This window comes from Microbacterium sp. T32 (genome assembly GCF_001619615.1).
GTDB lineage: Bacteria > Actinomycetota > Actinomycetes > Actinomycetales > Microbacteriaceae > Microbacterium.
Genome location: NZ_LQQP01000002.1, coordinates 1 through 113,637, shown reverse-complemented (window position 1 = coordinate 113,637; position 113,637 = coordinate 1). Strand labels below are relative to the sequence as shown.

General features: G+C 70.9%; 109 protein-coding genes, 2 tRNA genes and 1 other RNA gene (1 of these 112 only partly in view). 45 read left to right on the top strand and 67 right to left on the bottom strand.

What is annotated here, in order from left to right:
• The 4 genes in view from AVW09_RS01345 to AVW09_RS01330 are tightly spaced (at most 34 nt apart) and all read left to right on the top strand, a layout consistent with a single transcriptional unit that may run on beyond the window.
• A protein-coding gene (locus AVW09_RS01345) for a GntR family transcriptional regulator (RefSeq protein WP_063256305.1) crosses the window boundary here: on the top strand, positions 1-276 show its 3' end. It extends 387 nt beyond the left edge of the window; only the last 276 of its 663 coding nucleotides appear in the window; its start codon lies off the left edge, out of view; it ends in the stop codon at positions 274-276.
• Positions 273-1,799: an MmgE/PrpD family protein gene (locus AVW09_RS01340; RefSeq protein WP_063256304.1), complete on the top strand. Its 1,527-nt coding sequence runs from the start codon at positions 273-275 to the stop codon at positions 1,797-1,799. The genes AVW09_RS01345 and AVW09_RS01340 overlap by 4 nt, the downstream gene beginning before the upstream one ends.
• The gene (prpB, locus tag AVW09_RS01335) at positions 1,799-2,698 is read left to right on the top strand and encodes a methylisocitrate lyase (RefSeq protein WP_063256303.1); all 900 of its coding nucleotides are present in this window, start codon (positions 1,799-1,801) and stop codon (positions 2,696-2,698) included. The genes AVW09_RS01340 and prpB overlap by 1 nt, the downstream gene beginning before the upstream one ends.
• Positions 2,699-2,732: 34 nt before the next feature.
• Positions 2,733-3,905 (top strand): bifunctional 2-methylcitrate synthase/citrate synthase, encoded by a 1,173-nt coding sequence (locus tag AVW09_RS01330; protein ID WP_063256302.1) that lies wholly within the window; start codon positions 2,733-2,735, stop codon positions 3,903-3,905.
• A 26-nt stretch (positions 3,906-3,931) separates the two neighbouring features.
• Here the strand turns inward: AVW09_RS01330 and AVW09_RS01325 are convergent, their stop codons facing one another.
• Positions 3,932-4,399, bottom strand: a complete 468-nt coding sequence (locus AVW09_RS01325) for a RidA family protein (RefSeq protein WP_063256301.1) — start codon at positions 4,397-4,399, stop codon at positions 3,932-3,934.
• On the bottom strand, positions 4,396-4,614 hold the full coding sequence (locus tag AVW09_RS01320; RefSeq protein ID WP_026095616.1) for a hypothetical protein: 219 nt from the start codon (positions 4,612-4,614) through the stop codon (positions 4,396-4,398). Before AVW09_RS01320 ends, AVW09_RS01325 begins: the two co-directional genes overlap by 4 nt.
• A gap of 109 nt (positions 4,615-4,723) precedes the next feature.
• Here AVW09_RS01320 and AVW09_RS01315 point away from each other — a divergent pair, with 109 nt between their 5' ends.
• From AVW09_RS01315 to AVW09_RS01295, 5 genes are all read left to right on the top strand, one after another.
• A complete protein-coding gene (locus AVW09_RS01315) occupies positions 4,724-7,438 on the top strand; it encodes a transglycosylase domain-containing protein (RefSeq protein WP_063256300.1) in 2,715 nt (904 codons plus the stop codon).
• Positions 7,435-8,358: a metallophosphoesterase gene (locus AVW09_RS01310; RefSeq protein ID WP_063256299.1), complete on the top strand. Its 924-nt coding sequence runs from the start codon at positions 7,435-7,437 to the stop codon at positions 8,356-8,358. Before AVW09_RS01315 ends, AVW09_RS01310 begins: the two co-directional genes overlap by 4 nt.
• A 114-nt stretch (positions 8,359-8,472) precedes the next feature.
• The gene (locus AVW09_RS01305; RefSeq protein WP_156495920.1) at positions 8,473-9,990 is read left to right on the top strand and encodes a hypothetical protein; all 1,518 of its coding nucleotides are present in this window, start codon (positions 8,473-8,475) and stop codon (positions 9,988-9,990) included.
• A 100-nt stretch (positions 9,991-10,090) separates the two neighbouring features.
• A tRNA-Pro gene (locus tag AVW09_RS01300) sits at positions 10,091-10,167 on the top strand.
• A 122-nt stretch (positions 10,168-10,289) separates the two neighbouring features.
• Complete coding sequence (locus AVW09_RS01295) at positions 10,290-10,520, top strand: hypothetical protein (protein WP_156495919.1); 231 nt, start codon at positions 10,290-10,292, stop codon at positions 10,518-10,520.
• Between the two features lie 38 nt (positions 10,521-10,558).
• On the opposite strand, the gene AVW09_RS01290 is transcribed toward AVW09_RS01295, so the two are convergent.
• The gene (locus AVW09_RS01290) at positions 10,559-11,365 is read right to left on the bottom strand and encodes an SDR family NAD(P)-dependent oxidoreductase (RefSeq protein WP_063256296.1); all 807 of its coding nucleotides are present in this window, start codon (positions 11,363-11,365) and stop codon (positions 10,559-10,561) included.
• A gap of 84 nt (positions 11,366-11,449) precedes the next feature.
• On the opposite strand from AVW09_RS01290, the gene AVW09_RS01285 reads away from it, so the two are divergent.
• The gene (locus AVW09_RS01285) at positions 11,450-12,034 is read left to right on the top strand and encodes a TetR/AcrR family transcriptional regulator (protein ID WP_063256295.1); all 585 of its coding nucleotides are present in this window, start codon (positions 11,450-11,452) and stop codon (positions 12,032-12,034) included.
• 169 nt (positions 12,035-12,203) lie between these two features.
• Positions 12,204-12,977 (top strand): HAD-IIB family hydrolase, encoded by a 774-nt coding sequence (locus AVW09_RS01280; protein WP_063256294.1) that lies wholly within the window; start codon positions 12,204-12,206, stop codon positions 12,975-12,977.
• A gap of 7 nt (positions 12,978-12,984) precedes the next feature.
• On the opposite strand, the gene AVW09_RS01275 is transcribed toward AVW09_RS01280, so the two are convergent.
• The 7 genes from AVW09_RS01275 to AVW09_RS01245 form a co-directional block, all read right to left on the bottom strand.
• The gene (locus AVW09_RS01275) at positions 12,985-13,806 is read right to left on the bottom strand and encodes a siderophore-interacting protein (protein ID WP_063256293.1); all 822 of its coding nucleotides are present in this window, start codon (positions 13,804-13,806) and stop codon (positions 12,985-12,987) included.
• Positions 13,803-14,540: a FadR/GntR family transcriptional regulator gene (locus AVW09_RS01270; RefSeq protein ID WP_063256292.1), complete on the bottom strand. Its 738-nt coding sequence runs from the start codon at positions 14,538-14,540 to the stop codon at positions 13,803-13,805. Before AVW09_RS01270 ends, AVW09_RS01275 begins: the two co-directional genes overlap by 4 nt.
• A gap of 66 nt (positions 14,541-14,606) precedes the next feature.
• Entirely contained in the window at positions 14,607-15,635 is a 1,029-nt protein-coding gene (gene galE / locus AVW09_RS01265) for a UDP-glucose 4-epimerase GalE (RefSeq protein WP_063256291.1), read from the bottom strand.
• Between the two features lie 40 nt (positions 15,636-15,675).
• Complete coding sequence (locus AVW09_RS01260) at positions 15,676-16,281, bottom strand: thymidine kinase (RefSeq protein ID WP_063256290.1); 606 nt, start codon at positions 16,279-16,281, stop codon at positions 15,676-15,678.
• Positions 16,282-16,288: 7 nt separating this feature from the next.
• A complete protein-coding gene (locus AVW09_RS01255; protein ID WP_063256289.1) occupies positions 16,289-17,761 on the bottom strand; it encodes a malate:quinone oxidoreductase in 1,473 nt (490 codons plus the stop codon).
• 103 nt (positions 17,762-17,864) lie between these two features.
• A complete protein-coding gene (locus tag AVW09_RS01250; protein WP_063256288.1) occupies positions 17,865-18,935 on the bottom strand; it encodes an aspartate-semialdehyde dehydrogenase in 1,071 nt (356 codons plus the stop codon).
• 184 nt (positions 18,936-19,119) lie between these two features.
• Positions 19,120-20,406, bottom strand: a complete 1,287-nt coding sequence (locus AVW09_RS01245) for an aspartate kinase (protein ID WP_063256287.1) — start codon at positions 20,404-20,406, stop codon at positions 19,120-19,122.
• A gap of 174 nt (positions 20,407-20,580) precedes the next feature.
• On the opposite strand from AVW09_RS01245, the gene AVW09_RS01240 reads away from it, so the two are divergent.
• Entirely contained in the window at positions 20,581-21,978 is a 1,398-nt protein-coding gene (locus AVW09_RS01240; protein ID WP_063256286.1) for a threonine/serine ThrE exporter family protein, read from the top strand.
• 6 nt (positions 21,979-21,984) lie between these two features.
• Here the strand turns inward: AVW09_RS01240 and AVW09_RS01235 are convergent, their stop codons facing one another.
• The 23 genes from AVW09_RS01235 to AVW09_RS01125 form a co-directional block, all read right to left on the bottom strand.
• Positions 21,985-22,560, bottom strand: coding sequence for a DUF2019 domain-containing protein (locus AVW09_RS01235; RefSeq protein ID WP_063256285.1), 576 nt, complete (start codon positions 22,558-22,560; stop codon positions 21,985-21,987).
• 71 nt (positions 22,561-22,631) lie between these two features.
• Positions 22,632-23,465, bottom strand: coding sequence for a hypothetical protein (locus AVW09_RS17485; protein ID WP_156495918.1), 834 nt, complete (start codon positions 23,463-23,465; stop codon positions 22,632-22,634).
• A 60-nt stretch (positions 23,466-23,525) separates the two neighbouring features.
• The gene (locus AVW09_RS01225) at positions 23,526-24,353 is read right to left on the bottom strand and encodes an LmeA family phospholipid-binding protein (RefSeq protein WP_063256283.1); all 828 of its coding nucleotides are present in this window, start codon (positions 24,351-24,353) and stop codon (positions 23,526-23,528) included.
• 9 nt (positions 24,354-24,362) lie between these two features.
• Positions 24,363-26,060, bottom strand: a complete 1,698-nt coding sequence (locus AVW09_RS01220) for a phosphate ABC transporter substrate-binding protein PstS (RefSeq protein ID WP_063256282.1) — start codon at positions 26,058-26,060, stop codon at positions 24,363-24,365.
• Positions 26,057-26,830 (bottom strand): phosphate ABC transporter ATP-binding protein, encoded by a 774-nt coding sequence (locus AVW09_RS01215; protein WP_231901735.1) that lies wholly within the window; start codon positions 26,828-26,830, stop codon positions 26,057-26,059. Before AVW09_RS01215 ends, AVW09_RS01220 begins: the two co-directional genes overlap by 4 nt.
• Before the next feature lie 497 nt (positions 26,831-27,327).
• Complete coding sequence (locus AVW09_RS01210; RefSeq protein ID WP_063256281.1) at positions 27,328-28,293, bottom strand: sortase; 966 nt, start codon at positions 28,291-28,293, stop codon at positions 27,328-27,330.
• Positions 28,290-29,081 carry a hypothetical protein gene (locus AVW09_RS17480; protein WP_156495917.1) on the bottom strand — a complete coding sequence of 264 codons (792 nt, stop codon included), beginning with the start codon at positions 29,079-29,081 and terminating at the stop codon, positions 28,290-28,292. The genes AVW09_RS01210 and AVW09_RS17480 overlap by 4 nt, the downstream gene beginning before the upstream one ends.
• Positions 29,078-30,181, bottom strand: a complete 1,104-nt coding sequence (locus AVW09_RS01200) for a hypothetical protein (RefSeq protein WP_063256279.1) — start codon at positions 30,179-30,181, stop codon at positions 29,078-29,080. The genes AVW09_RS17480 and AVW09_RS01200 overlap by 4 nt, the downstream gene beginning before the upstream one ends.
• A gap of 171 nt (positions 30,182-30,352) precedes the next feature.
• Positions 30,353-31,945, bottom strand: coding sequence for an Ig domain-containing protein (locus tag AVW09_RS01195; protein WP_063256278.1), 1,593 nt, complete (start codon positions 31,943-31,945; stop codon positions 30,353-30,355).
• A gap of 32 nt (positions 31,946-31,977) precedes the next feature.
• A complete protein-coding gene (locus tag AVW09_RS01190; RefSeq protein ID WP_063256277.1) occupies positions 31,978-33,144 on the bottom strand; it encodes a hypothetical protein in 1,167 nt (388 codons plus the stop codon).
• A gap of 62 nt (positions 33,145-33,206) precedes the next feature.
• Positions 33,207-35,849 (bottom strand): hypothetical protein, encoded by a 2,643-nt coding sequence (locus AVW09_RS01185; protein WP_063256276.1) that lies wholly within the window; start codon positions 35,847-35,849, stop codon positions 33,207-33,209.
• A 155-nt stretch (positions 35,850-36,004) separates the two neighbouring features.
• Positions 36,005-37,618: a phosphate ABC transporter substrate-binding protein PstS gene (gene pstS, locus AVW09_RS01180; RefSeq protein WP_063256275.1), complete on the bottom strand. Its 1,614-nt coding sequence runs from the start codon at positions 37,616-37,618 to the stop codon at positions 36,005-36,007.
• Positions 37,615-38,955 (bottom strand): phosphate ABC transporter permease PstA, encoded by a 1,341-nt coding sequence (gene pstA / locus AVW09_RS01175; RefSeq protein WP_082822744.1) that lies wholly within the window; start codon positions 38,953-38,955, stop codon positions 37,615-37,617. The genes pstS and pstA overlap by 4 nt, the downstream gene beginning before the upstream one ends.
• Positions 38,955-39,974 (bottom strand): phosphate ABC transporter permease subunit PstC, encoded by a 1,020-nt coding sequence (gene pstC / locus AVW09_RS01170; RefSeq protein WP_063256274.1) that lies wholly within the window; start codon positions 39,972-39,974, stop codon positions 38,955-38,957. Before pstC ends, pstA begins: the two co-directional genes overlap by 1 nt.
• Before the next feature lie 250 nt (positions 39,975-40,224).
• Entirely contained in the window at positions 40,225-41,883 is a 1,659-nt protein-coding gene (locus AVW09_RS01165; RefSeq protein ID WP_063256273.1) for a serine/threonine protein kinase, read from the bottom strand.
• 7 nt (positions 41,884-41,890) lie between these two features.
• Positions 41,891-42,427, bottom strand: a complete 537-nt coding sequence (locus AVW09_RS01160; RefSeq protein ID WP_156495916.1) for a hypothetical protein — start codon at positions 42,425-42,427, stop codon at positions 41,891-41,893.
• Between the two features lie 185 nt (positions 42,428-42,612).
• A complete protein-coding gene (gene recR / locus AVW09_RS01155; RefSeq protein ID WP_022877805.1) occupies positions 42,613-43,206 on the bottom strand; it encodes a recombination mediator RecR in 594 nt (197 codons plus the stop codon).
• A complete protein-coding gene (locus AVW09_RS01150) occupies positions 43,206-45,911 on the bottom strand; it encodes a DNA polymerase III subunit gamma and tau (protein ID WP_063256271.1) in 2,706 nt (901 codons plus the stop codon). Before AVW09_RS01150 ends, recR begins: the two co-directional genes overlap by 1 nt.
• Positions 45,912-46,203: 292 nt before the next feature.
• On the bottom strand, positions 46,204-48,729 hold the full coding sequence (locus AVW09_RS01145; protein ID WP_063256270.1) for a glycoside hydrolase family 65 protein: 2,526 nt from the start codon (positions 48,727-48,729) through the stop codon (positions 46,204-46,206).
• A gap of 53 nt (positions 48,730-48,782) precedes the next feature.
• A complete protein-coding gene (locus AVW09_RS01140) occupies positions 48,783-49,517 on the bottom strand; it encodes an HAD family hydrolase (RefSeq protein ID WP_063256269.1) in 735 nt (244 codons plus the stop codon).
• Between the two features lie 88 nt (positions 49,518-49,605).
• Positions 49,606-50,838 (bottom strand): acetate/propionate family kinase, encoded by a 1,233-nt coding sequence (locus AVW09_RS01135; protein WP_063256268.1) that lies wholly within the window; start codon positions 50,836-50,838, stop codon positions 49,606-49,608.
• Positions 50,835-52,970 (bottom strand): phosphate acetyltransferase, encoded by a 2,136-nt coding sequence (gene pta / locus AVW09_RS01130; protein WP_063256267.1) that lies wholly within the window; start codon positions 52,968-52,970, stop codon positions 50,835-50,837. Before pta ends, AVW09_RS01135 begins: the two co-directional genes overlap by 4 nt.
• 48 nt (positions 52,971-53,018) lie before the next feature.
• Positions 53,019-53,804: a DeoR/GlpR family DNA-binding transcription regulator gene (locus tag AVW09_RS01125; RefSeq protein WP_063256266.1), complete on the bottom strand. Its 786-nt coding sequence runs from the start codon at positions 53,802-53,804 to the stop codon at positions 53,019-53,021.
• 43 nt (positions 53,805-53,847) lie between these two features.
• On the opposite strand from AVW09_RS01125, the gene AVW09_RS01120 reads away from it, so the two are divergent.
• The gene (locus tag AVW09_RS01120) at positions 53,848-54,516 is read left to right on the top strand and encodes an NUDIX domain-containing protein (RefSeq protein WP_063256265.1); all 669 of its coding nucleotides are present in this window, start codon (positions 53,848-53,850) and stop codon (positions 54,514-54,516) included.
• A gap of 63 nt (positions 54,517-54,579) precedes the next feature.
• On the opposite strand, the gene ffs is transcribed toward AVW09_RS01120, so the two are convergent.
• Positions 54,580-54,676, bottom strand: an RNA gene (ffs, locus tag AVW09_RS01115) — signal recognition particle sRNA small type.
• 53 nt (positions 54,677-54,729) lie between these two features.
• A complete protein-coding gene (locus tag AVW09_RS01110; protein ID WP_063256264.1) occupies positions 54,730-55,176 on the bottom strand; it encodes a MarR family winged helix-turn-helix transcriptional regulator in 447 nt (148 codons plus the stop codon).
• Positions 55,177-55,251: 75 nt separating this feature from the next.
• Between AVW09_RS01110 and AVW09_RS01105 the strand changes: the two genes are divergently transcribed.
• The 4 genes from AVW09_RS01105 to AVW09_RS01090 all read left to right on the top strand — a co-directional run bounded on the left by AVW09_RS01105 (position 55,252) and on the right by AVW09_RS01090 (position 59,248).
• A complete protein-coding gene (locus AVW09_RS01105; protein ID WP_063256263.1) occupies positions 55,252-56,190 on the top strand; it encodes an SDR family NAD(P)-dependent oxidoreductase in 939 nt (312 codons plus the stop codon).
• A 4-nt stretch (positions 56,191-56,194) separates the two neighbouring features.
• The gene (locus tag AVW09_RS01100; RefSeq protein WP_063256262.1) at positions 56,195-57,073 is read left to right on the top strand and encodes an amidohydrolase family protein; all 879 of its coding nucleotides are present in this window, start codon (positions 56,195-56,197) and stop codon (positions 57,071-57,073) included.
• A gap of 33 nt (positions 57,074-57,106) precedes the next feature.
• Positions 57,107-57,559: a MaoC family dehydratase gene (locus tag AVW09_RS01095; protein ID WP_063256261.1), complete on the top strand. Its 453-nt coding sequence runs from the start codon at positions 57,107-57,109 to the stop codon at positions 57,557-57,559.
• Positions 57,560-57,715: 156 nt separating this feature from the next.
• On the top strand, positions 57,716-59,248 hold the full coding sequence (locus AVW09_RS01090; RefSeq protein ID WP_063256260.1) for an acyl-CoA synthetase: 1,533 nt from the start codon (positions 57,716-57,718) through the stop codon (positions 59,246-59,248).
• Here AVW09_RS01090 and AVW09_RS01085 read toward each other — a convergent pair.
• Positions 59,245-59,877, bottom strand: coding sequence for a PadR family transcriptional regulator (locus AVW09_RS01085; RefSeq protein ID WP_063256259.1), 633 nt, complete (start codon positions 59,875-59,877; stop codon positions 59,245-59,247). The two genes, AVW09_RS01090 and AVW09_RS01085, sit on opposite strands and share 4 nt — an antisense overlap.
• A gap of 101 nt (positions 59,878-59,978) precedes the next feature.
• On the opposite strand from AVW09_RS01085, the gene AVW09_RS01080 reads away from it, so the two are divergent.
• Positions 59,979-61,058: an aromatic ring-hydroxylating dioxygenase subunit alpha gene (locus AVW09_RS01080; protein ID WP_063256392.1), complete on the top strand. Its 1,080-nt coding sequence runs from the start codon at positions 59,979-59,981 to the stop codon at positions 61,056-61,058.
• Positions 61,058-62,041: a PDR/VanB family oxidoreductase gene (locus AVW09_RS01075; protein ID WP_063256258.1), complete on the top strand. Its 984-nt coding sequence runs from the start codon at positions 61,058-61,060 to the stop codon at positions 62,039-62,041. The genes AVW09_RS01080 and AVW09_RS01075 overlap by 1 nt, the downstream gene beginning before the upstream one ends.
• Before the next feature lie 6 nt (positions 62,042-62,047).
• On the opposite strand, the gene AVW09_RS17840 is transcribed toward AVW09_RS01075, so the two are convergent.
• Positions 62,048-62,209, bottom strand: coding sequence for a hypothetical protein (locus AVW09_RS17840; RefSeq protein WP_197462530.1), 162 nt, complete (start codon positions 62,207-62,209; stop codon positions 62,048-62,050).
• Between the two features lie 286 nt (positions 62,210-62,495).
• Complete coding sequence (locus AVW09_RS01070) at positions 62,496-63,404, bottom strand: ROK family protein (RefSeq protein ID WP_063256257.1); 909 nt, start codon at positions 63,402-63,404, stop codon at positions 62,496-62,498.
• Between the two features lie 155 nt (positions 63,405-63,559).
• Here AVW09_RS01070 and AVW09_RS01065 point away from each other — a divergent pair, with 155 nt between their 5' ends.
• From AVW09_RS01065 to AVW09_RS01055, 3 genes are read left to right on the top strand one after another with little or no spacing between them, the layout of a single operon-like run.
• Positions 63,560-64,606 (top strand): AAA family ATPase, encoded by a 1,047-nt coding sequence (locus AVW09_RS01065; protein WP_082822742.1) that lies wholly within the window; start codon positions 63,560-63,562, stop codon positions 64,604-64,606.
• A gap of 7 nt (positions 64,607-64,613) precedes the next feature.
• Positions 64,614-65,846 (top strand): DUF58 domain-containing protein, encoded by a 1,233-nt coding sequence (locus AVW09_RS01060; RefSeq protein WP_063256256.1) that lies wholly within the window; start codon positions 64,614-64,616, stop codon positions 65,844-65,846.
• Complete coding sequence (locus tag AVW09_RS01055; protein WP_231901729.1) at positions 65,833-68,139, top strand: transglutaminase TgpA family protein; 2,307 nt, start codon at positions 65,833-65,835, stop codon at positions 68,137-68,139. Before AVW09_RS01060 ends, AVW09_RS01055 begins: the two co-directional genes overlap by 14 nt.
• A gap of 151 nt (positions 68,140-68,290) precedes the next feature.
• Here AVW09_RS01055 and AVW09_RS01050 read toward each other — a convergent pair whose 3' ends face one another.
• The 4 genes from AVW09_RS01050 to AVW09_RS01035 form a co-directional block, all read right to left on the bottom strand.
• Positions 68,291-70,453, bottom strand: coding sequence for a KAP family P-loop NTPase fold protein (locus tag AVW09_RS01050; protein WP_063256254.1), 2,163 nt, complete (start codon positions 70,451-70,453; stop codon positions 68,291-68,293).
• Positions 70,454-70,711: 258 nt separating this feature from the next.
• A tRNA-Ser gene (locus tag AVW09_RS01045) sits at positions 70,712-70,803 on the bottom strand.
• Positions 70,804-70,958: 155 nt separating this feature from the next.
• Positions 70,959-71,534 carry a GNAT family N-acetyltransferase gene (locus tag AVW09_RS01040; protein WP_063256253.1) on the bottom strand — a complete coding sequence of 192 codons (576 nt, stop codon included), beginning with the start codon at positions 71,532-71,534 and terminating at the stop codon, positions 70,959-70,961.
• Between the two features lie 37 nt (positions 71,535-71,571).
• Positions 71,572-72,507, bottom strand: a complete 936-nt coding sequence (locus AVW09_RS01035; RefSeq protein WP_156495915.1) for a helix-turn-helix transcriptional regulator — start codon at positions 72,505-72,507, stop codon at positions 71,572-71,574.
• Positions 72,508-72,691: 184 nt separating this feature from the next.
• On the opposite strand from AVW09_RS01035, the gene AVW09_RS01030 reads away from it, so the two are divergent.
• Positions 72,692-73,021 carry a hypothetical protein gene (locus AVW09_RS01030; protein WP_156495914.1) on the top strand — a complete coding sequence of 110 codons (330 nt, stop codon included), beginning with the start codon at positions 72,692-72,694 and terminating at the stop codon, positions 73,019-73,021.
• Positions 73,022-73,061: 40 nt separating this feature from the next.
• Here AVW09_RS01030 and AVW09_RS01025 read toward each other — a convergent pair whose 3' ends face one another.
• Positions 73,062-73,511 carry a MarR family winged helix-turn-helix transcriptional regulator gene (locus tag AVW09_RS01025; protein ID WP_063256250.1) on the bottom strand — a complete coding sequence of 150 codons (450 nt, stop codon included), beginning with the start codon at positions 73,509-73,511 and terminating at the stop codon, positions 73,062-73,064.
• A 217-nt stretch (positions 73,512-73,728) separates the two neighbouring features.
• Here AVW09_RS01025 and AVW09_RS01020 point away from each other — a divergent pair, with 217 nt between their 5' ends.
• From AVW09_RS01020 to AVW09_RS01005, 4 genes are all read left to right on the top strand, one after another.
• Positions 73,729-74,925 carry a glycosyltransferase gene (locus tag AVW09_RS01020; RefSeq protein WP_063256249.1) on the top strand — a complete coding sequence of 399 codons (1,197 nt, stop codon included), beginning with the start codon at positions 73,729-73,731 and terminating at the stop codon, positions 74,923-74,925.
• 85 nt (positions 74,926-75,010) lie between these two features.
• A complete protein-coding gene (locus AVW09_RS01015) occupies positions 75,011-76,105 on the top strand; it encodes a type III polyketide synthase (protein ID WP_063256248.1) in 1,095 nt (364 codons plus the stop codon).
• Positions 76,106-76,191: 86 nt separating this feature from the next.
• Positions 76,192-76,854 carry a methyltransferase domain-containing protein gene (locus tag AVW09_RS01010; RefSeq protein ID WP_063256390.1) on the top strand — a complete coding sequence of 221 codons (663 nt, stop codon included), beginning with the start codon at positions 76,192-76,194 and terminating at the stop codon, positions 76,852-76,854.
• On the top strand, positions 76,847-77,968 hold the full coding sequence (locus tag AVW09_RS01005; protein WP_063256247.1) for an FAD-dependent oxidoreductase: 1,122 nt from the start codon (positions 76,847-76,849) through the stop codon (positions 77,966-77,968). The genes AVW09_RS01010 and AVW09_RS01005 overlap by 8 nt, the downstream gene beginning before the upstream one ends.
• 29 nt (positions 77,969-77,997) lie before the next feature.
• Here the strand turns inward: AVW09_RS01005 and AVW09_RS01000 are convergent, their stop codons facing one another.
• Positions 77,998-78,825, bottom strand: a complete 828-nt coding sequence (locus tag AVW09_RS01000; protein WP_082822740.1) for a UbiA family prenyltransferase — start codon at positions 78,823-78,825, stop codon at positions 77,998-78,000.
• 202 nt (positions 78,826-79,027) lie between these two features.
• Here AVW09_RS01000 and AVW09_RS00995 point away from each other — a divergent pair, with 202 nt between their 5' ends.
• Entirely contained in the window at positions 79,028-79,480 is a 453-nt protein-coding gene (locus AVW09_RS00995) for an Hsp20/alpha crystallin family protein (protein ID WP_063256246.1), read from the top strand.
• 127 nt (positions 79,481-79,607) lie between these two features.
• On the opposite strand, the gene AVW09_RS00990 is transcribed toward AVW09_RS00995, so the two are convergent.
• From AVW09_RS00990 to AVW09_RS00980, 3 genes are read right to left on the bottom strand one after another with little or no spacing between them, the layout of a single operon-like run.
• The gene (locus AVW09_RS00990; RefSeq protein ID WP_063256245.1) at positions 79,608-80,183 is read right to left on the bottom strand and encodes a TetR/AcrR family transcriptional regulator; all 576 of its coding nucleotides are present in this window, start codon (positions 80,181-80,183) and stop codon (positions 79,608-79,610) included.
• Positions 80,164-80,973: an alpha/beta fold hydrolase gene (locus AVW09_RS00985; protein WP_063256244.1), complete on the bottom strand. Its 810-nt coding sequence runs from the start codon at positions 80,971-80,973 to the stop codon at positions 80,164-80,166. Before AVW09_RS00985 ends, AVW09_RS00990 begins: the two co-directional genes overlap by 20 nt.
• Before the next feature lie 52 nt (positions 80,974-81,025).
• Positions 81,026-81,373, bottom strand: a complete 348-nt coding sequence (locus AVW09_RS00980) for a hypothetical protein (RefSeq protein WP_063256243.1) — start codon at positions 81,371-81,373, stop codon at positions 81,026-81,028.
• A 258-nt stretch (positions 81,374-81,631) separates the two neighbouring features.
• On the opposite strand from AVW09_RS00980, the gene AVW09_RS00975 reads away from it, so the two are divergent.
• On the top strand, positions 81,632-82,837 hold the full coding sequence (locus AVW09_RS00975; protein ID WP_063256242.1) for an NAD(P)/FAD-dependent oxidoreductase: 1,206 nt from the start codon (positions 81,632-81,634) through the stop codon (positions 82,835-82,837).
• Between the two features lie 103 nt (positions 82,838-82,940).
• Positions 82,941-83,393 carry an SRPBCC family protein gene (locus AVW09_RS00970; protein WP_063256241.1) on the top strand — a complete coding sequence of 151 codons (453 nt, stop codon included), beginning with the start codon at positions 82,941-82,943 and terminating at the stop codon, positions 83,391-83,393.
• 68 nt (positions 83,394-83,461) lie between these two features.
• On the opposite strand, the gene AVW09_RS00965 is transcribed toward AVW09_RS00970, so the two are convergent.
• Positions 83,462-84,454, bottom strand: coding sequence for an aldo/keto reductase (locus AVW09_RS00965; RefSeq protein ID WP_063256240.1), 993 nt, complete (start codon positions 84,452-84,454; stop codon positions 83,462-83,464).
• Positions 84,455-84,588: 134 nt separating this feature from the next.
• Between AVW09_RS00965 and AVW09_RS00960 the strand changes: the two genes are divergently transcribed.
• The gene (locus tag AVW09_RS00960; protein WP_063256239.1) at positions 84,589-85,005 is read left to right on the top strand and encodes a hypothetical protein; all 417 of its coding nucleotides are present in this window, start codon (positions 84,589-84,591) and stop codon (positions 85,003-85,005) included.
• A 6-nt stretch (positions 85,006-85,011) separates the two neighbouring features.
• Here AVW09_RS00960 and AVW09_RS00955 read toward each other — a convergent pair whose 3' ends face one another.
• The 5 genes from AVW09_RS00955 to AVW09_RS00935 form a co-directional block, all read right to left on the bottom strand.
• On the bottom strand, positions 85,012-86,439 hold the full coding sequence (locus AVW09_RS00955; protein WP_063256238.1) for a PepSY-associated TM helix domain-containing protein: 1,428 nt from the start codon (positions 86,437-86,439) through the stop codon (positions 85,012-85,014).
• Positions 86,436-87,659, bottom strand: a complete 1,224-nt coding sequence (locus AVW09_RS00950; protein ID WP_063256237.1) for a Dyp-type peroxidase — start codon at positions 87,657-87,659, stop codon at positions 86,436-86,438. The genes AVW09_RS00955 and AVW09_RS00950 overlap by 4 nt, the downstream gene beginning before the upstream one ends.
• Positions 87,659-88,192 (bottom strand): copper chaperone PCu(A)C, encoded by a 534-nt coding sequence (locus AVW09_RS00945; protein ID WP_063256236.1) that lies wholly within the window; start codon positions 88,190-88,192, stop codon positions 87,659-87,661. Before AVW09_RS00945 ends, AVW09_RS00950 begins: the two co-directional genes overlap by 1 nt.
• A 10-nt stretch (positions 88,193-88,202) precedes the next feature.
• Positions 88,203-88,760, bottom strand: coding sequence for a copper resistance CopC family protein (locus tag AVW09_RS00940; RefSeq protein WP_063256235.1), 558 nt, complete (start codon positions 88,758-88,760; stop codon positions 88,203-88,205).
• Positions 88,761-89,016: 256 nt separating this feature from the next.
• On the bottom strand, positions 89,017-89,613 hold the full coding sequence (locus AVW09_RS00935) for a hypothetical protein (RefSeq protein ID WP_063256234.1): 597 nt from the start codon (positions 89,611-89,613) through the stop codon (positions 89,017-89,019).
• Between the two features lie 54 nt (positions 89,614-89,667).
• Between AVW09_RS00935 and AVW09_RS00930 the strand changes: the two genes are divergently transcribed.
• The gene (locus tag AVW09_RS00930) at positions 89,668-90,687 is read left to right on the top strand and encodes an epimerase (protein ID WP_063256233.1); all 1,020 of its coding nucleotides are present in this window, start codon (positions 89,668-89,670) and stop codon (positions 90,685-90,687) included.
• A gap of 14 nt (positions 90,688-90,701) precedes the next feature.
• Here the strand turns inward: AVW09_RS00930 and AVW09_RS17835 are convergent, their stop codons facing one another.
• Positions 90,702-90,860 (bottom strand): hypothetical protein, encoded by a 159-nt coding sequence (locus AVW09_RS17835; RefSeq protein ID WP_022880165.1) that lies wholly within the window; start codon positions 90,858-90,860, stop codon positions 90,702-90,704.
• Between the two features lie 142 nt (positions 90,861-91,002).
• On the opposite strand from AVW09_RS17835, the gene AVW09_RS00925 reads away from it, so the two are divergent.
• Positions 91,003-91,263, top strand: a complete 261-nt coding sequence (locus AVW09_RS00925; protein ID WP_063256232.1) for a hypothetical protein — start codon at positions 91,003-91,005, stop codon at positions 91,261-91,263.
• A 13-nt stretch (positions 91,264-91,276) separates the two neighbouring features.
• Here AVW09_RS00925 and AVW09_RS00920 read toward each other — a convergent pair whose 3' ends face one another.
• Entirely contained in the window at positions 91,277-92,209 is a 933-nt protein-coding gene (locus tag AVW09_RS00920) for a helix-turn-helix transcriptional regulator (protein ID WP_063256231.1), read from the bottom strand.
• A gap of 120 nt (positions 92,210-92,329) precedes the next feature.
• Here AVW09_RS00920 and AVW09_RS00915 point away from each other — a divergent pair, with 120 nt between their 5' ends.
• Positions 92,330-92,791, top strand: a complete 462-nt coding sequence (locus AVW09_RS00915; protein WP_063256230.1) for a GNAT family N-acetyltransferase — start codon at positions 92,330-92,332, stop codon at positions 92,789-92,791.
• Between the two features lie 157 nt (positions 92,792-92,948).
• Here AVW09_RS00915 and AVW09_RS00910 read toward each other — a convergent pair whose 3' ends face one another.
• Together AVW09_RS00910 and AVW09_RS00905 are read right to left on the bottom strand one after the other, a co-directional pair.
• A complete protein-coding gene (locus AVW09_RS00910) occupies positions 92,949-93,842 on the bottom strand; it encodes an SDR family oxidoreductase (protein ID WP_063256229.1) in 894 nt (297 codons plus the stop codon).
• Positions 93,843-93,896: 54 nt separating this feature from the next.
• Positions 93,897-95,705 carry a glycoside hydrolase family 15 protein gene (locus AVW09_RS00905; RefSeq protein WP_063256228.1) on the bottom strand — a complete coding sequence of 603 codons (1,809 nt, stop codon included), beginning with the start codon at positions 95,703-95,705 and terminating at the stop codon, positions 93,897-93,899.
• Between the two features lie 165 nt (positions 95,706-95,870).
• Between AVW09_RS00905 and AVW09_RS00900 the strand changes: the two genes are divergently transcribed.
• Positions 95,871-96,428 carry a Dps family protein gene (locus AVW09_RS00900; RefSeq protein ID WP_063256227.1) on the top strand — a complete coding sequence of 186 codons (558 nt, stop codon included), beginning with the start codon at positions 95,871-95,873 and terminating at the stop codon, positions 96,426-96,428.
• Positions 96,429-96,494: 66 nt separating this feature from the next.
• Here AVW09_RS00900 and AVW09_RS00895 read toward each other — a convergent pair whose 3' ends face one another.
• From AVW09_RS00895 to AVW09_RS00885, 3 genes are all read right to left on the bottom strand, one after another.
• Positions 96,495-96,821: a hypothetical protein gene (locus tag AVW09_RS00895; protein ID WP_063256226.1), complete on the bottom strand. Its 327-nt coding sequence runs from the start codon at positions 96,819-96,821 to the stop codon at positions 96,495-96,497.
• Between the two features lie 117 nt (positions 96,822-96,938).
• Complete coding sequence (locus AVW09_RS00890) at positions 96,939-99,470, bottom strand: DEAD/DEAH box helicase (RefSeq protein ID WP_063256225.1); 2,532 nt, start codon at positions 99,468-99,470, stop codon at positions 96,939-96,941.
• Positions 99,471-99,496: 26 nt separating this feature from the next.
• The gene (locus tag AVW09_RS00885) at positions 99,497-100,255 is read right to left on the bottom strand and encodes a hypothetical protein (protein WP_063256224.1); all 759 of its coding nucleotides are present in this window, start codon (positions 100,253-100,255) and stop codon (positions 99,497-99,499) included.
• 117 nt (positions 100,256-100,372) lie between these two features.
• Here AVW09_RS00885 and AVW09_RS00880 point away from each other — a divergent pair, with 117 nt between their 5' ends.
• The 3 genes from AVW09_RS00880 (at position 100,373) to AVW09_RS00870 (ending at position 102,651) form a co-directional block, all read left to right on the top strand.
• Positions 100,373-101,407 carry an LLM class flavin-dependent oxidoreductase gene (locus AVW09_RS00880; RefSeq protein ID WP_063256223.1) on the top strand — a complete coding sequence of 345 codons (1,035 nt, stop codon included), beginning with the start codon at positions 100,373-100,375 and terminating at the stop codon, positions 101,405-101,407.
• A 219-nt stretch (positions 101,408-101,626) separates the two neighbouring features.
• The gene (locus AVW09_RS00875; RefSeq protein WP_063256222.1) at positions 101,627-101,908 is read left to right on the top strand and encodes a GlsB/YeaQ/YmgE family stress response membrane protein; all 282 of its coding nucleotides are present in this window, start codon (positions 101,627-101,629) and stop codon (positions 101,906-101,908) included.
• A gap of 83 nt (positions 101,909-101,991) precedes the next feature.
• On the top strand, positions 101,992-102,651 hold the full coding sequence (locus AVW09_RS00870) for a nucleoside/nucleotide kinase family protein (RefSeq protein ID WP_063256221.1): 660 nt from the start codon (positions 101,992-101,994) through the stop codon (positions 102,649-102,651).
• Here AVW09_RS00870 and AVW09_RS00865 read toward each other — a convergent pair.
• Positions 102,648-103,337, bottom strand: coding sequence for a hypothetical protein (locus tag AVW09_RS00865; protein ID WP_063256220.1), 690 nt, complete (start codon positions 103,335-103,337; stop codon positions 102,648-102,650). The genes AVW09_RS00870 and AVW09_RS00865 overlap by 4 nt on opposite strands.
• Before the next feature lie 89 nt (positions 103,338-103,426).
• On the opposite strand from AVW09_RS00865, the gene AVW09_RS00860 reads away from it, so the two are divergent.
• The 5 genes from AVW09_RS00860 (at position 103,427) to AVW09_RS00840 (ending at position 107,148) form a co-directional block, all read left to right on the top strand.
• Positions 103,427-103,789, top strand: a complete 363-nt coding sequence (locus AVW09_RS00860) for a GntR family transcriptional regulator (protein WP_063256219.1) — start codon at positions 103,427-103,429, stop codon at positions 103,787-103,789.
• On the top strand, positions 103,786-104,682 hold the full coding sequence (locus AVW09_RS00855; RefSeq protein ID WP_063256218.1) for an ABC transporter ATP-binding protein: 897 nt from the start codon (positions 103,786-103,788) through the stop codon (positions 104,680-104,682). The genes AVW09_RS00860 and AVW09_RS00855 overlap by 4 nt, the downstream gene beginning before the upstream one ends.
• Positions 104,679-105,407: a hypothetical protein gene (locus tag AVW09_RS00850; RefSeq protein WP_063256217.1), complete on the top strand. Its 729-nt coding sequence runs from the start codon at positions 104,679-104,681 to the stop codon at positions 105,405-105,407. The genes AVW09_RS00855 and AVW09_RS00850 overlap by 4 nt, the downstream gene beginning before the upstream one ends.
• Positions 105,404-105,757 carry a nuclear transport factor 2 family protein gene (locus tag AVW09_RS00845; RefSeq protein ID WP_082822739.1) on the top strand — a complete coding sequence of 118 codons (354 nt, stop codon included), beginning with the start codon at positions 105,404-105,406 and terminating at the stop codon, positions 105,755-105,757. The genes AVW09_RS00850 and AVW09_RS00845 overlap by 4 nt, the downstream gene beginning before the upstream one ends.
• 86 nt (positions 105,758-105,843) lie before the next feature.
• Positions 105,844-107,148, top strand: a complete 1,305-nt coding sequence (locus tag AVW09_RS00840) for an HNH endonuclease signature motif containing protein (protein WP_063256215.1) — start codon at positions 105,844-105,846, stop codon at positions 107,146-107,148.
• A 55-nt stretch (positions 107,149-107,203) separates the two neighbouring features.
• Here the strand turns inward: AVW09_RS00840 and AVW09_RS00835 are convergent, their stop codons facing one another.
• From AVW09_RS00835 to AVW09_RS00815, 5 genes are all read right to left on the bottom strand, one after another.
• Positions 107,204-107,770, bottom strand: a complete 567-nt coding sequence (locus AVW09_RS00835; RefSeq protein WP_063256214.1) for a ribonuclease H family protein — start codon at positions 107,768-107,770, stop codon at positions 107,204-107,206.
• 43 nt (positions 107,771-107,813) lie between these two features.
• Complete coding sequence (gnd, locus tag AVW09_RS00830) at positions 107,814-108,860, bottom strand: phosphogluconate dehydrogenase (NAD(+)-dependent, decarboxylating) (RefSeq protein WP_269454543.1); 1,047 nt, start codon at positions 108,858-108,860, stop codon at positions 107,814-107,816.
• A gap of 91 nt (positions 108,861-108,951) precedes the next feature.
• On the bottom strand, positions 108,952-109,455 hold the full coding sequence (locus tag AVW09_RS00825; RefSeq protein ID WP_022880135.1) for a bifunctional nuclease family protein: 504 nt from the start codon (positions 109,453-109,455) through the stop codon (positions 108,952-108,954).
• A 37-nt stretch (positions 109,456-109,492) separates the two neighbouring features.
• The gene (locus tag AVW09_RS00820; RefSeq protein ID WP_063256212.1) at positions 109,493-110,113 is read right to left on the bottom strand and encodes a response regulator; all 621 of its coding nucleotides are present in this window, start codon (positions 110,111-110,113) and stop codon (positions 109,493-109,495) included.
• Complete coding sequence (locus tag AVW09_RS00815; protein ID WP_063256211.1) at positions 110,110-111,273, bottom strand: sensor histidine kinase; 1,164 nt, start codon at positions 111,271-111,273, stop codon at positions 110,110-110,112. Before AVW09_RS00815 ends, AVW09_RS00820 begins: the two co-directional genes overlap by 4 nt.
• Positions 111,274-111,417: 144 nt before the next feature.
• Here AVW09_RS00815 and AVW09_RS00810 point away from each other — a divergent pair, with 144 nt between their 5' ends.
• Together AVW09_RS00810 and AVW09_RS00805 are read left to right on the top strand one after the other, a co-directional pair.
• Positions 111,418-112,494, top strand: a complete 1,077-nt coding sequence (locus AVW09_RS00810; protein WP_063256210.1) for an ABC transporter permease — start codon at positions 111,418-111,420, stop codon at positions 112,492-112,494.
• Positions 112,491-113,192, top strand: coding sequence for an ABC transporter ATP-binding protein (locus AVW09_RS00805; RefSeq protein WP_063256209.1), 702 nt, complete (start codon positions 112,491-112,493; stop codon positions 113,190-113,192). The genes AVW09_RS00810 and AVW09_RS00805 overlap by 4 nt, the downstream gene beginning before the upstream one ends.
• Here AVW09_RS00805 and AVW09_RS00800 read toward each other — a convergent pair.
• On the bottom strand, positions 113,173-113,535 hold the full coding sequence (locus AVW09_RS00800) for a hypothetical protein (RefSeq protein ID WP_063256208.1): 363 nt from the start codon (positions 113,533-113,535) through the stop codon (positions 113,173-113,175). The two genes, AVW09_RS00805 and AVW09_RS00800, sit on opposite strands and share 20 nt — an antisense overlap.
• Between the last annotated feature and the right edge of the window lie 102 nt (positions 113,536-113,637).

The following is a 113,637-nucleotide window of genomic DNA, read 5'->3' as shown; positions in this document are numbered from 1 at the left end:
GCGGCACTCGACACTGCCGCCGCGAACGACTACCTCACCGCGGCTCTCCGCACGGTCCGCACCCACCTCGTGCGCGTGCGCCGCCTCGCCCGCGACCAGCCCGAGCGGCTCTCCGCGTCGGTTGCGGAGCACCGGCTCATCGCCGCCGCGATCGCCGCGGGCGACGCCGACCTCGCCGCGCACGCCACCCACGTGCACCTGCACAACGCCCTGACGAGCATCCTCGAGTCCCTCGACGACGCCGCGCCCTCGCCCCACCGAAAGGCCCTCGCATGACGATCACCCACCACCTCCGCGTCCACCGCAGCGACGAGAACCTCGCGCGCGAGGGGCAGCTCGCGTGGGCCCTGGCGCGCATCGCCGTCGACCCGGTCGCGGTCGACGCGGACGTCGTCGACATGATCATCAACCGCGTCATCGACAACGCCGCGGTCGCCGCCGCCTCGCTCACCCGTCGGCCCGTGAGCGCGGCACGCCAGCAGGCGCTCGACCACGCGGTCTCGATCGGCGGCGTCGGCGCCACCGTCTTCGGCTGTGCGCTCGAGCGTCGGTCCAGCCCCGAGTGGGCCGCCTGGGCCAACGGCGTCGCGGTCCGCGAACTCGACTACCACGACACCTTCCTCGCCGCGGAGTACTCGCACCCGGGCGACAACATCCCGCCGGTGGTCGCGGTCGCCCAGCACACCGGACGCGACGGCGCCGCCGTGGTGCGCGCGCTCGCGACGGCCTACGAGGTGCAGATCGACCTCGTCCGCGCGATCTCGCTGCACAAGCACAAGATCGACCACGTCGCGCACCTCGGCCCCTCCGCGGCCGCGGGCATCGGCACCCTGCTCGACCTCGACCAGGAGACCATCTACCAGGCGATCGGTCAGGCCCTCCACACCTCTACCGCCACGCGGCAGTCTCGCAAGGGCGAGATCTCGACGTGGAAGGCGCACGCCCCCGCCTTCGCCGGGAAGATGGCGGTCGAAGCCGTCGACCGCGCGATGCGCGGCGAGACCAGCCCCTCCCCCATCTACGAAGGCGAGGACGGGGTCATCGCCTGGCTGCTGGGCGGCCCGGATGCCACCTACGACGTGCCGCTCCCCGCGGAGGGCGAGTCCAAGCGCGCGATCCTCGACTCGTACACGAAGGAGCACTCGGCCGAATACCAGGCGCAGGCGTGGATCGACCTCGCCCGCCGCCTCGGCACGGAGCGCCCCGAACTGCGCGACCCGGAGAACGTGGCATCCATCGTCCTGCACACCAGCCACCACACGCACTACGTGATCGGCTCGGGCTCGGGCGACCCGCAGAAATACGACCCGACCGCGTCGCGCGAGACGCTCGACCACTCGATTCCCTACATCTTCGCGGTGGCGCTGCAGGACGGCGCATGGCACCACGTCGACTCGTACACGCCCGAGCGGGCCGGCCGCGCGGACACCGTCGCGCTGTGGCACCGAATCACCACGGCCGAGGATGCCGAGTGGACGCGCCGCTACCACTCCGAGGATCCGAACGAGAAGGCCTTCGGCGGCCGCGTGGTGATCACCCTGACGGACGGCTCCGTAGTCGAGGACGAGATCGCCGTCGCCGACGCGCACCCGCTCGGCGCCCGCCCGTTCGCCCGCGAAGACTACGTGCGCAAGTTCCGGCTGCTCGCCGAGCCCGTGCTGACGCCCGAGGAGATCGAGCGCTTCCTCAACCTCGCCGAGCGGCTGCCCGAACTCACCCCGGCCGAGGTGCAGCAGCTTTCGATCGTCGCGAAGCCGGGCGTCCTGGCCCTCGCCCCCGCCCCGAAGGGCCTGTTCTGATGCTGTACGCCCAGACCACCCCGGCGCAGAAGCGCCGCGCACTGCGCGAGAAGCTGGCATCCGGCGAACTCGTCCGCTTCCCGGGCGCCTTCAACCCGCTCTCGGCACGCCTCATCGAACGCAAGGGCTTCGAGGGCATCTACATCTCGGGCGCCGTCATCTCGGCCGACCTGGGGCTCCCCGACATCGGCCTCACGACCCTCACCGAAGTCGCCGGCCGCGGGCAGCAGATCGCGCGCATGACGGAGCTTCCCGCGATCATCGATGCCGACACGGGATTCGGCGAACCCATGAACGTCGCCCGCACGATCCAGACGCTCGAAGACGCGGGGCTCGCCGGCGCCCACATCGAGGACCAGGTCAACCCGAAGCGCTGCGGTCACCTCGACGGCAAGAGCGTCGTGGATGCCGGCACCGCGATCAAGCGCATCCGCGCAGCCGTGGACGCCCGGCGCGATCCGGACTTCCTCGTGATCGCGCGGACCGACGTGCGGGCCGTGGAGGGACTGGATGCCGCAATCGACCGCGCGAAGGCTCTGGTCGACGCCGGCGCGGACGTGGTGTTCCCGGAGGCGATGCGCGACCTCGGCGAGTTCGCCGCCATGCGGGAGGCCCTCGGCGTGCCGATCCTGGCGAACATGACCGAGTTCGGCAAGTCCGACCTCTTCTCCACCGACCAGCTGCGGGACGTGGGCGTGAACATGGTCATCTGGCCCGTGTCGCTCCTGCGCCTCGCGATGGGCGCCGCCGATCGGGGCCTGGACGCGCTGGCATCCGCGGGTCACCTCCGCGACCAGCTGGGTGAGATGCAGCACCGCGCCGACCTGTACGACCTCATCGATTACGAGAACTACACACGGTTCGACGCGAACGTGTTCGACTTCACCGTCGAACGCTGACGCCCGCCCCCGCCCGAGACTCAAAGGAGAGACGATGACCGACGTCGAGATCAAGAAGGGCCTGGCCGGGGTGACGGTGGACTACACCGCCGTCAGCAAGGTCAACCCCGAGACCAACAGCCTCCTCTACCGGGGATACCCGGTGCAGGAGCTGGCTGCGACGCAGTCCTTCGAGGCCGTGGCCCTGCTGCTGTGGAACGGAGAGCTGCCGACCACCAAGGAGCTGCGCGAGTTCGAGGCGTTCGAGCGGTCCCACCGCGCGCTCGACGACGCCGTCCGGACGACCATCGACCTCCTCCCCCTCGACGCCCACCCCATGGACGTCGTGCGGACCGCCGTGTCGGTGGTCGGGGCGCTCGCTCCGGCGGCCGAGGTGGCCGACAACTCGGCGGCCTCCGATCTCGCGAAGGCGAAACTGCTGTTCGCGAAGATCCCCGCGATCGTGGCGTACGACCAGCGGCGCCGGCGCGGTGAGGCGATCGTCGAGCCGCGCGCCGACCTCGACTACTCGAGGAACTTCCTGTGGATGACGTTCGGCGAGGAGGCCGACGAGGTCGTCGCGCGCGCGTTCGCGGTGTCGATGGTGCTGTACGCCGAGCACTCGTTCAACGCCTCGACCTTCACCGCTCGCGTGATCACCTCCACCACCGCCGACCTGTACTCCGCCGTCGTCGGGGCGATCGGCGCGCTCAAGGGCGCGCTGCACGGCGGCGCGAACGAAGCCGTCATGCACATCTTCGACGAGATCGGTTCCGCCGAGAACGTCGGGCCCTGGCTCGACACCGCCCTCGCCGAGAAGCGCAAGATCATGGGCTTCGGCCACCGCGTCTACAAGAAGGGCGACTCGCGCGTCCCGACGATGAAGGCGGCGCTCGACACCCTCGTCGAGCACTACGACGCCCATGACCTCGCCTCGCTGTACGACGCGCTCGAGGCCGAGTTCGTCGGACGCAAGGGCATCTACCCGAACCTCGATTACCCGTCGGGTCCGGCGTACCACCTCATCGGCTTCGACACCCCGACCTTCACGCCGCTGTTCGTCTCCGCCCGCATCACGGGGTGGACGGCGCACGTCATCGAGCAGGCGGCATCCAATGCCCTGATCCGTCCGCTGTCGGCCTACGCCGGAGTGGACGAGCGACACATCGAGGGATACGTGGCCACCGAGGCCGAGCGGGAGGTCGCCGAACGCGCGGCGGAGGCGTAGGAGCGCCCCGCCCGCGCGGCGGACCGTCAGGCGACGGTGAAGACGACCTCGACCTCGACAGGACTGTCGAGCGGCAGCACGGGCACGCCGACGGCGGAGCGCGCGTGCGCCCCGGCCTCGCCGAAGACCTCGCCGAGGAACTCGCTCGCGCCGTTGATCACGCCGGGCTGGCCGGTGAATTCGGGGACGGATGCCACGAACCCGGTGATCTTGAGGACACCGGTGATGTTGTCGACGCCGCCGACGAGCGACGCGGCGGCCGCGAGGGCGTTGAGGGCGCTCTGACGGGCGTAGGTCTTGGCATCCGCCGGGGACACCAGACCTTCTCCCTCGCCGACCTTGCCGGTCGCGGGAAGCGCACCCTTCACCATCGGGAGCTGACCGGACGTGTAGACGAGGTCGCCGTGGCGCTTCGCGGGGATGTACGCGGCGACCGGGGGGACGACACCCGGAACCTCGACACCGAGCGCGGCAAGACGCTCCGCGACGCTCACTGCTGACCCTCGAACTGGCGCGCGGCGGTCGCGGCGGCACCGAGGCCGGCGTTGGCCTCTCCCCCGCCGACGGGACGCTTGAAGTACGCCACCAGGCCACCTTCGGGGCCGGTCACGACCTGGACGAGCTCCCACCCCTGCTTGCCCCAGTTGTTGAGGATCGCGGCGGTGTTATGGATCAGCAGCGGCGTGGTGAGGTATTCCCACGTGGTCATCGGGGCTCCCGGCGGGTCGGCTCGGCGGTCGAGCGAGAGGGTGGACGCGGACGCGTGCGAGCGCACGCCTTCGAGGCATCGCCCAGCAACGTCGCTTAGCATCAAGCCTATGCCTGAGAACAAACGTACGGCCAGCGGCGCCCTCGGCGGCATCGTCGGTCTCGTCGGCCTGAGCGCGGCCGCCGGCGTCCTCGTGACCGCGGCAGTGACCCCGGCGATCGCCGTTTCGGGCTTGGCCGCGTCGAGCGCGATCACGATCTTCGACAACATGCCGAGCTACCTGCAGCCCGACCAGCTCATGCTGCCCACGACGATCACGGCCGGCGACCAGGTGCTCGCGAAGTTCTACGATCAAAACCGCTCGCCGGTGACGTTCGACCAGATCAACCCGGTGATGTACGACGCGATCCTCTCGTCGGAAGACCCGCGGTACTACCAGCACGGCGGCGTCGACCTCATCGGAACCACGCGCGCGCTCTTGAGCAACGCCGCCGGCGGCGAGACCCAGGGCGGCTCCTCGATCAGCCAGCAGTACGTCAAGAACGTGCTCGTCCAGCGCTGCGAGCGCGACGCCAAGGCGACCGACGCCGTGGAGGCCACCGACACCACGCCCGCCAAGCCCGCGATGACCCGTGATGAGGCGCTGCAGGCGTGCGCGCAGGAAGCGATCGAGGCGCAGGGTACCGCCGGGTACCAGCGCAAGCTGCAGGAGATGCGCTACGCGGTGCAGCTCGAGAAGCAGTACACCAAGGACCAGATCCTCCTCGGCTACCTCAACATCGCCAACTTCGGCGGCGTCACGTACGGCATCGATGCCGCCGCCCGGTACTACTTCAACGTCCCGGCCGCGCAGCTGAACATCGGCCAGGCGGCGATCCTCGCCGGCATGGTGCAGAACCCCAACCGCTTCCGCATCGATCGCGAAGGCGGGTCCATCGTCTACGACGACGGAACCGCGTACAACAAGAAGGCCGACGGCTCGATCGACGACGTCGACCCGAATACGATCCAGGCGCTCTACACGCTGCGCGACAACGGCGAGATCACGCAGGAGCAGCTCGTGAACGCCGCGGACGGCTACAGCGAGACCAAGGGTCGCCAGCTGTACGTCCTCAGCCGCATGGAGGCGGACGGGAAGATCACGCACGCAGAGTACGTGCAGTACGCGATCGAACCGATCACCCCGCAGATCACGCCGACCGAACAGGGCTGTGGCGCCTCCAAGGCGCCGTACTTCTGCCAGTTGGTCGTCGGGCAGATCCTGAGCGACCCCGCGTTCGGCGCCACCGACGACGAGCGTGTGAGCGCGCTCCGGCAGGACGGTCTGACGATTCAGACGACCCTCGACTGGCGCCTTCAGGATGCCGCCCAGGCGACGATGAACGACAACACCCCGGAGAGCATGGATGGCATGAAGTTCGGTGCCACGGCACTGAGCCTCGAAACCAAGACCGGGCGCGTGCTGGCGATCGCGCAGAACACCAAGTTCACGCAGGACCCGACGCAGGCGGAGAACGATCCGTCGTACAACTCGATCGTCTTCGCGGGCGACAAGGACAACGGCGGGTCCATCGGCTTCAACGCGGGATCGACGTTCAAGATCTTCACCCTCGTCGACTGGCTCGAGAAGGGCAACTCTCTCAACGCTCAGTTGAACGGGCGCCTCAAGCCCGTCCCGAACATGACCAACTCGTGCTGGGGGAACTGGGTGAACACGGACCGGTACACGATCAACAACTTCGGCGACAGCACGGGCTACAACGGCACCCCGCTGATGTTCACGCGTGACTCGCTGAACACGGGCTACCTCGCCATGGCCGCCCAGCTCGACCTCTGCGACATCGCGAAGGTGGCCAAGAAGATGGGTGTCGGCACCACCGGTGACGGCAAAGAGATCACGATGCAGAACGCCAACGAGGTCATCGGTAGCGACAACGTTTCGCCCCTGGCCATGGCGGGGGCCTTCGCCACGGTCGCAAACGGCGGCTCGCACTGCCAGCCCAAGCTCATCGACAAGGTGACCGACCCCGACGGTGCCGATCGGCCCATCCCGGCGCGCACGTGCGAGACGGTGCTCACGCCGGAGATCGCGGCCACAGCGGCCTACGCGCTGCAGAGCGTCATGGCCGGCGGCGGCACGGGCCAGTCGGCCAACCCCCGAGACGGCACCCCGGTCATGGGCAAGACCGGTACCCACGAGGGTTACCAGACCTGGATGATCGAGTCGTCGACGAACGTGACGACCGCTGTCTGGGTGGGCAACTGGGACGGTGACAAGAACCTCTTCGGGAAGTACGCGAAGGGCCTGCAGCTGAGCGATATGCGCTACACGCTGGCCCGCGACGTCCAGAGCGCCGCGGACGAGTTCTACGGCGGCGACCGCTTCCCCGATCCCGCTCAGAACCTGCTGCGCACGGTGACCAAGGACGTGCCGAACGTCGTGGGGCGCAGCATCGACGACGCGCGGAACACCCTGCAGAACGCCGGCTTCAGTGTGACCGTGGGCGACCCCGTTGACGCGGACTTCGGCGGTGACCGCGTCGCCGCGCAGAACCCCAGCGGCTCGGCTCCCGCCGGTGCGAACATCACGATCAGCCCGGGCAACGGTCAGGGCGGAACGGTTCCCGACGTGACAGGCCAGAACCTCAACGCCGCCCAGGCCGCTCTGAAGTCGTCCGGGTACAACAACCTGTCGGTCAGTTGCAAGGAGGACGGCGGGGCGCCCGACGACGGTCGCGTCAATGCCACGAACCCCGCCGGCGGCACCTCGGCCAACAAGAGCACCCCCATCGTGCTCGAGGTCGTGAAGAAGAAGTGCCAGTGACCGGTCCGCTCGTGAAGGCCGCCCTCGCACCCCTCGGGGTCGCGGGGGCGGCCGCTGTCGGGGCCGCGGTGTGGGGCGTGGGGATCGAGCGCTATCTCTTCACCGTCCGCTACCACGCTCTCCGCGTGCTTCCGAAAGGTGCCGACGCGATCCGCGTCCTGCACGTCTCGGACGCCCACATGGCGCCCTGGCAGCGTCGGAAGCAGGAGTGGATGGCTCGGCTCGCCGAGCTCTCGCCCGACCTCGTCATCAACACGGGCGACAATCTCGGTCACCGGGACGGACTTCGCGGCATCCGTGAGGCTTTCGCGCCCCTGCGCGGGATTCCCGGGTTCGTCGTCCATGGCTCGAACGACTATCAGGGTCCGACGCCGCGCAACCCGCTGCGCTACTTCACCGGGCCGTCCGGCAACCTGCCCGCGTACACGCACCTCGACGTCGGTTCGCTCGACAGCTTCTTCACCGACGACCTGGGGTGGAACCTGCTCGACGACACCGCGGCATCCGTCGAGGTGAAGGGCCTGCGGATCACCGGGTTCGGCGTCGACGACGCCCACCGAAACTGGGACAAGCCCGAGCTCATCCCCCCGGTGCTGTCGACGCTGCCGGATGCCGACGTGACGCTGGGCGTGATGCACGCGCCGTACCGGCGCACGCTCGACCGGTTCATCGACCTGGGCGCCGACGTCCTGCTCGCGGGGCACACCCACGGCGGACAGGTGCGAGTCCCCTTCAGCCGCAAGGCCCTGGTGTCGAACTGCGACCTTCCGCTGGACCAGGCGCGCGGCCTCAGCGAGTGGACGCACGGCGGGCGCACGGTACCGCTGAACGTCAGCGCCGGCCTCGGGCATTCGATCTACGCGCCGGTGCGGTTCGCGTGCCGCCCCGAGGCGACGCTGCTCACGCTGCTGCCCGTCTGACCCCTCCTCCCCCGCTTGCGAAAGGGTCGATCCATCCACGGATCGACCCTTTCGCCCGTTCTGCGGGCATCACGACATCGCATGATCGAGTCTCCTCGACCGAAGGGACACTCGATGCATCACCCTCCCCCGCACCGACGACGCGCTTCGCGGGTCGTCCTCGCCCTCCTCGTCTCCTCCGCGGCACTTCTCGCCGGAACGACGGCCGTCGCGACCCCGGCCGAGGCCGCCGACCGCGGCACCGGATTCGGCACCTGGGCACCGCTCTCCTCCACCGGCTGGCACGGTTCCATGCGCGTCGGCGACGTCGAGACGTACTGCATCCATCCGGGGCTGCCCGTCGCCACCGGTCCGACGACCGACCAGGGCGTCCAGGCGGATGCCAGGGGCCTGACGCCGCAGCAGCTCGTCTCGATCAACTACCTCGTCAGCACCTACGGGCAGACCGACGACCCGGTGCAGGCGGCCGGCGTCGGATGGGCCGTGAAGGCGACCGCGGACCGCGACACGACGCTGCACTCGTGGGGATATGAGGGAGATTCGCTGCGCGAGGCGATCGACTACATCATGCGCCGCGCGAGTCCCGAGAACAGCGCGGCCGTGCAGGAGCGCGCGGAACGCTATCTCGCGGAGGCCTCCGCGATCCGCGTGCCGCGCCTCGGCGGAACACTCGTCCTCACGACGAACCCGGACGACCCCACCCGCGGATCCGTCGCGGCCGACGTCGATCCGGATGCCACCGGCGGACTGCACCTGGATGGTGCGGTGTTCGCCGACACCGGCACGGCGGACCGGGCCGACGTCACACCGGGTCGGGCTTACCCCATCCTCGCGTCGCCCCCGCGCGACACAGACGGGCGCCCCTACACCGTGCGCGCCCGCGGCGCGTTCACGGTTCGGGCGGCGGCCGTGCGCCTGTTCACCACACCGGGTCAGCAGGAGTCGGCGGGCCCCGCCGAGCCCCAGCGATTCGAACTGACGGCGGAGGATGCCGTCGCGCGTCCGATCGTGTTCTCGCCGCGCATCCACACGGAGGCGCGCATCGAGGACGGTCGCTTCCTCGACGCCGTCACGCTGTCCTCCGGCGAGAACGTCTGGCCGCGCGCGGCCGACGGGAGCTTCGTGCGCCTGCGCGCCCGAGCCGACGTGTATCGCACGGGCGAGTTTCCGGTCGAAGCGCCCGTCGTCCCGGACGGGCTGACGCCGGTCGCCCGGCTCGAGGTGACCACCGATCCGGCGGTGGGTCCGGGTACGTACACCGTCGCCACGCCCGACCCGCTTCCGGGGCCCGGCGTCTACACCGCGGTGTGGCGGATCGAACGCGTGGACCAGAGTCCGGAAACCGTCCTGCACCTGCCTCTTCGATACGTCTGGGCGGAACGGTTCGCCACCCCCTCGCAGACCCGGCAACTCGTGCCGCCTCCGCCCTCGGAGACTCCGGCGTCGACCCCGACCCCCGCCGCCCCCGTGGCGGCGCCACCCGCCGCAGAACCGCCGACGGCTCTCGCGACGACCGGGGTCTCCGCTGCCGGCCTGGCGCCCGCGGGAGTCCTCGCGGCCGTGACGGTGGCCATCGGGGTCGGGGTGATCCTGACAGCACGCCGCCGCCGTTTCCCCACCGCCCCAGCCTGAGCCGATCCCTGTCGGGCGAGCGCCTCCGCTCGCGACGCGCCCGCCCGACGGCCCGGTTCGAACCACGCCCGCGAACGGGGTAGACTTACAGGGTTGGCCACGGGGTGTGGCGCAGCTTGGTAGCGCGCGTCGTTCGGGACGACGAGGCCGCAGGTTCAAATCCTGTCACCCCGACCAATCCAAGAGAGCCTCCCGCTGATCCGCGGGGGGCTCTCCTCCTTTTCTCCTCCGTGCGGGTTGACCCGCACCGACCCTAGTCGCATCATTTCCGTCTACGACGAAGGGAGTGGGTCGTGAACGTGGAGATCGACGAGAACGACCTCAAGGTCCTGATCGGTATCGCGGCGAACCTGACGGCTTACCTCGCCACGGGCCGCAGCGGCGACGGGACGCTGGACAAGATCGACGAACGGCTTGCTCGCGACCTGAAGCGATTCGGCCTGGCGGAAGACGACTCCACCGCGGCGATGGAAGAGGCGATGTCCCACCTCACGAGTCGCCTTCACGCAGCACTCGGCGACCGCGCCTGAGTGGGACGTCATACCGCCGGGGATCTCGAACGGGAGGCTTAGGCCCGTCGCGCGGGATCCGTGACGCGCTCCATCAGAGCAGCGACGACGCGCCGGGGCAGCAGCCCCAGCAGTGCAGCCGACCACCGGTTACCCTCGCCGTCGATGACGCTCGGTCCCGGATTCCGCCGCGACAGGTGACCGAGGGCGGTGCGCACGACGTCGTCCGCCGACCGCATGGTCGCGCCCGACGTGGCATCCTCCGTGCCGACGACGCTGTTGAACTCCGTCTGCGTCGCACCGGGAGACACGGCGAACACCACGACATCGGTCTTCCTCGTCTCGGCCCACAACGCCTCGGTGAAGCTCAGGACGAAGGCCTTCGCCGCGCCGTACACCGCCATGCGCGGTGTCGGAGCATACGCGGCCATGCTCGCGACGTTGATCAGGAATCCCGGTCCGCCGGCCAGGAGGTCGGGGAGGAACGCGCGGCTGATCTCCACGGGCGCGGAGACGTCGACCGCGATCTCCTGCGCGAGCCGCCCGGGATCGTCGTCGACGAACTTCCCGAACGTTCCGAAGCCCGCGTTGTTGATCACGCCGGTGACCCGCACGCCTGCGCGGCGGACCTGATCGCGCAGATCCGCGGCCGCCATCGGCGACGCGAGGTCCGCCACGATCGGCGTCGCCTCGACGCCGTGCCGCGCGCGGACCGATCGCGCCAGATCCTCGAGCCGGTCACCACGGCGCGCGACCAGGACGAGGTTCGCCCCGCGCGCCGCGAGGGCCTCGACGAATGCGGCGCCGATCCCGGACGATGCGCCGGTGACGAGCACGGTGTGGGCGGGGAAATCGAGACGTGGCATGGGGTGTCCTTCGTTCGTGGATGCCGACACGCTATGCCCGACTGACACTCAGTGTCAACTAGGCACATGAGCTAAGCTGCGGAGATGGATGCCGAAGCCTCACTGTGGAAGCGATCGCGCCGCGCCGCCTACGCCGAGATCTCCGGAATTGCCATGCGCCTGTTCCTCGACCAGGGGTTCGAGCAGACGACCATCGACCAGATCGCCGCGGCCGCCGGCATCTCGCGCCGTTCGTTCTTCCGCTACTTCGGCACCAAGGAAGACGTCCTCCTCGGCGACCTGGCCCGCGACGGCGAGCGCCTCCGCGACGCACTCGACGACATACCCACCGACATCGGCCCGTGGGAGGCGCTGCGTCGCGCTCTCGACGCGGTGCATGCGCTCGAACGCGATTCGAGCGACCTGCTCAAGATCGCTCGCATGATGTACGACACGCCCTCGCTGCTCAGCCGCAGCGCCGAGAAGCATCGACACTGGCAGTCGCTACTGCTCCCCGGCATCCGCGCCCGCCTCGGACCGGATGCCGACGACGTGTCGGCCGCCGCGATCATCGCCGCTGCGATCGCCTGCCTCGATACGGCGGGCGAAGCGTGGGCGCGCAGCGACGGCACGCTCGACCTCGCCGAACTCTACGACCGAGCCATCGCCACCGTCCGCGGCAGCACCTGACCGGCGCGACCGGGGATCTCGTCCGCTTCGGATACCATTGCAGTCAACCTCGTCCCGCGCGCGGGCATCGACCTCACGGCCGGCCGAGGCCGATCGCAGCGAGGCTCCCCCACCGGGCGGAGCCTCTGTTGTGTCGAGATACCGCCCTCACCCCGCCCACAGGAGCCTCGTGTCCGATACCTCGCCCCGCCTCGTCGCCTTCGACCTCGACGACACACTCGCCCCTTCGAAGACCGCGATCGACCCGCGCATGGGCGATCTGCTGCTCGCCCTCGCCGAGCGCGTCGAGGTCGCGATCATCTCGGGCGGTCAGCTGCAGCAGTTCCGGTCGCAGGTCGTGGACCGCCTGCCCGCCGCCGATCCGGCGCTCCTGTCGCACCTGCACCTCATGCCGACGTGCGGCACGCAGTACTACCGCTTGAGCGGCGACGGGATCGAGACCGTCTACGCGCACTCGCTCACCGAGGATGAGAAGACGCGCGCCCTCAGCGCGGTCCGCGAAGAAGCCGAGCGCCTGGGCCTCTGGGAGACCGAGCCGTGGGGTGAGATCCTCGAGGACCGCGGATCGCAGATCACGTTCTCGGCCCTCGGCCAGACCGCTCCGCTCGACGCGAAGATGGCGTGGGACCCGACCGGCGAGAAGAAGAACGCACTTCGTGAGGCCGTCGCGGCTCGGATCCCCGACCTCGAGGTGCGCTCGGGCGGCTCGACCTCCGTCGACATCACCCACCGCGGAATCGACAAGGCCTACGGCATGCGCCAGCTCGCCGACGCGACCGGTATCCCGCTCGACGACATGCTGTTCGTCGGCGACCGGCTCGACCCCGACGGCAACGACTACCCGGTCCTGGCCATGGGCGTCGAGTGCCACGCGGTGCACGGGTGGGAGGACACCGCCGACTACCTCGACGGGCTGATCCCCACGCTCCCCGCCCGGGCCTGACGACGCGTCAGAGGATCTGGCCGATGGGCTCGCGCTTCTCGGCCTGGAATCGATCCTCTGTGCGCCCGTACGCCCAGTAGCCGGACAGCGACACCTGGGCCCGATCCAGGCCCCACACGCGGAAGAACACGTCGCGCAGGGCCTTCATCGCCTCGCGCTCCCCGTGGGCGAACACCTGACCGCGCCCCTCCGGCACCGTCCACGCCGCGACAGCCTCCGCGAGCAGCGCAGTCGTCCCGGCGGGCGCTGCGCCGCGGTGCAACCACGCGACCTCGACCCCCGCGGGTGCCCGCAGAGGCAGCTCGTCGTCAGCCCCCGCGACCTCGACGAAGGCGACGCCGCGCGCGTCGGAGTCAAGCGCCTCGAGCCCCGCCGCGATCGCCGGGAGAGCCGACTCGTCTCCCGCGAACAGGTGCCAGGATGCCGCGGGGTCGGGGGTGTATCCGCCACCGGGCGAGCTGACCACCAGCCGCTCCCCCGGCCGCGCTCCGGCCGCCCACGGTCCCGCGAGACCCTCGTCGCCATGGACGACGAAGTCGATCGCGAGCTCATCCCCCTCGACCTCACGCACGGTGTAGGTGCGCGTCACGGGCAGATCTGCAGGGGCGAGGGTCTCTCGGAGCGCCGCGAGGTCGTAGGGCGGCTCGAGACCGAGCTCGGGCTTGACGAACGTGATCTTGACGTAGCGGTCGGTGTAGGGGCTCTCGCGGAACGACGTCAGATCGGTACCCCGCGCGCGCACGCGCGCCAGGTGGGGCGTCAGCCGCTCCGTCGAGACGACCTCGAGCACGTGCTGCGGGCGCGGCGGCCGCGCGGGACGTTCGTTCATGCGGCGTCTGCCTCTCTCGTGGCCACCGACGCGCCCAGTGCGTCCGCGACCTGCGCCGAGTAGCCGGCGATGTGCGCCCGGATGCGATCCCGCGCGGTCGACGCGTCGCCCTCCGCAACCGCCGCCACGATCGCACGATGCTCGGCGCGAAGGCGTTCCGAGGCCGCCCCCCAATCGTCCAGGAGCGCCGCTCCCGACTGCGTGTACGACTCGATGGAGCTGCGGAGCCCCGCCATCATCGCCGCGACGACCGCGTTGCCCGACGCCTCCGCGAGCGCCTGGTGGAAGCGGGCGTCGAGGGCGAGGAACTCGTCGCGACGCAGGGTGTCGGCATCCATGGCATCCAGGATGTCGTTCACCTCGCCGAGGTCGGGGTGGGAGCCGGCGAGCGTCTCGGCGACGTCCGCCTCCAGCACGATGCGGGTACGGACGACGTCGGCGAGGGGGAAGCCGCTGGCGGCGACCTGGAGCCGGAGGAAGGCCTCGATACCGCCCCGCGGGGTCGTCACGATCATCGCGCCCGCAGACGGGCCGGAGCCGGTCGCGGTGCGGACTACGCCGAGGACCTCGAGCACGCGGATGGCCTCACGGACGCTCGAGCGCCCCACGCCGAGTTGAGCCGCGAGTTCCCGCTCCGGGGTGAGCCGATCGCCGGGCGTCAGCCGTCCATCACGCAGGTCGCCCTCGATGCGTTCGAGTACGACCTGCCATGCCCGCAGTTCGGAATCCGGCACGCCCGTCCCCTTCTTCGCGTCAGGCGTCGCGATGTGGCCTGACCACACCACTGTACGCGCGCCGGATCAGGCGTCCGCGGGGGTTGCGTAGCCCGCGGGGTTCCGCGTCTGCCAGTTCCAGTAGTCGCGGCACGCGTCGTCGATCGTGAGGCGCGTGCGCCACCCGAGCACCTCGGCAGCCTTGGTGGGGTCGCAGTAGGTGGCCGCGACGTCACCGGGCCGCCGCGCGAGGATCTTCTTGGGCAGCTCGTGCCCGACGGCCTTCTCGAACGACGCGACCAGCTCGAGAACGCTCACCGGACGACCCGTGCCGAGGTTGAACACCTGGTGGCCCGGCTGCGCCTGCTCGACCGCGATGACGTGCCCCTCGGCGAGGTCGACGACGTGGATGTAGTCGCGCAAGCCGGTCCCGTCGGGGGTGTCGTAGTCGTCGCCGAAGACACCGATCTCGTCGAGTGTCCCGATCGCGACGCGCGAGACGAACGGCATGAGGTTGTTCGGGATGCCGGCGGGGTCCTCGCCGATCAGACCGGACGGGTGCGCGCCGACCGGGTTGAAGTACCGCAGCACCGTGACGTTCAGGTCGGGATTCACACGCGCCACGTCCGCGAGCACGACCTCGTTCATGCGCTTGGACTTGCTGTACGCGTTGGAGAGGTCGATGCTCGTCGTCGACTCCTCGGTGAACGGCAGGTCCGCGGGGTCGGAGTACACCGTGCCCGTGCTCGAGAAGACGAACGAGCGGATGCCACGGGCGATGCCGACGCGCAGGAGCGCGAACGTCGTGTCGAGGTTGTTGGAGTAGTACTCCAGCGGCTTCTGCGTGGACTCCCCCACGGCCTTGAAGGCCGCGAGGTGGATGATCGCGTCGATCGGGCCGTACTCGTCGAACACCGCGGTGACGACCGCGTCGTCGGCGGCATTCCCCACGACCAGCGGCGCCGGCTTGCCGGTGATCCGCTCGACCCGCTCCGCGGCGACCGGGTGCGTCCCGGACAGGTCGTCGAGGAGGACGACATCGTGACCGGCCTCGAGGAGGGCGACGGCGGTGTGGGCTCCGATGTAGCCGGCTCCGCCGGCCAGAAGTACGCGCATGGATCCAGGCTATCGGCCGCGACGGCCCCGACTCGCCGCGTCAGCGCCCGTCGAGCCGCCCGCCGGACTCGCGCAGGTAGCAGGAGGCGCACATCGACTCGTACGTCACTTCGCCCGCGATCTGGGCCTCGTCGATGGCCACCTGGTCGCCGTCGAAGACGAAGCGTCCGCCCACGAGCCGGGCGTTGAAGACGGCCTTGCGGCCGCAGCGGCAGATGGTCTTGAGTTCTTCGAGGCTGTGCGCGATCTCGAGCAGCCGCGCCGAGCCCGGGAAAGCCTCCGTGCGGAAGTCTGTGCGGATGCCGTACGCGAGCACCGGGATGCCGTCGAGCACGGCGATGCGGAGCAGGTCGTCGACCTGACCGGCGGTGAAGAACTGCGCCTCGTCGACGAGCAGGCACGCGATCGGCGCCTTGCCCGCGGCCTCGTGGAAGACGGCACGGAGGTCGTCGTCGGGCCCGACGAGGAAGTCGACCGGGCGGGTGACCCCCAGCCGACTGTCGATCTGGTCGGCGCCCTTGGTGTCGATCTCGGGCTTGGCCAGCAGAACCCGCTGCCCGCGCTCCTCGTAGTTGTACGCCGCCTGCAGCAGCGCCGTCGACTTGCCGGAGTTCATCGCTCCGTAGCGGAAGTACAGCTTCGCCATGGACGCCTCAGGCGTTGATCGCGAGCGCCTGGGCCGTGGCCTCCAGTTCGGCGCGTGCCGCATCGGGACGCGTGTTCAGCGTCTCGCCGTAGCTCGGGATGAGCTGCTTCAGACGGGGCTCCCACTCGGGCATGCGCTCGGGGAAGCAGGTCTTGATGAGCCCGAGCATGATCGACACGGCCGTCGAAGCGCCCGGGGAGGCGCCGAGGAGGCCGGCAATGGAGTGGTCGGCGGACGTGACGACCTCGGTGCCGAACTGCAGCACGCCGCCCTTGTCCTTGTCGCGCTTCATGACCTGCGCGCGCTGGCCGGCGTCGAGCAGTTCCCAGTCCTCGGCCTTGGCCGTCGGCATGAACTCACGCAGGCTGTCGACCTTCTTCGCGTGGCTCTTGAGCAGCTCGCTGATGAGGTACTTCAGCAGGCTCGGGTTGTCGATCGCGACCTTCAGCATCGGGAAGATGTTGTGCGGGCGCACCTGGGTGACGATGTCGAGCATCGAGCCGTTCTTGAGGAACTTCGGGCTGAAGGTCGCGAACGGGCCGAAGAGCAGCGAGGTCTCGCCGTCGACGACGCGGGTGTCGAGGTGGGGCACCGACATCGGGGGCGCGCCCACCGACGCCTGCGAGTAGACCTTGGCCTTGTGCTGCGCGACGATTTTGGGGTTGGAGGTCTTGAGCCACTGTCCGCCGATGGGGAAGACGCCGTAGCCCTTGATCTCCTGAATGCGCGAGCGCTGCAGGAGCTTGAGGGCCCAACCACCGGCACCGACGAAGACGAACTTCGCGGTGATCGTGCCGGGGGTGCCGCCGATGGTGTGGCGGTACGCGACCTGCCAGCGGCCGTCCTTGAGCTTCTTGAGCTTCTTGACCTCGTGGTTCGTGACGACCTCGACGCCCTTCTCGCGCAGCCCGGCGAAGAGCTGGCGCGTCAGCGAGCCGAAGTCGACGTCGGTGCCGGCGGGCACGCGGGTGGCCGCGAACGGCTCACCCTTCCGGCGCTTCTGCATGAGCAGCGGCGCCCACTGGTTGATGACACGCGAGTCCTCGCTGTACTCGATGCCCGCGAACAGCGGTTGCTGCTTGAGCACCTCGTAGCGCTTCCGGAGGTAGGCGACATCCTTCTCGCCGCGGACGAACGTCATGTGCGGGGTCGGGTTGATGAAGGTCGACGGCTCGTCGAGGACGCCCTCCCGCACCAGCGACGCCCAGAACTGACGACTCTGCTGGAACTGCTCGTTGATCGCGACCGCCTTCGACGGGTCGAGATCACCGTTCGGGTTGTCGGGCATGTAGTTCAGCTCGCACAGCGCCGCGTGACCGGTGCCCGCGTTGTTCCACGCGTTCGAGCTCTCCTGCGCCACGTCGCTCAGTCGCTCGAGGACCGCGATCTTCAGATCGGGCTGAAGATCCTTCAGCATCGTGCCGAGAGTGGCGGACATGATGCCGCCTCCGATGAGGAGAACGTCGACGTTTTCGGTCACCCGTCGATTCTAGGTGCGGGCTGCGAGGTGTCTCGACATCGAGAGATTCGACGGTTCGATATCGAGACAACCCCGGGCCGTTGGCATCCCGGATGCCACGTGCTCAGGCGCGCGCGGACAGCTCCTGTGCGACGAGCTCGGCGATCTGCACGGCGTTCAGCGCGGCACCCTTGCGGAGGTTGTCGTTGCTGATGAACAGCACGAGGCCCTTGCCCTCGGGCGCGGACTGGTCGGCGCGGATGCGGCCCACGTAGCTCGGGTCGGTGCCGGCGGCCTGGAGAGGCGTCGGAACCTCCTCGAGGCGGACGCCGGGCGCGTCGGCGAGGATCTCGCGCGCGCGCTCGGGCGTGATGTCGCGCGCGAACTCGGCGTTGATGCTCAGCGAGTGACCGGTGAAGACGGGGACGCGCACGCACGTGCCGGCGACGCGGAGGTCGGGCAGCTCGAGGATCTTGCGGCTCTCGTTGCGCAGCTTCTTCTCTTCGTCGGTCTCGTTGAGGCCGTCGTCGACGAGGTTGCCCGCGAACGGGATGACGTCGAACGCGATGGGGGCGACGTACTTCTCCGGCTGGGGGAAGTCCAGCGCCGAGCCGTCGCGCACGAGGCGCTCGACGTCGCCCTGCGCGAGGACGCCCTCGACCTGGCCGAGGAGTTCCTGGGCACCGGCGAGACCGGAGCCCGAGACCGCCTGGTACGTGCTGACGATGAGACGCTCGAGACCGGCCTCGGCGTCGAGCACCTTGAGGACCGGCATCGCGGCCATCGTGGTGCAGTTGGGGTTCGCGACGATGCCCTTCTGCGCGTGGGCGATCGCGTGCGGGTTGACCTCGCTCACGACCAGCGGGACCTCGGGGTCCATGCGCCACGCGCTGGAGTTGTCGATCACGAGCGCGCCCGCCTCGGCGAACCGCGGGGCGTGCGCGCGCGAGCCGGTGGCGCCGGCCGAGAACAGCGCGACGTCGATGCCCGCCGGGTCGGCCGTCGCGACGTCTTCCACGATCACCGAGTGGCCGCCGAAGTCGAGCGACGAGCCCGCCGAGCGAGCCGTCGCGAACAGGCGGAGCTCACGAATCGGGAAGGAACGCTCGGCGAGAATCTCCAGCATGACGGAGCCGACCTGGCCGGTGGCGCCGACGACGGCGATCGAGATTCCGGAATCGGAGATGCGGGTCATGCGAGGTCCTCGGTGGTTCGGGTGTTGGATGCCGAGACGACGGCGTTCGGGACAGGGTAGCGCGCGCCGGGTGCGCACAAGTCCTGCGTGTCGGTCACCGACCGGCGGATTCCGGTCGAATTCAGAGAAGCTGCAGGACTTGTGCGCGACGGAGGCCGGGGACGGAGCGGTGCAGGGGCCCGGGTCAGCGGCCGGTGCCGGCGTGGACCGTCGCCTCGATGTCGCTGTCGAGGCCGAACGCGGTGTGCACCAGACGGGCGGCCTCGGCGAGGTCGACGCCGCGGACGACGACGGAGATGCGGATCTCGGACGTCGAGATCATCTCGATGTTCACGCCCGCGAGGCTCAGCGCCTCGAACAGGGTGGCGGAGACGCCGGAGTGCGTGCGCATGCCCGCGCCCACGACCGAGAGCTTGCCGATCTGGTCGTCGTGCACGAGGCTCTCGAACCCGACCTCGGACTGCTCGCCGGCGAGCGCCTTCAGCGCGGTCGCGGCATCCGTCTTCGGCAGCGTGAACGAGATGTCGGTGCGGCCGGTCGCGGCGGCGGAGACGTTCTGCACGATCATGTCGACGTTGGCGCCGGACTTCGCGACGATCTTGAAGATGTCGGCGGCCTTGCCGGGGACGTCGGGAACGCCGATGACGGTGATCTTCGCCTGGCTGAGGTCGGTGGCGACGCCGGCGACGATGGGCTCTTCCATGGTGGCTCCCTCGGGGACGAGCGGGGACTTCTTCGAGGCGTCGAGCACCCACGTGCCCTCGCCCGAGCTGAACGTGGATCGGGCGTGGATGAGGACGCCGTGGCGGCGCGCGTACTCGACCGCGCGGATGTAGAGGACCTTGGCGCCGTTGGCGGCGAGCTCCAGCATCTCTTCGCTGGAGACGCGGTCGAGCTTGCGGGCGAGCGGCACGACGCGCGGGTCGGCGGTGAAGATGCCGTCGACGTCGCTGTAGATCTCGCACACGTCGGCGTTGAGCGCCGCGGCGAGCGCCACGGCGGTCGTGTCGGAGCCGCCGCGACCGAGGGTCGTGATGTCGCGGGTGTCGCGGTTGAAGCCCTGGAAGCCGGCGACGATGACGATCGCGCCCTCGTCGAGCGCTTCGCGCAGGCGCACCGGAGTGACGTCGACGATGCGCGCGGCACCGTGCGTGGCATCCGTGATCATGCCGGCCTGGCTACCGGTGAAGGAGCGCGCCTCGAAGCCCATCGAGTGGATCGCCATGGCGAGCAGGGCCATCGAGATGCGTTCGCCGCTGGAGAGCAGCATGTCGAGCTCGCGCGGCGCGGGGATCGGGGCCACCTGACCTGCGAGGTCGAGGAGCTCGTCGGTCGTGTCGCCCATCGCGCTCACCGCGACGACGACTTCGTGACCGGCGCGGCGCGTGTCGACGATCCGCTTGGCGACGCGCTTGATGCTCTCGGCGTCGGCGACGGACGAACCGCCGTACTTCTGGACGATCAGCGCCATAAGAGGGAACTCCCGGGGAGGGACGGGCGTCGGGATGCCACGACGGGGCGCTCGGATACCACGCCCGAGGGTTCATCTTAGATGCGCCCGCATGCCGCCGCCGCCATGCGGCGAGCCGCGCGAGGCCCGCGGTTAGGATCGTGGCGTTCCACCCCTCTCCCGAGAGCGATTCGGATGCCCCCCACCTCCGCTCGATGGTTGACGTCGTTGCGTCGCCTCGTCCACGCCGACGACGCCCTCGCCCCCGAGACCCAGCTCATCGCCGTGATCGACGAGACGCGAGCCACCCGCATCCTCGACCTCGCGATCCGCATCGGCGAGACGATGCTCGTCGTGGGCGCGTCAGCGAGCGATGTGACCGCCACGATCGTGCGGGTGAGCCGCGCCTACGGGCTGGACCCGGTGCACGTCGACGTCACCTACAACTCGATCACGGTCGCGCACAGCCTCCCGGGGGCGGCCCACCCGACCACGCTGCTGCGAGTGGTGCGTGGCGCGGTACCGGATCATGCCAAGCTCCAGCGCCTGCAGGCGCTCGTCGCCGAGATCCTCGACGGCCTCGAGCTCGACGCCGCGATCGCCCGGTGCCGCGCGATCCGGCGACTGCCCTTCCGCTACCGGCCGGCGGCGGTCGCCGTCGCGCAAGCGACGCTCGCCCTCGGCGTCGCGATCATGTACGGCGCGAACTGGCTCGCCCTCCTGCTGTCGTTCGTGGCCGCTGCCCTCGCCGCGACCACCCAGCACGCACTGGCTCGTGCGCGCGTGCCCTACTTCTTCGCGCAGATCGCCGGTGGCTTCGTCATCACCGTGGTCGCAGCGCTCTCTCCCTTGCTGCGGTCCACCGGGTGGGACGCGGCCGAAGCGGTACGTCCATCGGTGATCGTGGCATCCGGGATCGTCCTGATGCTCGCGGGGCTCGCGGTCGTCGGGGCCGCCCAGGATGCCATCGACGGCTTCGCGCTCACCGCGACGGGACGGATCCTCGAGCTCACGACGCAGACCCTCGGCGTGGTGCTCGGCATCCTCGCTGGGCTGGAGACCGTGCGGATGCTGGGACTCGCGATGTCACCACCGTCGATGGCCTTGCCGCTGGGCCCCCTTCCGCTACAGTTCGTCGGCGCGGCGGTCATCGCCGTGGCCGTCGCGATCTCCAACGGCGCCGGGGCGCGGATCGTCCTCGTCAGCGCCGGGCTCAGCGTGGTCGCCTGGGTCGGCTATACCGGCGCCTCGGCCGTGGGGTTCGAGGTCGCCGCGGCCAGCGGCGTCGGAGCGTTCCTGGGGAGCTTCCTCGGCATGGTGGTGGCGTACCGCCTGCACGTGCCGTCGGTGGCCGTCACGACCGCGGCGATCCTGCCGATGGTCCCCGGCGCGGCCGTCTTCCGGGGGCTGCTCGGTATCGTCGAGTCCGGCGACGACGCGGCCGTGCTCATGACCGGTGTCACGACGCTCGCGGGTGCCGCGACGATCGGCATCGCCCTCGCCGTCGGCGCGTCGCTCGGCATCTACCTCGGTCAACCGGTCCGCGCGACCCTGTCCGGCGTGGTGCGCTCACGCGCGCGGGCTCGCCTCTAGCGCGACTCAGGGCACGGCGTCTTCAATCGAATCCTGCACGTCAGGAAGGGCGAGATAACGGTGGTCGAGCTCACGAAACGGGTAATCCGGATTTGCTCCCGCCGGATCTTCTTCGGAAGCGTACGATGTCGCAACCGACGCCAACACGTCGGCCGCGTCACCGCGCCCTATCGTCCGCAAAGTCTCGACCGCCGCCTCGAATGCTTCCCGATCGACCTCCCATGCGTGCTCGAGACCGCCGTTCATGATGAGGCCGTGAACGGTGAGCGCAGAGTCAAGGTGCTCTACGGAGAGCTGGGGCAACCGTCGCGAAACTCGACCACGGGGCACCCAACCGACGTCGAAGGTACCTCGGCGAACCTGCCGGAGAATCAGCCCGGCCTCCCACGCGGTCGTATCACCACCGCTCGCAAGGGATTCGAGCGTCGAAACGGCGACCTCCGGCGAGAACGCGAGCACAGCAACTGCGGCGCGCAGTCGAACTCGTGAGGATCGGTCGTCAAGGAGGGAGAGCAAACCTTGGCGACCTTCCGGCGTCTCGCGAAGCTCGAGGTCGATCAGCTGGAGCTGATCGGTCAGCACATTTCGAGCCGCAGTCGAGGCTTCGTTCTGTCGGCGGATGATCAGGAGCCTGAACGTGCTCGCGTCATGGTTCAATTCAGATTGTCCCCTCTGAGGATCCTCCCGAGGATATCGAGCCCGAATTGCCTCTGCTCTTCGAACGAGTATTCCTGTTGCGCAAGCCAATCCCGCACCCTCAAGCCTTGCGTGAAGTCAGGCTTGGAGTTGTAGTAGTTCGCTCGCGCTTGGTTCGCCCAGGAGGGCGCGGGGGCCATGTTGCAGGGGTTATTGATGTCTTCGCGGTTGAAGCCGGACTTGCCTTCTTGAGATTGCTCGACGATATGGTCGTAAACGTAGCCGTCCTCGCCCGTCGGGCCCATGCCCCTTTTGGCCGATCCGAACGAAGAGTATCCCGGATGATCCTCGCAGTCTGGGAGGCTGGGCACGCCGCCCCGGTCCTTTCCACCACCCGAGGCCCCGCCCGTCGCCGTTTGCGCGCCCTTGGCAACGCTCGCCGAACCGTTCGACCCCGCAGGCCCGACTGCACCTGCCGGCCCAGCCTGCGACCGCAGGCCCACGCACACCGTGGCTGGCCCCGACCATGATGCGCACTGCACCTCAAGGCCCTGTGCGCCGCTGAGGCACGACACGAGAGTTCCACCGAGCCCACACTGCCCTGCACCTTCTGCCCTACTTCGGGCATCGGCCTGAACGGTCTGAGCAGCCGTCAACCCCGGAACAGACTGCTCCTGGTCGACCCGACCCGGATCGATCACTCGACCGACGATCTCGCGGATCGACTCGGTGACGAAGCGGCCGATGTAGTTGCGGGCCCATTCCCACGAGCCGTTGCTGTAGTCGATGCGTGTGGTCGAGTAAAGATCGGAAAGCCACGTCGTCGTAACAACCCGATTGCCGTTTTCCATAGCGACCGACCGTTGCCAGGGCTCGCCGGTAGACGACTGCCCGACTCGACGGGGCGCCGGTCAGGGGCAGGTGCCGAGTGCGCGACCCGCGGCGGTCTCGACCGCCGCCACGTCGATGTCGAAATCCATACGCAGCCGATCGTCGTCGACGCGCACGTCCTGAATGTGCAGGGCGCTCGGGACGAGTTCGGCGAGGCAGACGGGAGCCGGCTGCAGCGCCGAAAGGTCGGCGCCCGTCTGCGCGGCGACCTCTTCAGCCGAGAGGGACTTCCCCCCGATCGTGACGGACGAGATCGACGCGCCGAAACGCCCGTTCTCGAAGCGAGGCGTCACAGCGACACTCGCGGTGACCGGGGTCGTCCCTGCCTGCGCGGAGCCGCTCACGACCACGTCTCCGCCGGAGAAATCGACCCGCAGAGCGCTGTGAGCCTGGGCCGGAACCATCAACGCCGCCGCCTGCGCCGCCGAGAAGGTCATGGCGCCGGACACGTGGTGCGGCTCCCACTCATCGTCGACCCACTGGAGCCCCTCCATCGTGAACGTCACATCCGCGTTGGAGGGTCCGGCCGGGTAACTGTAGATCGTCACGCCGATGTCGTCGAATCGGCCGACCATCGTTTGCAGAAGGACCGAGCCGGCGATGTCGACCTCGACGCGTTCGCCGGCGGGGATCGCCAGCCGGATCCTCACCTCGTCGGCCACCGCCCGCTCGCTTTCGCCATGGGCCAATATCTCGGCGATCACGAGCGAGCTCGCCGCCAGGACGAGGAGGACGACGCCGAGCACCGAGAGAAGCAGACCCAGACGCACCGGCGCGGGCTCAGCGGCCTCGGTCCACTGCGGCTGCGGCTGAGGCAGGACGTCGGTCTGCTGATCGAAGAGCGTCATGTTCGCGCCTCATCGCCCGATCAAGGTCATCGTGACCGTCGAGCGGTAGTCGCCCACCGCGGCATCCCGAGGGATCAGCAGGCTGAGATCGGCGTCGAGGGTCGCGCCCGCGAGGGTCGTCGTCGTGCCGCGGTCTCCGGTGGCGAGGTTGATCGGGTAGATCGCCTGGCCTGCCTCCTGCGCTTCCGCGAGCGTCACACCATCCTGATGCGTCACCTCGCGAGGGGCGACTCCGAGGAAGGTCGAGGAGAACCTCGCGGTGGGGTCGGCGATCCCGACGAAGTCGCTCACGGAGAGCTGCATGGTCCAGCCGCCGAGCCGATTGCGATCGTCGATGACAGTGAAGTGTCCGAGGGTCCGAGCCACTTCGACGCCGCCGCGGCCGAGATCGCCGAAATCGACGGTGGTCGCCGCGGGCGCGCTGAGCTGAAAGAGATCGGATGCCGTGACGGTGGCGGAGAGGTTCTCCCCGTCGACCTCGTCGGGTCGCGGCGCCGCTCCCGGGTAGCGATCACTCTCGGGAGGCATCGGAGCCGTGCGGAGCAGGACGTTGTCGGAGGCGGTGTCACCGGACGCGAACGTCGGATTCCGGCATCCGTTCAGGTCGATCGAGCCGGACGCGCCGGGGATCCGCGAGACCCGGTCCGCCACGACCTGGGCGAGCGGGAGCGGCAGGGCGCCGTACCCGAGGCCGGGCAGTTCCTGCTGCCCGTCGCAGGCCGCGTACTCGATGAAACGGGAGAGCGTACGGCCCTTGTCGGCGGTGAAGATCCTGTTCGTCGCGGTGGGCGCAATCAGGTAGGACACGGACGAGATCGGGTATGCACGCGGGTCGGTGCTGCGATGCACACGACGCAGATCGAGAGTTCCGTCCGAACCCGGCGTTGCCGCGAGGAGTGCGATGGACGCCGCGGCAGGAGTCGGCGCGACGTAATATCCCGCGTCGTTGAGCACTTTCGCGACCGGGAGACCGGCCTTCGCGGCGTACGACGCTTCGACATACGTGATGGCGCCTCGACCGTAGTCCTGGGAGACGTACCCGGCGACGCCGAGCGAGCCGTTCTGCGCCTTGAACGAATCGTCGATGTGCGGGAAGAGCGAGCGCTGTCCGTACGTCCAGATGCTCGGATAGCGGTCGGCCATCCACCCGGTCAGCTGAGCGCTCGACCCGGAGCCGTCCGCACGCACGACCGGCGTGATCGCCTGGTCGGGCATGGTCAACCCGGGGTTGTCCGCCTGCACCGCGGGGTCGTTCCACCGCGTGATCTGTCCCGCGAAGATCCTGGTGACGGCGGCACCGGACAGGCGCAGATCGGTCACGCGGTGACCGTCCACCCAGAGGTTGTACGCCAGCGCCGTGCCGCCGGCGAGCATCGGCAGGTACTCGTACGGCGGCATCCCCGTCTCCGGGGCGGGATTCTCCGGCGTGGCCTCCGTCTGGAACGGGATGTCGCTCATCGCGAAGTCGACCGTCTGGGCGATGAAGTCGCGTCGCCCGGCCGAGGAACCCGTGCCGGAGTAGTTGATCGTCAATCCGAGGTCGCGTGCGACGTCTTTTCGCCACACGTCCAGGGCGTTCTGGCCCCAGGTCGAGCCGGACCCGGAGAGGGGCGTGTAGGCGTCGGCCGCCTGGGCGGGGGCCGGCACCGCCAAAGCCGTGACGATCGCCGTGACCGCGAGGAGCGCCCCCCGCACCCCGCGGATCATCCGAAGCGACCGTTCACGTAGTCGTAGGTGCGCGGGTCGATCGGCGAGTCGAACATCGCCTCGGTGTCACCGTGCTCGACGATGTGGCCGGGCTGACCCTGGGATGCCAGGAAGAACGCGCACTGCTGCGAGACGCGCTGCGCCTGCTGCATGTTGTGCGTGACGATGACGATCGTCAGCTCCTTCTGCAACTCCCCCATGGTCTCCTCGATGACACGCGTGGAGGTCGGGTCGAGCGCGGAACACGGCTCGTCCATGAGCAGCACCTTGGGCTTGATCGCGAGCGACCGCGCGATGCACAGACGCTGCTGCTGACCGCCGGAGAGGCCGCCGCCGGGGGCGCGGAGACGGTCCTTGACCTCTTTCCACAGACCGGCACTCTGCAGGGACGTCTCGACGAGGTGATCCTTCTCGTCGCGGGACGCGCGCATTCCGGTGAGCTTCAGCCCCGCGATGACGTTGTCGTAGATCGACATCGCCGGGAACGGGTTGGGCTTCTGGAACACCATCCCGATGTCCTTGCGCGCATCGATCAGGCGGTGGCTCGGGTCGTAGATGTCGTCGCCGTCGAGTCGGACCTCGCCGGCGAGGGAGGCCGAGGGCACCAGCTCGTGCATGCGGTTGAGGATGCGCAGGAACGTGGACTTGCCACAGCCCGAAGGGCCGATGAGGGCGGTGACCTGGCCGGCCGGCATCGTGAGCGAAACATCGAGGAGCACCTGGTGGTCGCCGAACCACGCCGAGATCGAGTGCGCATCGAGTTCGGACAGCTCCGCCTGCGCGGCCGTGAGGCGGTCCGCCTCCGCGAGGCGCTCGGCGGTGGCCGAAGCGCCGCCCAACAGGGACACCGAGGACGACCGGACCGATGCCGCCGGGACGGTGTATCCCGCCGACGACACGGCCTGCAGGCTGCTCGCGTCCGGTGCCGGGTAGCCCGCGGTCGCCGTCCCGCCCGCTGCCGGGATCACGCTCGTGACGTCATCCGCGCCCGCGGTGGGGACCTCGGCGCCGCGGCGACCGAAGAGCGCGCCGCGACGGGCGCGACGGTGGGAGATGCCGAGACCCGCGCGGGTGGCATCCGGGGCCGGCTTCTCGATCGGCGCAGCCGGCGGGGCGCCCTCGGGGGCCGACTCGAGCTCCTGCAGGACGCTCGCGTCGCTGACGCTCATGACGTCCGTCATGTACGGGTCGGCGGATTCCTCGGCCGGAGAGGACGAGGCGCCCTCGAGATCGGGATCGCGGCGGTCGGTCATGTTCGACTTTCGGTTCAGAGGAGGTTCGGGAGAAGAAGGATCAGCTGTTGCGAGACGAACACGCTCGCCAGCAACAGGACGGGCGCGAAGACGATCCACGTCTTCTGCCATCCGACGCGCCGGTAGGCCCACACGGCGACGAACTCGGCGATGACGAGGAACTGCAGCGCGAAGACGAGGGCCCAGACGGTCGTCTTGTCCGTCGCCATCGCTTTCGCCTCGGCGGGGAGCGACATCGACGTCGTCTGACGCGCGCCGGTGGCCTGCGCGGCGCCGGTCGTCTTGGCATCCACGTAGACCACACCCGAGGGCAGATACGGGGCGCCGCGCGCAGCCATCAGAATCAGTCGGCTCTCGCCGCGCACCGGGGCGGGAGGGGTCGGGTCACCCGCGTAACGCACGCCGAGCACCTCGAACGTCTGCTCGCCCTGCCCCGTGCGCACCGTGAACTGCTCACCGGGCTGGAGCGTCTGGATACGGCCGAAGGGTCCGCCGAAAGCCGCGGTCCGGCCCATGAGCACGCTCACGCCCGCTTGTCCGGGCAGGACCGTGTCGCGGCGGTGCCCGGGGCCCTTCATCAGGACACCCGACGTCGTCCCCTCCGCGACCACTTCGTCGATGCCGAGCTGCGGGATCGAGAGGATGGCGACCGGCACACCGTCCTTGAGCAGGTTGTCTTCGAAGTCACCCTCGCTCACGGGCGCCGTTCCGGCCTCGAGCTGTGCCCGGAACGTGTCGCGCAGCTGCTGCTGCGCAGCGAAGTGAGAGATGTGGCTGAAGAGCAGCACGTTCCCCAGGAACACCAGGATGAGCAACGCGATCGACACGAGCGACCCGCGGATGAACACCTGCACGGGGCTCAGCGGGGCGTACTCGGGACGTCGGCGCGGCGGGCGGCGCGGAGGCTTCGGCGGACGCGGCGGCATCGCCTGCGTGGGCGGCGTGGGGGTGGCATCCACGCGGTCGTCCTGGAGGGTCATGTCGTCACCGCCGCGGGGACGGGGGGCAGTGCCTCGCGCACGACCCGAACGATCACCCAGGCGAGAACCGCGACGATCAGCAGCACCACGATCAACCACGGGAAGAGCAGGAAGAGCCCGTCGCGCGTCACGGGCGTGAGTGCCGTGCCGTCGACCGCGTCCGGCGGGGTGAGTGTCACGTGACCGGAGATCAACGTCCACTGCCCGGCGTTGTGCAGAGACGCGGAGACGACGCGCGTCTCCCCCGGCTGCAATCCGGCGATGGGGACGTCGTTCACGGCATCCAAGTCGTTCGAGAAGACGGTCCCGTCGATCCAGAACCGCGCGCTGGCGTCGATCACCGATGTCGAGGCGTTGCGGACCGTGAACCAGAGCTCCACCGTTCCGTCGGCCGGGTTGAACAGCGGCGTGGTGGTGCCGTTGAGGCCGCCCACGTACAACATCCCGGCCAGGCTGACCTCGTTCGTCGGGGTGGTCGTTCCCCCTCCCGCGCTGCCCGCCGGGCCACCGGCACCGGAGCCGCCCGAGACCGACCCACCACCCGTGCCGCCTCTGACGGAGCCGCCGCTCGAGGACCCGCTGCCGCCGCCCGACCCTCCGGCGCCCGAGGCTGGACCACTCGTGCTGACCGACGGCGTGGGCGTGGATCCGTCCGTGATCGTCACGGACAGCGGCGTGCCGTCGTCGTGACTGTCTGCCGCCGTCGCCGGCGCGGAGGCGCCCGCCACCGACACGACGAGGAACACCCCGACGAAGACCCGCACCACGATCGAAGGGCGTCGACTCACGACGAAGCCGTACTCGAGGCGCCGGCGAGACCGTTCGCGTCGGCCGCCGTGGCACGTTCCATGTAGTCGACCCACTCCTGGGCGCGCGCTTCGTCACGGCGACGGCGCCAGCGCAGCAGCAGGAAGACGGCCGCGGCGATCGCGAGCAGGATCAACAGCACCCACGGCACCGCGAAAGTCACGGCGTCGCGCGTGATCGGCGACACGATGAGCTGCTGGTCGGCATCGGGCGAGTCGACGAACGGGTTGAGCACCGTGGACGGGTTCAAGTAGAACCACTGCCCCACACCGCCGACGGTGAAGTCGTACGTCGCGGTGTTGCCCGGGAGGAGGATCGGGATGCTGCCGCCCTGCAGGCCCGTCGCCGGGATGCCGAACCACGTGTTGACCCCCGACGTGAGGTTCGCGGCGAGCGCGACGTTGCCCGGGTTGGTGACGGTGTAGTGCAGCTTGACGCTCCCGCTGAACGGGTTCCACCAATCGCCCTCGTACGACGCGTCGTAGCTCGTGATGCTCAGCGCGGGCTGCAGCTCGCCCGAGACCCGGGCGAAGATCGAAGTGGCCACCCGGCGGTCGACGCTGACCTGCTGGCCCTGTTCGATGACGGATGCCACGAGTCCGCCCACGTGGTCGCCGGGAGTCGCCTCCGCCGGGAACGTGATCGTGAAGGGCAGGAGCCGGACCTCGTTCGGCTCGAGCGAGAACTTGATGCGGTCGCTGCCGTCCTCGAAGTGCAACCAGGCGCCCACCGAGGTCGGTGTGTCGGCGGTGGCCAGGAGCGAGAAGGCGCCGTCGCCGCCGTTGAAGGCGTCCGTGGCGTACACCGTGAAGTCCTGGCGCTCGGTACCGGTGTTGCCCACGAGGACGCGGTCGCTGACCGTCTGGCCCGGGTCCGCCGTGTAGGTGAAACGCGACCGACCGTCGGGACGGCCGTCCTCGCCCGCCGGACGGGTCGCCACGCCGACGGTGGCGGGAGTGGCGGCATCCGCGTCATCCGCTCGCGCCGGGGCCGAAGGGGGCAGGAGAGCCAGTGTCGCCGCGAGAGCGAGGAGGGCGACACCCAGAGCCGGGAGGCGGCGTCGCGAGGTGAAGGAGAGCACGGTATATCTCCGCAGACGGCGGCGACGTAGGGATGTCGCGCGGGTGAACGAGGGCTGATCCGAGGGGATCGGAGCTGTGTCGTCGCGGCCCTCGCGGGCCGGACGCACCGTGTGGGGAGACCGGGTTCGGTCCCCCCACACGGGTTACTGCCGGATGATCCGGACGTCAGCTCACTTCGAGGTGAGGGTGACGGTCAGGGTCGAGTTGTACTCACCGGCCTGGGCGTCCTTGGGAGCCTGGAAGGTGAGGTCGGCGTCGAAGAGCGCACCCGTGGTGAGCGTCGAGACGGCCGTGGAGGACGCCAGCTGGGTGCCGGTGCCCTTCGTGATGCCCGCAACCGGGGTGTAGCCGGCGTAGAAGTCGGGCGCCACGGTGAGGGCGGTGGCGGGGATGACGTCGTTGGCCGCGTTCTTGAAGTCGCTCACGGAGGCGGTGAGGTTCCACCCCTTGAGGACGTTGCGGTCGTCGACGACGGTGACCTTGCCGAGCTTCTTGGTGACGCTCGTGTTGCGCGCGACATTACCGAAGTCGACCTTGGTGGCCTCGGCGTTGAGCGACCACAGGTCGCTCGCGGTCACGGCGGCGGTCAGGTCGACCGAGTCGGTGAGGGTGTCACCGGCAGCGGAGACCTTCGAGAACGTGCCCCACGCCTGGACGGCGAACGTGCCGTCACCCGGGAGGGTGAGGGCGACGGTGTGGTCACCGGCGGGGAGGCTCGTGATGTCGACGACGGCGTTGCCGTTGGCGTCGGTCGTGACGTTGCCGAGGTTGGTCGGGTCGGACCAGGCCCACGCCGTCAGCGTCTTGTTGGCGTTGGCGATACCGGCGGGAACCGTGACGGTCGTGGCGCCCTTGGCGGGGGCCGTGATCGTGACCTGGTTGGCGTCCGAGCCGGCCGGCTTGGTCGGCGCGGTCGGGGCCGGAGCCGAGACGGTGCCCGAGAAGGCCTTCTCCGCGGAGCCGGCGCTGTTGGTCGCGACGAGCGTCACGTTGTAGGCGCCCGCCGTGGTGGGCGTACCCGAGACGACACCGGTCGCGGCGTCGAGCGCGAGACCGGCGGGGAGCGACGTGCCCGACTTGACCGACCACGTGATCGGCGCGGTGCCGTCAGCGGTGAGGGTCTGCGAGAACGCGGTGCCGACCGTCAGGGAGTTGAGCGCCGTGGTGGTGACCGTCGGAGCCGTCGCGGGCGCCGTCGGCGTCGCGAACGTCCAGGTCGCCAGCTCGGGGCGCGGGTTGGCCGTGACCGTGATGTACACGAAGTCGACCTCGAGCACCTGGTTGCCGTTGAAGAACGCGATACCGAGCGAGTAGTCGCCACCGGCCTGCGCGACCGCGGAGCTGCCCGAGGGCGTACCGAGGCCGGCGCTGGTGTTGCCGCTGGGCATGGCGTTCGGCAGCAGGATGCCGCTGGGCGTCAGGCCGAGAGGACCGTAGGCGTTCCACGCGTTGACGTTGGCCTCCTGGCCACGGGGCGACAGGAACTTGCGGACCTGGCCGGTGTTGGCCGGAACGGCGAAGAAGCTGTTGTAGTCCTCATCGCTGGGGTCCGGCGAGAACAGCGCCGAGTCGTTCCAACCGAGCACCGTGCCGGCAGGGATCTGCGTGCCGTCGAGGTCCGAGAGCAGGTAGACCGGGTGGGCCGAACCCACCGTCGGGACGATCGCGGCCGACGCCGTGGCGGCGGGGACGATCGACAGCGCAGCGGCGGTCACGACGGCACCGAGGCCGAGGATGCCGCGCTTCGCGAGCGAGATCTTCATGTGAGCTGTTTTCTCTTTCTCGTTTGTCAGGGTCAGTTGTTGCGGGTGACGACGGTGCCGGTGGGAGCGCTGAAACCGAACTTGGCCTTGACGGCCTTGGTCGTGGTCGGCGAACCCGAAGCGCCCCAGTAGGTGAGGCTCGTGGTGGAGGAGGAGTTGACCAGAGCGGCGACACCGGCGTCGTACGCCGCGTTGTCGCTGGTGATCTTGGCGGTCGGGACCACGATGTAGACCGTGCGACCCCAGTCGGCGCTGTTGTAGTAGCTCGTGCTGGGAACGAGGGACGGAGCGGTACCCGTGAAGGCGGCCACGCCACCGATGGCGCCCACCGAGACACCCGAGAAGGTGTTGATGCGCGCGGCGCCGTTGGACTGACCGATGTAGTTGGCGACGGAGAGCGGGATGATCTGGATCTCGTTGTCGGCGGGCGTGAGGACACGACCGTCGTTCTCGGGGATCGAGTTGCTGCGCGTGTCGACCGCGGCACCGAGCGTGGTGGTGCTGAGGCCGATCTTGCCGAGGAAGGTGGTCCACGTTCCCGAGCTCGACTGGAGGCCGAGCGGCTTGAGCGTGAAGCCGGTGCCGGACAGGACAGCGCTCGCCGACGAGGTGGACGTCGCCGAGTAGATGCTGGTCAGCTGGTCCTTGGTCAGGTCGTTGATCGCGTTGGTCGCGGCCGCCGCGTCGGCACCGCCGGTGGCGTTGCCGAGCTTGAAGGCGTAACCGATGGCGTCCTGACCGAACGGAACGTACGTCAGGAGCGTGCCGGCCGTGCCGCCGACCGACGAGCTGCGGGCGAGGTCGACCTGGTCCTTGACGTTGACCGTGTTGTAGGTGAAGGCCGAGCCGCTCACGCCACCGACGGAGGCGATGAGCGCGTTACGACCGGCGCCCGAACCGTTGGGACGGTCGAAGACCGGGCCGAAGGCCTTGGTCTGGATGCTGCCGACGCCGCCGGCGACGCCGAGCGTGAAGGCATCCCAGGATGCCAGCGACTTGCCGCTACCGGACACCTTCACCGACGCGCCGGTGATGGTGGTGCCGTTCGCGAGGGCGCTGACGGCGTCCTGCAGGGTGTCAGAACCGACGATCGAGTAACCGTCCGTGATCGGGTCGGCGTTGGCCGCCGACGCCATGCCGGCGCCGGCCAGCGCGACGCCAACAGCCGCGCCGAACGCGACGATTCGCTTGAGCTTCATTTCTTCCTGTCTTTTCGGGTGCAGAGGGTGGGGTATTGCAGCGAAGCCAGCGGGTGCAGGCTTCAGGTAACCCGTCTTCTGAGACGGGTGATCAGGGGCACCCCCACCGCGCTGAGCAGACCTGCCAGCACGCTGAGGGGCAGAGCGGCGCCGATGGCGCCGCCGTCGGGATCGTCCGGGGTCTTGCCGCCGGCGAGGGCACCGCTGGACGCGCCGGTCGCGGCGGTCGGGGCCGAGTCGGACGCGGAAGAAGGCGCTGCCGGAGCCGCCGCGGCGGGTGCCGCGACGTTGTTCACCGGGACGGCTCCCACGGGTGCGGCGACCTGCGGAGTCGGGACGTACGGTTCCTGGGAGGGCGTGGGAGTGGGTGTGGGCTTCGGACCGTTCTGCATGATGTCCGCCGCCTCCTTCGCCTGCTCCACCCATGTGGACGGGAGCGGGACGTAACCGTCGGGCAATTCCCCCGCCGCGGTCCCCGGGGTCTGGGCCTGGGTCCCGACGGCGAACCGGACCAGATCCGCGTAGGTCGCCCGCAGGGTCGCGTCGCCCGTCCTCGCATTGGCCGCCGCGTACACGGGCATCGTGAGCGGGTAGGCCTTGGTGGCGCCGACCGCGACCGACGACGTCGGATCGAAGGCGACGACCCGATCCCCGCCGCCCGCAGGAGTCATGACGTCGGCAGCGGCACGCATCGACTCACTCGTGGCCGTGGTGAACTTCCCCGCGGGGTTGCGCAACGACGCCGTGATGACCTGGTAGCGGGCCGCGGCGGCGGCGCTCGTCAGGCCCAGCAGGCGCTGGCTGCCCGGCAGCATACGGGAGCTCTTGCCGTACTTCGGGGGCACGGAGTTCGGATCCCACGGTCCCGGACCCTGACCGTCGCCGCGCAGCGTGAGGTAGGCGATCGTCGAGAGATCGTTGGCGTACGGACGCCAGGTCACCAGGTTGATGGGGGCCTGGTTCGCGGGGACCACTTCGACGGGGTCGGCCTTGGGGAAGTCGTCCCGGTTCAGCGAGAACGGGACCTTGGTCGGGTTGATCTCGGGGTCCGTGGAGTACCACGGGTTGACGATCATCCCCCACGGGTCGGGCTTGCTCGCCAGGAAGTCCATCGCATCCTTGTCGGACGAGATGTACTTCCACACCGCGCGGGCGGCATCCGACCGCCCCTGGGGAACCATGATGTCTGCGATCGCGAGGCCCTGGAGGTCCTGCGCCGCCCATTCCGGGTCGTTCACCGCGAGGAAGTCCGGGTCGTGCGTGATGTTGTACTCATTCGTCCCCTTGAGGTACGCCTGGTCGGCGCCGGTCGGGATCGACGAGCGGTACGAGTAGCTGAGGAGTTTGGCGAGCAGGCGCGGCGTCAGGTTGACGTTCTGGAAAGGCGTGCGCGCCTTGTCCTTCCACTCCTGGGGAACGGTCTTGTCGTTCGGGTTCGGCAGCCGGTCGATCGCGACCGAGATGGACACTCCGCTCAGGGCGACCGGCGCGTACGTCAGGGGGTCCTTGCCGTCGGTCGACAGCGCGTAGCTGGTCAACGCGAGCGGTGCCTTCGGGTCCTTCGTGGCAGAGAGGAGGGCGTCGGATTCCGCGCTCGTGATGAGCGAGTAGACCGACCCGCCCTTCTGGGTGCAGACCACGGGCTGCCAGGAGGCGACCGCGAGGGCGGCGAGCTCGCTGCCCTGGATCTGACGCTCGACCTGACCGGAGGGGCAGCCCGTTCCCACCGGCGTGAAGTCGAGCTTCACCGACAGGGCGTGCTGCCAGGACTCGGCGAAGAGCCCCGACTGCGTGATGTTCGTCGAGCCGTTGTCAGAGGTACCGCGGGGCAGGATCACGAGCCAGCACGACGCGCCGACCGTCACGCCGGCCGTCGTCACGGGGGTGCCGCAGCCGAGTCCGTTGGACTGGACCGCGGTCTGCACCTCGAACGTGACCGACCCCTTGCCGTCGTCGCCGGAGCCGACCCACGGGATCTCGTTCGTCGTGTAGGAGGTGAAGAACTGGTTGCTGTTGACGTCGACCGACGAGTCGATCGTCTTCTTGCCGGTCGCCGGGTCGCGCTTGATCGAGTCGACGCGCGTCCCGTCGCGAGCGATGAAGGGGATCGACGTGTACGGCGGGAAGATGAAGGATCCCGGCGCGGTGTACTCCACGTCCGCGGCCGGCACCTGGTCGATCGAGGTGTAGTTGCGGTAGTTGTCGCGCGTGGCGCCGACGCTGCCCGCCCCGCCGTACTGGCAGGTCGTACGGTCGGGCCGCTGAGTGTTCTTGGGGTCGTCGCCCCAGCACATGAAGATCTGCAGGAAGTTCTCGCCGCCGTTGCCGCCCGCGGAGGGAGCCGTCGACTTCTTGCCGCCGGTCCAGTCGAGCCGGATGCCCTGCGCGACCAGGTTCCGCGTCTGGGACACCGAGACCGACAGATCGGGCATCGGCGCCGTGGACAGCTCCGCGTCCTGCTGCTTGGCCGTGACGGTGACCGCGGAGGAGGTCGCAGCAGCGGCGGACTGTCCGCCCGTCACCACTCCCCCCGAGACGAGCGCGAAGACGCTGACCGCGGCGGCCAGACCCGAGACCACGGAGACGAGAACGCTGCGCGTGCGACGCGAGCCCGCGCCGGTCCGCCGGCGGTCGGCGGCCCGGCGACGGCTTCGCGAACGGGTCGCGGGAGCCCCGGCGTCGTTGCGCTCACGGAGATCAGGCACGGGTGAAGTCCTTCGGATCTGCGGGTGGCTTGGCACCCTCGATGAGCTAAAAGTGCGGAGGTGACGCCGCGATGAACGTGACGTCAACGAGGTACCCCCACGGTGTGCTGCGGACGGGAACGCTTCGAGCGAAGCGCCGGGCGCGGCGTCCTTCGTCACCGACGGTTCGTTCGCGCGCCGGAGCGCCGACTCACCACGGGCGGGATGAGGATCGCCGCGACGACGAGAAGTGCCGCGACGAGCATCAGGTTCTGCGGCAGACCCCACGGGTCTTCCGCCAACGTGAACGGCGACGATACGGCGGCGTTGGCCGACCCGCCACCGCCCGAGACGAGCTGGCCGTTGGCGTCGTATACGGGCGCCCCGGCGTCGCCCGCGGCGGCGTCCGCGCTCCCGGCGGCGGCACCGGCGGCTCCCGCCGCTCCCCCGCCCGCGGCCGCCGCGGCGGCGGCGCTGCTGCCGGCACCCGACGACACGCCCCCGGACCCGGTGGCCGGGGTCGAATCCGGTGCCCCACCGGTGCCCTCGACGCACTGCGTCGGGCCCTGCTTGTCGCAGTCGGCAGGGTTGGGCGCCGATGCCGCGAGCTGGTTGTTGTTGGGCGAGTCGCCCGGCTTGAACGTGGGGTTGTTGCACTGGTTGAAGTCGACGGGGCCTTCGGTGCCCGGAATGGACTTCAGCACGTCGGAACCGGCCTGCACCAGGTTCATCGGCAGCGGCGAGTAGCCGAGAGCCGCCGCCTGCTGCTGGCCTTCGCACAGCATGTAGTTCGCGAAGCGGCTGAGCGTCTTGCCCTTCTCCGCCGTGAAGACCTTGTTCGTCACCGTGGGGACGATCATGTACGAGTAGCTCGACATCGGATACGTGCGCGGGTCGGAATTGTTGTACACGCCGTCGAGGTTCTGCGTGAGGTCCGGGTTGATCTGCGCCGCCATCAACGCCACCGCGACCGACTGATAGGTCGGCTCGACGTAGTAGCCCGCCTTGTTGAGCACCTTCACGACGGGGAAACCCGACTTCATCGCGTAGGAGTACTCGACGTACGTGATGGCTCCCTCGCCGTAGTCCTGGCTGACGTACCCGGCCACGCCGAGCGACCCGTTCTGGCCCTTGAACGACGCGTTGATCTGGGGGAACTGCGATCGCATGCCCTGCGTCCAGATGTTGCCGTACTGCTTCGACATCCAGAGGGTGAACTGCGCGCTCGTTCCCGAACCGTCCGAGCGGTAGACGGGGGTGATCGAGCGGTCGGGCATCGCGAGGGCGGGATTGTCGGCCTGGATCGCGGGGTCGTTCCACTTCGAGATCTGACCGGTGAAGATCTTGGCGATCACCTCGCCGGAGAGGCGGAGGTTCGTCACGCGCTTGCCGCCGATCTTGAGGTTGTACATCAGGGACGTACCACCCGCGACGATGGGCATGTAGGCGAACTTGCCCTGCAGCGGCGTGCCGTCACTGAACGTCGTCTCGGGCGCCGAGTTGTCTTCCGGGTTCGCCTGGAAGGGGATCTCGCTGATCGCGAAGTCGACGGTGCTGTTGCGGAAGTCCGTGCGCCCGGCGCTCGACCCCGTGCCCGAGTAGTTGACGGTGATGCCATAGTTGCTCGCGACGTTCTTGCGCCACTGGTCGAGAGCGTTCTGCGACCAGGTCGAGCCGGATCCGGAGATCGGGACGTATCCGTCGGCGTACGCGGGCACCGGCGTCAGCGCGACGAGGGAGACGACCGCGAGCGCCGCGGCGAGGCGGGCCCAGCGGGGACGGGATTTCACGACGGGTTCTCCTCGGACGGTGTGTCGGATTTCTTGGTGAGGGCGCGCTCGGCGAGGCGCCACTCGAGATCGGTGGGCGGCTTGCCCTTGGGCTTTCGGATCTTCCGTGCCGCGCGCGTCGTCGGTGGGGTGGTGAATCCGCCGGTGATCCGCTGCAGGTCGCGGGCGGACGCGGCCGCCGCGGCGCGGCGCTGACGGCCGGAGAGCTGGCCGGGGCCCCGGCCACCGATGAGACGGGCGACGATGAAGAGGGTGAGCACGAGGAGCACGAGGGTCGCTGCGGCACCGAAGCCACGCGCGATCATGTTCGGCTCGGGCGACTTGACGAAGTCGAACACCTGCAGGGGCAGCGAGATCATCGGCCCCGAGAAGGGGTTCAGGTTCATCTCCGCGGTGACGCCGGAGGTCAGAAGCACCGGGGAGGTCTCACCGATCCCGCGGGCGGTGCCCAGGATGACGGCCGTCACGAGGCCCGAGCGCGAGGTCGGGAGCACGACGCTCCACACCGTCTTCCATCGGCTGGTGCCGAGGGCGTAGGAGGCCTCGCGGAGGTTGTTCGGCACGAGGCGGAGCACCACGTCGGACGCGCGGATGATGATGGGCAGCATCATGACGCTGATCGCCAACGAGGCGGCGAAGCCCGAACGCTGGTTGGTGATGAGGGTGATGACGGCGGCGTAGACGAAGAGGCCCGCCACGATCGACGGCAACGCGGTCATGGCATCCGAGATCGTCCGCACGAACCGGGCGAACGGGCCGCCGACCTCGTTGAGGAAGACGGCCGTGGTCACACCGAGGGGGATCGTGATGATCAGAGCGATGCTGATCTGGATGAGCGTGCCCACGATCGCGTGCGCGATTCCGCCCATCGTGAGGGGATCGAGGGGGCCCGCGAGCTTCATCGTCTCGACGAAGAAGTTGGGGTGGACGAGGGCTCCGATCCCTCGGTACAGGGTGAAGAACACCACGAACGTGAGGGCTCCGAGGAGAATCACTCCGGCCGAGTAGAACAGTGCCGTCATGATGCGCTCACTGATCGCGAGCCGGTCCGACCGGAGCGCGGTGAGAACCGCGTAGATGCCGAGGAAGCCGATGAACGACAGCACGGCCCAGCCGATGTAGCCGGTCATGGGCGTAAGCCAGAAGAACATCAGCGACGACAGCGCGAGGCCGGCCGCCATGCTGCCGAGGAGATCGAAGCGGTCGCCGAAGGGCACGGTCCGCAGATCGCGGCGCTCGCCGACGACGCCGAGCCGCTCGGGGATCGCGGTGCGGGCGGGGCCCGGGTCGTCTTCGTTCGGGACGGACGGGGGTGCCTCGGGAGTGATGATGGCCATCAGTTGCTCTCCGCTCCGGATCGGCTGCGCGCGACGATCGTGGATGCCGTGAAGTTGACGATGAGCGTGATGATGAACAGGACGAGACCGGCCGCCATCAGCGCCGACAGACCGAACTGGCTGGCCTCGCCGTAGCGCAGCGCGATCAGCGCGGACACCGAGTTCGTGCCGGTCTTCAGCACCTGCGGGTTGATCGTGAAGATCGGCGAGATGATCATGACGACCGCGATGGTCTCGCCGAGCGCCCGGCCGAGGCCCAGCATCGTGCCGCCGATGATGCCGCCCCGGCCGAACGGCAGGACGACGGCCTTGATCATGCCCCATCGAGTGGAGCCGAGCGCCAGCGCCCCCTCACGCTCGCCCAGCGGGGCCTGCGAGAACGCCTCGCGCATGACGGAGGTCTGGGTGGGCACCACCATGAGCGACACCACGATGCCGGCGATGAACGCCGAGGACGTGAAGGCACCCGCGTCGGTCAGGCGAGCGCCGGTCGGGTCGGTGACCGCGAAGATCGGAATCCACGAGAAGTACGTCGAGATCCATTCGGCGACCGGGATCACTCCCGACTGGAGGAAGAACACGCCCCACAGTCCGAAGACGACACTCGGCACGGCCGCCATGAGGTCGACCAGCGTGACGAGGAGCGAGCGCCAGCTCGGCGGCACGATCTCGCTGATCAGGAGCGCCGTCCCCAGGGCCAGCGGAACCGAGATGCTCATCGCGATGAGGGCGATCGTGACGGTGCCGAACAGCACCGCGGCGACGCCGAACGTCCCCGTCTCGGGCGACCAGTCCTGCGTGGTGAGGAACGACGGACCTGCGACGCTCAGCGCGTCGCCCGCACGCAGGCTGAGGAAGATGCCGACCGCGAGCATGATCGCGACGGTGATGGAACCCGCCGAGTATGACGCGACGCGGAAGACGCGATCGGCCTGCACGGGGCGGCTCTTGAGCGAGCGTCGGACCGGTGCCGCTTTCTCGGTCCGAGGAGGGAGGAGCTCCGTGGTCGTGTCCGTCATGCGCTCTCCGTCAATCGCGTCGGGTAGGTCGGGCAGAGGCACCGTGTCGTCGCCCTCCGCGGGCGGACCGACACCGGGGCGATGTCCGGACGACCGGCGACGCGAGGCGCCCGTAGTCCCTGATGCCGGCTCGGGTCGCCGACACTGGCGACGGTAGATCCGGGTCGTGAACGCCGCCGGGAGGGACCGCCCACGCCGACTGGCCGGGAGGTGAACGAGGGATGCCGTCGTCTCGGCGGGGTGCTGGCGGTCATGGTGCTCCCGGGGTCGGGGTGGAGGTCGGCGTCGCGGTCGGGACCGGGGTGGGCGTCGGCGTCAAGGTGGGGCTGGGCACTGTGGGCCGGCCGGTGGACACGAGCAGTCGGACGGTCGAGCCGACCTGCGCCGATGCCCCGGCGACCGGGGCGGAACCGATCACGGTCCCGGAGGGCCGGTCGGAGATCGTCGCCACCGCCTCGGTGACGAAGCCCGCGGCGCGAACCGCGGCGTCGGCATCGGCCGATGTCCATCCGTCGATCGGCGGGATCGCATTCGTCCCGGATGCCACGACCAGGCGCACCGTCGTGCCGCGCGGCACGGTGGTTCCGGCCGCCGGATCGGCCGACAGGACGGCGCCCGCGGGGAGCGGGGAGTCCTGCGTCGTCACGGGACCGGCGACGAGGCCCGCCGCCTGGATGGCCGCCAACGTGTCCTGGAGGGAGCGGAGATCGGGGACGACCACGCCGGCATCTGCCGTCGGCGTGGGAGACGAGCTCGACGTCGCGCTCGGAGCCGTGCTCGCGGAGGGCGCCGTCGCGGTCGGCGCGGCCCCCGGCTCGCTGCGCCCGGCGGACGCCATGAGCGGAACCGCCACGGCGGCGAGGGCGAGGAGCGCGACGACCACGATCGCCGCGGCCCATCCGGGTCCTTCCCCCCGCGAGCGGTCGGTCGGGGCGTCGTCGGCCGCGGGCGCGGCGACCGCGCCGGTCGACGTCGCGACGACGGGCCTCGGAACCGGGACGGGCCGCAGCACGCGGGTCGCCGAGACAGGAGCGGACGCGGGCGCGGTGGCCGCGAGCGCGGCGCGCATCTCCGCCGCGTCGGCGAACCGTCCGGCGGGGTCCTTGAGCATCGCGCGCACGAGGACGCGATCGAGCGCCGGCGACACCCCCCTGGCGCGCACCGAGGCCACCGGGGGCGGCGCGTGCAGCTGCGCCTGCACCACGGCATCCCGGTCTCCGCCCTCGAACGGCGCCCGCCCGGTCAGCGCGAAGTACAGCAGACCGCCTACCTGGTAGAGATCGCCCGGCACGCCGACGGGCTCGCCCCGCAGCTGTTCGGGCGAGGCGTACTGCGCATTCCCGACCACGCCGGCGCTCGCGGATGTCGAGCTGCGCAGCACGTCGTCCCCGCGCGTCGTCCGGCCCGCGGCATCCGCCAGCCCGAAGTCGAGCAGCGTGGCGCGAGCCGGTTGCGCGCCGTCGAAGCGGACGAGGACGTTCGCGGGCGAGACATCGCGGTGCACCAGCCCGACGGCGTGCGCGGCCTCGAGCGCCTGCAGGAGCATCACTCCGATGCGCCGCGTCGCGGAGGCCCCGAGGGGGCCGTTCGCCTGGACGTGTTCCGCGAGGGTCACGCCGTCGAGACGCTCCTGGGCGATCCACGCGATCGTCACCGGGCCGTCCTGGAACGTGCCGACGTCGACGACCTCGACGATCCCGGGATGGGCGACAGCGGCCGTCCGGCGGGCTTCGTCGAGGAATGCCTCGCGCAGCGCCGGGCTCTCGGACAGGTGCGGGTGCAGCAGCTTGATCGCGACCGGGCGGTCGAGCACAGTGTCGGTCGCGGCGAACACCGACGCGGTCCCGCCGGACCCGAGCAGTCCCTCGAGACGGAACCGACCGGCGATGAGTCCGGATGCCGCGGTCATCGGGCGGTCACGGGGTGTTCATCACGACGCGGGCGCGACGACCGGAGGCGGTGCCGATGCTCACGCCCTGCGCGATCGTCGCCGTTCCGAGCGCGGTGGTCGCGGCCCGCCCCGCCGCGGCCGCTTCACTCGCCGACTCGTACCAGCGCGCCGCGGTGAGGATCGGGCGGTCGCCGCGGCGGATCACCCACCCGTGCGTCGTGGACTGCGGGCCGCGCACCGCGGTCACCGTCATCTCGTCGACGCGCGCCTGCTCGGCGACGACGGCGTCGAAGGCGGCACGTGGAGAGACGAAGATGCGGGCGCAGCGTCCGAGCTCCCGGTTGTTCGTGGCGAGCAGTCGCCACACCCCGAAGACGCCCAACGGTGTGAGGGCGGCCTCGGGCGTGGACTCGCTGAGGCTGCTGGCGGTGATCGCCCACTCCGGCAGCAGATGCGACCGGAAGAGCAGCCACGCGGCCAGGCGCGGATCGTGGACCGAACGGAAGGTGTCGAACACGATCCGGCCACGCCGCGCCGCGCGATCGGAGAGCGTCTCGCTCACGGGCACCCCTGTCTGACGTCCGCAGAGCTCGTGGGTCGGGCACCCGTGCTGCGGTCCGTAGGCAAGAAAATGGCCGCCCCCGGTGGCCGTCGATCCATCGGGGGATGAACGAGCGGTACACGACGGGTCAACGCTCGGAGATCACCCTCGAGCGGACGGTTTTCGCCCTGTCGTGTGCTCTCGCGTCAGAGCGTGCGGCGCCCTTCGAACGCGCGACCGAGGGTCACTTCGTCCGCGTATTCGAGGTCGCCGCCGACCGGGAGACCGGATGCCAGGCGGGTGACGCGGATCTCCAGGGTGTGCAGCAGGCGGCTGAGGTAGGTGGCCGTCGCCTCGCCCTCGAGGTTGGGGTTCGTCGCGAGGATCACCTCTTGCACCGTGCCGTCGGCGAGGCGCTGCATGAGCTGCGTGATGCGCAGGTCGTCGGGACCGACGCCGGCGATGGGGCTGATGGCGCCGCCGAGCACGTGGTACAGCCCACGGAACTCACGCGTGCGCTCGATCGCGGCGACGTCCTTCGCGTCCTCGACGACGCAGATGAGGGTCTCGTTGCGGCGGGGGTCACGGCAGATGGAGCAGCGGTCCTGCTCGGACACGTTGCCGCAGATCTCGCAGAACCGCACCTTTTCGCGCACCTCGCCGAGGAGCTGCGACAGCCGCGACACGTCGAATGTGGGCGACTGCAGGATGTGGAACGCGATGCGCTGCGCCGACTTCGGGCCGATGCCCGGGAGCCGACCGAATTCGTCGATGAGGTCTTGGACGATGCCGTCGTACATCAGCTGAACCTCGTCGGGGGCTCGTAGGGCTCATCGCGCACGTAGGTCGCGCCGAGCATCTGGCGGACCACGGCCTCGCCGTACCGCTGCACTCCCCCGCTGAGCGGTGCCATGCGCGGAACGATCACCGGCGGAACGGGGAGGTCGACCTCGTCGGCCGGCGGGATGACGTCGTCATCGTCCACCTCGTCAGGGGCGGCGACCGATGCGACCACGTCGCCGGAGGGGAGGACGGCTCCTTCGAAGGGGGGCGGGGCGATGCGCGGCATCGCGCGCACGGTGGCTTCCTCCGGCTCCTCGTCGACGGCGAGCGCGGTGGTGGCCTGTGCAGTCGGCGCGACGGTCGCGGTCGCCGCGCCTCGGGCGGGTGCGGTCGGCAGGGCGGCGGGCGCCGTGGATGCCGAGGGTGCCGCGGCCGCGCCGGGGATCGGGGCGACCGCCCAGTCGGTGACGGAAGCCGACGCGTAGGGCGCCGAGGAGCGGGACGCCGAGGCCTGCTGGGTCGCTCGCGCGCCCCCGTCGGGACCGGCGGAAGGCCCGCGCGGCGCGCTGCCGCCGGGGCCGCCGTCGCCGTCGAGCCGCGCGAGGTACTTGACCCGGATGCCGAGCACCGCCTGAATCGCCCGACGCAGGTCTTCGCTGGGTCCGCCGTCCGCCGAGCGGGTCTTGAACGCCGTGAGGTCGGATGCGGTACGGAAACCGAGCGTCAGCACGTCGTCATCGAACGCGAGCACCGACGACGTCGAGACCACGAGCCACGACGAGCGGCTGAGCGCCTCGAGCTGGCCGAGCACCTCGGGCCACGCGTCGCGCACGTGCGAGAGCTCGAGCGGACCGACGGGGGCCACCGGTGGCGTCGGAGCTGCGGGTTCGAGCGGGGACGCCTCGTCGGAGCCCGGGGTGGGCGCGGTGTCGAAGGGGTGCGGGTCGGACGGAGCGGATGCCGCGGCGGCGGGGGTCTCCGTCGGAGACGCCGCGGCGGGGGTCTCCGCCCGCGCGGGCGACCCGGGCGCGGTCTGGACCGGCTTCGCGGCCGCGGTCACCGGGCCGCCGGTCGGCGCGTCCTCGTCGTCGTAGGGCGGCGGGGCGTCGTCGTCGTCGAACGGCGGCGGCGCATCGTCATCGGACGGCGCGTCCAGCGGCGGCTCCGCGCGGCTCGGCGACGGGGCGGCGACGGGGGAAGCGGTGGGCGACGACCCCTCAGCGCGGGGTACCGACGGCGCGGCGGCGGACGGAGACGCCACCCCCGGAGCCGCGACCGTGGGTGCGGCGGCGGCGGGGACCGTCGGTGCGGCGACGGCGGGGGCGGCGGACGGCGCGGCCACCGCGGGGGCGGCGCCGGGCGACGCCACGGTCGGGGCAGCGCCGGGCGATGCGGTACCGGGGCTCGCGATCCCCGGCGTGGCGACGGCCGGGGAGGCCGCAGCCGCCGAACCACCCCGCGGCGAAGCGACTCCGGGCGACGCGATTCCCGGCGACGCGACCGCGGGAGCGGCCACCGGGGCCGACGGCGCGGGCGTTCGCGCAGCCGCAGCCGCGTGCTCGGCGGCGTGCGCGGGAGCGGCGGCGGGCGCGACGCCCTGAGACACCCCCGCGTGCGTGAGCACGCGGGCGACGAGCAGCTCGAGCTGCAGACGCGGAGAGGTGGCCCCGGTCATCTCGTCGAGCGCCGCGACCACGAGGTCGGCGGTCCGCGACAGTCGCGCGACGCCGAAAGCCGTGGCCTGACGCGCCATGCGCTCGAGCTCGTCATCGGGGACACCGCGCAGCACGGCGGAGGCACCGGCCCCGGTGGCTGCGACGACGATGAGGTCGCGCAGGCGCTCGAGCAGGTCGTCGACGAACCGTCGAGGATCCTGACCGGTCTGCACCACGCGGTCGACCGCGGCGAAGGCTGCGGCGCCGTCGAGCGCGGCGAACGCGTCGACGACCTCGTCGAGCAGCTCGGAGTGGGTGTAGCCCAGAAGCGCCACGGCGCGCTCGTAGTTCACGAGCACGTGGTCATCGGCATCCCGATCCGAACCGGCGATGAGCTGGTCGAGCAGCGACAGCGTGTCGCGCGGCGACCCGCCACCGGCGCGCACCACGAGCGGCAGGACCCCCGCCTCGACGGCGACGCCCTCGCTCTCGCAGAGCTCCTGCACGTACTCGAGCATCGCGGCGGGCGGCACGAGACGGAACGGATAGTGGTGCGTGCGCGAGCGGATGGTACCGAGCACCTTCTCGGGCTCGGTCGTGGCGAAGATGAACTTGACGTGCGCCGGGGGCTCTTCGACGAGCTTGAGCAGCGCGTTGAAGCCCTGCTGCGTGACCATGTGCGCTTCGTCGAGGATGAAGATCTTGAACCGGTCGCGCGCGGGGGCGAAGATCGCGCGCTCGCGCAGGTCGCGCGCGTCGTCGACACCGTTGTGGCTCGCGGCGTCGATCTCGACGACGTCGAGCGACCCGCCGCCGCCGCGGCCGAGCTCCACGCAGCTGTCGCACTCACCGCACGGAGTGTCGGTCGGACCCTGCGCGCAGTTGAGGCAGCGCGCGAGAATACGGGCCGAGGTCGTCTTGCCGCAGCCGCGCGGCCCCGAGAAAAGATAGGCGTGCCCGACCCGGTCACTCCGGAGGGCGGTCATCAGCGGCTCGGTCACCTGCGACTGCCCGATCATCTCGCCGAACGCCTGCGGGCGGTAGCGGCGGTACAGTGCTGTCGTCACTCCCCCAGCCTACGGCGTGCCACCGACATCGCGTCCGGCGCTCTCCCCCGCCCGGGTGCCCAGCCCGGCGCCCAGCCCCCGTTCCGCACACCGAGCGGAGGAGAATCCGGGAAGGGAGGACCACACCGGGCCCTGGCATCCTCCCCTCCCCGAATCTCCTCCGCTCGCCACCGGCGCCCGGGACCGGCGCTGACCCCGGTTCCGCTCGCCACCGGCGCCCGGGACCGGCGCTGACCCCGGAAACGCCGACGCGGCGACACCCCGCAGGGCGCCGCCGCGTCGAAGCGGTGACTCAGGCGTCGAGGCCGACGGCCACGGGCTCGTCGTCGCCCGAGACCAGCGGGATCGCGGCCGTCACGATCGGCACCGAGGCCGACAGCAGCGTGCCGTCCTCGCGCACCGAGCCCTCGAGCTGCCGGATCGACGGGCGCCCCGGGATCAGCGGCCCCTGGCCGTGCAGCGCGACCCGCACGCTCTCGCCGGGAGCGACGGTGTAGTCCACGCCACGCACCGCGAAGTCGACCGGACCGCCCTCCTCCCCGGCGTGCAGCGTCAGGGCGGTGGCCGTGAGCGTGACGTTGAGGCGGGTGCCGTGCCAGTGCAGCACGTACGACAGCTCGGGCCAGTCCGCCGGGAGGCGCGGGTCGAAGGTGAGGTTCCCGAAGTGGTCGCGCATGCCGCCGAACCCGCTCACGAGCGCCGTCCACACGCCACCGGCGGATGCCACGTGCACGCCGTCCGAGGCATTGTGGTGCAGGTCGCCGAGGTCGACGAACGCGGCCTGGCGGAAGTACTCCAGCGCGAGGTCCTGGTAGCCGACCTCGGCCGCGAGGATCGACTGCACAACCGCCGACAGCGTCGAGTCGCCCGTGGTGAGCGGGTCGTAGTACTCGAAGTCGGCGAGCTTCTCGGCATCCGTGAAGTGATTCCCCTGCAGGAACAGGGCCAGCACGACGTCCGCCTGCTTGAGCACCTGGTACCGGTAGATCACCAGCGGGTGGAAGTGCAGCAGGAGCGGGCGCTGGTCGGGCGGGGTGTTCTCGAGGTCCCAGATCTCGCGCTCCAGGAACACGGCGTCCTGGGGATGGATGCCGAGCGCCGGGCTGAACGGGATGTGCATCGCCTCGGCCGCCAGCTCCCACCGGTCGGGCTCGGACGGGTCGAGGTTCATGCGGTCGGCCATGCGGCCGTAGGCCTCGGGGTCGTTCTCGGCCAGGTCGCGGACGGTGCGCGCGGCGAAGCGCAGGTTGAACCGCGCCATGACGTTGGTGAAGAGGTTGTCGTTGACGACGGTGGTGTACTCGTCCGGTCCGGTGACGCCGTGGATGTGGAACGAGTCCTCCTCGCCGTCGCCGTCGCTCGACCGCCAGAACCCGAGCGTCGACCACAGCCGCGCGGTGTCGACCGCGATGTCCACGCCCTCGCGGGCGAGGAACTCCTCGTCGCCCGTGGCACGGACGTACTTCGCCAGGGCGAAGGAGACGTCGGCGTTGATGTGGTACTGCGCGGTGCCGGCGGCGTAGTAGGCCGAGGCCTCCTCGCCGTTGATCGTGCGCCACGGGAACAGGGCGCCGGCCTCGTTGAGCTGGTGCGCGCGCTTCCGCGCCGCAGGGAGCATGAGGTACCGCATGCGCAGGGCGTTCCGCGCCCACTGCGGCGTCGTGTACGCCAGGAACGGCAGCACGTAGACCTCGGTGTCCCAGAAGTAGTGACCGCTGTACCCCGAACCGGTGACGCCCTTGGCGGGGACGCCCTGGCCGTCGGCGCGGGCCGCGGCCTGCGCGAGCTGGAAGAGGCACCAGCGCGTCGCCTGCTGCAGGTCGCCTTGGCCGCCGATGCGGACGTCGGAGCGGTCCCAGAACGCCGCGAACCAGTCGATGTGGCTCTCGCGGAGGGTGGCGAGACCGAGACTGCGGGCGCGGTCGAGCGTCCGGCGGCACCGGTCGACGAGCTCGCCCGCGGGCACGCCGCGCGACGTGTGGTAGCTGACGAACTTCGTGATCGTCGTCGGCACGCCGGCCCGGGCGTCCACCCGGAAGACGTTCTTGGCGATGTCCGGCTCGACGAGATGCCGCGACTCGTACGTGTTGGCGGTCTCGACCTCGTGGTCGGCCACGACCGCGAGCGTCATGCCCGACTCGGTGACCTCGTACGACAGCGCCGACCGGTCGCCGTCCTGCCAGTACTCGCGCGGCTGGAGCACACGGTCGGTGAGCTTCTCGGTCTTGCGCGGGTCGAATCCGGCCGTCTTGGATGCCATCGGCGAACCGCCGTAGATGCCCTCGCCGTCCTGGCGGTTGAGGAGCTGGCACGCCACCGTCACCGGAGCGTCCGAGTTGAGGACCGTCACCGTCAGCCGCAGCACGACGAGGTGCTTCTCCTCGAACGACACGAACCGCTCGTCCTCGATGCGCACCTCCTTGCCCGACGGCGTCACCCACAGGAGCGTGCGGCGGAGGATGCCCTGGCGCATGTCGAGCACGCGCTCGTATTCGCGGACGTCGGCGACGTCGAGCGAGAGCGGCTCGTCGTCGACGTAGACGCGCATGACCTTGGCATCCGGCGCGTTGATGATGGTCTGCCCGACCTCGGCGAAACCGTAGGCCTGTTCGGCGTGACGGATCGGGAACGTCTCGTGGAAGCCGTTGATGAAGGTGCCCTGCTCGTGGGCGAAACGGCCCTCGATGGAGTTGCCGCGCAACCCCAGGTAGCCGTTGCCGATGGCGAACAGGGTCTCGGTGACGCCCGTGTCGTCGACCGAGAATTCGGTCTCGACGAGGCGCCATTCGTCGATGGGGAAACGATCGCGATCGATCATCGGGCAGGCCTTCCGGTGTGCCGGGATTCGGGTGCGTCGCGCGGGGCGACGGCTCAGTCTACGAACGCCTGGAGGTCGTCGACGACCACGTCGGCCCCGGCGGCGAGCAGATGCTCCGCGCCCACGCCGCGATCGACGCCGACGACGAGCCCGAACCCGGCGGAGGAGGCCGAGGCGACACCGCTCGTGGCGTCCTCGACCGCGGCGGAACGGGCCGGGTCGACGCGCAGCATGCGGGCGGCCTCGGCGAACACGTCCGGCGCGGGCTTGGAAGCGAGGTGGTCGCGCTCAGCGACGACACCGTCCATCACGACCGGGAAACGGTCGCGGATCCCGGCGGCCTCGAGCACCTCGACGGCGTTCTTCGAACTCGACACCACGGCGATCGGCGTGCCCGCCGCCTGGAGGACGTCGAGCACGGCGACGGACCCCGGGTAGGGCGCGATGCCCTCGGCACGGAGAATGCGCGAGAAGACGAGGTTCTTGCGGTTGCCGACGCCGCACACGGTGTCCAGCGACGGGTCGTCGGACGGGTCGCCCCACGGCACCTCGACGTCGCGACTGCGCAGCAGGCTCGCGACGCCGTCGTAGCGCTTCTTGCCGTCGACGTGCTCGAAGTAGTCGCGGTCGGTGTACGGCGGCTGGATGTCCCACGCCGCGAACAGCTCGTCGAACATCTCCTTCCACGCGCGCATGTGCACTTCGGCGGTGGGGGTGAGCACACCGTCCAGGTCGAACAGGACGGCGTCGTACGAGGTCAGGTCGGGCAGGTCTCGGCTGTCGGTCACGGCGGGCTCCAGATCGCGAGGGCAGGACGCGCGGTCACGACGGTGCGCCGCCGTTCCAGCGTAGTGGCGAGGGGTGGGCGCGGCCCGCTCAGGACGCGACCGACAGAGTCTGACGGGCGATCTCGAGCTCCTCGTTGGTCGGCACGACGAGCACCTCGACGCGCGACGCGTCGGACGAGATCCGACGGATGCCACGCCCCCGCGTCTCATTCCGCTCGGGGTCGAGCTCGACCCCCGCGAAGCCGAGCGTCGCGACGGCCTCAGCGCGCACGCGTGCGGCGTTCTCGCCGACGCCCGCCGTGAACGAGATGACGTCGACACCGCCGAGCTGCGCGAGATAGGCCCCCGCGTACGCGCGGAGGCGGTGGATGTAGACGTCGAACGCGAGCTGCGCGTCGGGGTCGCCGGCGTCGCACCGCGCGGTGAGGTCGCGCATGTCGGAGACGCCCGCGAGCCCGACGAGGCCCGACCGCTTGTTGAGCAGCGTGTCCAGGTCGGCGATCGAGAGGTCGGCGCGGCGCGCGAGCTGCAGGAGCACCGCGGGGTCGAGGTCGCCCGACCGCGTGCCCATGACGAGGCCCTCGAGCGGGGTGAGGCCCATCGACGTCTCGACGGAGCGGCCGCCCGCGATCGCCGTCACGGACGCGCCGTTGCCGAGGTGGAAGACGAGCTGACGCAGATCGGCGAGTGGACGGCCGAGGAACGCGGCGGCGGATTCGCTCACGAACTTGTGGCTCGTGCCGTGGAACCCGTACCGGCGGATGCGATGCGCCTCGGCCAGTTCCCGGTCGATCGCGTACGTGTACGCCGCCGGCGCGAGCGTCTGGTGGAAGGCGGTGTCGAACACCGCGACGTGCGGGACGTCGGGGAACGCCTTCTTCGCCGCGGTGATCCCGGCGAGGTTCGCCGGGTTGTGGAGCGGCGCGAGCACCGAGAGCTCGTCGATGTTGATCTCGACGAGGGGGGTCACGACCGTCGGCTCGAAGAAGCGTGCGCCGCCGTGGACCACGCGGTGACCGACGGCGACCGGAGGCCGTTCCTGGAGTGACGGCCCGTGCGCGGCGAACGCGTCGAGCATGACGGAGAACCCCGCGGTGTGGTCGGGGATCTCGCGTTCGATGGTGGTCGTGGCATCCACCACCGTCGGCGCGGGACCGTCGGCCGGGGCCAGAGCCGCCGCCGCGACCGTGTGCGTCGCGACGCCGACCTCTTCGCCGATGCGCTCGACCAGGCCCGAGGCGAGGACGCGCTCGTGCTCCATGTCGAGCAGCTGGTACTTGAACGAGGAGGATCCGCTGTTGACGACCAGCACGACGCTCACGAGTTGCTCCCCTGCGCCTGGATCGCGGTGATGGCGATCGTGTTGACGATGTCGTCGACGAGCGCTCCGCGCGACAGGTCGTTGATCGGCTTGTTGAGTCCCTGCAGCACCGGGCCGATGGCGACGGCGCCGGCCGAGCGCTGCACGGCCTTGTAGGTGTTGTTGCCGGTGTTCAGGTCGGGGAAGACGAACACCGTCGCACGCCCCGCGACCTCGGACCCGGGCATCTTGGCCGCGGCGACCGCGGCGTCGGCCGCGGCGTCGTACTGGATCGGTCCCTCCACGAGCAGCTCCGGCGCGCGCTCGCGCACCAGCGCGGTGGCGCTCCGCACCTTCTCGACGTCGGCGCCGGTGCCCGACTCCCCCGTCGAATAGGACAGCATCGCCACGCGCGGCGCGATGCCGAACTGCTCGGCGGTCGCGGCGGACGAGATCGCGATGTCGGCGAGCTGCTCGCTCGTGGGGTCGGGGATCACGGCGCAGTCGCCGTACACGAGCACGCGGTCGGCGAGGGCCATGAGGAACACGCTCGACACGACCGAGACGCCGGGCGCGGTCTTGATGATCTCGAAGGCCGGGCGGATCGTGTGCGCGGTGGTGTGCGCGGCGCCCGAGACCATGCCGTCGGCGAGACCCAGGTGCACCATGAGCGTGCCGAAGTACGACACGTCGGTGACGGTGTCGGCGGCCTGGGCGTACGTGACGCCGTTGTGCGCGCGGAGCCGTGCGTACTCGGTCGCGAACTTGTCGACGTGCACGGCGTCGAAGGGGCTCAGCACCTCGGCGTCGCGGATGTCGATGCCCAGTTCGATCGCGCGTCCGCGGACCTCGAGCGGCTCACCGAGGATCGTGAGGTCGGCGATGCCGCGCGCGAGCACGGTCGCCGCCGCGCGCAGGACGCGGTCGTCGTTGCCCTCGGGGAGCACGATGCGGCGGCGGTCGGCGCGGGCACGGTCGACCAAGCCGTACTCGAACATCAGCGGCGTGACGACGCTCGGACGCGCGACGCCGAGCTCCCGCGTGAGCAGCTCGGTGTCGACATGACGCTCGAACATCGCCAGAGCCGTGTCGTACCGACGCTGGGAGTCCGCGGCGAGGCGGCCGCGGGTGTTCATGATGCGCACCGCGGTGTCGTAGGTGCCGAGGTCGGTCGCGATGATCGGCAGCGACGAGCCGAGACCATCGATAAGCCGCACGATCGGGTCGGGGAGCTCGAATCCGCCGTTCAGCACGACGCCGGCGAGCGACGGGAACGTGCCCGAGGCGTTGGCGAGCAGCGTCGCCAACAGCACCTCGGTGCGGTCGGCGGGGATGACGATGACCGCGGATTCCATGAGGCGCGGGAGCACGTTCACCATCGACATGCCGGCGACGACGACGCCGAGCACCTCGCGCGTGAGCAGCTCGGGGTCGCCCTTGATGAGCTCGCCCTCGACCGAGCGCAGGACGCCGCGCATCGAGGGGGCGATGAGGAAGCGGTCCTCGGGGAGCGCCCAGACCGGAACCGTCCGGCCGGGCGTCGTGCCCGCGGCATCCACGATCGGGCGCACCGAGCCGATGATCTCGTCCAGCTGCTCGGGCTCGGCACGGTTGACGACGACGGCGAACACCTCGGCGCGCTCGTGCAGCAGCTCGGGGACGGCGAGGGCCGCGATCTGCCCCACTTCCTGCGGCGTACGTGCGACGGAGAGGCCGAGCGTCTCCCCCTGACCCTGCTGCGCCCGGCCACCCAGCACGAGGAGGACCGGAGCGCCGAGGTTCGCCGCGATGCGCGCGTTGTACGCGAGCTCGGCGGGGCTGCCGACATCGGTGTAGTCACTGCCGATCACCACGACGGCGTCGCACTGCGCCTCGACGGCCTTGTACCGCTCGACGATGCGCCCGAGCGCCGCGTCGGCGTCGTCGCGGACGTCGTCGTACGTGACGCCGACGCAGTCGTCGTAGTCGAGGTCGACGCCGTCGTGGTCGAGCAGCATCTCGAGCACGTAATCGCGCTCGGCGGTGGAGCGCGCGATCGGTCGGAACACGCCGACGCGCGGAGTGACGCGACTGAGGGCGTCGAGGACGCCCAGAGCCACCGTGGACTTGCCCGAGTGCCCCTCGGCCGACGTGATGTAGATGCTCTGCGTCACGGCATCCAGCCTAGGCGGGGCGGGTGACATCCCGCCGGGGTTGCCTCGCTATCGAGCGATGTGCGCCGGTCCCGAGACGGGCGGGACGGGCAGGAGTCGAGCGCCGGCCTCACGCAGGGTCTCGGCGCGAGGATCGCCGCGATCGAGGTCGGCGATGATCCCGGAGACGTCGTCCAGGGGCAGGATGCCGAAGCGCGAGGCCGCGCCCAGCTTCTCCTCGCTCGCGAGGACGAAGGTCTCGGCCGCGCGGGCGGCGAGGGCACGCTTCATCGCCGCCTCCTCGGCATCCCCCGTCGTCAGCCCCGCCTCGGCGTGCACGCCCGTGACGCCCAGGAAGAAGATGTCGGCGCTCACTCGCTGGGCGGCTTCGACCGCGGCGGCGCCGCACGCCACGGCGGAGTGCTTGAACACCTCTCCCCCGATCAGGAAGACGCGGGCCTCGTGGTGGAGCAGCGCCGCGGCGATCGTCGGGGAGTGCGTGATGACGGTGCCGTCGAACGTGCGGGGAAGCGCGTCGACCATCGCCAGCGTCGTGGTCCCCCCGTCGAGCAGCACCGTGGATCCGGGTTCGATCAGGGCCACGGCGGCCTGCGCCACGCGCGCCTTGCTCTCCCGCGCGACCTCGCCACGCACCGCGTAATCGGCGACCGCGGGCGAGGCCGGCAGGGCACCGCCGTACACGCGCACGGCGAGGCCGGCGGCATCCAGTTCCCGCAGGTCACGACGGATGCTGTCCTCCGACAGGCCGAGTTCGAGCGCGACGTCCTTGACGACGAGACGCCCGTCACGTCGCAGCCTCTCGAGCAGGACGTCCTTGCGCGCAGCAGCCAGCATCACGTTCCCATTCTTGCACGTTTCTGCACTATCGTTCCGAATCATGAACGACGCACGCCCCGGCACCACCGTCCCCGACCACCGCGGCCGTACGGGTCTGCACCTCACCGGGCGCGACCTCGATCGCAATCCCCGCGTCGAGGTGACCGACGTCGAGCTTCTCGCCGCGGGGTGGCACGTGCTGCGCGCGACGACCTTCCGGTATCTCGGCGACGACGGCGAGTGGGCGACGCTGAAGCGCGAGACCTACGACCGCGGCAACGGCGCGACGATCCTCCTCTACGACCTCGCGCGGCGCACCGTGCTGCTCACGCGCCAGTTCCGCTACCCCGCGTACGTCAACGACCACCCCGACGGCATGCTCATCGAGACCGCGGCCGGGCTCCTGGACGACGACGACCCGGTCACCGCGATCCGCCGCGAGGCCGAGGAGGAGACGGGCGTGCGGGTCGTCGACGTCGAGCCGGTGTTCGAGGTGTACATGAGCCCCGGATCGGTCACCGAGCGCCTGCACTTCTTCGCCGCGGCCTACGACGGGGCGACGCGGGAAGGCGACCGCGGCGGTCTCGCCGAGGAGGACGAGGAGATCGAGATCCTCGAGTACGACATCGACGCGGCCCTGCGGATGATCCGCGACGGGGAGATCCAGGATGCCAAGACGATCATGCTGCTGCAGTGGGCGGTGATCGACGGGCCGTTCGCGCGCCGCTGAGTCGGGCGGAGCGGGGCGCCGGGGCGTGGCATCCGGAGTCGCCCTGCGCGATGCGTCCGGGCATGAAAAGACTCTCCGCGCACCCGGCAGAGCCTGGTTACCCTTGCTACGTTTCCGTCCTGGGGGAGTTGGCCTGGATACCGCCGCGCGGAGAGCTGTCGTCAGTCTACCCGACGTCCGCCGGAGCGCATGTCGAACGGGGTCCGCGACCGGTCACCCGGGGAAGGCGACGCGCCGGAGCAGCCCCGCCAGCTGACCGCGCTCGTCGTCGTCGAGCCCCGCGTGCAACGCGCGTTCGGCGGCGAGGATCGCCGGGCGTGCCGCGGCGAGGAGAGCACGGCCGTCGTCCGTGACGACCACGACGTTCGCGCGCCGATCGCGCGGGTCGGCCTCGCGGGTCACGAGCCCCCGCCGTTGCAGCTCGTCGACGAGAGCGACCACCTGGCTGGGATCCAGTCGCAGGTGCTCGGACACCTCGCGCTGCGACGGGCGGGCCTCACCGGCGGCGAGCGCGAGCACCGAGTACGAGCGCACCTTCAGCCCGAAGGGGGCCAGAGCCGCATTCCCCGCGGCGATCGAGAGGGCGTTCGCGCGCGCCATGAGGAAGCTCAGGTCGTCGTCGAGGCGCACGGTCTCGTCGGTCGGGGTCTGCGACGTCATCACCCAATCATAGCAATCTCAATCATTGACTTTCTCAACGATTGAGCTTAGAAAGAGTGCGACGGAAGGACTCCCATGACCAGCGCACCCCTCCTCGACGGCAAAGTCGCCGTCGTCACCGGTTCGGGCCGCGGCCTCGGCCTCGCCTACGCCCGCGAACTCGCCCGCCACGGTGCGGCCGTCGTCGTCAACGACGTCGATGCCGCCACCGCCGCCGAGGCCGTCGCCACGATCGAGGCCGACGGCGGCCGCGCGGTCGCGGTCGTCGCGCCGGTCGGCCCCACCGCGACGGCGCAGGAGCTCGTCCGCACCGCCGTCGAGACGTTCGGCCGGCTCGACATCCTCGTCACGAACGCCGGGGTCCTGCGAGACACGGTCCTGTGGAAGATGAGCGACGACGACTTCGACACCGTCATCGGCGTCCACCTCCGCGGCACGTTCACCTGCGTGCGCGAGGCGGCGACGTGGATGCGCGAGAACGGCGTCTCGGGCCGGATCATCTGCATCGGCTCGCCGACCGGTCAGCGGGGCAACTTCGGCCAGACCAACTACGCCGCCGCCAAGGCCGGGATCGTCGGCATGGTGCGCACCTGGGCCCTCGAGCTCCGCAAGGCCGGGATCACCGCCAACGCGGTCATCCCCGTCGCCGCCACCGCGATGACCGCGACCGTGCCCTACTTCGCCGCCGCCGTCGAGGCCGACGCCGCGGGAGAGCCCATGCCCGCGTTCTTCCGCCACGATCTCGGCTTCGGCACCTCCGACGACGTCGCCGGCCTCATCGCCTACCTCGCCTCGGATGCCGCAGGCACCGTGACCGGACAGGCCATCGGCATCGGCGGCGACCGCCTGCAGCTGTGGACCCACCCCGAGCCCGCGACCACCGCCTACCGCGACGGCGGGTGGAGCGCCGAGGCGCTCGCGGACGAGTTCGACGCCGTGGTCGGCCCGCTGCAGAGCGTCGGAGAGACGTTCCCTCCCCTCCCGGACGAGCTGCGGCGCGACCCGGTGCGGTGACCGCGTGACCTGCTACGAGCCCGACATCGACGTCGCGGCCCTCACCGCGATCGACATGCACGTGCACGTCGAGATCGACGGCCACGACCACTCGTCCCTCCCGGACGACCTCACCGAAGCGGCCAGCCGCTACTTCTCGACCGACGGACCCCGACCCGACCTCGACCACATCGCGGCGTACTACCGCGAACGCCGCATGGCCGCGGTGGTGTTCACCGTCGACGCCGAGACGCAGCTCGGGCACCCGCCGATCTCGAGCGCGGAGATCGCGGCCGGGGCCGCACGGCACGCGGACGTGCTCATCCCGTTCGGGTCGGTGGATCCTCGGCGCCCCGACGCCGTGGACCGCGCCCGCCGCCTGATCGAGGACTCCGGCGTCCGCGGCTTCAAATTCCACCCGACCGTGCAGGGCTTCGACCCGAGCGACGAACGGTACTACCCGCTGTACGCCGAGATCGAGGCCGCCGGGGTCGTCGCCCTGTTCCACACCGGGCAGACGGGGATCGGAGCCGGGATGCCGGGCGGTCGGGGGTTCCGTCTGGCCCTGTCGAACCCGATGCTGCTCGACGGGGTCGCCGCGGACTTCCCCGCGCTGAACATCGTCATGGCGCACCCCTCCGTACCGTGGCAGGACGAAGCGATCTCGGTCGCGACCCACAAGCACAACACCTGGATCGACCTGTCCGGCTGGAGCCCGAAGTACTTCCCGGAGCAGCTCGTCCGGGCCGCGAACGCGTTCCTGCGCGAGCGGGTGCTCTTCGGCAGCGACTTCCCCCTCCTCACCCCCGACCGCTGGCTGCGCGACGTCGAACAGACGCCGCTCAAGCCCGAACGCCTCCCCGGCATCCTGCGCGACAACGCCGCGCGCCTGCTCGGCCTGTAAGACCCGCCCGACTCCCTCGAAACGGAGAACACCATGACCACGACCGTCGCCTACGCCGACGTCGCCGACCTCGCCGGCACCGACCTCGGCTGGTCCGAGTACCTCGAGATCACGCAGGACCGCGTCGACCTGTTCGCCGACGCGACCGACGACCACCAGTGGATCCACACCGACCCCGAGCTCGCGAAGGACGGCCTCTTCGGCGGCGCCATCGCCCACGGCTACCTGAGCCTGTCGCTCACGGTGAAGTTCTGGACCGAGCTGCTCGACGTCACCGGCGTCACGACGAAGGTCAACTACGGCCTCGACAAGGTGCGCTTCGTCTCGCCGGTGAAGGTGGGCGCGCGCGTCCGGATGAACGCCGTGGTCGCCGAGGTGACCGAGGTGCGCGGCGGCTATCAGCTGGCCGTCGACCAGACCGTCGAGGTCGAGGGCGGCGACAAGCCGGCCGTCGTCGCGCGCGGCCTGTACCGTTTCTACGCCTGACCTTCGGTTCCCCGGTCCGACCGCGCCCGCTCGGTCGGCCCCGGCCCGATCCCGGCGAGGTGCGACCCGCCGCCCGCACCTCGCCGACCCCGCCTCCCGGCATCCCTCCCCCGCTCCGGGGCGCACCGCAGCGTCCCCTCCTCGACGAAGAGACTCATGAGCACACCCGGACTCGGCGCCTGGCTCCCCCGCCGCCGCCTCAAGCACCCCGACAAGACCGCGCTGATCTTCGGCGACGACCGGCGCCTGAGCTACGCCGACCTCGCCACGGCCGTCGAGCGTGCCGCCGCCGTCTTCGCCGACCACGGCGTCGGCCGCGGCGATCGCGTCGCGTACCTCGGGGAGAACTCTCCGGAGTTCCTCGTCACGCTGTTCGGCGCGGCCCACCTCGGCGCGGTGTTCGTTCCGGTGAACACCCGTCTCGCGGCGCCCGAGATCGCGCACGTGCTGGCCGACTCCGGCGCCCGCGTGCTCGTCCACGACGCCTCGTTCGCGGATCGCGTTGCTGCCGCGGTGTCGACCGCACCGGTCGCGCACGTCATCGGCACGGGCGCCTCGGGCAGAGACGGCGAACCGGGCCTGGCCCGACTGCTGGACCGCGCGGTCACGGCGCCGCCGCCCGACGATGTGGGCCTCGACGATCCCGCCGCGCTCGTCTACACCTCCGGCACGACGGGGCGCGCCAAAGGCGCGGTGCTCACGCACGGCAACCTCACCTGGGTCTCGATGAACACGATCATCGACTACGACCTCGTCTCCTCCGACGTGTCGCTCATGATCTCGCCCCTCTTCCACGTCGCGTCGCTGGGCATGGGGGCGCTCCCCGCTCTCCTGAAGGGCGCGACCGTGGTGCTCGAGAACGGGTTCGAGGCCGGACGTGCACTCGACCTCATCGAGCGCCACGGCGTCACGGTGGTCTCGGGCGTCCCGACGACCTACCAACTCATGGCGGACCACCCCGAGTGGTCCCGCACCGACGTGTCGAGCCTGCGCACGCTCACGTGCGGCGGATCGGCGGTGCCCCCGCGGATCCGCGAGGCGTACGAGGCGCGCGGGCTGTCGTTCACGCAGGGCTACGGCATGACCGAGACCTCCCCCGGCGCCACGAGCCTGTCCGCCGCGATGACCCGCGCGAAGGCCGGGAGCGTCGGTCTGCCGCACTTCTTCACCGACGTCCGGGTCGTCGGAGTGGACGGGATGCCGGCTCCCGCCCGCGCCGTCGGCGAGATCCAGGTGCGCGGCCCGAACGTGTTCGCCGGCTACCACGGGCTCCCGGATGCCACGACCGCGGCGTTCGCGGCGGACGGCTGGTTCCGCTCCGGCGACCTCGGCTATCTCGACGAGGACGGCTACCTCTACATCGCGGACCGGCTGAAGGATCTCATCATCTCCGGCGGGGAGAACATCTACCCCGCCGAGGTGGAGGGCCTGATCCTCGGCATCCCGGGGATCACGGGTGTCGCGGTGATCGGCATCCCGGACGAGAAGTGGGGAGAAGTGCCGATCGCCCTCGTCACGGTGGCCGATGGGGTGTCGGTCGACACCGAGAGCGTGCGCGCGGAGCTCACCGGCCAGATCGCGAGGTACAAGATCCCCAAGACGGTCACCGTCGTGGACGATCTGCCGCGCACAGCGTCGGGGAAGGTGCGCAAGGCCGACCTCCGGGCGCGGCTGCTGTCGGCGCCCTAGCCTTCCGCGCCGTCGTCGGCGCCGCCGTCGGCGCCCGCGTCGCCTGAGCGACTCTGCAGGGTATCGACGAGGGCGAGGCCGCGCTCGGCCCACGCGATCTCGTGATCGGCCCGCGCCACGAACCCCTCGTACGCGAACACCTTGAACGCCACGATCGCCTCGGGGTCGTGCCGCGTGTCGGTCTCGAGGCGGCGGGCGACGATCGGGTGCGTGCGGCCGCGGATCGCCTCCAGCTGCGCCTGCCACAGCCCGCGACGGACGCGGTAGTGGGCGATGTGTTCGCGCAGCCGCGCGCGGGCGGCATCCGGGTCGGCCCACTCGAAGTAGGCGGCGCGCAGGATCGCGGGGTCACGGTCGGCGCCGTACGCGACCGGCTGCTCCATCCAGCGGCGGAGATCGTCGACGCCCTCGTCGGTGATCGTGTACTGCGTCTTGGTCGTGGCGGCGCCCCACGGGACCGACGCGTCGCGCAGCAGACCGTCGGCGACCATGCGCTTGAGCTCGGGGTAGATCTGCGAATCGGGGGCGTGCCAGACGTGTCCGACCGACCCGTGGAAGGCCTTCGCGAGGTCGTATCCGGTCATCGGCTGAGCGGTCAGCAGGGCCAGCAGCGCGTAGCGCAGGCTCATCGCGGACTCCCCTCTTGCGTCGCGGTGTCCGCCCACGATATCTTCCTCGCAATATCTATCGAGATAGTTATTGAGGACGAGGAGGTCCCGTGACCGAGACGATGGCGGCGAAGCTGCTCGACTACCCCCGGAACGCCTGGTACGTGGCCGCGTGGGACCACGAGGTCACGCGCAAGCGCCCGCTCGCCCGCACCGTCGCCGGGCGACCGCTGGCGCTCTACCGCACCGAGGACGGCACCGCCGTGGCCCTCGCCGACGCGTGCTGGCACCGCCTCGCTCCGCTGTCGCAGGGGACGCTCGTGGGGCCCGGCGACATCCGGTGCCCGTACCACGGCATCACCTACGACCCCCGCGGTCGCTGCACCTCCATGCCCGCGCAGGAGACGATCAACCCCAGCGCGCTGGTGCCCTCGTTCCCCGTCGTCGACCGCTACCGGTACGTGTGGGTGTGGGTCGGCGACGCGGCGCTGGCCGATCCCGACCTCATCCCCGACATGCACCAGATGACGCACCCCGAGTGGACGGGCGACGGGCTGACGATCCACGCCCCGTGCAACTACCAGCTCATCCTCGACAACCTCATGGACCTGACGCACGAGGAGTTCGTCCACTCCAGCAGCATCGGCCAGAAGGAGCTCAGCGAGTCCGAGTTCGTCACGACCCACACCGACACCACCGTCACGGTGGAGCGATGGATGCGCGACATCGAGGCGCCGCCGTTCTGGCTCAAGAACATGCGCGACAAGTTCCCCGGCTTCACCGGTCGCGTGGACCGCTGGCAGATCATCCACTACGAAGCACCATCGACGATCTGCATCGACGTGGGCGTCGCCGCCGCCGGCACGGGTGCACCGGAGGGCGACCGCTCGCAGGGCGTGAACGGCTACGTCATGAACACCATCACGCCCGAGACCGACCGCACGAGCCACTACTTCTGGTCGTTCCAGCGCAATTACCGCCTCGACAGCCAGCTCATCACCACGCAGCTGCGGGAGGGCGTCCACGGCGTCTTCGGCGAGGACGAGGCGATGCTGACCGCCCAGCAGAAGGCGATCGACGCCAACCCCGACTACGAGTTCTACAGCCTGAACATCGACGCCGGTGGGATGTGGGTGCGCCGGCTGCTGGAGCGCATGCTCGCCGCCGAGGGCCGCGATCGCACCCCCGCGGCGGTGGGCTGATGGCCGTCGCGCACCGCGAGGTGTGGCAGGGCGGCACGGTCGCCGCCGCGCGCGACCTCACCCCCGAGATCCGGCGCATCGAGATCGACGTCGACTCCCCCGTCCGGGTCGAGCCCGGCGCGCACCTCGACGTGCGCGTACCGATCGCCGGGAAGATCGAGCGGCGCTCGTATTCGATCGTGGATGCCACCCCCGACGGCGCCCGCGTGGCGCTCAGCGTCTACACCTCCCCCGTGAGCCGCGGCGGCGCCGCCGTGATGAACGCGCTGCGCCCCGGCGACCGGATCGAGGTGACGCAACCGCTCAACGACTTCCCCCTGCGCCTCGGCGCGCGTCGTTACGTGCTGGTCGCGGGCGGCATCGGCATCACGGCCCTGCGCGGCATGGCCGAACGCCTGCGCACCGCCCGCGCCGACTACCGCCTGCTGTACCTCGGCCGCAGCCGCCCGCTCATGGCCTACCTCGACGACCTCGGCGAGCGGCACGGCGACCGCCTCGCCGTGCACGTCCGCGACGAGGGCACGTCGGTTTCGGTGTCGCGCCTGGTCGCGTCCGTCGACCCGGGCACCGAGATGTACGTGTGCGGTCCCATCCGGCTGATGGATGCCGTGCGCCGGGCCTGGATCGAAGCCGGGCTGCCGCCCGCCGACCTGCGCACCGAGACGTTCGGCAACAGCGGCTGGCACGATCCGCAGCCGTTCACCGTCCGCATCCCCTCGCTGGGGCTGGAGACCGTGGTGCCGCCGAACCAGTCGATGCTGGAGGCGCTCGAGGCGGCGGGCGCGGACCTGATGTACGACTGCCGCAAGGGCGAGTGCGGACTGTGCGAGGTGCGCGTGGCCGGACTCGACGGCGACATCGACCACCGCGACGTGTTCTACAGCGAGCGGCAGCGCGACGCGCGGACGAAGATGTGCTGCTGCGTCTCGCGGGTCGTGGCACCGGCGGGCCAGACGGGCGTCGTCACGATCCTCCCCACGTGAGGCCGCTCACACCACGAGCGGGGCGAGGGCGCGCGCGGTCGGCTCCAGCGCCCCGATGACCTCCGTCGGGTCCTCGACGCGGTGACGCGCTCCGGAGAACCCGAGCGCGCCGACCGTGACACCCCGGTCGTCGCGGATCGGGAGGGCGAGGCATCCGGTCGTCGGCACGATCTCGGGCGCCCAGCGCGAAGCCGGAGAGATCGGGGGTGCGGACGAGGTACTCGTCCTCCCCGAGGAGGTTCAGCAGGCGGTAGGTCGTGGCGCGGGCGAGACCCAGCCGCTCAGGCCGGGGGCACCGCCGGGGAGCGAAGGGGAATCCGGGACGGGAGGACGAATCCGCGGTATTCGTCCTCCCTCCCCAGAATCTCCTCCCGGGTCGAGGCGCTGACGTCCTCACGCGCAGCGAGACCGGACGCGGTCAGCGCTTCACGCGCAGCTGCGGCCCACTGGCGCCTCAGCCGTGGAGCGCGAGCGCTGCGGCTCCCAGCAGCGGGCCGTCGCCGTCGAGTCCGGACGGCACGACGCGGCACCGGCGCGCGTACGCGTGCAGGGCGGCATCGTGTGCCGCGGCGGCCACCAGGTCGACGTAGTCGTCGGCGACGTTCGCGAAACCGCCCGCGACCGCGACGGCCTCGAGGTCGCAGAGCGTCGCGGCGGCGGCGATCGCCTGCCCGACGGCGGCGGCCGAACGGCGCACGGCGGCGACCGCGATCTCGTCGCCCTCGCGGTAGGAGGCCGCCAAGTCGAGGCCGGTCTCGCCGACCCACCCCCGGGATCGTGCCCACGCCACCGAACCGGGACCGGCGGCCACGGCTTCCAGCGTCGAGGCCGCGGGATCACCGTCGATCGTGCGGACGAACGTCTGCCCGAGGTGCCCGGCGTTGCCCGTGGAGCCGGTCACCGGGCGGCCGTCCATCACGAGGCCCCCGCCCACGCCCGTCGACACCACGATCGCCATCGCGTTCGTCGTGCCGACGAGCGCACCGCGCCAGTGCTCGGCCAGTGCGATGCACGTGCCGTCGAGCGCGAGCGTGAGAGGACCGTCGACCAGACCGCCCAGGACCTCATCGATCACGAGACCCTCGACCTGCGGAAGATTGAGCGGCGACACCGACCGCGCGGGGAGGTCCACCGGACCGGCGCTGCCGACCCCGATCGCGCCGACGCGCGCGCCGGGGACGGCGGCGAGCGCCTCCTGGGCGGCGGCACGGATGTTGCCCGCGATGACCTCGCGACTGTTCTCCCGGCCGGTCGGGCGGCGCGCGACGCTCGCGCGAACGACCTCGCCCGCGGCGGTGACGACGGCGGCATCCACCTTCGTCCCGCCGATGTCGACGGCGAGCACGGCGGCGGTCTCGGTCATGTCGATCTCCTCGGGTCGGCGACGAAGCCCGATCCTAGGGCCGTCGCGCACCTGAGCAGGTGCCGTATTCCGACCCGCAGCGCGTTCGCGCAGGTTACGATCAGGTCACGGCGGCCCGAAACGCTCCTCCGCCGCGATGCGACACGAGGGATGCCATGGACGAGACGGTGACGCCCGAGGCGGCCCCGCGGCTGCGCCGCCCCGACCTGAAGCCCCTGGGCGCCCAGGTCGACGAACCCCTGGATGCGGACGGTTTCGCGCGGCTCTCCGAGCGCATCCTCGCCTCGATGTCCCGCGTGATCGACGGGAAGCCGGATGCCGTGCGCAGCGCGCTCATCGCGCTGCTCGCCGAGGGCCACCTGCTGATCGAGGACGTTCCCGGCGTCGGAAAGACGATGCTCGCGCGCGCCCTCGCCGCGACCGTGGACGCCGACGTGCGTCGCATCCAGTTCACGCCCGATCTGCTGCCCGGCGACATCACCGGCGTATCGGTGTTCAACCCCGTCGAGCGGCGGTTCGAGTTCACGCCGGGCGCCGTCTTCGCGCACATCGTCATCGCCGACGAGATCAACCGCTCGTCCCCCAAGACGCAGTCGTCGCTGCTGGAGGCGATGGAGGAACGCCAGGTCACCGTCGACGGTCGCACCCACGTGCTCCCCTCCCCTTTCCTCGTCGTCGCGACGCAGAATCCGCTCGAGATGGAGGGGACGTACGCGCTCCCCGAGGCGCAGCGCGACCGTTTCCTCCTCCGGATCTCGATGGGATACCCGGATGCCGCGGCCGAGACGCTCATGCTCCGCCAGCGCGACACCGTCAACCCGCTCGATTCCCTCACGCCCGTCGTCTCGGCGCCGCAGGTCACCGCCATGATCGCCTGGGCGCGGGGCGTCCACGTCGCCCCCGCGCTGGAGGAGTATGCCGTCGCACTCGCCCAGGCGACGCGTGCCCACCCCGACATCCGCCTGGGCGCCAGCCCCCGCGCGACGCTGCAACTCGTCCGCGCGGCCAAGGTGCGGGCGGCGCTCGACGGCCGCGGTTACGTGATCCCCGACGATCTCACGGCGCTCCTCGCGCCCGTCTTCGCGCACCGCGTGATCGCGAACCGCTCCGCGGCGGGCGGCCGGGCCGGCGCCGTCGTGGTGGCGGACGCGCTCGAGCGGATCGCAGCGAGCGTGCGGGTCCCGCTGGCCCAGCGAGCGTGAGAACGCCGTGAAGGAGCGCTGGCCGCTGACCCTGCGGGGCACCGGTGCGGTCGCCCTCGGGGTGGTGGCCCTCATCGTCGCCGAGCGCGCAGCGATCCCCGAGCTGCTGTACTTCGGCGTTCTCCTGCTGGCGCTCGTGCTGTTCGCGGCGGCGAGCGCGCTCCTCGTCCGCGCGTCCGGCGAGGTCGTCCGCACGGTGAGCCCGGAGGTCCCCGAGGTCGGCGGCCTCGCCGAGGTGCAGCTCGCGGTGCGGGTGAATAGTGCACTCCCGACCCTCCCGGGACGGTGGTCGGACGGCCTCCCCTCCGGTCTCGAGGGGCGCGCGGAGGGTGGCTTCCCCGCCGCGGCATCCACCCTGCGGCGCTCGGGCGCGCCGGTGCACCTCCGCTACGAGGTCCGAGGAGCCGTGCGCGGAACCTACGAACTCGGCCCGGTCCGCGTCACCACGACAGACCCGTTCGGACTCGTCCGCCGCCGCTTCCGCGTCGGCCGGGCGTCCGCGCTCACTGTCGCGCCCACCGTCGTCGAGCTCGGACCGCTTCCCGCGACCCCGGGCGAGGCGGGCGGCACCCGGCAGAGCGCGGCACTCCAACTCGGTCAGGGCGCCGACAACTTGGTCGCCCGCCCCTACGCTCCCGGCGACTCCATGCGCCGCATCCATTGGCGGGCGACCGCCCACCGCGACACGCTGATGGTGCGGCAGGAGGAGCAGGAGTCGAGCCCCGCGGCGACGGTGGTGTTCGATCGCGCGCTCTCGCGCTGGTCGCCGACCGCGGCCGAGACGATCGGCGGCGACCGCGCCTTCGAGACCGCGGTGTCGGTCTGCGTCTCCGCGGTGTCGCGGCTCGTGCACGAGGGATACACGGTCGAGGTCGTCGACAGTGACGGCGAACTGCTCGCCGAACCCGTCGCGGGCGGAGAGGATGCCGAGGCCCGGGCGCTCGCGGCATCCTTCGCGACCCTGCGCGCCCGGATCGACGTGCCGTCGCACCGCATCGTCCCGGCGTCGGTGGCGGCGATGCTCGGCCCCGTGGTCGTCGTCACCGGACGCCTCACGCCGGACGACCTGCCCCCGCTGCGTGCCGCCGCCCAGCGGTCGGCGCTTCCGGTGCTGATCGCCGTGTCCGAGGACGCGATCGAGGGCACCGGCTGGCACGCGAGCTCGGTGCACCCCGGCGGCGATGTCGCCCGCGCCTGGGACGAAGCCGCACGACCCGAGGATGCCCGTGTCGGGGGCTGACGGCAACGCCGCGCGTCCGGTCCGGCGTCGCCGCGACCTCGCCCTGCTCGCCCTCGGCGTCTTCGCGGGCATCGTGGCCGCCCTCGTTCCTGTCCTGTCGGTGATCGCCCCGGGCGCGTGGACCGTCGGCGCCGTCACCGCCGCCGCGGCGGTGCTCGTCACCGGACTCGCGGTGCGGCTCGCCCGCCTTCCCGCGCTCGTGGCCACGCTCGCCGAACTCGTCGTCGGGGTGCTCCTGCTCACGGCCGTCTTCGCCCGCTCCACCGCGCTGCTCGGGATCATCCCCACCCCGACGACGATCGCCTCGATCCCCGCGCTCTTCTCGGGAGCATCGGAGGAGATCCGGCTCGGCATCGCACCGGTCACCGCCGCCACGGGCCTGTCGTTCGTGCTCGTCGCCGCGGTGACAGGCCTCGCGATCGTGCTCGACCACGTCGTCCTGACCGCGCGGATGCCGCTTCTCGCGGGCGTCGGCCTCGTCGCCGTGTCGCTGATCCCGACGATCGCCATCCCGGCGGCGGTCGACGTGCCCGCGGTGCTCGCCCTCGCCGTCACGATCCTCTTCCTGCTTCGCATGGACGTGCGCTCGCGCAGCCGGGCGAGCGGCCCTCAGCGCCGGATCGGACCGCGGGTGTGGGGCGCGTCGGCCACAGCGATCGGGATCGCCGCCGTGTCGGTGCTGGTCACGCTCGTCGCCGTGCCGCTCCTCCCCCAGCCCGGTCTGCGGTTCGCCTCGGGGTCGGGCGCCGGCTTCGGGACGACGATCAACCCCAACCTCGACCTCGGCAACGACCTCCGCCAGCCGCGCGACATCGACGTCCTCACCGTCGACACGACGGCACCGTCCGCGCCGTACCTGCGCGCGGTCACGCTGTCGCGCTTCGACGGCGCCGTGTGGCAGCCCGACTCGGGCGACACGGTCACGGTGCCCGGTGATGCCCCCGTGTTCGATGCCCCGCAGGTGGACAGCGACATCGCCGTCTCGACCTGGACGACCACGATCAAGGTCGGCGAACTCGACAGCCCGTGGCTGCCGGTGCCCTCCCCCGCGACGAAGGTGACGGGCCTGCAGGGGGAATGGCTCGGCATGCCCGAGAACCGCACGATCGTGTCGCGGTCGGGCTCGTCGCGCAATCAGGAGTACCAGGTCGACACGACCGTGCCGCGGCCGACGCTGGAGCAGATCCGCGCCCGTTCGGTGGGAGGCAGCGAACTGGGCGATGCCGTGCGAGCGCTGCCGGACAACGTGCCCGCGATCATCGGCGACACCGCGCGCTCGGTCACGGCGGGAGCCCAGACTCCGTACGACCAGCTCATCGCGCTGCAGTCGTGGTTCCGCGGTAGCCAGTTCCGCTACTCGCTCGACGCCCCCGTCGAGGCGGGCTTCGACGGGGCGGGAATGGATGCCGTTGCCCGGTTCCTCCAGGAGCGCACCGGATACTGCGTCCACTTCGCGTCGGCGTTCGCGGTGATGGCCCGCACCCTCGACATGCCCTCGCGGATCGTCGTCGGATACCTGCCCGGCACACGGTCGGGCTCGGTCGAGCAGCAGGGGCAGACGGACTACACGGTCACGTCGAGCCAGCTGCACGCGTGGCCGGAGGTCTACTTCCGCGGCATCGGCTGGGTCCCGTTCGAGCCGACCAACAGCCTCGGCGTGCCGACGAGCTTCGCCTCGGGGTCGACCGGGGGCTCGAGCAGCACCACGACCACCCCCGAGCAACGGGATGCCGCGACCCCCGGCGCCACCCGGACCGATGCCCCGCAGCTCGGCGATCAGGACGGTCCCGGCGCGACGTCCTCCGGCGTCGGCGCCGCGACCGCGCAGAGTGCGGTGCCCGTGCTCGTCGGCGTCGGCGTGGTGATCCTGCTGCTGCTCGCCGCTGCGCCGGGCGTCTTGCGCGCGTGGCGCCGGCGCTCCCGCGCCCCGAGGATCGTCGCGGGTGACGCCGTGGCGGCCTGGGCCGAGATCCGCGCGGACGCGGTGGATCTCGGCATCCGTGCCCCCGATGCCGAATCGCCGCGGGCGTTCGCCGCGCGGCTCGTCGAGGACCACGACGTGGATGCCGACGACGTCGGGCTCGTGCGCGACGCACTGGAACGCGCGGTGTACGCCGAGGACGGTATGGACCCGGCGCGGGGGTCGGCGCTCGCGGACGCGGTGGAGCGCATCCGCGAACGGCTCCGTGCCGGGGCGAGCGCGGCCGGTCGCCTGCGGGCGCTCGTGCTCCCCCGCTCGCTCCTACTGCGCGGCGAGCCCGCGCCGGTCGAGGCGCCCGAGCCGGTCCGCTGACGCGGGCCCGAGTTTCGGCACTTAGTCACTCTGCGATTCGAATGGCCCGCTGATGCCGGACTCACGCCGGAGAACGGCTCTCGCCGAGCGAATCCTCGGCCTATCGCATCTGCGAGCGGCCAGCTATCGGCATGTCGGGCAATTCGCGGATTCATCGATCATTCGACGGCCTATTCCGGGCATGAAACACGTCCAGCACATAGTTCCTTCGATTTTCGGGTGTCGCAGGCGCGTCGCGAGGAAGTGATTTCGGAATGCCGCCAATCTGACCGGAAACATCCGAGTCGACGCGCTCGAGGCCGACCACCCGGTCCACCAACTCAAGATCAAGGTCACTTAGGCGCGGTACCGGATTAGGGACTCCGAGGGGGATCGCAGTCGTGACCATCCGGGCCACCAGGTCGAGTGATGGCCAGTGGCCAGCATCTAGATGACCCGCGGCCCACCGATTCACCGCGGCCGCGTCTATGCGAGCCCAAGTCCAGAATAACGGCCACACGTCATCGGAATAGTCCAGCGGATTGGTAGCCCCCTCCCCGATGAACACTCGCTCGATCGACTCCGCCAGCCATATCTCCGTCGGGAGCGGCAGGCCCTCTACTAGTCTCGACTCCTCCTCCCGCTTACGAATAGCGCTCTCCACCAGGAACGAACAGAACTGAAGAACCTGAGGATCAGGTCGCAACGCGGAAAGAAAAGTAAGCGCATCTTGATCCGACAAGTTCACGTAGATGTCCCGCCCGAACCACTGCGCCTGCTTACGTGGGTCCGCTAGGTCATATCTCTCGGGGAGTCGTGGAAACTGAGTCGCCAGCCATGTTAAACCAGCAAGGATCCTGGGTTCGTCCTGCCGCCATCCGCGCTCGAGTTTGGTCATGATGAGTGTTGCTCGCTCGGGCCACGCATCCTCAAGCCTCGCGCGTTCTGCGCCCGAACGACCATCGAGAATCTGCCCACTCGCCGCTTCCACCAACAAGTCGGACAGATCTTCCGCCGGCACACCGACTGCGAAAAAGCGGTCAAAGTAATCCGCGTTCGAAATTCTCCCCGCAACTGCCTTCGGTCCCGAGAAACTATGCAGACTGTCTGACCATTCATGACTGAACCGGGGAAAGAGCAAGCCCAGAAGATCCGCGACACCATCCACGCGCGCCTCGTCGACACGAGCGTGAGCGAAGAATCGCCGCCAGAAGTCGTGGTCGGCCTGAACATCTCGCTTACGGTCAAGACTTCCAAGCAATGTCCAGTCGAACTCACCGACCAGCCGGCTCCGATGCTGGATAAGTCCTCTGTACACGAGGGGTTCAGACGCTCGAAGCCAGCTGATGATCAGAAAGTCGACGAAGTCGACTTCACCGCGCACCTGGCCAAGGAACGCATCAACCTGCGCGAAGTATCGCTTGATCGCGCGTGGCGTCACAAGACGGTGGCGAAGATGACCGAAGTACGCTCTTGAAAATCGCGCCTCAAACTCGGAAGTCTGTTCCACGTCGTGGCGTGCAGCCAGCGTCTGGACTTCCTCATCGACCCAGCTTGAGATTTGCTCCGCTCTTAGGGGCGGCACGTCAAGACGAATCTGCACGATCTTCTCGAGATAGTCGATCGCACGCCTCGGTGAGTCGTCACCGATCAGGCCAGTTCTTCCCAGAGCGTCGATGAGCGTGTCTTCGTCGTAAGCGAGCAAGTAGTACACGTTCCGGAGGCGGCCGGCCAAACGGATCAATTTAAAGAGCATTAGAAGCTCGCTCGGATCGAGACGATCCACGTCGTCGATTATCACGAGGATCGGCCGATTCGCCTTCTGGAGCTCGGCCTCGACCTGCCCTTTGACAGTCTCGACACTGCTCGCCCCACGAACGAGGGACGAGACACCGCCGATAACGCCGGAGGCATCGACCCCGACCAGGCCGCCCAGACTTCCGAACGGGGCTATTGCGTCGCCGAGGTCAGCCATGCGGTTCCGGAATTTTCGCCACGACCGACCGCTCGGCACCGAAGACGAAATCTCGCGGAAGAAGCCCGTCTGGAGGGCAGACAAGCCCTCGTAGTACCAAGGGTTGAACTCGGTGACCACCCACGCACGCTCCCTTCGGCCCGAAGAGCGCAAGCGGTCGGAGACCCGATTCAAGATCGATGACTTCCCTGATCCCCACGAACCGATCAGGGACAGAACCGAAGAGTTCTCCTGGCTGCCGACCTTCTCAATCAGATCGATGACTGCGTCGATGAAACCCTCCCGGTCGAGGCGGTGACCGACGCCTCGTTCTCTCAGGGGGTCGTCGGAAAAGCTTGGGACACCGTCAATAGGATCCATCCCCTACAAATATCACCACCTAGTGCGACGACATCAGGCGCACCAGCACTCACACTGGGGTCTTCGCGGCGACCATCACGCCATCGGCAACACAGGTTTTTCACGCGTTCGCCGGTCCCGCGCCGCAAGTCGAACCCGCCAACAGTCAAATTCTGCGCGACCGCGGACGCAACCTTGGTCTGAAAAGCTTCGCTGACCGGCAACGCAGAACGAATGAGAGGAGCCCCGCCCGAACTGAGGTTCGGACGGGGCTCCGTCTGGCGGAAGTGACAGGATTTGAACCTGCGAGGCGAGTTACCCCGCCTACATGGATTCCAGCCATGCTCCTTAGGCCGCTCGGACACACTTCCAACAGACGATCTTACACGGCGGCGGCACCGTCCCCCGCCGCGGGCGACGGCCTCGGGCTCTCCCCGCGACCGGAGGGGATTCGGCCGGCGGAGGACCGCACGGGGCCGTGGCATCCTCCCCTCCCCGAATCTCCTCCGTTGCGAAGGGTCGTGACTCAGCCGCGCAGGCGCTCCTCGAGCCCCGCACGCACCGCGGGCCACTCGTCGCGGAGGATCGAGAAGTACAGCGTGTCGCCCACCGAGCCATCGGCGGCGATGCGGTGCCGGCGGAGCCTGCCCTCGGGCGTGGCGCCGAGGCGCTCGATCGCGCGGGCGCTGCGCTGGTTGCGCGCATCGCAGCGCAAGGCGACCCGGTTGAGGCCCCACTCGTCGAACGCGTGGGCGAGCAGCAGCATCTTGGCCGCGGGGTTCGTGCGACCACCCTGGAAGGCGCGGCCGTACCAGGTCGTGCCGATCTCGACCCGGCCCTGCGCGGGCACGTGGTCGTAGAACGTGGTCGATCCGCGGACCTCGCCGGTCTCGGCATCCCGCACCGTGAAGGCGAACATGCCGGGAGTGTTCCGCTGCTGCTCGACCCGCTCCGCGTAGGCGTGCACCGAGTCGGGCCAGGGCGTCGTCATGCCGCGCCAGAGGTCGGCGTCGGTCAGGGGCCAGGCCTCGGACGCGTCGTCGGGGTGCGCCGGGTCGAGACGGATGCCGAATCCGACGAGGTGCAGGGAGTGGTCGCTCATCGGGTCCAGTCTCGCGCAGGTCCCGACGCGCCACGCGTCAGGAGCGCAAGGTCGTCGAGGGCGTCTCGCCGAACTCCGCCCGGTACATCGCGGCGAACCGGCCGAGGTTGGAGAACCCCCAGCGCGCCGCGATCGCGGCCACGGTGTCGACCGAGGGGTCGGCGGTGCGCAGGTCCGCGCGGGCCGCATCCAGACGCACCCGACGGACGTACTGCATCGGCGTCCGACCGGTGGCCGTACGGAACGCGTATTGGAGGCCGCGCGGCGAGAGACGCGCCGCGTGCGCGATGTCAGCGAGCACGATGGGTCCGGTCGCGTGGGCTTCGATGTACGCCTTCGCGCGGCGCACCGGCGCGGGGAGCGGCCGGGCCGATCGCCCGGCGGCGAGCGCCTCGGTGAAGCTCGACGGGAACGTCAGCAGCGACGCCTCGAGCAGGAGCGAACGCACCTGCTGCTCGACGAGGGGCGTGCGCTCGGGCGAGCGCAGCAGGACGTCGCGGCCGTACTCCCACGTCCGGGTCCAGTAGCGCAGCCGCTGCTCGGAGATCGGGGCGTGCCCGGCCGGGCGCACGCGGAGGGCGTCGTCCCCCGAGAGCCGACGCGCCGCCTCGTCCACGTCACTGCGGGCGAACGACACCGCGGTCCCGGCGACGCGGCCCGAGAACGCGATCTCCAGCGGTCGGTCGACCACGACGAAGGGCACCGCGGTGTCGATGTGTTCGCGTCGATACGTGGCGCGGATCCGGGGGCCGGCGATCCGCCCGACGATCATCTGGTCGCCGGGGTCGGACTCGATGAGCATCGTCGACCCCATCGTCCAGTCGCAGAACCCGAATCCGGGCTCCGCGGCCCCGTGGAAGACGAAGGCGGGTTGGATCTGGTCGGCCCGGGAGATGCGGGCGCCGGGGACGACCGTCTGCCACATCTCCTCCACTGTCGCCGTATCTCTGGTCTCGACGTACGTATGCTCCACGCGCACTTCCTAGATTGCTCTTGCCGAAAGTGGATAGACCGTTGCGCGCACGAGGGTTTTGTGGGATGGAACCGGTCCCATTCCCGGCCGGAATGCGCACGGTGCCCGAGAGCATCCATAATCGTGGGAGTCGCAGCCCCCGCCGCGCGCTCAGAAGTTGGGACACCACATGCCCTATCGGACGATGACCACGTTGCAGTCGTGGATCGAGGATTTTCGCGCGCTCGGATACGACGATGCAGGAATTCTCCGCGTCATCCCGCAGGATGCCGATGGAGATTCCGATACCGGGTTGATCGCGGCGCAGCTGCGCAGCGTCTCGACCACGTTCTACGTGGCGCCCGACACCGAGCCGGGCGTCACCGGGTGGACCGTCACCTTCGAGCCGCGCGAGACCGCGGCTCCGCTGGGGTCGGCGCGCGTCCTCGCACTGTCGGGCGAACTGGCGATGCTGTCGGCGCTGTGCGCGTTCCTTCAGGCGCGAGCGGAAGCGTTCCTCGCCTCACGCCCCTGAGACTCCCGGGCTCTCGCGGTCTCTCCGGTCGAGACGCGGATCAGCGGGCCGCCGCGGTGCCCGCCGCCGTGAGGCGCTGCAAGGCGGCCGTGATGAGGTCGGCCTCGGCGGGGTCCATCGCCGTGATCGCCGCTTCCACGCCGTTGTCGAATCCGCGGAGGGAGCACCACGGTGGCGAGTTCAGGTCCACGGTCGCGGTGATGTGGTTCACTCGCCGGTCCTCCTCGTCGAGGTCGCGACGCACGGCACCGCGCTGCACCAGGCGGTCGATCAGAGTGGTCACGCCGGCGGAGGTGATGCCCAGGTGGTCGCGCACATGCGAGGGACGGGCGCCCGGATTCTGGGCGACGAACACCAGCGCCTTCGCGTCCAGCTCGTTGAGCGACAGCGCCCGGCGCGCCTCCGCCATGGCGGCGCGGCGCGCTTCGTCGTAGGCGAGGAGCGCGCGTCCGAGTTCCGATGTCGGTGACGCGTCCGAGGAGTTCTGCACGACCCCCGATCGTACTGGTGCGGCGCGTCCGCCGCGGGGTCTTGCACGCTGCCGTGCGGCCGTGTCGTGACCGGCTCTTCAGCTACTCACGCGTTCACGCAATGGTCTTCGCGACGTAACCCGCCACCGGGGGTCGACCCCGCAGCATAGGGAAACCGCAACCGCGGTGATCGGTACGGCTCCGCTCGTCGGCGCCCCTCCCCGGAAAGCGATCGCCATGAACCGACCCGTGCGCGTGCTGTCCCTCTACGAGGGATTCTTCGCCGGAGGAGCTCGCATCCTCCACTCCGACGTGGTCGCCGGTCTCCATGCCGGGGGCGGTCAGGAGCACAGCATCCTGTCGCTGACCTCCGCGGCCCGCCGGGACGCGTCGCTGCAGCACGCCCACGACGACACCCGGTTCCGGTCGCTCCGCACCGCGGGCGTGCGGATCGACACGTTCGACCGGGTCGCCGGCGACCACCCGATGACACCGGACTCCTTCACGGCGTCGGAGCTGGCGCACGCCGCGAACCTCATCGCCGAGGCCGACATCGTGCTGTCCCTCAAGGAGCAGCCGCTCGGCCTCATCGTCGCGCTCGATCGGGCGGGGATGCTGCCGGACCGCCCGACCGCCGCGTGCCTGCACCGCTCCGACCCCACGCACTCCGGCCCGGCCCTGGGATGGCTCGTGGATGCCGGCACCTCGGGCGCGGTGTCGGCCACGATCTCGTGCGCGGCGTCGACGTCGCTCGCGTACACGCGCGCCGGCGTCGCCACGACGCACGCGTGGGTGATCGACAACGGCATCGACACGCGCCGGTTCCGCCCGGGGACGCGCGCCGAACGGCGTGGCATCCGCGAGTCCCTCGGCATCCCGGAGTCGGCCCCCGTCGTCCTGCTCGCGGCGCGATTCGACATGATGAAGGACCCGGGCCTCTTCCTGGATGCCGTGGCACGACACTCGCGTCGGCACCCGGGCGCGCACTACCTCCTGTGCGGGTCGGGCATGACGTTCGCGAACCCGGGGTTCGGGGCGCTCGTCGCCGACTCCGGTCTGGATGCGGGTGTCGCGCTGCATGCACTCGGACTGCGCGAGGACATGCCGGCGCTCTACCGGATCGCCGACGTCGTCGCGCTCACGAGCGCCTTCGGGGAAGCCTCGCCCCTGTGCCTCGCCGAGGGGGCGGCATCCGGAGCCATCCCCGTGACGACGGACGTCGGCGACGCCGCGCGCGTCGTCGCAGGCTTCGGGCTCGTGACCCCGCGCGACGCGAACGCCATCGCGGGAGCCTGGCACGAAGCCCTGTCGCGACGCATCGAGCTGAGGTCCGCGGCCATTTCATCGCGCGGCCGCCTCGACCGCCGACGCATGATCGCCGACTATCGCGGCGCGATCGAGGAACTGGTGCTGCCCGAGGTGCTCGCGGCCTGAAGCGCGCGGGCGTCAGCACCATAGACGGGGCGGGGCGGCGGCACCATCCCCGCCGCCGCCGCCCGGGACGTGCCTACAGTGAGTCATGACCGCGAGCATCCTCTCGATCGGCACGGCTCTGCCCCGCACCCGTGTGACCCAGTCGGCGCTGCGCGACCTCTTCGCCGCCCAGCCCGGATTCGATCGGCGCAGCCAGCGCCTGGTGGGCGCCGCGTTCGACGCCGCGGCCATCGACACACGCCACACGGTGCTCCCGCAGCTGGCCGGAGGCTCGGCCGACGGACTCGCGGCGCTGGCGGACGGTGAGCTGACCATGCCGCCCACGGGTGCGCGCAACGACGAATACCGCCGCACCGCCCCGGCCCTGTTCGCCGAGGCCGCGACGGCGGCGCTCGATGGGTCGGGATACGGACACGACGCGGTGACGCACGTGGTGACGGTGTCGTGCACGGGCATGTTCGCGCCGGGGCCGGACTACCTTCTCGTGCGGGATCTCGACCTCTCCCCCACCGTGGAGCGGTACCACCTCGGGTTCATCGGGTGCGCGGCGGCGATCCCCGCCCTGCGACTCGCCGCGCGGATCGTCGCGGCGGACCCTGCCGCCGTCGTGCTCGTCGCCGCGGCGGAACTGTGCTCGCTGCACTGGCAGACCTCGTCGCATCCCGACCAGATCGTCGCCGCGTCGGTGTTCGCCGACGGAGCCGCGGCGGCGATCGTCGCCGCGGCCGACGCGGACCGTCCGGGGCTCGACCTCGAGGGCTTCGCGACGTTCGTCACCGACGAGGGCGAGAAGGACATGTCGTGGACCGTCGGCGACTCGGGTTTCGAGATGACCCTCACGCCGGAGGTGCCGCGCATCATCGGGCGCGAGATCGCGGCGATCGCCGTCGACGTGCTGGGCGACCTCGCCGAGGTCGACGCGTGGGCGGTTCACCCGGGCGGCCGGAGCATCCTCGACCGCGTCGAGGCGGCCCTCGACCTGGATGCCACGGCCCTCGCGCCCTCCCGCGAGGTGCTGCGCGCGCACGGCAACATGTCGAGCGCGACGCTGCTGTTCATCCTGCGGGACCTGCTCGCCGACGCGGCGCGAACCGACGGCGACCGCGTCGCCGCGCTGGCGTTCGGCCCGGGACTCACCGTGGAGGCGGCGCGCCTCGTGCTGCGCCGTCCGGCCCCGTGAGCGCCTCGGGGGTCCGGCACGCCGACCGCGCGCGCGGACGCCTCTGGCCCGACCTCGCGCAGCGCGACAGCGTGCTCGAGGAACTCATGGACGACCCCGACTGCGACCCGCGGCGCCTCGCCGCGACGTATCGCCGCTTCGACCTCGTGAATCGTGCGGTGTCCGGCTGGGGCGGCGTGTACCGCGCGCACGTGCGACCGCGGCTTCGCGCGCTCGGGCGACCGGCTCGCGTCCTCGACCTCGGGTGCGGCGGGGGCGACGTCGTGGTGCGCCTCGCGGGGCTTGCTTCCCGGGACGGTCTCGACGTGGAGTGGGTCGGCGCAGACCCCGACCCGCGAGCGCTGGAGGCCGCTCGCGAACGCGAACGGCCCGGGGTGCGGTTCGTGTCGCGCGGCTCGGCGCAGCTGCTCGCCGACGGAGAGCGGTTCGACCTGGTGCTGTCGAACCACGTGCTGCATCACCTCGATACGGCGCAGCTGCGTTCGTTCGCCGCCGACTCCCGAGCGCTCGCGCGGTCGGTCGTGCTGCACGCCGACATCGCCCGGAGCCGCCTCGCGTACGGTCTGTACGCCGTCGGGGTGACGCCGCTCGCGCCGGGAACGTTCCTGCGCACCGACGGTCTGCGCTCGATCCGGCGCAGCTACCGGGCGGACGAGCTCGCGCGGACGCTGGGCGAGCCGTGGCGCGTCGCGACGCCCGCGCCCTTCCGTGTCCTCGCGATCGCCGAGGGTCAGGCCGACCGTGACTGACGTGCTGATCGTCGGAGCGGGCCCCGTCGGCCTCGCGCTCGGCGCGGACCTGCGTGCGCGCGGAGTGGACGCCGCGATCCTCGAACGGCGGAACGAAGCGGATGGCGGGACGCGGGCGATCGGCATCCATTCTCCTTCTCTCGCGCACCTGGAACTCTCCGGGGCGACGGACGCGCTGCTCGCGCGCGCCGTGCGGATTCGCCGCGGGGAGGCGCGGGCGGACGGAAGGATGCTCGCCGCGATCCGGTTCGACCGGCTGCGGGCGCGGCATCCCTACGTCGCGGCGCTGCCGCAGGCCGACACCGTGGACGTGCTGACCCGTCTCGCGCCGCCCGTGGAACGAGGTGTCCGGGTGACCGGGTTCCGCGAGGACGGCTCCTCGGTGCGGGTCCGCGCGATCGGACCGGACGGTGACACCGAACGCCGCGCGCCGGTGGTCGTCGTGGCCTCGGGATGGGCGGGGCGCGAGCTCGTGTACCGTCCGGGAGCCGTGCGCACGCGGAACTACCCGGACCGATACGCGATGGTGGACGTCGCCGCCCCCGGCGATGCGACAGCGCTGGTCCACCTCGAGCGCGGGGGCGTCGTCGAGTCGTTCCCCCTGCCCGGCGGCAGGCGGCGGTTCGTGGCATGGGCCGGGACGTCGGACGTCACGGATGCCGCAGTCCTCCTGCGCGCGGCTCTGGCCGAACGCGTGGGGCTGACGGTGGACACCTCCGGAGCCTCGACCTTCCGCGTGCGCCGGGCCGTGGCGCCCGCACTGCGGCGAGGTCGGGTCGTCGTCGTCGGCGATGCGGCGCACGAGGTGAGTCCGATCGGCGGGCAAGGCATGAACCTCGGGCTGCTCGACGCGCTGACGCTCAGCCCCCTGCTCGCCGAGTGGCTTCGCGGGGACGAGCCGGAGGGGTTGGCCGCCTGGGAACGGGCGCGGCTGGCCTCCGCGCGACACGCGGCACGCCTGGCGTTCCTGAACACGATGCTCGGTCGCGGCACTTCGACGGTCGGGCACGGGATCCGGTCCGCCACCCTGCGGGCTGTGTTGCGCGGTCCGGGCGGCGGAGTGTTCACGCGCGCTTACGCGATGGGGTTCGACGCGGCGGCGCGGGGGCGCTGAGGTGGTGGCGTGCGGGGCGCGGCCGCCCGTCACGTGACGACGAGCTGGGCGGCGAGCAACAACGCGGCGAGCATCGTGAGTTGGAACACGGCGCGGCCGGGGCGACGCGACACGGCCAGCACGATCGTCGCCGCCGCGACGACGACCACGGCGACGAAGAACACCGCTCCGACGATGCCGCCGCCGGACCCGACGAACACGGCCACGGCGCCGACCACGATTCCGGCGGCCGCGACGACGACGCTCGCCCGCGCACCGAGCCGGTGCGGCAGACCGCGCACTCCGGTTTCGCGGTCGTCGTCGAGGTCGCGTACCACGTTGGTGAGGTGCACCGCCGCCCCGAGCGCTGCACCGGCGAGCGAGGCCCACGGCGCGGCGAGCGCGGGTGCAGGGAGGGAAAGCGTCGCGAAGGAGGGAAACAGCCCGAAACTCAGCAGGAACGGAATAATCGAGACCGGCGTGGACTTTAGGCCCGCGTTGTACGCCCACGCCGAGCCCAGGGCGATCGTGTGCGCGGCGACGAGTCCCGGCCCGAGCGGCACAGAGAGGGCGAGTGCGACGGCCACGGATGCCACGGCCACCGAGAGCGCACGCTCGGGGGTGAGAGCACCGGTCGCGATCGGCTTGTCCTTGCGACCGACAGCCAGATCGCGGGCCGCATCGATCGCGTCGTTGGAGAGTCCGACCGACACCTGCCCGGCGAAGACCGCGACGACCAGCAGCACCAGCCGCCACGGTTCGAGACCGGCCGCGACGCCGAGCGCGAGGGAGAGGGTCGTGACAACCAGCGTCGGTCCGGGGTGGGTCGCGCCCCAGAGCGCCCGCACGAGCGGTGTCGTCGCGGGAGGATCGGTCACCTCACGACGCTACCGTCCCCCGCGGCCCGCCGGGCGCTCGGTTCCCGCAGACGGCCCGGCAAGCCGCGGGCCGGTCGCGCACCAAAGTTCTTGGCACTCTCCACTCCAGAGTGCTAATCTGATCTCAAGTTGAGCGAATAGCACTCAACTTCAAAGAACTCTCCGGATGCCGCATCCGGACCGATCGAAAAGGAGAACGACCATGGCCACTTACGACCCCTTCCGCGACCTCGACCGCCTCGCGTCGACGCTCCTCGACGCCCGCCGCGGCGGACCGCGACGCATGCCGATGGACCTGTACCGCGACGGCGACCACTACGTCCTGTCCGCCGACCTCCCGGGCGTCGACCCCGGCTCGGTCGACATCGACGTCGACGGCCAGCTGCTCACGATCCGCGCGGAGCGCACGCTCGCCGCGGGCGACGACGTGAAGTGGATCACGCGCGAGCGCGAGACCGCCTCGTTCGTCCGCCAGCTGAACCTCGGCCAGGGCATCGACACCGAGCGGATCAGCGCCGCGTACCGCAACGGCGTGCTCTCGGTCACCATCCCGGTGAGCGAGAAGGCGAAGCCGCGCCGGATCTCGGTCTCGACCGACGACGGGGCCGACGTGATCGCGGCCCACGAGAGCACCCCGCAGCCGATCGAGCAGTGATCGCCCGGAGGGGGGTGGCCGTCCGGTCACCCCCCTCCGCCGATTTCACGAGGCTCTTCGCCGCACATGCCCGCGCGAGGACGCGGGTGTCCCACGCCGCGACGCCGCTGCGGCAGCTCCGGCGCCGTCACTCCGCGGGGCGCGCGTCCTCCACGGGCCGGGAGAGCTCGGCATCCAGGGCATCCACGAGACGGGTGAACGTCTCGTCGACGGACGCCGACTGACGGAAGCCTCCGACCCGCTCGAGATCCGTGAATCCGTGCAGAGCGGAGCGCACGTAGCGGATCCGGTGCACGTCGGTCGCGGCCGCGCCGTATCCGGCGAGCGCGCGCGTGATCTCGTCGACGAGGGCAGCCGCTGCCGCCTCCCACTCGGGCCCGGCTCCCCCGCGCTGGGCCAGCGCATACATGCCCGGACGCTCTCGCGCGAACCCGCGGTAGGCCATCGCGAGCGAACCGAGGGCTTCCCGCGACGACACCCCGCGCGAGGATCGCGCGAGCGCCTCACCGAAGGCGCGGGTCGCGGCGAGCGCGACGCGGTCGGTCAGGTCGCCGAGCCCGCCGACGTGCTTGTACAGGCTCGGCGGGGCCACCCCGAGCGCCGTGGCGACGCGGGCCAGGGACAGGGATGCCACGCCTTCGGCATCCACGAGCTCGGCGGCGCGACGCACGACGACGTCGGCGTCAAGACCGGCCCGGGGCACCGCTCACCTCCGCGAGGAACGTCGCGACGCGGTCGGCCACGAGGTCGGGGGTCTCCAGCATCGGCGCGTGGCCGACGCCCGGGACCAGCTGCACCTCGGCGGAGAGTTCTCCCGCGAGCCACGCGGCTTCCGCGGCCGGGTCCTTCCAGTCCGGGTCGGCCGCACCCATCACGACGAGCGAGCGGGCGGTCACGCGCGGGAGGAACGGGGCGACGACCGAGTGATCGACGCGCGTCGTGCGGGCGAAGGCGCTCCAGCGCCCGGGCCGCGCGAGTCGACGCGAGAGGTGCGCGGCTCGCTCTCGCGCGCCCGCGCCGAGTCCCGGCCACAGCGACGCGGAGTAGCCGCGCCACACCGCGGGACCCCACGGCCGCGCGAGCAGCACGCGCAGGAGCGCGCTCATCGCGGGGTTGCCGTTGCGGGCGAACGGTCCGAGGAGCACGAGGCCGGACACCAGGTCGGGCCGCGTTCCGGCCGCGACGATCGCGGCCCCGGCGCTCATCGAGGCCCCGGCGAGGACCGCCGGCCCGCCGCCGAGTGCTTCGACCACGGCGACCAGGTCGCCCGCCGTCGCCTGGTCGCCGTATTCCGCGAAGGTCGCGTCACTGTCGCCGTGCCCGCGGAGATCGACGAGGGCCACGCGGTATCCGCGTGCCACGAGCCGGTCGGCGAGCGGTCCGAACGCGTCGCGCTCGTCGCCCATCGCGGGCGAGCACACCACGAGGGGACCCTCCCCGCGCACCTCGACGGCCAGCCGGCCGCCGTCCACCTGAAGTTGGCTAATGTCCATAGCCATAAGCTACGCCCATTAGCCGAGCGGCGCAAGCGCTGCGTCGGATGCCTCAGAGGTCCTCGGGCGCCAGGTCGCCCTGGCCCTCCTCGCCGAGCTCGACGACGCCCGGGTCCTCGCCCTGCGAGTCGGTGCCGGTGGACTCCGGGTGCACGTCCTCGAGCGGGATGTCGGCGTCGTCGGCGGGGATCTCGGCCGGATCGGCACCCGTCGCGGTCGCCGGGTCGAGGTCCGCGGGGTCGGCCCCCTCGTCGAGGGCGGTGGTGGCATCCCACTCCGCCTGCGCGGGGTCGAGCGCGGGATCGGGCTCGATGGAGGTGTCGCCGTCGCGCAGCGGCTGCACACCCGTCACGCCGTCGGGGGCGGAGGGGATGCTCGGGTCGGTCGAGACGTCGCTCATGGGGGATCCTTTCGGTCGTCCGTGCGGTCACCGCACGCGCCGCCGGGTCGACGGCTCCCCCATCCCACCTCGCGTCCGGATCGCCCCACGCCCCCTTGACAGCACTCCCCGCCCGCACGAACCCACCCGCGCCGCGCCGCGGCCGGAACCTGAGCGACGGTCACGACCTCCGTCGACCCGCTCGGCCGATCCCCCTGTCAACCCCGTCGCCTCCCGGCGCACATCCGGGGTGTGCTGACCGGGACGGAAGGATGCCGCATGCCCCATTCCCCCACCGCACCCCCGCGGATCGTGGTGATCGGGGGCGGCAACGCCGGCCTCTCGATCGCCGGACGCCTCCATCGCGCGCGCCTCGGCGACATCACGGTGATCGAACCACGCGAGACGCACGTGTACGCCCCGCTGCAGTCCCACATCGCCGGCGGCACGGCGCGCGCCTCGCGAGCGGTGCGCCCGCAAGCCGACGTCACCCCACCCGGCGTCCGCTGGCTGCGCGACGAGGTCTTCACGGTCGACCCCGACGCGCACCGCGTGCACCTGGTCTCCGGCGGCCATCTCGACTACGACCAGCTCGTCGTCGCCGCGGGCCTGCGGTTGGCGTGGGACGCGATCCCCGGGCTCCCCGAGGCCATGGCCGCGCCCGAGGGCGTGTCGAACTACGACCTCGCCCTCGCCGCGAAGGCCTCGCCGACGTTTCGCGACCTCCGCAGCGGCACGGTCGTGTTCACCCAGCCGCCCGAACCGGCCTCGTGCGGAGCCGCCGCGCAGAAGCCCCTGTATCTCGCGTGCGACTGGTGGCGCGCGCTCGGGGTGCTCGACGACATCCGCGTGATCCTGGTCCTGTCCGACCCGGTGCCGTTCGGCATCCCGGACGTCGATCGCGAACTCCACCGCGTGCTCGACGCGTACGGTGTCGACGTGCGGTACTCCCGCGAGGTGCGGAGCGTGGATGCCACGACCCGCACGCTCACGATCGGTCACGGCGACGTCGAGGAGACACTCGCGTACGACGTGCTGCACGCGGTCCCGCCGCAGCGGGCGCCGGAGTGGATCGCGGGGCGCGGACTCGCCGACCCCGACGACGCGCACGGTTTCGTGGACGTGGACCCCGAGACGCTCCGGCATCGCCGCTTCCCCGACGTGTGGTCGCTCGGCGACTCCGCCCGCGTCGCGACGCGGCCCTCCGGCGGCGCGATCCGGCCGCAGGCGAAGGTGCTCGCGAAGAACCTCCGGGCGGCACTCCGCGGCGGAACCCCGACCGCGCGATACGACGGGTACAGCGTCGTGCCGTTCACCGTCTCCCGCGGCACGGTGGTGTTCGCGGAGTTCGACCGCTGGGGAAAGCCGCAGCCGACGATCCCGTTCTGGCGCTCCCTCTCGCGCGAGCGTCGCTCGACGTGGGTCGCCGACCGCCGGATCCTGCCGTGGGTGTACTGGAACCTGATCCTGCGCGGCCGCGCCTGAGGCGCCTATAGGCCACATCCGCCGATCCCTCAACCCCCGGGGCCGCCGGAAGAGATCGCGCGAAGACTGGGCTCAGCCCCGGATAACCCCACGAAAGGACATCATGGCCCAGGTCATCGAAACCATCGACGTCGACGTTCCCGTCCGCGTCGCCTACAACCAGTGGACGCAGTTCGAGGAGTTCCCCCACTTCATGAGCTTCGTCGAGTCCATCACGCAGAAGACCGACACGCTCACGCACTGGAAGGTCAAGATCGCGGGCGCGGAGCGCGAGTTCGACGCCGAGATCACCGAGCAGCACCCCGACGAGCGCGTCGCGTGGAACAGTGTCGGCGGCGAGGAGAATCACGCCGGCGTCGTCACGTTCCACCGCCTCTCCGACAACGAGACGCGCGTGACCGTGCAGATCGACTGGGAGCCCACGGGTCTCCTCGAGAAGGCGGGCGCCGTCTTCGGCGCCGACGACCACTCGGTCAAGAAGGACCTCCAGCACTTCAAGGAGTACATCGAGTCGCGCGGCGCCGAGTCCGGCGCGTGGCGCGGCGACGTCAGCTGACGTCTTCTCGCACGAACACGGATGCCGGACCCCCTCGGGGATCCGGCATCCGTCATGTCAGGAGAGGCTCACCACTGCGGGTGGATCTCGGCGCGCAGGCGACGGTCGTAGACGTCGCGCACGAGCGCGTCGAACGCGTCGACGTCGAACCCGCCCCCGAGCAGGTCGGCCGCGGCGGCGTTGGCCGTCGCCTGCTGCGCCGAGCGCGCCCCCGGGATGACGGAGGTCACGCCCTCGCGCGACGCGATCCACGCGAGCGTCGCCGCGGGGAGCGTCACGCCCTCCGGCAGCGCCGCCTTGAGCTCGTCGGCCGCGGCGACACCCTCGGCGAAGGGGACGCCCGAGAACGTCTCGCCCTTGTCGAACGCCTCGCCGTTGCGGTTGTACGTGCGGTGGTCGTCCTTGTCGAACGTCGTGTCGGCGGTGTATTTGCCCGACAGCAGGCCGCTCGCGAGCGGAACGCGAGCGAACACCGCGACACCCTTCTCGGCGGCGAGCGGGAGCACCTCGTCGAGCGGCTTCAGGCGGAACGGGTTGAAGATGATCTGCAGGTTGGTGAGGTTCGGACGACGCAGCGCCGAGAGGGCCTGGTCCATCGTCTCGACCGACACCCCGTACGCCGCGAGCACGCCCTCGGACACCAGCTGATCCAGCGCGTCGTACGTGGCATCGTCGTCGATCACGGCCGACGGCGGGCAGTGCAGCTGCACCAGGTCGAGCGTGTCCTGCGCGAGGAGGCGGCGCGACCGATCGGTCCACGCGCGGAAGTTCTCCATCGTGTAGTTCTCGGGCATCTGCTCTGCCCGGCGCCCCATCTTGGTCGCCACCGTGATGCCCGCGGCATCCGTCTTCTGCAGGAATGCGCCGATCAGCTCCTCGGACCGTCCGTCGCCGTACACGTCGGCGGTGTCGAAGAGCGTGACACCGGCGTCGGCGGAGGCCCCGAGCACCTCCATGGCCGCGTCTTCGCTCACCCCGCCCCAGTCCGGCCCGAGCTGCCAGGTGCCGAGACCGATGGCCGAGATCTCGCGGCCTGTGCGGGAGAGGGGACGCTGCTGCATTTGCGGTTCCTTTCGGGGGTCTCCCCGAGCCTATCCAGCCCCTCCGACACCGGGGCCGACCGGTCCCGTCAACCCCGTCACCGCGCTGCGCCCGGCGGCCTAGCGTGGGCTCTCACCCCACCGGAAGGACCACCGTGACCACTCCCCCCGAGAACCTGCCCGGCGCCGATCACGAGAAGACCGTCTCGGAAGCCGAGGGCCTCGCCGCCGACGTTCCCGCGGGCGGGGCCGGCGCCGACACGGGCGCCGTGTCGGCCGCTGAGATCGACGACGCCGACGAGGCCCGCGTGCAGAACGTCTCGAGTCAGAACGACATCCCGGGCGTAGGCACCCGCGCCGCGGACGGCGACGGGGAGCACGGCACCGACGACGCCCGCGGCTCGACCTCCCGCCACGACCCGCACGAGTCCGCCGGGGCCTCCGCCGCGACCGCCGGGGAACAGCACGCGGATGCCGACTCCCCCATCGCGAGATTCCAGCCCGGCGTCGGGCGCGACTCGGCGGAGTCGAGCAGGATCGCGCAGAGCCTCCCCGACCCCGACGACGCCTGACCCGACCTAGCCGGTACGTCCTCGGCGTCGCTGAACGAGCCCGATCACGATGTCGAGGACGACGAACACGACGAGGGTGTAGCCCACGAACGGGAGCAGGATGCCCAGACACACCGCCGCAACGAGCACCAGCGCGATCCCCCACCAGGGCGCGCCGCGCAGCGCCCCGCGCGCGGGAGGGGCGGCGACGCCGCTCGTCGGCCGGCGTCTCCACCACATCGCGTATCCCAGGACGACGAGCGCCGCGATACACAGGGCGACGACGAACAGCACCAGCTGGTTCGCGAGTCCGAACATCGACCCCATGTGCGTGTCGATCCCCCAGCGGGAGAGCTTGGCGAGCAGCGGGAAGTCCGCGAAGTTGATGCGGTCGGTCACCTGCATCGTGGAACCGTCGATGGCGACGGCATCCACTTCGGTCGGGAAGCTGCGCTGGATCTCCTGCACGACCCACGCCTTCCCGGCGGCGGACGGCGGCTTGATCTCCACCTGACCCGTGTTGACGTTGATGCGCTGCGCGATCGCGAGCACCGCATCGAAGGTCGCGGGGTTCGCCGCACCGCTGGGGGCCGCTGTCGTCCCGCCATGATGCGCGTGCTCGCCGCCGGCACCGGTCTCCCCCTCGAGTGAGGTGGACAGCGCGGGAGTCCCCCCGCCGACCGCGGCGCGCAGGTCGGCGACGTTCGCCCCCGCGAACGCCGACCAGGTGATCCCGGTGGCCGAGAGGAACACGGCCCCGAGCACCACCCACACACCGATCGACGCGTGCCACCCGAACAGTCCGCGGTAACCCCGGTGGGAACGGTTCGGGCGGACGAGGTCGACACGACCGCGGCGGGCACGTCGCATCCGCCCGACCCACAGACCGAGTCCGGCGAGCGCGACGATTCCGAGCCAGGATGCCGCGAGCTCGCTGTACCAGCGTCCGGGTTCGCCGAGGTGCAGGTTCCGGTGCAGGTCGCTCACCCACGTGCGCACGGGCAGCGCGCCGCTCGTGCCGTAGGCGGTGAGGTCGCCGCGGATCTCGGCCGTTCCGGGGTCGACGAAGACCGCGCGCGTCTCGCTCTCCCCGAGAGACGGGTCCGCGAACATGACGCGGGTCGTCGCGCCCGGCTCCGGAGCGGGCCGCACGGCGACGGGGCTCGCGTCGCCGCCGACGTACCGCTCGGCGGCGACGATCTGGTCGGCCAGCGGAAGCGGTGCGGCCGTCGAGGGCGCGGTCAGCTCGTGCGCGTACACGATCCGATCGAGCGTCGGCGTGATCGCGTACAGCGCCCCGCTCAGCGCGGCGACCAGGATGAACGGTCCCACGAGCACCCCGGCGAAGAAGTGCAGGCGCCGCAGGAGCGCCGTGAACCAGCCCTTCCGGGGGCGTGGCGGCGAGGGATCGGATGCCGCGAGCGCGGGAGCGCGGTCGGCGTCGGTGGTGGTCATGACAGGATTCCTTCTCCGATGAAGCCGCCTTCGGCACAGCCGGGCGGGAGGGCGAACACGGCCGACCCGATCGGGGTCGTCCATTCGTTGAGCAGGTCGAGCTCGTCGAGTCGACGCTGCAGGGGGACGAACTGCCGATCGATGTCGGCCTGGAACGAGACGAACAGCAGTCCCGCGTCCGAGACCGTGCCCGTCGGCGGCGCGTCGTCGTAGTTGTACCCGCGGCGGAAGATGCGTTGGCCGGGGTCGTCCGACCGCGAACGGCGCAGATGCGAGAACTCCGGGATCACGGGGAAGCCGATGGCATCCGTGGCTGCGAAGTCGGGTTCGTCGAACTCGTCCGTCCCGGTGAGAGGCGCGCCCGTGGACTGGAAGCGGCCCACCGCCTGATCACGACCGGGGCGATCCAGCCGATCCCACTTGTCCAGGTCCATCGCGATGCGCCGCACCACCATCCCCGTTCCGCCGGCCAGCCAGCCGTCGCGGGACCACACGATCTCGTCGAACCCGGCGGTCCCGGGCTGCGGATTGGCCGTGCCGTCGACCTGGCCGAAGAGGTTTCGCATCGTGGTCCCCGGCCGTGTCGTCCCGTGGGCGCGACGGAAGCCCTGCTGCACCCACCGAGGCGCCGCGAACGCGCGCGCGTCCTTGAGCAGCATGCGCGTGGCGTGGGCCACCGTGACCGGATCGTCCGCGGCGATCTGCAGCAGCAGGTCGCCGTCGCCGTACTCGGGCCGGAGCCGGTCGATCGTGAAGGCGGGCAGCGGTCGCAGCCAGTCGGGAGCCGCGGCGCCCGCGCGCGCGACGAACCCCGGGCCGAACCCGAACGTCACCGTCAGACGCGCGGGCGACACGGCCAGCTCCGGCTCGGTGTCCGCCAGGGCGCCCTGTCCCCTCGTCAGGCGCACGGCGTCGTCCGTGAGCAGGCGCATGAGACGACGCAGGGCGTCGCGGTCGGTGTCCCCCCGCAGGTCGAGCGCGACGAGCGACACGTGCGCTTGGGCATCCGTGTCGATCCCGGCCTGGTGTGCACCGTGGAAGGGCACGACGACGTCACCGTTCAGCGGCGGCGAGACCATGGCATCCGTCGCTTCGGCCGAGATGACGGCGTCGATGCCGATCGCGGCGACGGCCCCCGCGCCGGCGACGGCTCCCCCGAGAAGGAACCCCCGCCGGCCGAGGCCGCGACCGCCCCGAGCGGGTCGATCGCGATGAGCCATCAGTGACCCGACTCCGAGGAGCCCATGTCCATGCCGCCCTCGTAGTTCTCGTTCGCGCCGGCGAACTCCTTCACGGGGGCGGTGATCTGCGCGGTGGAGTCGTCCGCGAAGGTCAGGGTGATCGTGGTCTCGTCGCCGACGCGCAACGGTGACGTGACGTCCATGAACATGAGGTGGTTGCCGCCGGGCTCGAGGGTGATCGCGCCGTGCGCGGGGATGACGAACCCGCCCTCGATCGGGCGCATCACCATCTGACCGGACTCGTTCTGCACGGTCTCGTGCAGTTCCATCGCGGAGGTCGCGGGGCTGGTGGCCGACACGACCGTGAGGTCGGTGTCGCCGTCGTTGCGGAGCTCTCCGAAGCCGGCGCTCATCCCGGCGTCGGCGGCTTTGACCCAGACGTCGGCGGTGGAGAACGTGTCGGCCTGCGGTCCGGCGGGCGCCGGTGCGGTCGACGCGCATCCGGAGAGGGCGACGGTCGCAGCGAGGGTGAGGGCGCTCAGACGCAGGAGGGAGGTGGTGCGAACAGACATGGGGAGCCTTTCAGGACTGGCCGCCGCGGGGACCGCGGCGACGGAGGAGAAGAGTGACCGCGAGGAACACGGCGAGCGCGAGGCCCGCCCCGATCGCGGCGGTGACGACGACGCGAGGGACTCCCGCGTCGCCAGTGGAGGCGGGGGCCGCCTCCGGGGAGGGTGCTGCCGAGGCCGCGGCGCGTTCGAGCGGTGAGGCGTCTCCGACGGTGAACGGGATGACCCCCGAGATGGGGTGGCCGTCGGCCGAGACGACGCGCCAGCGCACCTCGTATCCGGCGACCGGCATCCCGCCCTGGAGGAGCACCGAGACGGTCCCGGATGCCACGACGGGGTCGGCCGCCACCCAGTCGGTACCGTCGCCGTCGGCGACGATCACCTGTGCACCGACGTCCATGACGTCGGCTGAGAACCGCAGCGAGATCTCATCGGGAGCACTGGGCAGGCGCTCACCCACGGAGGGTGAGCTGGAGAGCAGTTCGTCGTGCGCGGATGCCGGGACGACCGACGCCACGACGGCGACGACGGCCACGGCGATCCCCGCCGCGACGACACGGAGGCGATGCATGGGAACCTCTTCCCGGATGCCGGAGCATCCGTCGAATGACGGCCGCGCGGGCGCGCACGAAGGCGCACCGGACGGGGACGCCGAGGGCCCTACGGGTCCGCCTCCGCACGTCGGCGGACGCCGATCCCCGCGCGCTACGCGCGACGACCCCGGTGGATGTCAGGTGAGCGAAGCTCTGTCGCCGGCACCGCGTCCGTCAGCGCCCACGGGGCGCAGGGTCGACGGCATCCCTCCCCGCGGGAAGGGAATCGGGGCGTCAGAGCGCGAAGAGGGGTGGCCCGCGTCGCCGAAGGGAAGCGGCGAGCAGCAGCGAGATCGGGCGGATGACCTCGATCAGGACGACGTGGACACGGCGCAGCGCAACCGGAACCGGGCCGGTGGCGATGATCGCGGCACGGGCACGGAGCCAGACAACGAGGCGGTCGGCGAGCACCCGAAGCAGTGCCACGGTGGTCTCACCCCGGTGCAGGGCCAGCGTGGTCAGTGCGGCGGCGATGAGGTGCCAGCCGCCCATCGCGGCGTCGGCCGTGACCACCGGGCCTGCGGGGCCGTCGAGAACGGTGGCGACGCCGTGGACGTGCGCGGCGCGACCGGTGCCGTACGTGCCGAGCACGAAGAGGGTGTGGAACAGCACCTGACTCAGCGCGACCGCCGGGCCGAGCCGCCAGAGCGACGGGCGGCGTCCGGCGAACGCGACGCACACGAGGAAGGAAAGGGCGAGGGGAACGATGATTCCGAAGATCCCGGGGACCGCCCCGCCGGCGGTGACGTGGGAGAGAAGGGCCACGAAGGTGGCGACGCTCGCGGCGACGGCTCCGCGCACGACGCGCGTGCCCCGGCCCTGTCGTCGCATGCCCCCATTGTGTCAGCCGGGCGGAGGTTCTGCCGCCACCCCTAGGCTGGCCGGATGACAGCCTCCCCGGATGCCCCGCCGCGCGTCGTCATCGCCGGCGCGAGCGGCTTCGTCGGCCGCGCCCTCACTGCGGCGTTCCGCGAGGACGGCTACGACGTCGTCACGATCGGCCGCACCGGCACCGCGACGTGGGGCGATCCGGCCGGAATCGCGCGGCTCGTCGACGGCGCCGACGTCCTCGTGAACCTCGCGGGCAAGATCGTGTCCTGCCGCTACACGGACGCGAACCGCGACGAGATCCTGCGCTCCCGGGTGGACACGACCCGCGCTCTCCACCGGGCGGTCCAGGATGCCGCGCGCCCGCCCCGCGTCTGGATGAACGCCTCGACCGCGACCATCTACCGACACGAGACCGAGCGTGGCAACGACGAGGTCGACGGCGTGATCGGCGACGGGTTCTCGGTCGATGTCGCCACGAGCTGGGAACGGGCGTTCTTCGACGGAGACCTCCCCGCGACGCGCCGCGTCGCCCTCCGCATGGCGATCGTGCTCGGCGACGGCCCGGCCACGCGCATGCTCCTCGCCCTGGGCACGTTGGGCCTCGGCGGGCCGCAGATCGACAGCTGGTGGTTCCCGCACCGCCGTTACCGCGGCATCGGGACGCGACCGACCGGATCCGTGTGGTCGTCGTGGCACCGCACGCGGGGACGGCAGCGGTTCAGCTGGATCCATATCGACGACGTCGTGGCATCCGTCCGCTTCCTGCGCGACCGGGACGACATCGCCGGGCCCGTCAACCTCGCAGCTCCCGGCGTGAGCGACAACCGCACCCTCATGCGCGAGGTGCGGCGCGTCGCGGGGATGCTGGTGGGCCTCCCGGCGTTCCGGTGGATGCTCGACCCCGCGATGGCGATCCTCCGCAACGAACCGGAGCTGGTGCTCAAGAGCCGGTGGGCTGTGCCCGCGGTGCTGACGGGGGCGGGATTCACCTTCGCGTACGACGAGCTGGGGCCGGCGCTGGATGCCGTGGCATCCGTGCGCCGGCCCCGGGCCCGCGATCTCTTCTCGGCTTGAGAAGAGCCGATCGGTCAGGTGTTGCGGCGCACGAAGCGCAGCAGCGCGGCGATGACGCCGATGATCAGGATGATGATCCCGATCCACAGGAGGAACTTCACGGCCTCGACGAAGATGCCGAGGAACAGGAAGACGAGTCCGATGACGATGAGGAGGATGGCGAGTGCTGGCATGCTCCCCACTGTCCACTGTCGGGTTCCGTCGGCCCACGCCCTTGACACGGACCTCGGCGGCGAGGCACGCGCGTGTCAAGCACCCTCCGCGTGCGGATGGTCCGGTCTAGCGTCGGACGCGTCACCGACAGAAAGGCGCATCATGGGCGATCGCGACACCACCGGACACGGCACCGGCCCGGAAGAGGGCGAGTACACCGAGGTCCAGCTCCCCGACGGCGAGGAGGCGGGCCGCAACCTCGACGCGCCCGGCGAGTACGTCGACAACGAGCGTGCCGACGGCACCGACGCGCGTCCGCGCGCCGACGAGCCCGGGTCGTACACCGACGTCCAGCTCCCCGACGGCGATGAGGACCGCGACGACGTCGAACGGCCCGGCGAGTACACCGACCGCGATCGCTGAGTCAGCGCGCGCGTCAGCGCTCGAGCGTGGCCTGCGGATCCGTCCGGTAGGCCGCGCGGTAGGCGGCGGCGAACGCGAGCACGTCGACGAAGCCCCACCGCAGGGCGATCTCCCCCACGGACGACCGCGTCGGATCGGATGCCACGAGGTCGATGTGCGCGGCGCTCACGCGGACCTGAGCGAGGTAGTCCTCCGGGGTGTGGGCGAGGTGCCCGTTCGCCAGGAAGGCTCGCCGGAGACCGGCGGCGGACGTACCCACCGCGCGTGCGGCGTCGTCCGCGGTCACCGGGAGGGATGCGTGATCGTCCATCCAGCTCGCTGCGGCCGCGTAGATCGCGGCCTGTTCGAGCGCCGACGCCCGGCGTTCGCGGGGATCGCCCGCGAGGGGGAAGGCCTCGAGGGTCGCCGCCACGATCGCGCGCCGGACGTGGGCGCGCACCAGCGGCTCGGACAGCAGTGGCAGCTGGGTGAGCGACCAACGCAGCGTCGCGAGCCAGTAGTCGCGGAGCCGCGGCGACACGGGCGCCGTCCCGTCGAATCTCACCTCGAGGTCGTCGTCTCCGTAGATGACGCGCGCCGCTTCGGTGAGGTGCGCAGCGTCGAAGGCGACCATCTCGACGACCGTGCCGTCCGCCCGCCCGAGGAATTCCTGACCGGGCTGCACGATGCCGGGCGCGACGCTGTACTCCCCCTCGACCGACCCGATTCGCCAGGCGTACCCGGGAGTGGAGGTGGCGAAGAAGAACCGATCCGCCTCGTAGACGACCTCGGCGCGGCAGTCCCACGACAGCCGTCGAAGGGCGAACCCGTCGTCGCCCGCCGCGCGTTCCGCGACGGAACCGGTGTCGGCCTGGACGTCGACCCGCCCATACTGGGTGCGCAACCATTCGAGCGCCGCGGCCGGTTCGTCCGCGCGCCAGCGCGCGTCGAAGTAGTCGCTGCTCATGGACCTGCGGCACCTCGCTCCCGCTGGACTGCGCCACCGCCATAGTAGTTAACCCGCGGACCCCGCCGGCACGTTCTTCTCGCCCCCGATAGTTCACCCCTGCCACAGAAAGGCGCTCCCATGACCGACTCGCCCGTCATCCGAGACATCCATCCCGACGACGCGGGCGAGGTGCTGACGATCCAACGCGCGGCCTTCGCCAGCGAAGCGCTGATCTACGGCGATCCCGATATGCCGCCGCTCACGCAGACCCTGGAGGAGCTCGAGGCAGAACTCGTCGAGAACCTCGGCTGTGTCGCCATCGTCGGGCACCGCGTCGTGGGCGCCGTCCGGGCACGCATATCGGGCGACCTGCTGCTCATCGGGCGTCTCGCGATCGCCCCGGATCAGCAGGGCGGCGGCCTCGGGTCGAAACTCCTCGCGGCCGTCGAGAAGCGGGGGCGCGCGGCTGGCGCCACCGAAGCCGAGCTCTTCACCGGTGGCCTGAGCGAAGCGAATCAGCGCCTCTACGAGCGCGAGGGCTACCACCGCACCGAGACGACCGCCGACGGAGAGATCTTCTACCGCAAGCCGCTCGCCTGACACCGCGGCATCCGCCGACGTTCGGCCCGCGCCCTGCCCGTTTTCCACCTTCGGTGTCCCAGACACGCGGATGCCACGGCCGACCGTCCGCGTGTCTTGGACACTCAACGGGCCGGGCGGGGTCGCTGCAGACCCCGACCCGACCCGTGGCGCAGCCTTAGGGCGTCGGCATCCCGCCGTTGACGTTCAGGGTCTCGCCGATGACGTAGCTGGATTCCGCGGATGCCAGGTACACGTAGGCCGGCGCGAGCTCGGCGGGCTGTCCCATGCGACCGAGGGGCGTCTCCTCCCCGAACTCGGCGACCTTCTCCTGGGGCTGCCCGTCCGACACCTGCAGCGGCGTCCAGATGGGACCCGGGGCGACGGCGTTGACGCGGATGCCCTTCGGGGCCAGCTGCTGACCGAGCGCCTTGGTGAACGCGTTGATCGTCGCCTTCGTCGAGGCGTAGTCGACGAGGATCGCCGACGGCGAGTATGCCTGGATCGAGGTCGTGTTGATGATCGCCGACCCGGCCGGAAGGTGCGGCAGGGCCGCCTTGGTCACCCAGAACATCGCGTACACGTTCGTCTTGAACGTGGCGTCGAACTGCTCGTCGGTGAGGGTCTCGAGGTCTTCGTTGAACAGCTGCTTGCCGCCGTTGTTCACGAGGATGTCGAGCCCGCCGAGCTCCTCGACCGCCCGCGCGACGAGCGCGCGGCAGTACTCGGGGTCACGCAGGTCGCCGGGGATCTGCGCGACGGTCGCGCCGGCCTCGCGCAGGATGCCGGCGATGCGGTCGGCATCCTCCTTCTCCTCCGGCAGGTACGACATCGCGACCGAGGCGCCCTCGCGGGCGAACGCGATCGCGGTGGCCGCGCCGATGCCCGAGTCGGCGCCGGTGATGAGGGCCTTGCGCCCCTCGAGCCGGCCGCTGCCGACGTACGTATCCTCGCCCAGGGCGGCCTTCGGCGACAGCTCGGCATCCAGGCCCGGCTCGGGCTGGTGCTGCTTCGAGGGTTCGATGTCGGCGTAGAGCTTCGCGGGGTCGGTGAAGGTGTACTGGCTGGTCATGGCGAGTCCTTTCAGGGGGGATGCCGGGGCGCGTGCCGCCCCGACGGGGGAAGGTCAGCGGTCGCCGAGGTCTGCCTCGTCGACCACCTCCCGGATGACGAGGGCGGCGTTGATGAGCGCGAGGTGACTGAGCGCCTGCGGGAGGTTGCCCCAGAACGCCCCGTCGTCCTCGGCGATCATCTCGGCGAACATGCCGACGTCGTTGGCCTGGGCGACGAGCGCGTCCATCGCCTCGATCGCCTCGGCGTGACGGCCGACGCACGCGAGGGCCGTCGCGCGCCAGAACGCGCACGCGACGAACGTGTGCTCCTCCTGGTCCATGCCGGTGTAGCGGTAGACGAGGTGGTTCGAGGTTCCGAGGCGTGCGGTGATGGCATCCACGGTCCTCGACATGCGCTCACCGCGATCGAAACCGGTGGGCGCGTGCAGGAGCACCGAGGCGTCGAGGTCGTCGGACCCGGGCCGCAGCGTGTACGCCTGCAGGGTCTCGGACCAGCAGTTCTCCTCGACCCACGCGTGGATGCGGTCGCGCTCGGCGCGCCAACGGTCGCCGTTGTCGGGGATGTGCCCGCCGTCCGCGAGCCACTGCGCGTCGTCCAGCGCTTTCCAGCAGCCCATCTTCGACGACGTGTAGTGCTCGAGTTCGGGCAGCTCCCACATGCCCGAGTCCTCGCGCCGCCACAGGTCGCACGTGCGGTCGGCGACGTCGGCGAGGAGCCGCCCGGTCTGGGTGTCGAGGCGGTTCCCGGCTTCGACGTAGGTGCGGCAGATCGCGAGGAGGTCGCCGTAGACACCGAGCTGCAGCTGCCCCTGGGCGGGATTGCCCGTGACGACGGGACGGATGCCGTTCCACCCGGGCACCTCGTGCTTCTCGAGGCCGATGTCCGCGCCGCCGTCGAGCGTGTACATGACGCGCACCTCGGGACCGTTCTCGCGGATCGTGCGGAGCATCCAGGACAGGGCCGCGTGCGTCTCCTCGCGCAGGCCGAAACCGACCCACGCGTGCGCGGTGTACGCGAGGTCGCGCACCCAGGCGAAGCGGTAGTCCCAGTTCTTGCCGCCGCGCGGATTCTCGGGCAGCGAGGTCGTCGCCGCGGCGGCGATCGCGCCCGTCGGGCTGAACAGCAGGAGCTTGAGCGCGAGCGCGCTGCGCTGTACGTCGTCCGCCCACGGGCCGTCGTACGAGAACTCGTCCGACCACATCTGCCACCCGCCGATGGTCCGGTCGATCCCTCGGTCGACGTTCTGCGCGTCGGGGACCCTCAGCGGTTCGCCCTCGGTCGCGGCGATCACGAGGAGGTGGCGCGAGCCCTTCGCGGTCGTGAACCCGCCCGAGATGCTCTCGCTCCGCTCGTCGGGTTGCCCGTGGATGCCATGCTCGTGGCCGACCACGGCGAGGGAGACGTGACCGATCCGCATGATGGAGAACCCGTCGATGCGTTCGGTCCACGGCGCGGCCGAACGCAACATCGTGCCCGGCTGCACGCCCCACGCGAACTCGACCTCGCCCCGCACCCCCTCGACACGCCGCGCGAGCTCGGCCCACGGCAAGCGGCCCGCGATGCCGGTGACCATGGCATCCGTCAGCTTCGCCACCCCGGTCGCGGTCGTGAAGGTCGTCTCGAGGACGTTGGTGCGCGGGACGTAGCGCCGCTTCACCGTGTAGTCCCCGACCGGCGCGAGTTCGATGCAGCCGCCCGCGGACTCGTCGACGAGCCGCGCGAACACGGGACGCGAGTGGAGGTTCGGCAGCGGCAGCCAGTCGACGGAACCGTCGAGCCCGATCAGCGCGACCGTGCGTCCGTCGCCGATCGCGGCGTAGTCGCGCAGCGGGCGGGACGGCGAGGGCGGGGTCGTGGGCACGGTCCCACGGTAGGAACCGCTCCGGGCTGGGCTCCGGGGGTTGTCGATCCCGGGTCGAGCGGGTACGGGGCGTCGCTACCGCGGCATATCCGCGCTGGCAACCCCCGGATCCCCGCGGGGTGTCCGACCTAACGTCGAGAACGACCGCGAGTGAAAGGAACGCGCATGTCCACCACCACGAAGGACGCCCCGACCAAGAACCGCCGTCGCCCGGCCCGCGGCGGCAGCGGCCCCGAGACCACCGAGGAGCAGAACGCCGAGAAGGGTTTCCAGGCCTCGGAGAAGCTGACCGACAGCCTGCAGGCCGTCCTCGTCGACCTCATCGAGCTGTCGATCCAGGGCAAGCAGGCGCACTGGAACGTCGTCGGCAAGAACTTCCGCGACACCCACCTGCAGCTCGACGAGATCATCGACGCCGCCCGCGAGTTCAGCGACACCGTCGCCGAGCGTATGCGCTCGCTGCACGCGCTACCCGACGGCCGCAGCGACACGATCGCCGAGACGACCACGCTGCCGGAGTTCCCGCAGGGCGAGGTCGACACGGCCGAGGTCGTCGACCTCATCACCGAGCGCATCGACGCGACGGTCGGCACCGTCCGCGACGTGCACGACGACGTCGACGAGGAAGACCCGACGAGCGCCGACATCCTCCACTCCATCCTCGAGCGGCTCGAGCAGCTGTCGTGGATGGTCAGCGCGGAGAACCGCGTCGCGCGGAAGTAGCCGCAGCGGAAGACGACACCGGATGCCGGGGCCTCGGGGCCTCGGCATCCGTCAATTCGGCGCGAGTCAGCCGCGTGCGATGAGGAACGGCGGATGCGGCCCCTCCATGCGGGCGACGGCGACCTTCAGCTCGGTGAGAGACCCGCCGACCTCTTGGAGTCGGCGGTCGACATCGGCGAATCGGCGGTCGACATCGGCGAATCGGCGGTCGACCTCGGCGAATCGTGCGTCCGTGTGCGCTTCCAGACGGTCGAAGCGCTGATCCACCCGGTCGAAGCGCGCGCTGGTCCGTTTTTCGACACGGTCGAGCATCCACTTCATGCCGCCGAGAACGGAAGCCGAGCCCGAGAGCATGAGGCCGACCGCGGTCGCAATCATCGGCAGAGACTCCATGTTCGGCTCCTCTCGGGTGGAGTGATGACACGACTGTAGGCGTGCCCCGCGTCCGTCGTAGCCCATCCGGCGGGAACCGTGCACAACTTCACCCCGCCGCCCACCGGGGAGGAGGGGTCAGAGCCGCAGCACCTCGGTGACACGGACGACGGCCGTTCCTTCTTCCTCCGAGGCGGTGAGGTCGACCTCGGCGCGGATGCGCCAGTCGTGGTCGCCGGCCGGGTCGTCGATCGTCTGCTCGACGCGCCAGAGGCCGTCCGCCGCGGCCGACTCGTCGATGTCGACGTACGCCGACGATCGCGCTGCGCCGCCCGTGCCGATCGTGTCGTGCTCGTCGAAGTACGCGTCGAGCGCCGCGGACCAGTCGACGTCCGGATCGAGCTCGGCGAGTTCGTCGTCGCGCTGGAGCGCGGCGAGCTGTACGCGGCGGAACATCTCGTTGCGAACGAGCACGACGAACGCGCGGTGGTTGGTGAGGATGGACGGCGGGGCCGGCGGCACGACGGGGGCCGACGGGTCGTCCCCGGGGTTGATGAGCTGCTCCCACTCGTCCACGAGGCTCGAGTCGACCTGCCGCACGAGTTCGCCGAGCCAGGCGATGAGATCGAGCAGGTCGGGCGTCTGCGCGTCGGCGGGGACCGTCTGCCGGATCGCGCGATAGGCGTCGCTGAGGTAGCGCAGCACGAGTCCCTCGCTGCGGGCGAGCTGGTACAGCGACACGTACTCGCCGAACGAGCACGCGCGCTCGAACATGTCGCGCACGACCGACTTCGGCGACAGCTCGAAGTCGCGGATCCACGGCTGGCTCGACGCGAACACCTCGTAGGCCTGCGCGAGCAGCTCGTCGAGCGGCTTCGGCCAGGTGATCTCCTCGAGCAGTTCCATGCGCTCGTCGTACTCGATGCCGTCGCGCTTCATCGCGGCCACGGCCTCGCCCCGCGCGCGGAACTGCTGCTGTGACAGGACGGGACGGGGGTCGTCGAGCGTCGCCTCGATGACGCTCACGACGTCGAGCGCGTAGTGCCCGGTACCGACCGACGAGGCCGGGGGCGTGGCATCCGGTCCCCTCCCGAGTTCGACCTCGGGGTCGAGCAGCTCGATCGCGGCGAGCGCGAAGGGCGACAGCGGCTGGTTGAGCGCGAAGTTCGGCTGGAGGTCGACGGTGAGCCGGATGCCGTCCGCCCCCGCCTCGACCACACCGGCCTGGAGCAGCGTGCGGAAGATCGCGATGGCGCGGCGGGCGAGTTCGTACTGCCGGGGGCGGGGCTCGTGGTTGTCGAACACCAGCGAGCGGACGTTGCCGAAGACGTCGCCACCGCGGGCGATGACGTTGATGAGCATCGCGGCGGTGAGCTTCATCTGCGGCTGGAGCGGCTCGGGCTCGGCCGCGACGAGACGGTCGTAGCTCTGCTCGGTCCAGTTGACGAAGCCTTGCGGCGCCTTCTTCCGGACGATCTTCTTCTGCTTCTTGATGTCGTCGCCGGCCTTGGCGATCTGCGCGGCGTTCTCGATCTCGTGGTCGGGGGCCATCACGACGACCGTGCCCGCCGTGTCGTACCCGGCGCGGCCGGCGCGTCCGGCGATCTGGTGGAACTCGCGCGCGGAGAGCTGGCGCATGCGCGTGCCGTCGTACTTCGTCAGCGCGGTGAGCAGCACCGTACGGATCGGCACGTTGATGCCGACGCCGAGGGTGTCGGTGCCGCAGATGACCCGCAGGAGCCCGCGCTGCGCGAGCGTCTCGACGAGCCGCCGGTACCGCGGAAGCATGCCGGCGTGGTGCACGCCGATCCCCGCGCGCACGTACCGCGACAGCGTCTTGCCGAAGCCGGTGGTGAAGCGGAAACCGCCGATGGCCTCGGCGATCTCGTCGCGCTGCTCGCGCCCGATGATGCGGATCGACGACAGGGCCTGCGCGCGCTCCATGGCTGCGGCCTGCGAGAAGTGCACGACGTACACGGGCGCCTGGCGGGTGTCGAGCAGCTCCTGCACGGTCTCGTGCACGGGCGTACGGGCGTACTCGAAGTGCAGCGGCACGGGCCGCTCGACGCCGGTGACGCGCGCCGTGGCGCGGCCGGTGCGGCGGGAGAGGTCGTCGGCGATGTCGGTGACGTCGCCGAGGGTCGCGGACATGAGGATGAACTGCGCCCGGGTGAGCAGGAGCAGCGGCACCTGCCACGCCCACCCGCGGTCGGGTTCGCCGTAGTAGTGGAACTCGTCCATGACGACCTGGTCCACCTCGGCGTCCGGTCCCTGCCGGAGGGCGAGGTTCGCGAGAATCTCTGCCGTGCAGCAGATGATCGGGGCGTCGGAGTTCACCGAGGAGTCGCCCGTGACCATCCCCACGTTCTCGGCGCCGAAGATGTCGACGAGCGCGAAGAACTTCTCGCTCACCAGCGCTTTGATGGGGGCGGTGTAGTAGCTGCGGCCGCCTCGGGAGAGGGATGCCGCGTGCGCGGCGACGGCGACGAGGGACTTGCCCGTGCCGGTCGGGGTCGACAGGATCACGTTGGCCCCGGACACGATCTCGATGATCGCCTCGTCCTGTGCGGGGTAGAGCGTGAGTCCGCGGCCGCTCGCCCACTCGACGAACCCGAGGTAGGCGGCATCCGGGTCGCTGCCTGGGGGCACGTGGTCGAGGAGGAAGGTCACTGCTCCACCCTCTCATCCGTCCGCGCTCAGCCGGCGTCGCTGAAGACCCCGAGGTTCTCGCCGTCGAAGACGAACTGGACGCTGGTGCCGAGCGGGAACCGCGCGACGAAGGTGTCCGGCACGGTGGAGTTGACCACGAACTGCATCGTCGCGGGGAACGCCCCCGCGCCGCATCCAGCCTGCGAGAAGCCGGAGTATCCGCCCGAGTCGAGTTCGTCGATCGTCGCGGTGGGCGTGAGGAAGATGCACGGGTTGCGCTCGCCGTCGGGGCCGAATTGCGCGTAGGCGACGAATGCGCTTATACCGTAGAAGTCGGGGTAGGCGCGTCCGTCCGAGCTGGCGGGCCCGAAGATTCCCGGAATCGCGCGCCCGGCTTCGGGCTTGAGCGTGGCCACCTGCGGAACGCCTGCGCTCGTCTGCACGGGCAGGATGGCGACGCTCACCACCGTGAGGGCACTCGAAAGCGCGGCCACCAGGGCCAGGGAGATCCCCCATAGCCAGAAGACCCGGCGGGATCGGATGGGGCGCCCGCGACGCGGCGGCTCCTCGTCGAGCTCGGCCTCGGCGAACGCCTCGGGCACGGGGGCGTCGTCCGGCTCGGCCGCGACGATCTCCGCGGCCTCGATCTCTTGGGCCCTAACGAGAGGCCGCGGCATCTCCCGCCGCTGACGCTCCTCGAGCTCCGCGAGGCGCTGCAGCGCACCCGGGTCGGTGGAGATGTCGGCGTCGGGCCCGTAGGCCCGGGCGCGGAGGCGGCGCAACTCCTCGGGAATCTCGTCGCTCACCCTCCGCATCGTGCCACACGGCGGCGCGCGAAGGAGCCCGAACGGTCGCCCGCATCCCCGCGCCACGCGCTCGTCCATTCGCGGGAATAGATCGGCGGATGCCGCGTTGCACTCGTCATGCGTTCCTTCGGCACCCTCTCCTTCGGGCACTACGGCCCTCTCGGCGGCGGCCATCACCTCTCCGCCGGCGACTCGATGCTGCAGGCGATCGACCTCGCCCAGGGCATGGACGACCTCGGCGTGAACGGCATCTCGTTCCGCGTCCACCACTTCGCCCGGCAGCAGGCGGCCCCGATGCCGCTCCTCGCGGCGATCGCGGCGCGCACGTCCCGCATCGAGGTCGGCACCGGCGTCATCGACATGCGGTACGAGAACCCACTGATGCTCGCCGAGGAGGCGGCATCCGTCGATCTCATCAGCGGCAACAGGCTCGCTCTCGGCGTGAGCCGCGGGTCACCCGAGACCGTCCTCCGCGGGTACGAGGCGTTCGGCTACACCGGGTCCGAGGACCCGCGCGGTGCCGACATCGCCCGCGACCACTTCGATCTGTTCCTGCGCGCGATCGACGGCGAGGGCCTCGCCGAGCGCGACCCGATGAGCCCGTTCGGCGGCGGCACGGGTCTGCAGCGGATCGAGCCGCACTCCCCCGGCCTGCGCAAGCGCATCTGGTGGGGCGCCGGCACGACCGGGACGGCCGAGTGGGCCGGGCGCACGGGCGTGAACCTCATGTCGTCGACGCTCCTGACCGAGGCCGACGGCACGCCGTTCGACATCCTCCAGGCGCGTCAGCTCGATGCCTTCCGCGACGCGTGGAAGCAGGCGGGACACGCCGGCGAGCCGCGCACGTCGGTGAGCCGCAGCATCTTCCCCATCGTGAGCGATGAGGACCGCCTGTACTTCGGCGGTTCGGCGGGCTCCGATCAGATCGGCGTGATCGACGGCATGCGGTCGACGTTCGGCAAGACGTACGCGGCCGAGCCCGACGTCCTCGTCGAGCAGCTGCAGAACGACGCCGCCGTCATGAGCGCCGACACCCTGACGCTGACGATCCCGTCGCAGATGGGCGTGGAGTTCAACCTCCGTCTCGTCGAGAACTTCGCGCGCTACGTCGCGCCCGCCCTGGGCTGGCAGCCGACCCTCGCGACGGTCTGACCCGACTCTCCGAAACGGACCTGGATGCCAGTGAACTGGCATCCAGGTCCGTTTCCTGTCTCAAGAGGCGCGGTGCGAATCGGGGGCGCGCAAGGATAGCCACCCGCCCGCTCGCGCTCAAGGGCGCGGCGCGGCGGCCAGGGCGTGCGTAGCGTGTGGGGTCGTCCCCCACCCCCGGGACGACCGGCCAACCGGCCACCTCACAGCAAGGAGAACATCGTGCTTTGGACGATCCTCGGCCTCATCATCGTGGGCCTCATCGCCGGCTTCATCGCGCGTGCCGTCATCCCCGGCAAGCAGAGCATGAGCATCCTCATGACCATCGTCCTCGGAATCGTCGGCTCGTTCGTCGGCGGCTTCCTCGGATTCCTGCTCTTCGGCAGCGACCCGATGGGTGGTTTCCTGCAGCCGTCGGGCATCCTCGGTTCGATCATCGGCGCGATCATCGTGCTCGGCATCTACGTCTTCGCGACGCGCGGCCGCAGCGCCCGCGCGCGCTGACCCGCACCCCCACGACGCCCCTGCGTCCCCCGGCACCGGCCGGGGACGCGGGGGTTCGTCATGTGCGGCGGTAGGTTCGGGCCGTGCATCCACTCTCTGGCCCCCGACCGGACGCCGTCGCCGCCCTCGCCGATCGCGTCGAGCGGGCGGCATCCGGATCCCTCCGCTTCCTGCTCGGGATCGCCGGCAGCCCCGGCAGCGGCAAGACGACGCTCGCCACGGCACTCGTCGCCGCACTGAACGCCCGCAACCCCGGTACCGCAGTGGCGCTGCCGATGGACGGCTTCCACCTCGCCAACGCCACGCTCGACCGGCTCGACCGTCACGACCGCAAGGGCGCGATCGACACGTTCGACGGTTGGGGCTTCCTCGCCCTGCTGCACCGGGTCCGCACCGAGACCGGACACACGGTGTTTGCGCCGAGCTTCCGCCGCGAGGTCGACGAGGGAATCGCGGGCGAGATCGCGATCGAGCCGGAAGCGCGTGTCGTCGTCGTCGAGGGCAACTACCTGCTCGTCGAGGACGGTCCGTGGGCGCGCGTGCGCGACGCCCTGGATGAGGCGTGGTTCTGCTCCGCGCCGAGCGCTGTCCGCGAGGTGCGGCTCGTCGAGCGGCATACGCGGCACGGTCGCACCGTCGAGGCCGCCACGGCGTGGGCGCGGGAGGTCGACGGGGTCAACGCTGCGCTGATCGAGGCCACGCGGGGCCGAGCGGATCTCGTCGTCTCGGGCGAGATCGTCTAGGCGACGGCGAGCGTCGACACGGCGAGGTCGAGGAACGGCAGAACGTCGCGGTCGAGGACGACCGTGCACACGACCCGATCGGCGACCTCGAGACCCACGGCATAGACGAACGGGTCGGTGTCGATGTGGAACGCCGTCCGCCGCTCCCCGTCGACCACCAGCGACGCGAGCGCCACGGACGAGGGCGCCACCTCGCCCGCGAAGTGCACGCCGATCGGAATCGACAGTCCGAGCTGCTCGCGGAACGAGTTCCGCAGCACGTGGTTCGCGTGGTGGACGAGCTGGCTCGACACCGTGGCATCCGTCCGCTCGGCGCCGTAACGGGTGGTGCGCACCGCATCCTGCAGCATGGGGTAGCGGAACAGCTGCGCCATCTCCCTGATCCATGCGGGGCGACCCCACGGCGGCTCGTCCTCGATGGATCGCCGCGTGCGCTCGTCGAGTTCGCGCTCGTTGCGCGGGTCGTCGTGATTCTCCGGATGCCGCCAGAACGTGTAGCCGAACGTCACCGACCATTCCTCCTGCGCGGAGCCAATTCCCCCCTCGACGAAGCCGGCGCCGGGCAGCCGCGAGAGCGCGGGCTGGGGCGTCAGCTCGAGGACGCGGAAGGGCACGGTGCGCAACCGCGCGTCCGCGGCGAGCCGCGGGTCGGGCGCATCATCCGGAATGACGCCGGCGAACTCCACATGCCCAGTGTGCCGCCGACGACGCGGTATTGACATCCCGCGATCCACCTCATAGGTTCATTACTCAAGTAACGAACCAAAGGAGCGGAATGCTCGACGACGCGAAGCCGATCTTCCTGCAGATCGCCGACTCGATCGCCGACGGCGTGCTCGCCGGGAGCTACCCGGAGGGCACGCAGGTCCCCTCCACGAACGAGCTCGCCGCCTTCCACCGCATCAACCCCGCGACGGTCGGCAAGGGTCTCGGACTCCTCGTCGACCGCGGCATCCTGCACAAGAGACGCGGGCTCGGCATGTTCGTCAGCGAAGGCGCCCGCCAGCGGCTCCGCGATGAACGCACCACGGCCTTCCGCGCCGACTTCGTCGCACCGCTTCTCGCCGAGGCACGCTCGCTCGGCCTCGATCTCACCGACCTCCACCGCATCATCGACCAGGAAGGCGCATCCTCATGACGCAGCCCGCCGTCCGCCTCTCGGGGGTGTCGCGACGCTTCCGGCGCACGCGGGCCCTCGAGGACCTCACCCTCGACATCCCGACGAACGCCATCACCGGCCTCCTCGGCCGCAACGGTGCGGGCAAGACGACGCTCATGTCGATCATCGCCGGCCACGACCGCCCCACCTCCGGAACCGTCCGGGTGTTCGGCGTCGACCCGTTCGAGGATGCCGCGACCATGTCCTCCATCAGCTTCGTCCGCGACAACCAGCGCTACCCCGAGGACTTCACGCTCCGCCAGGTGCTCGAGGTTGCTCCCCTGTTCCACGCGGGCTGGAGCACCGAGATCGCCGAACACCTCGTCCACGGGTTCCGGCTTCCCCGCAAGACCGCGATCAAGAAGCTGTCGCGCGGGCAGGCGTCGTCGCTCGGGATCGTGCTGGGCCTCGCCTCGCACGCGCCGCTGACGATCTTCGACGAGCCGTATCTCGGATTGGATGCCACGGCACGCCGCTTCTTCTACGACACGCTCATGCAGGACTACCTCGAGCACCCCCGCACGATCCTCGTCTCCACGCACCTCATCGACGAGATGGAGCCGCTCCTCGAACACGTCGTGATCGTCGACGAAGGACGCCTCGTGCGCACAGCCGCGGCCGACGATCTCCGAGGAAGCGCCGTCACGGTCAGCGGGGTCACGGCAGCGGTCGAGGCCGTCGCGGCGCGGCGGCCCGTGCTGCAACGCCGGACGATCGGCGGTCTCTGCTCGCTCGTCCTCGAGACACCGGCCGACGACGCCCTGCGCCGCGCCGCCGCGGGAGCGGGCGTGCAGCTCGCTCCCGCCACCCTGCAAGACCTCGTCGCCGCGTACGGCGTCGAGTCCGAGTCGCTGGAAGGAACGCGCGCATGACCACCTCGACCGTCGACCGTCGGCACGGTGCTTCCCCGTGGGACGTCCTGCGTCTCCACTTCGCGCAGCGCGCGCTGCTCCTGCGCACCCCGCCCATGATCATGCTCGTCGTCTTCGCCTTCGTCGTCATCCTCGCGGTGATCTTCTGGCGCGTCGGCGTCGAGCCGGGCAGCGAACAGTGGGTGGAGAGCAGCCGCAGCAACGGCGGCATCGTCTGGGCCCTTCCAGGTTTCCTCGTCTGGCTGGGGGTGCAGACGGTGGCGCTGACCTTCCCGCTCGCGCTGTCCCTCGGGAGTACACGACGCGCCTTCGTCCTCGGCACCGTGCTGACGCACGTCGCGCTGGCGCTATACGTCACCGTGATGCTGCTGGTGCTGCTGGTCCTGGAACTCGCCACCGACCACTGGTTCTTCGGCCTCTACCTCACGGACGTCGCGATCCTCGGGTCGGGCAATCCGTGGAAACTCGCCCTCGCCTCGTTCCTCGGGTCGCTCTTCGCCCTCTCCGTCGGTGGCGCGTTCGCCGCAGCCTGGGTGCGATTCGGCGCGCGGGGCCCGAGCGCGTTGGCCGTCGTCGCGGTGCTCGCGCTGGGGATCGCGGTGATCGCGCTCATCCCCCTCGCGCCCGTGGCACAGCCGTGGTGGGCCGCCGTGGGCGCCGGAATCGTGATCGTCCTGGCGCTCCTCGGCCAGTACGCCCTGCTGCGCCGCGCGTCGGTGCGGTGACGGTGGCCGCGTCGGTCATCGAGCGGGCATGGGAGGCCGAGGAGCGCCTCCTCACGCCCGCTGTCCGCGGCGATGCGGCCCGACTACTCGAGCTGCTTGCGGAGGGCTTCGTCGAGATCGGCCAGTCCGGACGCCGCTGGACACGGGACGAGATCGTCGCCGCACTGGCATCCGACCCTGGACTCGGCGAGATCGAGATCAGTGAGCGCGAGGCGCGGCTGCTCGCACCGGGACTCGTGCTGCTGAACTACCTGTTGCGCTTCGACGGGCGGAGCAGCCGCCGCACGTCGATCTGGCGCTGCGACCCCGAGCCGCGGTGCGTGTTCCACCAGGGCACGCCGGTTTCCTAGGCCTTCCGTCGGGGATGCCCCCACGGTAGGCGCTCGCCTGTGGATAGCCGCCGCGCGATGTCGGAGGTCCGTGGCAGCATGTGTGCATGCCAGATCGACCGCCCGTCTTCGACGATCGGGAGGATGCCGTCCTCACCGACGCCGTCGCCGCGCTCGTCGAGAGCGAGCGGGCGCTGGCCGAGCTCGAGGCGGCCCGCGTCCTGCAGTTCGCCGCCGCGATGCGCGTCGCGCTCGAACGGTCCCGGCACCGGCCCCGCGCGACCCAGGAACGTGAGATGGCGCTGCGCTCGATCGCGGCTGAGATCGGCGTGGCCCTCCGCTGGAACGACCGCACCGTCCAACGCCGCCTCGGCGAGGCGCTGCAACTCGTCGACGACTTCCCGGCGACGCTGCAGGCGCTGGCCGAGGCGCGGATCAGCGCGCGGCACGCCGCAGTCATCCGCGACGGGGGCGTCGAGCTCGACGATCCGGTCGCCCGTACCTCGTATGAGGCCCGCGTCATCGAGCGCGCCGCGACCGACACCGTCGCGGGAACGCGGGCATTCGCGCGCGCCCTCCTCGAGGAGCTTCATCCGGTGTCGATCAGCGAGCGGTTCACGCGGGCCGAGCAGCAGCGCCGCGTCTGGATCGACGACGACGTCGACGGCATGGCACGGCTCGGCGTGCTCGACGGAGCGGCGAAGATCCGCGCGATGTACGACCGCCTCACGCGGCAGGCGCGCGCGGTCCGATCGGTTCCTCGGCCGGAGAGTGCGGGCGACGACCCGGATGCCGTGGACGACCGCCGCACGATCGACCAGGTCCGCGCCGACCTGCTGTGCGACCTCGTCCTCACCGGGCAGCCCGCGATCGACCCCACCGCCGACGCGCTCCCCGGCGGCCTCGGCGCGATCCGGGCGCACGTCTCGGTCGTCGTGCCGGCCCTTACCGCCGCCGGAGCGAGCGACCGCGGAGCCTCGATCGACGGGCAGAGCCCGATCGGCGCCGACACCGCGCGCCACCTGCTCGCGGGGGCACCGGTGTGGGACCGGGTCGTCACGCACCCCGTGACGGGCGCGGTCCTCGCGGTCGACCGCTACCGCCCCTCCCCCGCGATCCAGCGATTCGTGCGGGCCCGCGACGTGCACTGCAGGTTCCCCGGATGCCGCCGACCGGCACGCGCGTGCGAGATCGACCACAGCGAAGACCATGCCCGGGGCGGACCGACCGCCCGCACCAACCTCGCCTGTCTGTGCACCCGGCATCACACGCTGAAGACCGAGACCACGTGGACGGCGCGGCAGGGTCCCGACGGCAGCATCGAGTGGACGAGTCCCTTCGGGAACACGGTCACCGATCGCCCCGAGCGGTACGTCGCTTTCGTGCCCGAGCCCGATCCGCCGCCGTTCTGATCTGCCGCGGAGCCGCGCGTCAGCGCGGTGCCGCGCGTCAGCGCAGAGCCGCGCGTCAGCGCCCGTTGCGGTCCGCGGCCGAGCGCGGCGGTGCCGACGCGACGTCGAGTCTGTCGAGGCCGCGCAGCGACGTCCAGATGAGCTCCTCGCCCTTCGCGGCGTGCTGCGATGCCCGCACGGCGCGCTCGTCGGCCCACGAATTGAGCACGTGCCCGCTGTGCCCGCGCACGTGCTCGAGCACGACGTCGGGAAGCCCGGCCGCCCGGCGGGCATCGCGAGCGGCGATGAGCGCCTCGAGGATGGCACGGTTGGCGACCGGCTTCTTCGCGGAGGTGACCCACCCGCGGCGGCGGTGGCCGTCCATCCACGACGAGTACGTGTCGATCGCGTACTTCGAGTCGGCCTGCACCACGAGATCGCGGACGTCGGCGTGATCGGTGATCGCGCGCAGCAGACCCAGGAGCTCGCCGATGTTGTTCGTGCCCTCGGGGATCGAACCGGCGGCCCAATGCCCGTCCTCGCCGACCCATGCCCAACCGGCCGGTCCGGGGTTCCCCTTGCACGCACCGTCGGTGGCGACGATGTAACGGTCGGAGGACGCGGACGCTGCGGGACTGCTCATCCCTCCAGTCTCCCCGACGCGCGTCCTCCGACCGTCACACGTGTCACTTGCTGCTGTCGGCCTTCTTGCCACCGGCTTCGAGCACGTCGCCCGCCGGGAGCTCCTGGTGTCCACCGAACTGCAGTCGCATGGCGGAGAGCACCTGGTTGGCGAAGTGGTCCTCGCCGCGCGAGGCGAAGCGCTCGAACAGCGACGACGCGAGCACCGGCACCGGAACGCCGGTGTCGACGGCCGCCTTCACGGTCCACCGGCCCTCGCCCGAATCCGACACGCGCCCGGCGAGGCCGTCGAGCGTCGGGTTCTGGGCCAGCGCCGCGGCCGTGAGGTCGAGCAGCCACGACGAGATCACCGATCCGCGCCGCCACAGCTCCGACACCTTCGCGGTGTCGATGTCGAACTGGTAGAACTCGGGCTCCTCGAGCGGCGCGACCTCGGCGGAGTGCTCGCCCTGCTTCAGCCCCGCGTCGGCGTTGTTCAGGACGTTCAGGCCCTCGGCGAGCGCGGCCATGATGCCGTACTCGATGCCGTTGTGGACCATCTTCACGAAGTGTCCGGCGCCCGACGGTCCGCAGTGGAGGTAACCGCGCTCCTCGGGCGTGTAGTCGCCGGTGCGGCCGGGGGTGCGCTCGATGTCGCCGGGCCCCGGGGCGATGGTGCGCAGGACGGGCTCCAGGTGGGCGACGGCCTCGTCCGGGCCGCCGACCATGAGGCAGTAGCCGCGCTCGAGACCGAACACGCCGCCGCTGGTTCCGATGTCGACGTAGTGGATGCCGGAATCCTTGAGCTTCGCGGCCCGACGCACGTCGTCACGGTAGTTGGAGTTGCCGCCGTCGATGATGATGTCGCCCGGCTCGAGCACCTCGGCGACCTGGTCGACCACGTTGCCGGTGAGCCCCGCGGGGATCATGAGCCAGACGACGCGCGGCGCCTCCAGCTTCGCGGCCAGATCAGCCAGGCTCGAGGCCCCGACGGCCCCCTCTTTCGCGAGGCCCCCCACCGCGTCCTGGTTCACGTCGTACACGACGCAGTCGTGGCCGTCTTTCATGAGCCTGCGGACGATGTTTCCGCCCATTCGTCCGAGTCCGACCATGGCGAGTTGCATTCGTACCCCGTTCATCGTGATGTCCGCCACGACGGGCGGCTCTTCGAGTCTAGGAGCGTGCGAGACGGGGGTGGCCGGGTCAGCCCTGGAAGTCCTCGGGGTCGACGTCGTCGAGGAATCGGCGGAACTCCTCCACGCGGTCGTCGTCCCCCCGCGCGTCGAATTCGACGGCGCCCTCGGGCACGCCCGCCACGGCGAACACGGCCTCGGCGACCGCGATCGGGGCGTCCGTCCGGGCCGCGAGGGCGATGGCATCCGAGGGTCGGGCATCGATGATCAACGGACCCTGCGGGGTGCGCAGGTGGATCTCGGCGTAGAACGTTCCCTCGGTCAACCGCGTCACCTGGACGCGCTCGACGGATGCCGAGAGCTGACGCAGCATCACGACCATGAGGTCGTGCGCGAGCGGCCGCGGCGTGGCTGCTCCCTCGAGGGCGACGAGGATGGACATCGCCTCCGGCGGGCCGATCCACACCGGGAGGACGGTGCCGTCCTCCACGCTCGACCCGGGAAGGGGCGCGAGCAGGATCACGTGCTGCTGGGCGGAGTCCAGGGCCACTCCGAGCACGCGAACCGGGACCATGCCGCCATCGTACGGCGCGGCGGACGGAGCGCCAGGGTCAGCGCAGCACCCCGAGCGCTCGCGCGGCCGACACGGCCGCCGTGCGGGAGGAGACGCCGAGCTTGGAGAAGATGTGGGCGAGGTGCGACTTCACCGTCGCGTCGGTGATGTGCAGACGCGCGGCGACGTCGGCGTTGGACGCCCCGCGGGCGACGAGTCGCAGCACCTCGATCTCGCGCGCCGACAGGCTGATGCGGGGTTCCCGCAACCGGGCGAGCAACCGCCCGGCGATCGCCGGAGCCAGGGCACTCTGCCCCGCCGCCGCAGCGCGCACACCCGCGAGCAGCTCGTGCGGGGGCGCGTCCTTGAGGAGGTAGCCGCTGGCACCGGCCTCCACGGCGCCGAGGATGTCGCCGTCGGTGTCGTAGTTGGTGAGCACGAGCACGTACGGCGGGGCCGGCAGCGCGCGGACCCGGCGCGTCGCCTCGGCTCCCGCCGCTCGCTCGCCGAACTGGAGGTCCATGAGGACGAGCTCCGGCGAGATGTCGGCGGCGAGGGCGACCGCCTCGTCGGGCGTTGCGGCGTCACCCACCACCTCGATGTCGGGCTCGGCTTCGAGCAGCGCCCGCACCCCGGCGCGGACGACGGGATGGTCGTCGGCGATCACGACGCGGATCACGACGCCGCTCCGCGCAGCGTGACCGCCACGACCGTGCCCGCGCCCGGCGCGCTCTCGACCGACAGGTCGCCGTCCAGCTGCTCCACGCGTTCGCGCATCGCCCGGAGGCCGAAGGAATCGGTCCCGGATGCCGCGCCCTCGACGCCCGCGGGGTCGAATCCGCGTCCGTCGTCGGCGATCATCAACCGCACATCCGCACCGTCCTGGGCGATAGCGACGCGCACGCGGCCCGCGTCGGCATGCTGCGAGACGTTCGCGAGCGCGCCCTGCGCGATCCGCAGCAGAGCGGTCTGCACATCCATCGGCAGCGACACCTCGCTCGGTACGGACATCTCCACGTCGATGCCCTCGCGCTGCGCCCACCCCTCGACGAGCCGCTGCAGCGCGGGGCCGAGACCCCGATCGAGGGTCGGAGGCGCGAGCTCGCGAATGAACCGCCGCGTCTCCGCGAGACCGTCGGCGGCGGTCTGCCGCGCGAGCCGGATGTGGGCGATGCCGGGGCCCGTGGCATCCGCCCGCTCCGCCGCGTACAGCAGCATCTGGATGCTCGAGAGGCCCTGCGCGACGGTGTCGTGGATCTCGCGCGCCAAACGGGCGCGCTCGGCGAGGACGCCCTGCTCGCGCTCGGTCGCCGCCAGCCGGTCGCGCGTCGCGAGCAACTCCGCGACGAGGGCCTCGCTCTCGACGCTCCGACGTTGGAGCGCCCCGTACCCGAGCCCGATGAGGAGGGCGACACCGGCCCCCACGAGCGGTCCCACGACCCCGCCGACGGTGAGCCCGCCGTGCGCGGCGAGAGCGACGATCGTCACCCCGGTCGCCGCGACGACCGCCGCGGGACCGGTCCAGCCCGGCAGGAGGTGCAGGTAGAGGAAGAACAGCGGGAAGACGAGGTAGGCGGCTTCGGGCACGAGCCAGAGCAGCGGCAACCACACGAGCGTCAGCGCACCGATCCAGGCGGCGCCTCTCGCCCGGTTGCGCGTGCGCGCGATCCACAGCCCCGCCAGGTACACCGCCGCGAGGAACGCGGCGAGCGCGAGCACCCACGGCGACCCACCGGTCCACACGACGCGGACGACGACGAGCGCGAGGAGCCCGACGAACAGTGCGTGGAGCCCCGCGCGCAGCCCGGTGAAGACGGGGGCCAGGGTGCGGTGCGGCATGTCGGTTCCAGGGTACGGATGCCACTCGCCCCGCGAATCATCCGAAAGGTGGAGGGAGAGTTCGCCCGCGGCGGCGATGACCCGCCAGGCCGCCCCGAGGAGGGTGGAAGGACCGGCGAGATCCGCCGGGCGGAAGGAGGCGACGTGTACGTCGCATGGCGGGATCTGCGGTACGCCCGCGGGCGGTTCGCCCTCATCGGAGCGGTCGTGGCGCTCATCACCCTGCTGGTCGGATTCTTGTCGGGCCTCACCGGCGGACTCGCCGCCCAGAACGTCTCGGCGGTGCTGCAGCTTCCCGGGGACCGGCTCGTGCTGCACCCCGACGGGACCGCGGCGGCGACCTTCGCGGACTCGACGCTCGACGCCGACGCCGTCACGGCGTGGCGCCAGGCCCCGGGCGTCGAACGGGTCACCCCCGTCGGCATCGCGCAGGGCCGGGCCGAAGGCCCCGACGGCAGCGGAGGCGTCGCCCTGTTCGGCCTCGACGCGGGCGCGGGGAGCACCGACCTCGCCGCTCTCGCTCCCCCGCGCGACGACGAGGTGGGCCTCTCCGCCGGAGCCGCCGCCGCACTGGGGGCCTCGGTCGGCGACGACATCACCGTCGCCGGGGCGACCTACCGCGTGGCATCCGTCGGGGGCGACGCCTGGTACAGCCACACGCCGGTCGTCGCGCTCACCCCGACCGCGTGGACCGCCCTCGACACCCGCCTGGGCGGCTCGGGAGAGGCGACCGTGCTCGCCGTGAGCGGGTCGCCGGACTGGGACGCCCTCACCGCCGCGACCGGCACCACCGCGGCCAGTCCGCTCGCGAGTCTCACGGCGCTGCCGACATTCCGCTCCGAGATCGGGTCGCTCGCGCTGATGATCGCGATGCTGTTCGGCGTCTCCGCCCTCGTCGTGGGCGCGTTCTTCACCGTGTGGACGATGCAGCGCGCCGGAGACATCGCCGTCCTGAAGGCGCTCGGCGCCGGGACGGGAGCGCTCGTCCGCGACGCGCTCGGTCAGGCGGTGGTGGTGCTGGTCGTCGGCGTGGGCGTCGGGATCGGTCTCACGGCGGCCCTCGGCGCGCTCGCCGGCGGGGCACTCCCCTTCGTCCTGAACCCGCTCACGACCGTCGCGCCGGCCGTGGCGATGATCGCCCTCGGGCTCCTCGGCGCGGCCGTGTCGCTGCGCACCGTCACGAAATCCGACCCCCTCACCGCTCTCGGGAGCACACGATGATCCTGCTCGACGACGTCACCCTCACCTATCCCGACGGCGACTCGCGCGTCACCGCCGTCGACCGCGTCACCCTCCACGGACGCCCCGGCGTCGTGACCGGCATCACCGGCCCCTCCGGCTCGGGCAAGTCGAGCCTGCTGGCGCTGGCCGCGACGCTGATCCGACCGGACTCCGGCCGGGTGGTCATCGACGGGACGGATGCCACGGGCCTGTCCCGCTCGGAGGCCACGACGCTCCGGCGCGAGAAGATCGGCATCGTGTTCCAGCAGCCGCAGCTGCTGCCCGCGCTCACCGCGCGCGAGCAGCTGCGGGTGATGGGCGAGCTCGGCGGCCGAGCATCGCGGTCGCGCCGGGCGGCCGTGCGCTCGCGTGTCGATGAACTCCTGGATGCCGTCGGCCTCGGCGCGCAGGCCGACCGTCGGCCCGCACAGCTGTCCGGCGGTCAGCGGCAGCGCGTCGCGATCGCCCGGGCGCTGGTGCACGAGCCGCGCGTGCTGCTCGTCGATGAACCCACGAGCGCGCTGGACCGGGAACGCGGGGCGGCGATCATGGAGCTGCTGTCACGTCTCACGCGCGAGCGCGGAACCGCCACGCTCCTCGTCACGCACGACCTCGTGCACGGCGACGCACTGGACGAAACGTTCGAGGTGATCGACGGGCGGGCTCGGGTGGCGGAGCTCACCAGCCGAACGCGTTGAACCACTCCCGGCGCCGGTCAGCCTCGGCGCGCGTCGGGTCGCCCCGCCACGTCTCGTGCGGGCTCAGCGTCCCGTCCGCCTCGAGGGCGACGAACGCCCAGCAGACCGGGCACACCGCACGGCCGTCGGGAAACCCGTTCTCGAGGGTGGGCGCCGGTTCGGCCGCCGTTCCAGCGCCGGGGCACTCCGGCGGGTCGGCCTGCAGGTCGTTCCACAGCAGGGAGCCGCCGCGACGGTGGTGAAGGCCGCGGTGGCCCTTCTCACGCGTGCAGATCTCCCCGTTTCGGCGGCTCAGGCACAACCGGCGCGCCGCGCCGGGAAGAGCGGCCAGTGTTCGCGTCATCCTTCGATTCTCGCGCCCGCTTGCGGACCGGGGGCAGGTGCGCGATGCGCACCGGCCGGTGCGGGCCCGTGGGGAAGGGATCGGCGGTCATCGCCGACCCCC

Excerpts from the sequence above, each read along its gene's own strand:
- AVW09_RS01030 (WP_156495914.1), top strand. The coding sequence starts at position 72,692 with ATGACCACGTTGCAGTCGTGGATCGAGGATTTTCGCGCGCTCGGATAC.
- AVW09_RS00945 (WP_063256236.1), bottom strand. The coding sequence starts at position 88,192 with ATGTCTGTTCGCACCACCTCCCTCCTGCGTCTGAGCGCCCTCACCCTC.
- AVW09_RS01195 (WP_063256278.1), bottom strand. The coding sequence starts at position 31,945 with ATGAAGATCTCGCTCGCGAAGCGCGGCATCCTCGGCCTCGGTGCCGTC.
- AVW09_RS00815 (WP_063256211.1), bottom strand. The coding sequence starts at position 111,273 with ATGCCGCACCGCACCCTGGCCCCCGTCTTCACCGGGCTGCGCGCGGGG.
- AVW09_RS00850 (WP_063256217.1), top strand. The coding sequence starts at position 104,679 with ATGACCACCTCGACCGTCGACCGTCGGCACGGTGCTTCCCCGTGGGAC.
- AVW09_RS01190 (WP_063256277.1), bottom strand. The coding sequence starts at position 33,144 with ATGAAGCTCAAGCGAATCGTCGCGTTCGGCGCGGCTGTTGGCGTCGCG.
- AVW09_RS00915 (WP_063256230.1), top strand. The coding sequence starts at position 92,330 with ATGACCGACTCGCCCGTCATCCGAGACATCCATCCCGACGACGCGGGC.
- AVW09_RS01210 (WP_063256281.1), bottom strand. The coding sequence starts at position 28,293 with ATGACCCTCCAGGACGACCGCGTGGATGCCACCCCCACGCCGCCCACG.
- AVW09_RS01165 (WP_063256273.1), bottom strand. The coding sequence starts at position 41,883 with ATGACCGCGGCATCCGGACTCATCGCCGGTCGGTTCCGTCTCGAGGGA.
- AVW09_RS00925 (WP_063256232.1), top strand. The coding sequence starts at position 91,003 with ATGGGCGATCGCGACACCACCGGACACGGCACCGGCCCGGAAGAGGGC.
- AVW09_RS01010 (WP_063256390.1), top strand. The coding sequence starts at position 76,192 with ATGGACGACCCCGACTGCGACCCGCGGCGCCTCGCCGCGACGTATCGC.
- AVW09_RS00895 (WP_063256226.1), bottom strand. The coding sequence starts at position 96,821 with ATGGAGTCTCTGCCGATGATTGCGACCGCGGTCGGCCTCATGCTCTCG.
- AVW09_RS00910 (WP_063256229.1), bottom strand. The coding sequence starts at position 93,842 with ATGACCAGCCAGTACACCTTCACCGACCCCGCGAAGCTCTACGCCGAC.
- AVW09_RS17485 (WP_156495918.1), bottom strand. The coding sequence starts at position 23,465 with ATGGAAAACGGCAATCGGGTTGTTACGACGACGTGGCTTTCCGATCTT.
- AVW09_RS01320 (WP_026095616.1), bottom strand. The coding sequence starts at position 4,614 with ATGACCACGTGGGAATACCTCACCACGCCGCTGCTGATCCATAACACC.
- AVW09_RS01275 (WP_063256293.1), bottom strand. The coding sequence starts at position 13,806 with ATGAACGAACGTCCCGCGCGGCCGCCGCGCCCGCAGCACGTGCTCGAG.
- AVW09_RS00900 (WP_063256227.1), top strand. The coding sequence starts at position 95,871 with ATGTCCACCACCACGAAGGACGCCCCGACCAAGAACCGCCGTCGCCCG.
- AVW09_RS00855 (WP_063256218.1), top strand. The coding sequence starts at position 103,786 with ATGACGCAGCCCGCCGTCCGCCTCTCGGGGGTGTCGCGACGCTTCCGG.
- AVW09_RS01250 (WP_063256288.1), bottom strand. The coding sequence starts at position 18,935 with ATGACCCGCATCTCCGATTCCGGAATCTCGATCGCCGTCGTCGGCGCC.
- AVW09_RS00950 (WP_063256237.1), bottom strand. The coding sequence starts at position 87,659 with ATGGCTCATCGCGATCGACCCGCTCGGGGCGGTCGCGGCCTCGGCCGG.
- prpB (WP_063256303.1), top strand. The coding sequence starts at position 1,799 with ATGCTGTACGCCCAGACCACCCCGGCGCAGAAGCGCCGCGCACTGCGC.
- AVW09_RS01075 (WP_063256258.1), top strand. The coding sequence starts at position 61,058 with ATGGCCGTCGCGCACCGCGAGGTGTGGCAGGGCGGCACGGTCGCCGCC.
- AVW09_RS01085 (WP_063256259.1), bottom strand. The coding sequence starts at position 59,877 with ATGAGCCTGCGCTACGCGCTGCTGGCCCTGCTGACCGCTCAGCCGATG.
- AVW09_RS00995 (WP_063256246.1), top strand. The coding sequence starts at position 79,028 with ATGGCCACTTACGACCCCTTCCGCGACCTCGACCGCCTCGCGTCGACG.
- AVW09_RS01070 (WP_063256257.1), bottom strand. The coding sequence starts at position 63,404 with ATGACCGAGACCGCCGCCGTGCTCGCCGTCGACATCGGCGGGACGAAG.
- AVW09_RS00840 (WP_063256215.1), top strand. The coding sequence starts at position 105,844 with ATGCCAGATCGACCGCCCGTCTTCGACGATCGGGAGGATGCCGTCCTC.
- AVW09_RS00970 (WP_063256241.1), top strand. The coding sequence starts at position 82,941 with ATGGCCCAGGTCATCGAAACCATCGACGTCGACGTTCCCGTCCGCGTC.
- AVW09_RS01040 (WP_063256253.1), bottom strand. The coding sequence starts at position 71,534 with ATGAGCGACCACTCCCTGCACCTCGTCGGATTCGGCATCCGTCTCGAC.
- AVW09_RS00955 (WP_063256238.1), bottom strand. The coding sequence starts at position 86,439 with ATGACCACCACCGACGCCGACCGCGCTCCCGCGCTCGCGGCATCCGAT.
- AVW09_RS01260 (WP_063256290.1), bottom strand. The coding sequence starts at position 16,281 with ATGGCGAAGCTGTACTTCCGCTACGGAGCGATGAACTCCGGCAAGTCG.
- AVW09_RS00975 (WP_063256242.1), top strand. The coding sequence starts at position 81,632 with ATGCCCCATTCCCCCACCGCACCCCCGCGGATCGTGGTGATCGGGGGC.
- AVW09_RS01095 (WP_063256261.1), top strand. The coding sequence starts at position 57,107 with ATGACCACGACCGTCGCCTACGCCGACGTCGCCGACCTCGCCGGCACC.
- AVW09_RS01145 (WP_063256270.1), bottom strand. The coding sequence starts at position 48,729 with ATGATCGATCGCGATCGTTTCCCCATCGACGAATGGCGCCTCGTCGAG.
- AVW09_RS00985 (WP_063256244.1), bottom strand. The coding sequence starts at position 80,973 with ATGGACATTAGCCAACTTCAGGTGGACGGCGGCCGGCTGGCCGTCGAG.
- AVW09_RS01105 (WP_063256263.1), top strand. The coding sequence starts at position 55,252 with ATGACCAGCGCACCCCTCCTCGACGGCAAAGTCGCCGTCGTCACCGGT.
- AVW09_RS01110 (WP_063256264.1), bottom strand. The coding sequence starts at position 55,176 with ATGACGTCGCAGACCCCGACCGACGAGACCGTGCGCCTCGACGACGAC.
- pstC (WP_063256274.1), bottom strand. The coding sequence starts at position 39,974 with ATGACGGACACGACCACGGAGCTCCTCCCTCCTCGGACCGAGAAAGCG.
- AVW09_RS00930 (WP_063256233.1), top strand. The coding sequence starts at position 89,668 with ATGACAGCCTCCCCGGATGCCCCGCCGCGCGTCGTCATCGCCGGCGCG.
- AVW09_RS00860 (WP_063256219.1), top strand. The coding sequence starts at position 103,427 with ATGCTCGACGACGCGAAGCCGATCTTCCTGCAGATCGCCGACTCGATC.
- AVW09_RS00935 (WP_063256234.1), bottom strand. The coding sequence starts at position 89,613 with ATGCGACGACAGGGCCGGGGCACGCGCGTCGTGCGCGGAGCCGTCGCC.
- AVW09_RS00825 (WP_022880135.1), bottom strand. The coding sequence starts at position 109,455 with ATGGTCCCGGTTCGCGTGCTCGGAGTGGCCCTGGACTCCGCCCAGCAG.
- pstA (WP_082822744.1), bottom strand. The coding sequence starts at position 38,955 with ATGGCCATCATCACTCCCGAGGCACCCCCGTCCGTCCCGAACGAAGAC.
- AVW09_RS01305 (WP_156495920.1), top strand. The coding sequence starts at position 8,473 with ATGCATCACCCTCCCCCGCACCGACGACGCGCTTCGCGGGTCGTCCTC.
- AVW09_RS00920 (WP_063256231.1), bottom strand. The coding sequence starts at position 92,209 with ATGAGCAGCGACTACTTCGACGCGCGCTGGCGCGCGGACGAACCGGCC.
- AVW09_RS01050 (WP_063256254.1), bottom strand. The coding sequence starts at position 70,453 with ATGGATCCTATTGACGGTGTCCCAAGCTTTTCCGACGACCCCCTGAGA.
- AVW09_RS01240 (WP_063256286.1), top strand. The coding sequence starts at position 20,581 with ATGCCCCCCACCTCCGCTCGATGGTTGACGTCGTTGCGTCGCCTCGTC.
- AVW09_RS01330 (WP_063256302.1), top strand. The coding sequence starts at position 2,733 with ATGACCGACGTCGAGATCAAGAAGGGCCTGGCCGGGGTGACGGTGGAC.
- AVW09_RS01125 (WP_063256266.1), bottom strand. The coding sequence starts at position 53,804 with ATGCTGGCTGCTGCGCGCAAGGACGTCCTGCTCGAGAGGCTGCGACGT.
- AVW09_RS01340 (WP_063256304.1), top strand. The coding sequence starts at position 273 with ATGACGATCACCCACCACCTCCGCGTCCACCGCAGCGACGAGAACCTC.
- AVW09_RS01290 (WP_063256296.1), bottom strand. The coding sequence starts at position 11,365 with ATGCCACGTCTCGATTTCCCCGCCCACACCGTGCTCGTCACCGGCGCA.
- AVW09_RS01090 (WP_063256260.1), top strand. The coding sequence starts at position 57,716 with ATGAGCACACCCGGACTCGGCGCCTGGCTCCCCCGCCGCCGCCTCAAG.
- galE (WP_063256291.1), bottom strand. The coding sequence starts at position 15,635 with ATGCGCGTACTTCTGGCCGGCGGAGCCGGCTACATCGGAGCCCACACC.
- AVW09_RS00965 (WP_063256240.1), bottom strand. The coding sequence starts at position 84,454 with ATGCAGCAGCGTCCCCTCTCCCGCACAGGCCGCGAGATCTCGGCCATC.
- AVW09_RS01120 (WP_063256265.1), top strand. The coding sequence starts at position 53,848 with ATGAACGACGCACGCCCCGGCACCACCGTCCCCGACCACCGCGGCCGT.
- AVW09_RS01225 (WP_063256283.1), bottom strand. The coding sequence starts at position 24,353 with ATGACGCTCTTCGATCAGCAGACCGACGTCCTGCCTCAGCCGCAGCCG.
- AVW09_RS00800 (WP_063256208.1), bottom strand. The coding sequence starts at position 113,535 with ATGACGCGAACACTGGCCGCTCTTCCCGGCGCGGCGCGCCGGTTGTGC.
- AVW09_RS17835 (WP_022880165.1), bottom strand. The coding sequence starts at position 90,860 with ATGCCAGCACTCGCCATCCTCCTCATCGTCATCGGACTCGTCTTCCTG.
- recR (WP_022877805.1), bottom strand. The coding sequence starts at position 43,206 with ATGTACGACGGCATCGTCCAAGACCTCATCGACGAATTCGGTCGGCTC.
- AVW09_RS01220 (WP_063256282.1), bottom strand. The coding sequence starts at position 26,060 with ATGATCCGCGGGGTGCGGGGGGCGCTCCTCGCGGTCACGGCGATCGTC.
- AVW09_RS01020 (WP_063256249.1), top strand. The coding sequence starts at position 73,729 with ATGAACCGACCCGTGCGCGTGCTGTCCCTCTACGAGGGATTCTTCGCC.
- AVW09_RS00880 (WP_063256223.1), top strand. The coding sequence starts at position 100,373 with ATGCGTTCCTTCGGCACCCTCTCCTTCGGGCACTACGGCCCTCTCGGC.
- AVW09_RS00805 (WP_063256209.1), top strand. The coding sequence starts at position 112,491 with ATGATCCTGCTCGACGACGTCACCCTCACCTATCCCGACGGCGACTCG.
- gnd (WP_269454543.1), bottom strand. The coding sequence starts at position 108,860 with ATGGTCGGACTCGGACGAATGGGCGGAAACATCGTCCGCAGGCTCATG.
- AVW09_RS01315 (WP_063256300.1), top strand. The coding sequence starts at position 4,724 with ATGCCTGAGAACAAACGTACGGCCAGCGGCGCCCTCGGCGGCATCGTC.
- AVW09_RS01080 (WP_063256392.1), top strand. The coding sequence starts at position 59,979 with ATGGCGGCGAAGCTGCTCGACTACCCCCGGAACGCCTGGTACGTGGCC.
- AVW09_RS01015 (WP_063256248.1), top strand. The coding sequence starts at position 75,011 with ATGACCGCGAGCATCCTCTCGATCGGCACGGCTCTGCCCCGCACCCGT.
- AVW09_RS01065 (WP_082822742.1), top strand. The coding sequence starts at position 63,560 with ATGGACGAGACGGTGACGCCCGAGGCGGCCCCGCGGCTGCGCCGCCCC.
- AVW09_RS00980 (WP_063256243.1), bottom strand. The coding sequence starts at position 81,373 with ATGAGCGACGTCTCGACCGACCCGAGCATCCCCTCCGCCCCCGACGGC.
- AVW09_RS00940 (WP_063256235.1), bottom strand. The coding sequence starts at position 88,760 with ATGCATCGCCTCCGTGTCGTCGCGGCGGGGATCGCCGTGGCCGTCGTC.
- AVW09_RS01245 (WP_063256287.1), bottom strand. The coding sequence starts at position 20,406 with ATGGCGCTGATCGTCCAGAAGTACGGCGGTTCGTCCGTCGCCGACGCC.
- AVW09_RS01285 (WP_063256295.1), top strand. The coding sequence starts at position 11,450 with ATGGATGCCGAAGCCTCACTGTGGAAGCGATCGCGCCGCGCCGCCTAC.
- AVW09_RS00835 (WP_063256214.1), bottom strand. The coding sequence starts at position 107,770 with ATGAGCAGTCCCGCAGCGTCCGCGTCCTCCGACCGTTACATCGTCGCC.